Raw genomic sequence first — 109,646 nt, forward strand, 5'->3', positions numbered from 1 at the left:
CGCACCGCCCCGGCTCGGAACTCCGGATCAAAACGGCGTCTCGTGGTTCCTGCCACGACCAAACCTCTCTTGGTTCGGTCTCCACGTTACGAGGGGAAGCCCAGTCGGAGGCCGCGGAGGCGTTGCCAGCCGGGTGCGCGGCTTGCCAGGACCGTGCGTACGCCGTCCGGAGGGTGGGAGCGGGCGTCCAGCAACGGGACACCCGCCCTCTGGGTGAAGAGGTCCAGGTCTGGCTTGCGCCACTCGCCCGGCAGGTCGAGCAGGACCAGGCCGTCCGCGTCCAGGGCCGCCACGCCTTGCACGGGTTGGTGGCTGCCGGTTTTGGCGGTGGCCTGCCGGCAGTTGTAGTGGTACAGGCTCGCGGGTGTCACGCGTACGGAATGGCCTGAAGCGTTGTCGGTGACGACCAAGGTTCGGTGCTGGAATGCCAGGACGGTTTCCGGGCGGAGTTCGCCCTTTGTCGCGCCCGAGATCGGGACAAGATGGTTCACAGTCATACCCCCAAGGGCCCCTGCCCGGTACGACGAATAAAGCGAACCTAAAGTTTCTGCTCTAGATGAGAACCCTGATGATGCCGGTCAGAGCCAGTTGCCCCAGGGCCAGGGGGACCAGGATCGCCCAGGCGAGCTTTTGGAGCTGGTCCTCGCGCAGCCGGGGGAACGTGACGCGCAACCAGATCACCACGAACGACAGCGCGAACACCTTGATCAGCGTCCACAGCCAGCCGGGGAGGAACGGGCCGTGCCAGCCGCCCAGGAACAGGACGGTGGTCAGGAACGACAGGACCACGATCCCGACGTACTCGGAGAGCATGAACAGCGCGAAGCGCATGCCCGTGTACTCGGTCATCGGGCCCATGATGATCTCGGACTCGGCGATCGGCATGTCGAACGGGGGGCGGCGCAGCTCGGCGAGCCCGGCCAGGAAGAAGACGACGCCGCCGACGGCCTGCCATGGCAGCCACCACCACTGCCACGCCTCGACGATGCCGGGGATCGACAGCGTGCCCGCGGCCATGGCGACGGAGGAGGCCGCCAGGACCAGCGGCAGTTCGTACGACATGAGCTGGGCGGCCGAACGCATGCCGCCTAGCACCGAATATTTGTTGGCCGAGGCCCACCCGGCCATGATCGAGCCGAGGACGCCGACGCCCATGACGGCCAGGACGAAGAAGAGGCCGAGGTCGAGGTTCACGCCCACGCGGCCCCGGTCGATGGGGATGGCGATCAGCACGACGAGGTACGGGACGAGCGCCACGCCTGGGGCGATCATGAAGATGCGGCGGTCGGCCGCGGCCGGGATGACGTCCTCCTTCTGCGCGAACTTCACCCCGTCGGCGATGAGCTGCGCCCAGCCGTGGAAACCTCCCGCGTACATGGGGCCCAGCCGCGACTGCATGTGAGCCATGACCTTGTGCTCGGTCTGCCCGACGATCAACGGCAGAACCAGGAACACGATGAGGATGACGGCGAAGCTCAGCACCACTTCAAGCATCGGGCGGCCCCCAGTCGGCTGGAACTCCTGGCGGAAGCGTCTTGCGGCGGCTCGGAGCGCCGTGCCCCGACTCGCCGGGCTCCTTGGCGCCGGGCCACGGCTTGGCCACGCGGGCGGCGAGGATGAAATCCTTGCGGAGCGGATAGCCCTCGAACCCGTCCGGCAGGAGGAGTGGCACGAGGTAGGGGTGGTCGTCGAAGATCACGCCGAACATCTCGAACGTCTCGCGCTCGTGCCAGTTCGCGCCCCGGTAGACGCCTACCGCGGTGGCGAGGTGGGGGTCTTCGCGGGGTACGCGGGTGCGGAGGAGCAGGCGGGCGTTGGTGGTCAGGTTGTAGACGTGGGCCACGACGAGGAAGGCGTCCGGCGGGTCGTCGACGCCGGTCAGCCAGTCGAAGAACGCGTAGCCGAGGTCGTCTCGGACGAATGTCAGGAGCTCGATCCAGTCGGCGGGGGCCACGTCGATCGTGGTGTCACCGTAGGACTCGGAGATTTCGGCTCGGGCTCCGAACCGGGTGTCCAGGTGGGTGAAGGCGCCAGGGGGGCGAGTGCCGTCGGATGGCTGATCCGGTGCGGCCCGGCGGGCGGTCCCCTCTTCGTGGGCGGTGTCCTCTTCGTGGGCGGTGTCCTCTTGGTGGGCGGTGTCCAGTTGCTGGGCTGTGTCCGCTTCGTGAGCCGTGTCCGCTCGGTGGGCCGCATCCGGCGGCTGCACAGCGGCCAGCGATTGGGCCGTGTCCGGCGGCTGTGCGGCGGCCCGCGGCTGGGAGGAAGCCGTTGGCTGGCCCGCGGCCGTTGGCTGGCCCGCGGCCGTTGGCTGGCCCGCGGCCGTTGGCTGGCCCGCGGCCGTTGGCTGGCCCGCGGCCGTTGGCTGGGCGGGTGGGCGAGCGACTGGCTGCTCGGGCGGATGCTGATCGTGGGGGTTGGAGGTGTGCGAGGGCTGGGGGGTGTCGTCCGGGCGGTCCGGGGTTCCCTCGGTCACGCGTCCTCCCCGTGGGAGCGGGACCACACGTACCGGTCGCTGAGCTTCTCGTCGGCGATCTTCTCCTGAAGCTTCATGATCCCGTACAGGAGGGCCTCCGGGCGGGGCGGGCAGCCCGGCACGTACACGTCGACGGGGATGATCTGGTCCACGCCGTTGGTCACGCAGTAGGAGTCCCAGTAGGGGCCGCCGGAGTTGGAGCAGGCGCCGAACGAGATCACGTACTTCGGGTCGGGCATCTGCTCGTAGAGCCGCTTGACGGCTGGGGCCATCTTGTCGGTGACCGTGCCGGAGACGATCATCAGGTCAGCCTGGCGCGGACCGTTCGCGAACGGGATCACGCCGAACCGGATGAAGTCGTGCCTGCTCATCGAGGTCGCGATGAACTCGATGGCGCAGCAGGCCAGCCCGAAGTTGAACACCCACAGCGAGTAGCGCCGGCCCCAGTTGAGCACGAAGCGCATGGGCTTGGGCGCCAACCTGGAGATCGGGCCCACGGTGGGCATCGGGAGGTCTGTTGCTGCCATGTTGACCATTCTTGCGCGGATCGCAGGTCAGGCAAAGGAATCTTCGCTTGGGGGGTGTTTGGGGGTTTCTTGGCCTTGGTGGCGGGCCGTCGGAGTCTCCCTGAGGTGCTGCGCCACACGGTGGCCGTACGGGCTCGCGGCCGAGGCCGCCGCGTAGGTCCGGGCCCGCGCCTCGGCGCTGATCTGGGTGAGCGGGATGGGCACGCCGGGCGTGGGTGAAGGGGCGTGGCAGTGGCGGGAAACGGAAGGGCGCGGACGGCACGGGCTCCAGCGGCGCGAGGACGGGCGGCGGTGGACGGCGCCGGGAGCGGTGGGCGGGCGCTGGGAATCGTGGGCGGCGCTGGGAATCGTGGGCGGATGCGGGCGTGGGTCGGGGCAGGGGGTGCGGGCCGGAGGGCACGGAGGGCGGGCCGGGCCGCCGGACGCAGGCGCGGGTCGGGTGGGCAGAGCTCGGGTCGGGCGAGCAGGGGGTGGGTCTGGGCGCGGGGATGGCACAGGCCGCGGGTCGGGTGGCGTGCGAGCGGGCGCGGGTCGGGCGGGAGGTGGCGGGTGACTCAAGTGCGCTGCGCCAGCGAGGTGAGGTGTGGATCGGGCAGGGCGCGCGAAGGGCGAGCAGCGCCGGATTGGGTGGCGAGCGGGTTGGACGGCCTGCGAGCGGGCCGGGGGTTGAGTACGGCGCGCGGAGTGGGCTGAGCCAGGTGCGGAGCTCAGGTGGCGCGATCGGTACGCGAGGGCTCGGCGTGGGGTGCGCGCAGGCTGGGCGAGGGTTGCGGGAGGGCTTGGCGTGGGGTGCGGGCAGGCTGGGTGTGGGTGGGTGTTGATCGGGGGGGGTGTGCGGTGCCGAGGTCCGGTTCCTGGGAGTGATGGTTTGCCGGTTCTGGCCGTGCAGGGGGCGGGTTAGGTCCAGGTGAGTACGCGTTTGCGCCACGCGTACAGGATGCCGAGGGCGATGAAGCCCAGGAAGACGAACATCTCCACGAGCGTCGTCAGCCCGTAGCCGGGCGCGTCGAAGACCGTGGCCCAGGGGAAGAGGAAGACGGCGTCCACCGCGAACACCACGTACAGGTACGTGAAGACGTAATAGCGGACCTGTGACTGCGCCCACCCCTCCCCGACCGGGTCGACCCCGCACTCGTACGTGGTCAGCTTCTCCGGGGTCGGGCGGGTCGGGCGGAGGAGGCGGTTGGCCATCAAAGCGCCCGCCACGATGGCCACGCCTATGGCGAGCAGCGCGGCGACGAGTACGTAGGACTCGAAATAGCCCTCCATGAGGGAGATCGTAACCCGGGATGCCCATCTACGAATCTGATCGAAGCCCACAAATCACCCACGATCACAGGGAACGTACCCACCGCAGTCAAAGGCTAGGGAGTGATCACGTCAAAACAGGGTAAACAGCAAGATCAGCCCCATACCCTGACATCCATGCACAAAACGCGATTCTTCTCCGGAATCGCTCTGCTGGCCCTCTCGGCGGCCGCTTGTGGTCTGGCGGCCGCCTCCCCCGAGAGGGACGTCGTGGTCCCGGCAGAGCCGACGATGATCGACTTTGTCGACCCGGCGGCCGTTGCCGGACTGTCCACCAGGACGCTCACCGAGGACCACTACGCCGGCAACCGATTTGTGCACATCGACTACCCCGAGTTCCAGTCCGCCCCCGCGCTCAACCGCGCCCTGCACGCCCAGGCCGAGCGGCAGTTGCGGGACTTCCGCGGGCGGACCAAAGGCCGCTCCGCCTACCCGAAGCCCGAGCTGAACGTGGACTGGCAGCTCGCCGCCGCCTCCCCCCAGGCATTCGCGGTACGGCTGCGTACCGGCGAGTTCCAGGGCGCGGGCTGGAGCTACTCCACGCGCACGTACTGGTTCGACCGGCGCGCGGGAAAGGTCACGGAGTCGGCCGGGCTGCTCGACGGCGAGCACGCCCTGCGGCAGCTCACCCAGCTGGTACGCGAGCAGCTCAAGGGACGCGGCGCGCAGGTGGCGCGGGAAGAGGTCAGCGCCCGCGGCGACCGGTTCGACTCGATGGCGTTCAACCGGAGCGGGGACCTGGTGGTCGAGTTCGACGACTGCCAGATCGGGCCGTGCTCGCTGGGGCGACTGGCCGTGGCGATCCCGGCGGAGCGGGTACGCCCGCTGCTGTCCGAGTTCGGGCAGCGGGCGCAGGACGACATACGGGAGGCGGCCAGGCGGGCGCAGGACAATGTGCACGCGGCGGCCGAGAGGGCGCCGATCCGGCAGTCCGAAACGGCGGAGAGCCCGCAGGCCGCCAGCAACCAGGCGGGGACCGTGGACTGCGCCAAGGCCAAGTGCGTGGCGCTGACGTTCGACGACGGCCCCGGGCCCTTCACCGCCAGATTGCTGGACATCCTGCGGAAAGACCGGGCCAGGGCGACGTTCTTCGTGGTCGGCTCCAACGCCGCCGCCCAGCCCGAGCTGGTCAAGAGGATGAGCGCGGAAGGGCACCTCGTCGGGAACCACACCTGGGACCACAAGGACCTGTCCAAGCAGGCCACCAGCAGGATCACCGACTCTCTCGCGCGTACCGAGGACGTCGTCGAGGCCGCCATCGGGCAGCGGCCGGCGCTCGCGCGGGCGCCGTACGGGGCCACGAGCCAGAGCGTGCGCGACGTCGCGGCCGGGCTGGGGCTGGCTCTGGTCGACTACGACGTCGACGTCAAGGATCTGCTCACGCATAAAGCGGGCGACATCACGGACCTTGCCGTGCGCAAGGCGCATCCAGGTGCGATCATTCTCATGCACGACATCCACCGGGAAGCCGTCGACGCGGTTCCGGACATCCTCAAAAGGCTGCGGGGGAAGGGTTACAGCTTCGTCACCGTTCCTGAGTTGTACGGCTCGGCAGGGATGCAGGCCGGACGCCTGTACCGGTCGGGGGACGAGCTGCCGGGTAAGCGACCCCTGACGTAAGACACGTATTGGGGGGACGTATAGTTGGCGCTCGTGACCCGCACCGTTCTCTACGCCCGCCTGCATGTGGACCTCTGCAGGCTGGCGTCCGGGCTGTGTCGTCGTTCTCCCACCTCACCCTGATTCGACCGCGTTTACCCGCTCTTTGCGGGAAGCAAACGCGCGACCTTCCGAGGATCTAGCATGGATACAGAGAACGCGCCCGCGGCGAACGCGCCTCGGGCGTCGAGGAGGACTGAGCCGTGACCCAGCGCAGCGAGGGCACCAATGAGCACAGTCGAGTTTCGTTCACAGCACTGAAGAGGGAGGCGCTGTGAACAAGCAGGTCCAGCAGCTCGACCGCGTGATCATCAGATTCGCCGGCGACTCCGGCGACGGCATGCAGCTCACCGGCGACCGCTTCACCGCGGGCACGGCGGAGTTCGGCAACGACCTGTCGACGCTCCCCAACTTCCCTGCCGAGATCCGCGCGCCCGCAGGCACCTTGCCGGGTGTGTCGAGCTTCCAGCTCCACTTCGCCGACCACGACATCCTCACGCCCGGCGACGCGCCGAACGTGCTCGTGGCCATGAACCCGGCGGCTCTCAAGGCCAACCTGGGCGACCTGCCCAGAGGCGCGGACATCATCGCGAACATCGACGAGTTCACCAAGCGCAACCTGCAGAAGGTCGGCTACGACGCCAACCCGCTGGAGGACGAGTCGCTCAGCGAGTGGCGCGTGCACGCGGTGCCGCTGACCTCGCTCACCGTCAAGGCCCTCGAAGGTTTCGACCTGTCCAAAAAGGACGCCGAGCGGTCGAAGAACATGTTCGCGCTGGGCCTGCTCAGCTGGCTCTACCACCGGCCGACCGAGCACACCGTCAAGTTCCTCGAGCAGAAGTTCGCGAAGAACCCCGACATCGCCAAGGCCAACATCGCGGCCTTCCAGGCCGGCTGGAACTACGGCGAGACCACCGAGTCCTTCTCCGTCTCGTACGAGGTCAAGCCCGCCCAGCTCGCCCCCGGCGTCTATCGCAACATCTCGGGCAACCAGGCCCTGGCGTACGGTCTGATCGCCGCCAGTGTGCAGTCCAAGCTGCCGCTGTTCCTGGGCTCCTACCCGATCACCCCGGCCAGCGACATCCTGCACGAGTTGAGCAAGCACAAGCGGTTCGGCATCCGCACCTTCCAGGCAGAGGACGAGATCGCGGGCGTCGGCGCGGCGCTCGGGGCCGCGTTCGGCGGAGCGCTCGGCGTGACCACCACGTCCGGCCCGGGTGTGGCGCTGAAGGCCGAGACCGTCGGCCTGGCGGTCACCACGGAGCTGCCGCTGATCATCGTGGACGTGCAGCGCGCGGGCCCGAGCACCGGCATGCCGACCAAGACCGAGCAGACCGACCTGCTGATGGCCATGTTCGGCCGCAACGGAGAGTCGCCGGTGCCGATCGTGGCGCCGATGTCGCCGAGCGACTGCTTCGACGCCGCCATCGAGGCCACCCGGATCGCGGTCAAGTACCGCACCCCGGTCATGCTGCTCTCGGACGGCTACCTGGCCAACGGCTCGGAGCCCTGGCGCCTGCCCGAAGTGTCCGACCTGCCGGACATCTCGCAGCCGTTCACCGACGCCCCCAACGGCGCCGACGGCGAGTTCCTGCCGTACAAGCGCGACACCGAGACGCTGGCCCGCCCGTGGGCCATCCCCGGCACCGCCGGGCTGGAGCACCGCATCGGCGGCATCGAGAAGGCCGACGGCACGGGCAACATCTCCTACGACCCGAACAACCACGACCTGATGGTCCGCACGCGCGCCGCGAAGATCGCCGGCATCGACGTGCCGGAGCTGGCGGTCGACGACCCCGACGGCGACGCGAAGGTGCTGGTCATCGGCTGGGGCTCGACGTACGGCCCGATCGCCGCGGCCGTCCGCCGGATCAGGCGCAACGGCGGCAAGGTCGCCCAGGCCCACCTGCGCCACCTCAACCCGCTGCCCGCCAACACCGGCGAGGTGCTCAAGAGCTACGACAAGGTGCTGCTGCCCGAGATCAACCTCGGCCAGCTCGCGCTGCTGCTGCGGGCCCGCTACCTCGTCGACGTGATCAGCTACAACCGTGTGCGCGGGCTCCCGTTCAAGGCCGAGGAGCTGGCCGGAGTCATTCAGGACGTGATCGACAGTGACTGAGCTCGTAAACGGGAAGGGCCTGTCGCTCATCCCCAAGACCGACGTCAAGCAGACCCTGAAGGACTTCAAGTCCGACCAGGAGGTGCGCTGGTGCCCGGGATGCGGCGACTACGCCATCCTGGCCGCGGTGCAGAGCTTCCTGCCGGAGCTGGGGCTCAAGCGCGAGAACATCGTGTTCGTGTCGGGCATCGGCTGCTCGTCGCGGTTCCCGTACTACCTCAACACGTACGGTTTCCACTCGATCCACGGCCGCGCGCCCGCCATCGCGACGGGGCTGGCCGCCTCCCGGCCCGACCTGTCGGTGTGGGTGATCACGGGTGACGGCGACGCGCTGTCGATCGGCGGCAACCACCTGATCCACGCGCTGCGCCGCAACGTCAACCTGAACATCCTGCTGTTCAACAACCGGATCTACGGGCTGACCAAGGGCCAGTACTCGCCCACCTCCGAGGTCGGCAAGATCACCAAGTCGACGCCGATGGGCTCGCTGGACAAGCCGTTCAACCCGATCTCGCTGGCTCTCGGCGCCGAGGCGTCGTTCGTGGCCCGCACCATCGACTCCGACCGCAAGCACCTGCAGTCGGTGCTGCGCGAGGCCACCGCGCACCGCGGCACGTCGCTGGTGGAGATCTACCAGAACTGCAACATCTTCAACGACAACGCCTTCGAGCAGCTCAAGGACCCGGGCATCCGCGACGACATCACGCTGCGCCTGGAGCACGGGCAGCCGATCGTGAGCGCCTCCAAGGCCGTCGTGCGGGCGGCCAACGGGGGCATCGAGGTGGTGGCGCGTGACAGCGTGAGCGAGGACCAGATCCTCGTGCACGACGCGCACGCCCCCGACCCGTCGGTGGCCTTCGCGCTCAGCAGGCTGGACGAGCCGGCGTTCGAGCACGTGCCGATCGGCATCTTCCGGCAGATCGGCCGGCCGGCGTACGACGTGCTGATGGCCGAGCAGTTGGAGGAGGCCGTGGCGCAGAAGGGCCCCGGCGACCTGAGCGACCTGCTCATGGGTGGAGACACCTGGCGCATCGGCTGATTAGATGGAGCCGTCGGCCCGAACGGCTCCATCTTCCACAGAGCGGCGAACGCTCAGGCCCGAGAGCGGTAGCTTGCGTGACCAGCGAGGGCCAAGTGAGCGCGACAATTCAACACAGAGCGGCGAACGTTCAGGCCCGAGAGCGGTAGCTTGCGTGACCGGCGAGGGCCAAGTGAGCCATTCAACACGGAGGTCAATCCACGATGTCGTATTGGCCGGAAACCGTGGTGCTGGTGACCGGGGCGGCCGGATTCATCGGTGCGCATCTGGTGACGCGCTTACGAGCGCTCGGCGCCCAGGTGCACGCCGTCAGCCGCCGCCCCCAGCAGGCTCGCCACGGCGAGACCTGGCACGTGGCGAGCCTGAGCGACGCCGACGCGACGACGCGCCTGTTCCGGTCGGTACGACCGACCCACCTGTTCCACCTCGCCGGCGAGGTCACCGGTTCGAGAGGTGACGAGGTCGTCCGCGCGACCCTGGAGAACAACGTCATCGGCGGGGTCAACGTGCTGGCCGCCGCGCACGAAAGCGGCGTCAGAACCGTCTTCACCGGCTCCATCGAGGAGCCGCGCCCCGGCAACGACCACGCGTCGCCGTCGTCGGCGTACGCGATGTCCAAATGGGCCGCCACCGGCTACGCGCAGCTCTACCACCGGCTCTGGGGGCTGCCCGTCACCGTCCTGCGCCCCAGCATGGTCTACGGGCCGGCCCAGCCCGACACCACCAAGCTCGTGCCCTACGTGACGCTCTGCCTCCTGCGCGGCCAGCACCCCCGGCTCACCAGTGCCGCCAAGCTCGCCGACTGGATCTATGTCGACGACGTCGTCGACGCCTACGTTCTGGCGGGCGAATCGGACAAGGCCGTCGGACACACTCTGGATATCGGGACCGGCGTCAAGACCCCGGCCCATGAGGTCGTCGAGCGGCTTTATCGGATCACCGGCGCGGGCACGAAGCCCGAATTCGGCGCGGCCCCCGATCGCCCGCACGATATTACGCAGGTCGGCGACATCGCGCCCGCCGCGGATCGGCTGGGCTGGCGTCCTGTCACGGAATTGGACGAAGGGTTGCGCCGGACAGTCGATTGGTACGCGTCGCAAGAATGTCACAAAGAATCACAGGCTTAGCCGCGCCCGCATAATTCTGGGAGCATAGAGGGGACTTATCCTGGCCGGAGGAGCGCCTTTATGAGCCGTCTGAATGCCCTGCGCAGCCGTTTCGTGGACGCTCCGGATTCGCTGGGGGCCAAGGCACGGGCGCGGAGGTGGCAGTGGTTCGCCGACCGGTTCCCTGACCTCGACCAGATGAACGTGCTCGACCTCGGCGGCACGGCCGGGGCCTGGATGCGCGCGCCGGTCAAGCCGGCACACGTCCACATCGTCAACCTGGAGCAGCCGCCCGCCGACCTGCCGTCATGGCTGCGCGCCGACGTCGCCGACGCCTGCGACCTGCCGGCCGCGATCCGCGGCACGCGGTACGACCTGGTGTTCTCCAACGCGGTGATCGAGCACGTCGGCGGGCACCAGCGCCGGCAGCGGTTCGCCGACACCGTGCACGAGATGGCCGAGCGGCACTGGGTGCAGACGCCCTACCGCTATTTCCCGGTCGAGCCGCACTTCCTGTTCCCCGGGTTCCAGTTCCTGCCGCTCGCCGCGCGGACGACGATCCTGCGCCGCTGGCCACTCGTCCACACCCCGACCTCCGACCGCGACGCCGCCCGGATGATCGCCATGGAGGTCGAGCTGCTCAGCGTGACCGAGATGCGGCACTACTTCCCCAAGTCCCAGATCCGTTTCGAACGGCTGGCCGGGCTGGTGAAGTCGGTCATCGCGATCCGCAGCTAGTCCGAGGCCGGCACGCTCGCTCCGCCGCTCTCCCAGGTGTTGCCCTTCCAGACGTTGCCCGGCCCGTTGGAGTCCCAGTACGACACCGGGCCGGCGGATCCTCCCTTGGGCCACACCCTGCGGCTGAAGACATTGTCGATCACCTTGATGTTCGAGGACAGGCCCTTCCTGCCGGCGCCCGCGTAGAGCGACCAGCCGCCCCCGGCCAGCAGGTTGCCCTGCACGGTGACGTTGCGGGTCACTCCGAAGTCCTGGAAGAGCGCGATCGCGCCGGTCTGGTCGAGCGTGTTGATCACCGTGTTGCGCCGGATGATCAGCTCGGTGCCCGCGGCGGCGGTGCCGGTCGACATGATCATGTCTGTGTGGTCGCCGGAGTAGTACTTCGGGTCGTGCACGTACGAGTCCTCGACCAGCCCCTGGTCGGTGAGGATGCCGTTGGAGATCGTGTGGATGTCCACGCGGCGGATCGTGATCATCTTGCCCTGGTTGAGGATGCCGAACTGGGTGCGGTTCTTGCCGTTGCCGAAGATCTCGCTGTCCTCGACCTTGAGACCCGAGAAGCCCTCGCGCTGGAGAATGCCCCAGTAGTCGTCCTGCCCGCGCACCCGGGTGTTGCGGATGGTCACGTTGTCGGCCTCGACCGTGATGTCGCCGGTGATGTCCCAGCCGTCGATGACCTTGCCGTCTTCCTTGATGACGATCGAGCCGGTCTTGCGGACCAGCTCGGTGCCGGCGGGAACGCCGGTGTTCCCGGGGCCGGGCCAGCCGCCGCTCGGCGGCGGGGCGGTGGTCGTCGGCGTCTTCGTGGGAGTCGCCGTGGGGGTCCCGGGCAGCGTCCTCGTGGGCGTCACCGTGGGGGTCGCGGACGGAGTGGTGGGCGTCCCCGTCGGCGTCACCGTGGGAGTCGGTGTCCGCGTCGGAGTCGGCGTCCGCGTGGGAGTCGGCGTCCGCGTGGGAGTCGGCGTCCGCGTCGGGGTCGGCGTCCGCGTCGGCGTCCGCGTCGGGGCCGGTGTCCGCGTCGGGGTCGGCGTGGGACTCTCAGGCGTCCCCGTCGGTGTCGAAGTCGGTGTCGGCGTCGGTGTAGGGCTCTCGGGCGTCCTCGTGGGAGTGGCGGGCGTCTCACGCGTGGGAGTCGGAGTCGCGCCGGACGTCCTGGTCGGTGTCGGCGTCGGCGAGGAGATCAGGGTCGGCGTCTTGACGGGCGTCCCGGTCGGCCTGGGCCGCGAGGTCGGTTTCTTGGTGGGCCGCTTGGGCCACCACCACGGCCCCCTGGTCCGCTCCTTCCGCGGCCGAGGGTTGTCGGTGGTGGGGCGCGGCCGGGACTTCTGCCCGGCGGCGGCCTGCGGCGAGACCGCGGCCTTCGCCCCGCCCGCGTCCGTCAGGGCCGCCTGAGGCTTCAGCACGTCAGAGGCGATGATGCCGTACCCGCCGGCCAGCACCGCCACGGCGGAGACACCGGCCAGGGGTAACCACCCGTTCCGCCTTTTATTTCGTTTACTGCGCCGATGTCGTGACACTGGCGACTCCTTCCGATCACGGCCACGTCGAGTCCCCAAGGGGAGAGAGTAGCCATGCCGGAAGCACTAAGAGGGGTTTTTGCCGAAAAGGACTCGTTTACCCCTCAATTCCCAGAAAGCTCACCTTTCTCAATGATCACAAAAAGCCCGCTATCCCGGACTTACCGCCCCGCCGTTTTCCCAGGTGTTGCCGTGCCACGTATTTCCGGGCCCGTCCTTATCCCAATATGAAACCGGCCCGGCAGAGCCTCCCTTGGGCCACACCCTGCGGCTGAAGACGTTGCCGATCACCTTGATGTTCGACGACTTGCCCTTGGCCCCGGCGCCCGCGTACAGCGACCAACCGCCCCCGGCCAGCAGGTTGCCCTCCACCGTCACGTTCTTGACCACGCCGAAGTCCTGGAAGAGCGCAATCGCGCCGGTCTGGTCGAGCGTGTTGATCACGGTGTTGCGCCGGATGATCAGCTCGGTGCCGTCTGCGGGCGGCCCGGTCGACATGATCATGTCGGTGTGGTCGCCGGAGTAGTACTTCGGGTCGTGCACGTACGAGTCCTCGACCACACCCTGCTGGGTCAGGATCCCGTTGGAGATCGTGTGGATGTCGACCCGGCGCACCGTGACCAGCTTGCCCTGGTTGAGGATGCCGAACTGGGTGCGTTCCTTGCCGTTGCCGAAGATCTCGCTGTCCTCGACCGTCAGCCCGGTGCGCCCCTCGCGCTGGAGGATCCCCCACCAGCCCTTGGTGCCGCGGACCCGCGTGTTGCGAATGGTCACGTTGTCGGCCTCGACCGTGATGTAGCCGGTCACCTCGACGCCGTCGATGACCGTGCCGCTCTTGGTCACCCGGATGGACCCGGATTCGCGCAGTGGCACGCCCTTGGGCACCCCCGTGTTGTCCGGCCCCGGCCAGCTCCGCTCCTGCGGCTTCAGCGGCGGGGCCGAGGCGGACTCGGACGCGGACGCGGTGGGTGGCCGGGTGGCGATCGGCTCCCGGGCCTCGGAACTCTGGCACCCGCTCAGCAGCACGATCAGGCCGACACCGATACACCGGCCGACGACGTACGCCCTCACTAGGCCTTGGTCCTCCGGCCGCCGACGAGATCGGCCAGCGCGGGCGGCGTCCAGCGCTTGGCCACCTGGCGCAGGTTGCTCTTCCACGCCTCGCCGGGCCGCTGTTTGAACAGCGTGGTGTGGTCGTCGGTGACCTCGTCCTCGGGTCTGCCGTTGGAGTAGTAGTAGAGCGCCATCGAGCGCCGCGCCCGGTCCGGCGGGCAGGTGAGCGGGTCCGGATGCCCGTGGTTGGCGTCGTCGGTCGTGGCAAACAGCACGAACCGGTTGAAGAGCGGAAGGATCTTGCCCTCGCACTCGGACATGTCCTTGTTCCACAGCTGCAGGTGCCCGCCGTAGCTCTCCTCCCAGTCCTTGTTGAGATAGAGCAGGCCGTTGAGCCGGCGGTCGAGGTTGAGCTTCCGGCTCTTGTTGAAGTCGGCGTGCACCTTGAGGAAGCCGCCCGGCCGGATCTGGTGCAGGCCGCCGCCCTCGAAGTGCGGGTCGGAGACGAGCTGCGTGATGCCGGTCATCCGCTCCAGGAACTCGACGAACACCCCGCTGTTGAACTCCGCCAGCAGATGCCTGGTGGCCGGCCCCATGCGCTCGGTGTCGGCCAGCGCCAGCTTCACCTCGCGCGCGGTGTCGAACCGCTCCCAGGTGGCGTCACGCGGCTCGGGGAACTCTCCGAGGACGGGCTCCAGCACCTCGGGCGGCAGGAAGTCGTCGATGACCACGTGGCGGAACGGCGAGGCCGTACGGAACTGCTCGGAATACTTGTCCGCCAGCGGGAAGAGGTCATCCCGGCGGAAGGTGAAAGCCTGCAGATCCTGCATGAAATGTGTCTCCGTCTCTACGACACCCGGCCCCTACCTCCTCATCGCCTCAGCCGTGTCAGCTGTTACCTGTAACGCTCCATTGCTGGGGCGCGATGGCGACATGTGACGCCCGGCCCTCCCCGAGTCGCGATCGTGATCGTGACCTACAACAGCGCTCCGGTCCTCGGCGGCTGCCTGGCCTCTCTGCCGGTGGGCAGCGCCGGGGTACGGCTCACCGCCGTCGTCGTGGCCGACAACGCCTCCAAGGACGGCTCGCTCGGCATCGCGGAACAGGCCGCCGACCTGCCCGTCCGTCCCGTGCCGGTGGGCCGGAACGCCGGGTACGCGGCGGCGATCAACGCCGGGATCGCGGCGCTCGACCTCGACGAGCTCGACGCGATCTTCGTGATGAACCCGGACTGCCGCCTGCGCCCCGGCTCGCTGGCCGTGCTGAGCGAGGCCCTCGGCCGTCCGGGCACCGGCATCGCCGTCCCCCGGCTGCTCAGCACCGAGGGCATCCTCCACCACTCGCTGCGCCGTACGCCGGCCGTACGGCGTGCACTGGCCGAGGCGGTGCTCGGCGGGAACCTGGCGGGCCGCATCGGCGCGCTGGGCGAGATGATCGTCGACCCCGGACGCTACGAGCGGCCGGGCCCCGCGGACTGGGCCACCGGGGCCGCCATGCTCATCTCGGTCGCGGCGCTCACCGAGGTCGGCCCGTGGGACGAGTCCTTCCTGCTCTACAGCGAGGAGACCGAGTACGCGCTGCGGGCCGCGGACGAGGGCTGGACCCTCTGGTACGAGCCCGCCGCGGTGGTCGAGCACATCGGCGGCGAGGCGAAGACCAGCCCGATGCTGGCCGCGCTGCTCACGGTCAACCGCGTGCGGCTGTTCCGGCGGCGCAGGGGCAAGATCGCGACCGCGGGCTTCTATCTGGCCGTCCTGCTCGGCGAGGCCATGCGGGCCGCCGCGGGCCGCCGCACGGCCAGAGCGTCGGTCGCGGCCCTCCTCAGGCCCTCCAGGCGGCTACGCACCCTACCCGGATGAAAGGGACACCATGAGAGTCGAGCATCTGGAGCTCGAAGGCGTGCTGCTGTTCGTGCCGACACCCTTCCACGACGATCGGGGCTTCTTCACCAGGACCTTCGACGCCGTGATCGCCGCGGAGCACGGGCTGGACCACGCGACGTTCATCCAGGACAGCCAGTCGCGCTCGCGCCTGGGCACGATCAGGGGGATGCACGGCCGCTCGGGCCGCGGCGAGGCCAAGCTGGTGCGGGCGGCGCACGGCGCCGTGCTCGACATCCTGGTGGACGCGCGCCCGGCCTCGCCGACGTTCGGCTCGCACGTCACGGTCCGGCTCGACGACGTGTCGTTCGCGCACCTCTACGTGCCGCCGGGGATCCTGCACGGCTACCAGGCGCTGACCGAGCACGCCGACGTCTGCTACCGCATCGACAGGGAGCACGACCCCGCCGAGGACCTGGCCGTCCGCTACGACGACCCCGACCTCGCGCTGCCCTGGCCGTTGCCGGTCACCGCGATCAGCGAGCGCGACAGGTCGGCGGGCTCCTGGAAGGAGCTCAGGAGCAGCCTGTCCGCCTGATCCCGGCGTTCGAACCGCAGCAGCGCCCCCGCCGCGCCGACCAGCAGGAACATCACGCTGGTGATGCCGGGGAAGGAGAGCAGGTCGAAGGTGGCCGCTCCCAGCAGCGGGATCACCAGGCAGGCGGCGATGGTCAGCCCCAGGTTGCGGACGTTCGGATCGGTGCTCAGCCGGCGGACCCGGAGGGCGACCACGATCCCGCACCCGATCACGCCGACGAACCCCAGCACGCCGACGAGCCCGGTCTCGACCAGTGACAGCAGGTACTGGTTGTCGAACACCTGATGCTTGAAGGGGTACCAGGTGCCGAGCCCGCGACCGAAGAACGGGCTCTTGCCGAACTCCCGCATCGCGAAGGGGTAGTCGTGGGTGCGGTAGATGATGCTGCTGTCCTCGCCGGCACCGGCGAACAGGTTGTAGAACGTGCCGATCAGGCCGGGCGCCAGGACCTTCATGAAGCCCAGGAACACCACGAACGCGCCGATGGTGACGATCCGCCGCCGGTTGGACCAGCCGAGCAGCAGGATCAGCCCCGCCCCCGCCAGGCCGAGCACGGCGGTCCTGGAGACCGAGAACATCAGGCCGGCCGCGATGATGACGGCGCAGATCCACCAGCGGGTCGCGGCCTCGCCGCGGCTGCGGGCCTGGAAGCCGAGGTGCGCGGCCAGCGGCAGCAGCATCGCCGACACCGCCCCGAACTCGATCGGGTGCCCGAGCGTGCCGGCGACGCGGCGCAGGTCCGAACGGGAGATCACGGTGGGCACCTCCTCGACGGAGGAGTGGCGGAGCCCGGGGATCTGCATGTACTGGGTGACGTCGAGGTCGAGCCTGAACTGCAGCAGGGCGACGATCGCCGAGAACGCGCCGCCGATCACGACCGCCTTGAGCACGAAGTCGAGGCGTTCGCGGCTGCCGATGCCGTCGCACATCACCAGGAGCACGCTCACGTAGCCCGCGTAGAGCACGAACGTGTGGTCGGAGAGGTTGAGCTCGTCGGACGGCAGGTACCGGTAGGTCGTGTACCCGTAGATCGCCAGCAGGAGCATGCCGTACACGAAGATCGCGGTGCGGACCGGGTTGCCGCCCTTGGCCACGCCCGTCGTGGTGACCATCTGCGCGCACACCCACACCACGCCCAGCGCCAGTGCCATGATCTCGGCGGGCGTGAGCGACAGCGGGAGCCCGGCCACCGCCAGGCGGGCCGGCAGCATGAGCAGGACCACGACGAAGACGCAGACCAGCGTGGCGCCGTCGGCGCGGCGGAGCGGCCGCTGCGGCAGGGTGGCCGTGGTCATCCTTCGCGTCCAGCCAGTGACCGGGCTCCGTTGCTCGCGACGGGCTCGTACAGTCCGAGCTCGGGCGGGATCGGGCGGCGGGCCCGGCGATGGCGGACGAAACTCTCGAACGCGAAGGCGGCGAACAGGCTCATGAAGAACGCCAGCGCCCCGGTGACCACCGCGCTGCGCATCCGGCTGCCCTTCTTCTCGTCGGGCTGGGTGGGCGGCACCACGACGGTGGCGCTCACGTACGTGGTGGGCGGCGCGTTGACCTGCTGCTGCCGGGCGCGCAGCTCCTGCTGGGCCAGCTCGGTGACCTTCACGACGATGCCGTGGGCCTGCTCAGCGCTCGGCGCCTCGCAGGTGATGACGATGAAGGGGGTCGCCGGCATCATCTCGGGGTTCGTTCCCCCGCTGGTGATCTTGAGTGTGACGTCGCCGCCGATCGGCGCGCCGACCTTGGCGACCGCCTGAGGGGTGTTCAGCGCCTGGATGAGGATCGACGAGGTCATGCTCAGCCCCTGGTCGAAGGAGACCAGGGGGTTGGTGCGCGGGTTGGGGAACTTGGGGTCGCTCGGCACGCTGCCGCCGGTGACCGGCAGGGTCAGAACCAGCGCCGAGCTGGAGATGAAGGTCTTGGGCGCCACGGCGAAGACGCCGACGGCTCCCACGATCGTGAGCAGGAAGGCCGGGATCGTCACGTACCAGCGCTTGAACAGGATGCTCGCCGTCGCCCAGAAGTCCATGCGCGGGCCTCATCCCTCGCCGTTGTCCTGGCTCGCCTTCCCGGGCCAGGGCACAGGCGAGAGGGGCTCCCCCCGGTAGACGGGGAACTCCATGGTGGCGGAGCTGTCCTCGTCGAGGTCCATGGGCACCGGCTCCGGAGCTTCCACCGGCTGCGCCACGGGCATCGGCTCCGGGGCCGGGATCGGGGCCGGGGCCGCCACGGGAGCGACCAGCGGGACCGCCACGGCTGCCGGGGGCTCCGGCAGCCTCTGCTGCTTGGGTGCGCGCCTGGTGACCACGCCGTAGGCGATGCCGAGGCCCAGGAACAGGGTGAGCACGGCGCCGCCGATCGCCCCCTGCCAGTTCACGCTGTGGTCGGACTCGGGCGTGGACGGCGGCACGATGTCGGTGGAGGTGATGAAGGTGTTGGCCGGCGCGCCGAGCGCCTTCTGCCACTTGAACAGCTCGGTCGCCACGCGCTCACGGGCCGCCATGAGCACGGCCGTGGCCTTCTGCGGGGACTCGCTGTCGACCCTGATGTAGATGTAGGGCCCGTTGATGTCCAGGACGTTCGGGTTGGAGCGCCCGTCGTCGATCGTGATCTCCGTCGGGCCGTTCTTGGGGGCGCCGAGCTGCGTCCAGACGTCCTGCGTGTTCATGGACAGGATGACGATGCTGGCCCCGGTCTTCAGCGCGTCGTTGAAGGAGAGGAACGGGTTGGTGAGCCCTTGCTTGGTCTTGTCGGAGGGAACGGTGCCGCCGTTCACCGGCGTGGCCAGGACGAGGGAGACATCGGTCGTGTAGTGCGCCGGAATGACCGCGTACACCACGGCGCCCACCAGGATCGAGAGAAGGACCAGTGGCGGGCCTATACGAAGTCGGCGGAGAAGACCAAGAATCGCCTTCCAGAACTCCATTTTGGTACGTTCCCCCGCATCAGCAATGCTTGCTCTATAGCGGACCATCGCCCATCCACGGGCAGACGTTACATCTCCGAAGAACAGTTACACCGCGCGTAGTCGAAGCGATAGACCTACGACTACGGCGACGGGGGCTTCGGTGGGGCTGACAGTAGAGCGTCCGGCGACGCGGGGCAGGCTGGCCGGACTCGACGGCTTACGGGGCCTGGCCGCGTTGTTCGTCGTCCTGCACCATTGCTGGCTCCTGTCCTTCCCCGGCTTCCCGGTCAACGACGCGCCCTGGTGGACGGGATGGCTGCTCTACGGCCATTTCGCGGTCGTGGTGTTCATCGTCCTGTCGGGCTTCTCGCTGGCGATCTCGCCCGCCCGGACCGGCTGGCGGTTGGGCGGCATCCCCACGTTCCTCAACCGCCGCGCCTGGCGCATCCTGCCGCCCTACTGGGCGGCGCTGGCGTTCAGCCTGGTGATCGCGTGGACGGTCATCCCGCAGCCCGGCCAGCAGACGCCCACCGGGCAGTCGGCCCTCATCTACGGGCTCCTTCTGCAGGACGTCTTCGGCTCCCCCAGCCCCAACGGGGCCCTGTGGTCGATCGCCGTCGAGGCGCAGCTCTACCTGGTGTTCCCGCTGATGCTGCTGGTCCTGCGGAAGATGGGCGCGGCGGTGATGCTCGGCGCGGTGACCGCGATCGTGGTGGTGGTGGGGGCGCTGGCGCCTTCCGTGCCGGCCGTGGACCTGCTGATGCGGCTGACCCCGCAGTTCGCCGCGCTCTTCGCCATGGGCGCGGTCTGCGCCGGCGTCGTGCGCGCGCGGGAACGTACGGAGCGCCTACCCTGGCACTGGTTCGCGACGGCCGCCGCACTCCCCGCGCTCCTGCTCATCGTGGTCGCCGGACCGGTCTGGGTGGTCGCGAACTTCTTCTGGGTGGACCTGGCGGTCGGCCCGGCCGCCGGGTTGCTGCTGACGGGTGTGGCGACAGGCCGTCCGGTCTGGCTCGTACGGCTGCTCGACACGCGTCCGCTCCGGCGGCTGGGCTCCTTCTCCTACAGCCTCTACCTGATCCACTCACCGCTCGTCGTCATGGTGAACCGGCTCGTCGTCGCCCCGCACGTGCCGCCCGGCCTGCCGGCCTTCCTCCTCACGCTCGCCCTGGCGGTGCCGGTGAGCGTGGGGGCGGCGTGGTTGTTCGCCTCGGTCTTCGAGTTGCCCTTCCAGCGGCACCGGAGCTGGAAGGGGCTGCGCGACGCCGTACGCGCGCGGTTCGTCAGGTGACCTTGGCCAGCGCCTCGGCCTCGTATTCCGCCGCGAGCTCCTCCGGGATGCGCGTGAAGTCGTCGGCCCGGTAGAAGTCCCGCAGGGTGGTGCCGCGGCAGGTGGCGTCCACGTTGGGCGCCGCCGCGCGGGAGCGGACGTCGTCGATGTGGACGGTGCGGAAGTCGATGCTGAAGCGGGTCCTGCCGGAGGTGTTGGTGACGGTGGAGTGCAGGTGCGCCCCCGAGAACAGGAGCATGCCGCCCGGCTCCGGCACCAGCCGGAGCTCGGTTTCGAGGTCGAGCGCCTCCTCCGGCTTGGGCTGCTCGCGGGTGTCGCTGTGGATGTGCTGGGCGGCCGTGGGCCGGCTCACCGCGGTCCATTCCGCGTAGTCGTAGCGGCCGCTGCCGTTGCGTACGGGGCGGTCGAAGTACTGCGGGTGCAGGGCGAAGACGTTCTCCGGGACCACGTCGTAGATCGGGATCCACCAGTTGACCTGGCAGAACGGCGCGGCGTACCAGCAGTCGCGATGGGCGTGGTAGGCGTAGGAGATGCCGGAGTCGAGGTAGTGGTCGGCGGTGGAGGTGCGCAGTCTCGGCACGTCGAAGTAGGTCTTGTCCAGCGCCATGCCCAGCTCGTCCAGCAGGGTGACGAGGAGCCTCTTGCTGGTGGGGTGATGGATGAAGCGCGGCTTGAGGACCGCGAGCAGCGCCGCGAACTCCTCTACCGGCATCTCGTACTGGGCGGTCTGGGGGTCGCGGCCCTCGAACGCCTCCTCGATCAACTCGCGGGCGAACTCGATCAGCTTGATCGAGGCGGGCGTCGCGGAGTAGAGGAAGAGGTCTCCCTGGAAGAGCATTTTACGCCGAGCGTCATCGCCAATTCGGCTATTTGCCAATAAAACGGACATAGCGAGATTTTCCCCCTCGCGTGGTTCTTTTCCCTTCTCTCGCCTTTGCCCGCTTCTTCGTTACAGGGGGTTAGAGGGGTTACAGAGGCAGCTGTGTCTGCGTGTCCGGCCTGCCCACATAGACCGAATAGTCCGGGTGGTCGAAGCGGTGCAGCGCCTGGATGTTGTCGTTCCAGGGTGCGGGAACAGCGCGCTTGTGCCGCAGGCCGTTGATCGGCGCCAGCTTCATCAGCTCGTTGTCCTCGTTGAACTCCCGGATCGCGCTGAGCTCGCCGACATAGTCGTTGTGGATGATCTGGTCGTCGTCACCGACGGTGTCGTCGAGATAGCAGAACACGCGCGGCAGGAAATATTTGTGGTCGCCCTTGAACAGCCGGAGCGCCGCCGCGGTCGAGGAGTAGAAGTCCACGTCGATGGAGACGAACCCGATCGGCGCCGGACGCTCGCCGTCGAGGAACTCGCCGACCGTGTCCTCGATGTTGCCCAGGATCAGCGAGGCCGTTCCCAGCCGTGCCCGGAGGGCGTCGACGTCCATGACGAAGTCGCCCTCGCGCCAGATGTAGGGCAGGTCCCGGAAGTCGGTGGGCTTGGGCAGCCCGGCGCCGGTGTCGAAGCCGTAGACGTCGATCTTCACCCCCGACGCGGCCGTCGCCAGCGCCGCCATGCGGTTGAGCTCCACCATGCCCGCGCCGCCCGCGACGCCGAACTCGATCACGCTGATCCGGCCGACGCCGAGGCGTCTGGCCAGCTCCGCCGCCTGCTGCACGCCGTAGGCGTAGTGCGGCCTCGGGTGGAGGTCGAGCGCGCAGCGCAGCTCGTACGAGCCGAACGGCAGGCGCCGCAGGACGGCCAGCAGGAGCCGGCCCGGCTGCATGAGCAGGCGCACGATGCGAATCAACAAGAGGAGATCACCCTTTCGAGGAGACGAGTCGGGCGGCCAACCCGGCGAGTTTGCGGCTGCGGTGCGTCACCATCTGCTGCTGCCGGCGCCAGTACGTACGCAGCAGCACGGCATGGGCACGGTTACGTTGCTCCGAGGAGAGCTCCATGAGCCGCACGGCCCGGTACATCGCCCGGAACTGCAGCGTGGTGGCGAAATGCGCGGTCCAGGCCGGAACCCCGAGCGCCGAGGCGATCCCGGACAGGCGCCGCTCGCGCAGGTTGCGGTGGGCGAGGGCCGCCGGCACGTGACCCCAGGGCGCGGTCAGCGCGAGCATGGTGGCGTAGACCTCGTCCTCACGGATCATCAGCGGCCGGGGCACGGCGGCCACCCGCTCCCGCCGCATCAGCCCGTAGAGGGGGTCCAGTCCGTGGTGCTGGGTGGTGACCACGTCCCACAGCTCGTCCAGGCGGTCGATGGGATCGTCGGAGAGCATCCGGGTGCCGCGGTAGCGGGGTTGGTGGACCGTCCCGTCCGCCCCGGTGTAGCTGATGTCCGAGGTGACCAGGATGAGCCGCTCGTCGGCCAGGAACGGCTCCAGCATCCGGGAGACGTAATCCGGTTCGAGCAGGTCGTCGTCGCCCATCCAGCGGAAGAACTCACCCCGCGCCCGCCGGAGCACCTCCACGAAGTTGCCGATCACGTGCAGGTCACGCGGCTGCCGGTAGTAGGAGATCCGGCTGTCCTGCCTGGCCAGCTCGCGGCAGAGCTCCTCCGTGCCGTCGGTGGAGGCGTTGTCCGAGATCACCACCTCGATCTCGGCGTGATCCTGGGCGAGGGCCGATCGCACGGCCGCCTCCAGGCGGTCCGCACCGTTGCGGACCGGGATTCCGATGGACACCAGCATCGCTTCTCCTTGAGGTCATCGCGCGCGGGCGGGAAGCAGCCGCACCAGGCGATCGCTCACAATGTGGAACTGGTCGCGGGTCACCACGACCAGCACGTAGGCCAGCAGGCCGCCGCCGCCCGCCACGACGAGCTGGATCAGGGGGCTCCCCCGGGTCAGCAGCGCGAGGCCCAGCATGACGGCCGCGCAGATCAGCGCCCCGGCCGCCGGTCGGACGAGGCCCGGCAGGGCCGGAGCGAGCCGTACCCCCGCCCGCCGCACGGCGAGCACGGCGAGCGGCAGGGCGACCAGCAGGGCCGCGGCCGCCTGCCCGATCGCGGCGCCGCGGATGCCGTCGAGGTTCGTGCCGACGATGACCGCCGGGATCATCGCCGCCGCGTGCCCGAGGTTCATCCAGACCGTTGAGCGGGTGGCGCCCTGGCCGTTCAGGATGTCGAGGGCGAAGGAGGTGAGCATGCGCACCACCATCAGGACCGCCAGGAACCGCAGCACGCCGGCGGCCAGCTCCCACTTCGCGCCGTAGATGAAGATGATCAGCGGGTGCGCCAGCACCGCCATGAAGACGGCCAGCGGCAGCACCGTGGCGATGAGCAGCGGCACGGTCTTCTGCACGCCGAGCGACAGCGACTCCTCGTTCCGCTCGGCCAGCCGGGAGAAGCCGGCGATCGACACCATGCGGATGGCGCTGCCGATCATGCCGGGCACCCAGCTCGACACGTTGAACGCCATCAGGTAGAAGCCCAGCCAGTCCTTGCCCATGATGTGGCCGACGATGATGTAGCCCACGTTGAGCAGCGTGACCTCCAGCGCGATCCCCGCCGCCGAGGGGATGCCGAAACGCAGCAGCTTGGCCGCGATCTGCCGGTCGAACCCGAACCGGAAGGGCAGCCGCGCGTAGAGCAGCATGAAGACGCCGGTGACCACGGCCCCCGCGAACTGCCCCCAGGCGAAGCTGTAGGCCCCCGCCCCGTTGATCGCCAGGACGACGGCCACCGGCGCGTTGACCAGGAAGCCCGCCAGGACGGCCTTGGTGTTCTTGCCGGTGCGGAACCAGCGCAGCAGGGCCGCGCTGCGCACCGCGGTGACCGCCTCGACGAGGATGACCGCGGTGAGGATCCGCACCACGGACGTGGCCTCCTCGCTGCCGGCCAGCATCGAGAAGTACGGCGCGCCGACCCAGAAGATCCCGTACAGGCACAGCGCGGAGATCATGGTCAGGGTCGTGGCCGTCGGGGCGATGTCCTCCAGCTTCCCGCGCCACTGCACGACGGCCGACATGACGCCGACGTCCTTGACGACCATGACGAACTGGGTGGCCGCGAGCGCGACCGCGTAGATGCCGAAGTCCGCCGGCGCGAGGAGTCTGGCCAGAATCAGGCCGAGAATGAACGAGCCCGCGCGGGTGACCAGTGTGCCGAGAAAGCTCCACACGGCCCCTCGGCCCGCTTTGCGCCCGATGTCGCTGATGTCCGGGCTCGTTTGCTCTGCCATGCCTGTCTTCCTAGCTAGGCTCGTTGACCCGCTCCAGCCAGATCTCCCGCCAGAACGGGACGAACGCGCGGGGGCAGTTGGACTTGTAGACGCCGTCGCAGACGATCCCCTCAAGCGCGATGCACGGGTTCTTCATCTCCAGCATCTCGCCGGTCTTCTCGTCGATGCAGCGCTCGACCCGGGCGCTCACGCGGGCGACGCGCCCGCACGAACGCGCCATGTCCTCCTCGAAGCCCAGGCCGCGGTTGAACCCCTTGGTGTTCAGCGTGGCGACGATCTCGTCCCTGGACTTGATCCGCACCAGCTCGCCCGGCTCGAGGTCGGTCGTGCCCGTCGGCGTGCGGCCGTCGTGCGGGCCCGGCCGTACGAAGCCCCACGCCAGGCCGCCCTTGACGCGCAGCCACTTCGGGAACTTCCTGGACAGGCGCTGGTAGCGGTTGAACAGCCCGAAGAAGAGCGTGCGCAGGCTCGATCCGACCCCGGCGTTGCCCACCCGGATGTCGGTGACGTACTGCCTCATGTCACGGAGCGGGAGCTGTTCAGGGGCGGCGCGCAGCAGCTCCGTGGCCTGGCAGCGGAAGCGCTCCTCGCCCTCGGGCCCCGGCTCCCTGTGGGTGTTGACCTCCAGGATCGGCAGCAGCGGCCGCTCGGGACGGACGGCCGGCTCCGGGTTGGGCGGCCCGTCCACCCGCTTGAGCCAGGCGGTCTTCCAGTAGAGCAGGCAGGCGGTCTGGCAGCCGCCGTGGGCCGAGCCGTCGCAGCGGGAGCCCGTCAGATGGACGGCGGCCTCCATGCGCCGCATCCCGGTCCTGGTCATCGTGTCGCAGAGTTTGTTGGCCACTTTGTGCACGGTGAGCCGCTGCCCGCAGAAGCGCAGCATCTCGGGCATGAAGGGGAGGCTGCTCAACTCCCCCTTCTCATCGAGCGTGGCGAGGATCTCCTCCGCGCTGAGGACCTCGACCACGTCGCCGACTTTCAGCGCCAGGTTCAACCCATCCACTCCTTCACCAGGCCCGCGTTCTGCAGGGCGTGTGCCGCGTCCGCTATTGCCTGGAACGGCAGGTTCGACCGTTCCGCGATGTCGAGGAGGCTGTTCAGCCCGTCGGAAAAGCTCAACACCCACAACATCGCCATCTGCGCCTGCTTCGTGTCACTGCGCCCGCCGAGTGACCCGTACAGTCCGCGGGTCCCCAGCTGGGGCTCGCCGTACGGGCTGAGGTTCTGGTAACGGCGGTTGTCCTCCAGGACCCGCACGGCCGTCCACAGCGTCTCCAGGGTGTCCTCCATGGCCTCGGGACGCACGAAGTCGGGATTGTCGGCCGAGGTGTGATACTCCGGATAGCCTCCGTAGGGCGTCCTGGTCAGCGAGCCGACGGCCAGGTTGAAGCCCGGCGAGCAGTACTGCCGCTCGTCGTAGCCGTAGGGGGAGAAGTCCAGGACGGTGTGCGGCCGGTCCTTCAGCACGTGCGCGAAGACCCGGTCGATCTCGGCGTCGCCGCGCCTGCTGCGCTTGTAGGTGATCGCGCCGCTGTCTCCCGCGCAGGCCAGGGTCACGCCGTGCTTGATCCGGTCGGTGCGCTCCCGGTTCAGGGCCAGCCAGGTGATCGCGCCGATGGTGCCGGGCGCGAAGATGAACCGGTAGGTGTACCAGGGATCGGTCAGCCGCTGCGCCAGGGCGACGGCCACCGCCACGCCGGCCAGGTTGTCGTTGGCCAGCGAGGGATGGCAGATGTGGCAGGAGATCAGCACCTCCTGGGAGCTGCTGCCGCGGATCACGTGCTCGCCGTAGGTCAGGTGCCCGTCGGCCAGCGTGGAGTCGATCCTGACCTCGTACGGGCCGTCCGCCATCGCGTCCAGGGTGTTCTGGCTCAGGCAGAAGCCCCAGGTCTCGGCGTAGTAGCTGGTCCGGTACGGGACCAGGTCCGGCTGGTCGGGCAGCGTGTGCAGGTGCGGGCGCAGCTCCTCCAGGGACATGGTGGCCTCGACCGGCACGCTGTAACCCACGACGTGCAGGTTGGAGTCCCGGAAGTCGACCACCTTGTTTCCCGCGGCGTCCTTGATGGAGGCCTCGCGGATGTTCCACTCCCGGGGGATCGTCCAGTCCAGGACCTTGGTGCCCGTCGGCACCTGGGTGATCTCCAGCGGGATCGACTCGCCGATGATCTCCAGGGTCTGCCGCAACCCGTCGCCGGTGATGCTCCGGCACAGCGGGTAGAGCCGCCGTACCAGGTCGTGCATGCCCCCTCCGTTCATGGACGCAGGGTGTCGTCGACGGTGCCGGCCGCGCGCCGGTCGGCGAGCCGGGCCAGCCTGGTGAAGCGGCGTTCGAAGTCCTGCTTCGTCAGGCCGTGCTCGCGGTAGGCGTCGATCAGCTCCACCGCGCCGGCCTTGACCGTCCAGCGCGCCTCGTAGCCCAGCGCGGCCCTGATCCGGGAGAAGTCGACGCGGTAGGAGCGCGGATCGGCCCCGGTCTCCCCGGTGATGGTCAGCGTCGACCCGGGCACCGCGGCGACGACCTCGGCCGCGATCTCGGCGACGGTCACGTTGTTGACCTCGGTGCCCACGTTGAAGGCGGTCGCGTGCACGGCTTCGCGTGGCGCGGTGAGTGCCGCCGCGAACGCCTCGGCGATGTCCCGCGCGTGGACCAGCGGGCGCCAGGGGGTGCCGTCGGACAGCACCCGGACCTCGCCGGTCAGGTGCGCGTGGCCCACCAGGTTGTTCAGCACGATGTCGGCGCGCAGCCTCGGGGAGAACCCGAAGGCGGTGGCGTTGCGCAGGAACACCGGCGTGAAGTCGTCGTCGGCCAGCACGATCAGGTCGTCCTCGACCCGCACCTTGGACTCGGCGTACGGCGTCACCGGGCGCAGCGGCGCGTCCTCGCCCAGCAGTTCCTCGCCGCCGGACGCGCCGTAGACCGAGCAGGTGGAGGCGTACAGGAAGCGGCGCACGCCCGCCTCCTTGGCCAGCCTGGCCAGCCGGACGGAGGCGTGATGGTTGATGTCGTAGGTCAGGTCGGGCGCGAGCGCGCCGAGCGGGTCGTTGGACAGCGCGGCCAGGTGGATCACCGCGTCGAATCCCGCCACGTGTTCGGGGCCCGCGTCGCGCAGGTCCACCGCGTGCGTCCCGATCGCCTCGGGCGCGGGGCCGAGCAGGCAGTCGGCGAACAGCCCGGAGTCCAGGCCGACCACCTGGTGCCCGGCCTCGGCCAGCATGGGAGCCATCACGCTGCCCAGGTAACCCTGGTGGCCGGTGAGAAGTACCCGCATCAGTTCTCCAGATCGACGGTCAGCTTGGAAACGTGGAAGGCCTCGGCATAGCGCGCGTGGCACTCGATGCCGCGGATGCGGGCCAGGCCCAGGAACGCCTCGCGGTCGTACCAGGGCCGGTGCCGCTGGGAGGCGTAGTGGCGATGGAGCAGGTCCACCTTCAGCTGCGCCACCTCCTCCGTGAGCGGCTGGTGGACGGAGGGCGCGGCGAGGTCGCCGTCCCATTTGACGATCTCGTAGCCGAGCGCCAGGTGGTCGCGGAAGGCCGTGGGCACGAGCTCGGCCAGCCCTCGGTGGTCCTGGTGGGCGTCGCCCCGCCAGGGCGCGAAGATCAGGTCGGGCTCGGTACGGGCGCGCAGCTCCTCCACCGCGGCCTTGGCCTCCTCCCACCTGGCCGGCAGGTAGCCGTCGGGCAGCTTCAGCACGGTGACCCGGAGGTCCGCCCCCGGGCAGAAGTCCGCCAGCGCGGCGCGCTCCTCGTTCTCGCGCTCGGTGCCGCCGCCGGACAGCACCAGCGCGTCCACGCGGATGCCGGGGCGGGCGGCGCAGACCGTCAGCAGGCTGCCGCCGGCCCCGATCGCCAGGTCGTCGCAGTGCGCGGCGAGCGCCACGATGCCCGTGAGCCGCCCCGGGCGCAGGCCGATCATTGGGACCGTTCCCAAAGCGCCCACGGGCGCTCGCCCCGGGAGTAGGCCTCGTCCAGTGCCATCCGCTGGTTCACGGTGTCGGTCGGCCGCCAGTAGCCGCGGTGCGGGTAGGCCAGCAGGCGTCCGCGCTTGGCCAGCTCCACGCAGCCGTCGGCGACCAGGTCCCCGTTCTCCGGGATGTGCTGGAAGACCTCCTGGGTCAGCACGAAGTAGCCGCCGTTGACCCAGACCGGCATCTCGCTGACCGGTGAGATGCCTCCGACCAGGCCGTTCTCACCCACGTCCACGCAGTGGAAGGTCTGGGACGGCGGCACGACCATCATCGAGGCGGCCGCGCCCGATTCGGCGAAGCGGTCGATGATGTCGGGCAGGGGCGCGTCGGTGAGCACGTCCGCGTAGTTCGCGAGGAACATCTCGTCGCCGCCCAGGTGGGGGCGCACGCGGCGCAGCCGCTCGCCGATCGGGGAGTTGGTCCCGGTCTGCACGAACGAGATGGACCAGTCGGAGATGTCGCTCGACAGCAGCTCGACCTTGCCGCCGCGTAACACGAAATCGTTGGACGTGGCTTCCTGGTAGCCGAGGAAGAAGTCCTTGATGTGGTGGGCGCCGTAGCCCAGGCACAGGATGAACTCCTTGTGCCCGAAGTGCGCGTAGTAACGCATGACGTGCCAGAGCAGCGGGCGCGGGCCGACGAGCGCCATCGGCTTGGGCACCTCGCCTGGCACGCCCGTCCGCATGCGCGTGCCAAAACCTCCACAGAACAGGACAACCTTCACACGACCTCCAGGTGTGGGATCGGGAAGACCAGACGGCCTCCCCATTCGTGCACATAGGAGAGCTGAGCGGTGAGCTCTTCGCGCAGGTTCCACGGCAGGACCAGCACATAGTCCGGGCGATCCTGAGCGATGCGCTCCGGAGGAGCGATCGGGATCCGGGTGCCCGGAGTGAACCTGCCGTGCTTGTAGGGGTTGCGGTCAACCGTGTAGGCCAGCAGGTCCTGGCGGATGCCGCAGTGGTTGAGGAGCGTGTTGCCCTTTCCCGGCGCGCCGTAGCCGGCGACCGTCTTGCCTTCCTCGGCGGCGTCGATCAGGAACCGGAGCAGGTCGCGGCGGACGCGGGCGACCCGGTCGGCGAAGCCGGCGTAGCCGGACAGATCGTGCAGCCCGGCGGCCTTCTCCCGCGCGAGCACGTCGAGCACCCGGTCGGACGGGCTTCCCGACGGCCGGGCCCACAGGCGGATGGAGCCCCCGTGGGTGGGCAGCAGCTCGACGTCCACCAGCGTCAGGCCGCCGGAGGCCAGCGCCCGCTGCGCGGAGGCGACCGTGTAGTACTGGAAGTGCTCGTGGTAGATCGTGTCGTACTGGTTCAGCTCCACGAGCGTCAGCAGGTGCTGGACCTCGATCGACACCCATCCGTCGTCGGCCACCAGGGCGCGCAGCCCCTGGGTGAAGCCGATCACGTCGGGGATGTGCGCGTAGACGTTGTTGGCCACGACCAGGTCGGCCGGCCCGTTCTCGGCCCGCACCGCGGCGCCCGTCTCCGGCGTCAGGAACGCGGTGAGCGTCGGCACGCCCTTGTCCTTGGCCGCCTGCCCCACGTTGGCCGACGGTTCGATGCCCAGGCACCTGACGCCGCGCCCGACCACGTGCTGCAACAGGTAGCCGTCGTTGCTGGCCACCTCGACCACGAACGCCGGCTTCAAACGTTCCACAGCGGAGTCGACGAACTGCCGTGCGTGTTCCACCCATGAGGCGGAATATGAGGCGAAGTACGCGTATTCAGTGAATGTTTCTTCAGGCGTAATCAACGGCGGTATCTGAGCCAGCCAGCAACTGGTGCAGACCCGCAGGTGAAGTGGATAAGTGAGCTCGGGCTCGTCGAGCTGTTCCGCGGTGAGGAACAGCTCACAGGGCGGAGTCGCCCCGAGATCCACCACGCCGACCAGGTCGGCCGAGCCACACAGCCGGCACGATGTCCTCAACAATGGGCCCCACCCGAAAACGACAAGATTTACCCCCTATGGCAAACCCACAGCCGTACTTCGGGTGGGGCCCAAGGAGTGTTACAAGTATCTTCATGAAGCACCTGAGCATCAGTGGAGCATTCGTCTACACCCCCCGCATCCACAGCGATCCGCGGGGCGACTTCCTGGAAAGTTTCCGCGCCGCCGACCTGGAGGCGCAGGGACACTCGATGGAGCTCGCGCAGGTGAACTGCTCGGTCTCCAAGCGCGGCGTGCTGCGCGGCGTCCACTTCGCCGACGTCCCCCCAGGTCAGGCCAAGTACGTCATGTGCGTCTCGGGGGAGGTGCTCGACGTCGTCGTGGACATTCGCGTGGGCTCGCCCACCTTCGGCCAGTGGGAGGCGGTGCGGCTGAACGACGTGTCGCGCAGCGGCGTCTACATCGCCGAGGGCCTGGGGCACGCCTTCATGGCACTCAGCGAATCGGCCACCGTCCTCTATCTCTGCTCCACCACGCACGACCCGGCACGCGAGCACGGCCTCCACCCGCTGGACCCGGATCTCGGCATCGAATGGCCGCTCGACGGGGAGCCGATCCTCTCGGCCAAGGACGCCGCGGCGCCCACGCTCAAGCAGGCGCGAGAAGCGGGGCTGCTTCCGTCGTGGTGAGCGTCGTCATACCGGCCCACAACGAGGCCAAGGTGCTCGGCCGCCTGCTCGACGGCCTGCTCCGCGAGGCCGCGCCGGGCGAGTTCGACGTCGTGGTGGTGGCCAACGGCTGCACCGACGGCACGGTCGACGCGGCGCAGTCGTACGACGTCCGCGTGCTGACGACACCGGTCCCCTCCAAGCGCGAGGCGCTGCGGATGGGCGACGAGGCGGCACGCGGATATCCCCGGCTGTACGTGGACGCCGACATCGAGCTGAGCACCGCCTCGGTCCGGGCGCTGGCGAACGTGCTGGCGGCACCGGACGGGCCGCTCGCCGCCGCGCCCGAGCGGGACCTGGCGCTGGCCGATCGCCCGTGGCCGGTCCGCGCCTACTACGCGATCTGGACGCGGCTGCCGCACGTGCGCGCCGGGCTGTTCGGCCGGGGCGTCATCGCGGTCAACGACGAGGGCAACGCGCGGATCCGTGCCCTGCCTCCGGCGATGGCCGACGATCTGGCCGCCTCGCTGGCGTTCTCGCCGGACGAGCGCGTGATCGTGGCCGGCGCCCGTGCGGTGATCCAGACCCCGCGCACGGTCGCCGACCTGATGCGCCGCCGGGTACGGGCCACGACCAGCGTGAGCGAGCTGGAGCAGACCTCGGCCACGGCCGGCGAGCGCACGGGCCTGCGGGATCTGATGGCCATCGTGGCCGGAGAGCCGCGCCTGATGGGCGCGGCGGTCGTCTTCGTCATGATGGCCGTGCTGGCCAGGCGGAGAGCCGCCCGCGCGATCCGCGCTGGCGACTACACCACCTGGCTGCGTGACGAGAGCAGCCGGAACTAACCGACCGGCGTGTTCATGTCGGTGGTGATCTGGGCCGCGGTGAGTGCCTGGTTGTAGACGCGGACCTCGTCGATGAGACCGCTGAAGTACTCACCAGAGCCACTGTTGCCACCGATCCGCAACGGACTCGTCCCGGTACGCAGGTTGCCACCCGTCGGATTCGTGGCCACCTGCGTACCGTTCACGAACATCCGCAACGTCGACCCGTCATACGTCGCCGCCACATGACTCCAGGTGTTCAACGGCAAATTACTCGCCGCCGGCGCATTCGCCCCGGATGAGGTGAAGATGAACGCGCCAGGCCCACTGCTCCCGCTGCCCATGATCGCGTAGGCCAGGTCGCTGCCGAACTCCTTCATCAACACCGTCCGCCACCCCGAGACGCTGTCCGGCCGCACCCACGCCTCCACCGTCATCCCGCCCGTCAACCGCAACGAAGCGGAATCGGCCACCGTCACCCAACTCGACGAGCCGTTGAACGACAGCGCCTGACCGTACTTGCCGGCCGCCCAGGTCGCCGCGGTCGCCGTGCCGTTGTTGCCGTTGCCGGAGGCGTCGGCGACGGCGGTGCCGGTGCCCGCGTTCATGCCGTAGGCGGCCACCAGGCCGGTGACCGTGGGCGGCTGGGTCACCACGGCCGACGCCTCGTTGGACGACGGGCTGGTGTTGCTGGACCCGTCGAAGGCCACGACGCGGTAGTGGTACGTGCCCGCCGCGACACCCGAGTCGGTGAACGACGTGCTCGCGGTCGAACCCACCTGGTTGGCGCCGGACGGGGTGAACCCGGCGGTGGCCGACCTGTGGACGGTGTAGCCGGTCACGCCCACGTTGTCGGCCGAGGCCGTCCAGGTCAGCTGGGCGCTGCCCGAACCGCCGGTCGCCGCCAGCGAGCCCGGCGCGGTGGGCGCCTGGGTGTCGGGCGGTCCCTGCTGGCCGACGGGCGTGTTCATGTCGGTGGCGATCTGGGCCGCGGTGAGTGCCTTGTCGTAGACGCGGACCTCGTCGATGAGACCGCTGAAGTACTCACCAGAGCCGCTGTTGCCACCGATCCGCAACGGACTCGTCCCGGTACGCAGGTTGCCACCCGTCGGATTCGTGGCCACCTGCGTACCGTTCACGAACATCCGCAACGTCGACCCGTCATACGTCGCCGCCACATGACTCCAGGTGTTCAACGGCAAATTACTCGCCGCCGGCGCATTCGCCCCCGACGACGTGTAGATGAACGCGCCAGGCCCGCTGCTCCCGCTGCCCATGATCGCGTACGCCAGATCGGCCCCGAACTCCTTCATCAGCACCGTCCGCCACCCGGAAACGCTGTCCGGCCGCACCCACGCCTCCACCGTCATCCCGCCCGTCAACCGCAACGACGCCGAATCGGCCACCGTCACCCAACTCGACGAGCCGTTGAACGACAGCGCCCGGCCGTACCTGCCGGTGACGCTCCACGTGGTGTTCGCGCCGGTGCCGTTGTTGCCCTTGCCCGAGGCGTCGGCGACGGCCGTGCCACCGCCCTCGTCCATCGCGTAGGCGGCCACCAGCCCGTCCGGCACCTGTGAGCGCTGGTAGGTCGCGGTGTACGTCGCCGCGGTGGCGGGCGCGGTCAGGTTGTGGCCGGCCCCGCCGCCGTCGGACCAGGAGGCGAACGTGTGGCTGAAGCCGTCGGCGCCCTGCGGCGAGGGCGCGGAGATCGAGTTGTGGGAGCCCACGATCACCGTACGGGTGAAGGGGGCGACGGTCTGCTCGCTGTTGAAGCCGAGTTGCAGCCCGGCGGGCACGGTCTGGAAGGTCAGGTTCACCGTCTTCGGCTGGAGGGTCACGCTCTTGGTGTCGGTGAGGCCGTGCGCGTCCGTCACGGTCAGCCTGAGCTCCAGGTGAGCGGGATATTCGTGGTCCGGCGGCGCGAAGGACCCGCTCGTGCCGGTGAACGTGGTGATCTCGTGCTCGTGGCAGGTGCCGGGGCAGTGATGCATGATCAGTTTCCAGGACATCCGCGCCCCTGGGATCGTGCCGTCCTGGGCGTCCGTGCCGGTGCCGGAGAACGAGATCGTGTCCCCGACCGCCCACGTGAGGGAGGACGACGGGGAGTCGATGGTCGCGGTCGGCGGCGTGTTGTTCACGTTGATCGTGACGGTGGCGTCTCCCTGGCCGCCGCGCCCGTCGTCGGCCCGCAGCCTCACCACGTACGAGCCCGGCTGGGTGTAGGTGAAGGACGGGGTGGCCGAGGTGGAGTCGTCGAAGTCGCCGTCGCCGTCCAGGTCCCAGCGGAACGTGAGCGGATCGCCGTCGGCGTCCGCGGATCCGGCGGAGGTGAAGTTCACCGCGAGCGGCGCGTTGCCCGACGTGGCGCTCGCGCCGATGACCGCCGCCGGCGGGGTGTTGTCGTAGAGGTAGCGGATGATCTGCCCGTTGGCGAAGTCGACCGCGAAGAGGTCTCCGCCGGGGCCGGTCTGCAGCTCCACGGCGGGGATGCCGGAGTCGAACGTGGCGATGGTCGCCGCGTCGGGCAGCCCGTTCGCGCCCTTGGTCATGACCCAGACGCACGATCGGCTGTAGTCGGAGAAGAACATCGCGCCGTCGTACGCGTCGGGGTAGGGGCCGCCGGTGTAGAAGGCCACGCCGCTGGACGAGGAGCCACCGGACGGGCACGGGTCGTTCGGCGCGGGCTTGGTGGCGTGGTTCCAGGAGAAGTACGGCTGGGCGTGCGCGGCGGCGCCGTCCGCGTAGAGGTTCTCGCAGAGGGTCAGATTGAGGTTGTCGTAGCCGCCCTGCCTGGCGGCGCCCTCGTAGCAGGGCCAGCCGAAGTTCTTCACCGGGCCGGTGGGGTCGGCGAGCCGGTTGATCTCTTCCCACGTGTTCCAGCCGACCTCACCGGCCCAGACCTCGCTGGTGCCCGGCCGGACGGTGAAGCGGAACGGGTTGCGCTGGCCGTAGGCGACGATCCTGGCCATGTTGGGGTCGGCGCTGCCGGCGTTCGGGTTGCCGGGGGCCGCGGCGCCGGTGTCCGGGTTGATCCTGATGATGGTGCCGTTGAGGGCCGCGGGGTCACCGCCGGTGCGCGGGTCCTGCGAGCGCAGCGCGCCGCCCTCGGCGGCCGGTGGGGCGAGCGCCGTGCCGACCGCCGACGGCGGGTCGCCGCACGGGTTGTCGGGGGTGACGTCGGAGCTGGTCAGGTTGTCCTGGCCGTAGTCGGCGAAGTTGAAGCTGGCGCCGTCGCCGCCGCTGGCGTAGAGCATGCCGTCGGGGCCGAACTTGAGGTCGCCGACGGAGTGGCTGGGGTGCTGCTGGCACCAGTCGGTGATCAGCGGGGTCTCGGCGACCGAGCCGCCCGAGGGCGCCAGCGAGGATAAGCGCCCGGTGATGAGGCAGCCGTCACCGGTGGCGCCGGGCGGCGTCGGGCAGGGGTCGGCGCTCACGCCCGCCGTCCCCCACCGAGGCGCGCTGCCGCCGGGCACCGCGTCGTAGGCGTACAGGACGTAGACGCGCGGGTCGGCCGGGAAATTCGGGTGCAGGGCCATGCCGAGCAGCCCGCGGTCCCAGAAGTTGTGCACCTGCGTGCGCAGGTCGGCGTAGATCGTCGGCGTGGTGTCGGCGATCGAGTCGAAGACCTTGATCAGGCCGCTCTTCTCGGCGACGAACACCCGGCCGTCCGAGGCGAACTCGACGTTGGTCGGGTTGGTCAGTCCGCTGAAGACGACCTGTTTCTGGAAGCTGCCCGGCAGCGCCTGCGCGGCGGGCGGCGCGACGAGCACCAGGCCGGTGGTGAGCAGCAGGATGGAAAGGAGCGCATGGCGAAGCCGCCTCAACACGGGAACCCCCTTGAGCCGATACTCCCCCGAGCCCTGAACTCGATCTATCGCACCGAATCAGGCGGAAGTCACGAGGGTTGTCCGCAAGTGGACAGCCACGCGTACAGCAACCACCCCAGCTCGTACGGCCGGCACTCCCGATCGACGGCGACCGGCGGATAGACCCGGTCCAGCACGCCGAGGCGCAGCCCAGGACGCACCCCGGTAGCCACCGCCCGCAGCCCGCGCACCAGCTTGCGCGGATCCGCCCTGGCTTCCTTGCGCCACGTCAGAGCCGGCTCGTCGAGCACGAAGGAGGGCCGCTCGATCATCCAGTCGAGCCCCTTGGAGATCTCCGCCACGTAGGCGGTGCCCCCCGCGTCGGCCAGGTCGAGCAGCGCCATCGGCCCCATCGACAGCTGATGGACGCTGTAGACCGGATATCCCTCGACCACCGACCCGGTGCGGGCGTCGTAATGCCACCACCACTCCCCCTGCGGGCCCTGCGCGTGGCAGATGCCCTCCGCCACCTGTTCGGCCGCGCGCAACGCCTCGGCGTCGCCGGTGGCGGCGTGCAGCCTGGCCAGCGCCTGCAGCGGGTAGACCTGGTCGGCGAAGCAGCCCACGTGGGCGCGGTACCGGGGGACCAGCGGCCCCTGCCCGAGCGCGTGCGGGTAGAGCCGGTTGCCCGCCAGCCCGCCCAGCAGCCGCTCGCGGGCGCGCTCGGCCCGGCCGTCGGTCACGCCGGCCGCGACCAGGGCGGCCAGCGCCCACGCCGCTTCGACGGTGTAGATCTGGGCGCCCGAGTCCAGCTCCGCGAGCCGGCTCAGCGCCAGGTCCAGATCGGCGTGCCCGGCCTCCGCGGCCGCCCAGGCGATCAGCGCGGCGTCGCCGGGCCCCGTCACCTCCGGCAGCCGTTTGACCAGGTTGCCCACCAGGTCGAGGAGGCTGTCACCGGCCAGGGCCGCCCGCTGCCGCTCCTCCGTCAGGCACCCCACGCCGAGCGCGACGATCGCCGAGTAGCGGACGCTGCGCCCTTCCGGCGCCGCCGTCCACGTCCCGTCGGCGTTCTGGCGGCCGCGGCGGGTGAACACGAACTCGCCGTCGGCATAGCCCGGCGGCAGCCCGCGCACGGACAGGTCCACCATGCCTGTCACGAAGTCCTGATGTCCGGAGCTCAGCAGAGCGATCCGGTGATCCGTCACGTCGTCTCCTCGATCCTGCGTTTGACACCGGCCCACTCCCGGACCACCAGGAGCAGGAATCTGCCGTTGGTCCGCACGTAGCGCGGGCCGAGCCGTAACGGCTCCTGCAGCATGCGGTAGAGCCATTCCAGGCCCAGGCGCTGCCAGCGCAGCGGCGCCCTGCGGGTGTGCCCGGCCAGCACGTCGAACGAGCCGCCCACGCCGTGGACGACGCGTGCCCGGGTGGTCTCGCCCCACTCGCGGATGAAGATCTCCTTCTTCGGCGAGGTGATGCCCAGGAACAGCAGGTCGGCCCGCGACTCGGCGATCTCGGCCGCGACCTCGGCGGAGTCCTCTATCGGGAAATATCCGTTACGCGAACCGGCGATGCCCAGCCCGGGGTAGCGCAGCCGTACCTCCGCCAGCACCCGGGCCAGCACCTCGTCGGTCGCGCCGAGGAAATAGGCGCGGTAGCCGCGCCGGCCTCCCTCGGCCATCAGCTCGGTGAACAGGTCGATGCCCGCCACCCGCTCGGGAAGCCGGTGGCCGAGCATCCGCGCGGCCCAGACCACGGACTGCCCGTCGGCGAGCACGAGATCGCTGTCGAGCACGGACTGCCGTAACGCGGCGTCCGTCCGCATGTTGACCACCTTGGCGGCGTTCACCACGCCGATGGTGAGCCTCCTCTTCTCCGAGACCGCCGCCACGCACCGCGCGATCACCTCGCGCATGGTGAGAGCGTCCAGTGTGGTGCCGAGTATCGATTTCCTGGAGACCCGCTCAGGCAACCTCGTCATCCATCCCCCTGGGTGTCCATGACATATCGGTTCCGGCTCCGGAAACGTGACATCACGGGAGGACCAGCTCGGTGAGCGTCGCGCGGTGGTCCGTCCGGGGCATCCGCACGGTCTGGAAGCTCCTGATCGCGATCCGGCGGTCGGCCAGCACGTGGTCGATCGCCACCTTCGGGAAGAACCGCGGCTGCTCGTAATAGGGCCAGGTCATGGAGAGCCCCTTGCCGGTGACGTCGGCGGCGTCCCGGTAGCCGGTGGCGATCAGATCGCGCAGCACCACATGGTCCAGGGTGGAGTTGAAGTCACCGGCCAGCACCCGCGGCCGCCCTCCCGCGGGTGGCAGCGCCCGGATGCTCGACGCCCAGCACGCCGTACGCCAGCCCTCTGAGGGCGCGCACGCGTGGACCGCGACGAGGTCCACCTCCCGCCCGCCCGGCAGGGTGACGACGGCGGGAAGGTGGCGCGGGCTCTCCTCGAAGGCCGGAGCCGCGATCGGCGCGTCCGCCGGCCGCAGCGGGTAGCGCGAGTAGATCGCCGCGCCCTGCGAGTTCTCCCCCGGCAGAACGATCTTGTACGGCAGCAGCCTGCCCAGCCCGAGCTCCTCCACCCGTTTCCGCATCAGGTCGGTGAACTCCAGCAGGTGCAGCACGTCCGGCCGATCGCGCTCGACCGCGTCGACCAGGTCGGGCGGCAGCACGGAGGAGTGCAGGAGGTTGACGGCCAGCACCCGCAGCACCGGACCGCCGGCGGGCGGGTTGCCCTCCGGGATCGCGCGCGGCAGCACGACGACCGCGAAGGCGCCGGTCACGACGAGCGCGGCCACCAGCAGCGCCCCGGAGCGCAGGAAGACCGCGAAGCCCAGCGGCACCAGCGCGAGGGCGGCCGCGTAGGGAGTGAACGACACCAGCTGCGACCAGACGAACTTCGGCTCCCACCCGCACAGGCGCAGGCCCACCCACCCGGCGAGGCCCGCCACCATGAGCCACAGCACCGAGTCCCCTAGACGACGCTGCACCGGCGTCCACGCGTCAGCACCGGCCAGGCCGCGTGCAGCGCGGCGTGCCAGTGCCGGATCGGCTCCCCCCGGGTGTGCGCGAGCACGCTGTAGGCCGGCCGCTTGGCCGGGCTGGGGAAGGCGGCGCTGGTCACGGGGCGCACGCGGTCCGGGTCCGCGCCGAGCAGCCGGAAGATCTCCTTGGCGAACCCGCACCAGGTGGTCTCGCCCCCGCTGGTGCCGTGGTAGACGCCCGGCGACAGATCCGACCGCGCCAGCCGTACGAGGTAGTCCGCCAGGTCGACCGCCCAGGTCGGCTGGCCGTGCTGGTCGTCCACCACGTCGACCGTGGGCCGCTCCCCCGCCAGCCGGATCATGGTCCGCGCGAAGTTCCCGCCGCCCGCGCCGTACAGCCAGGCGCTGCGCACCACGTAGTGCCCGTGCTCCAGCGCCGCGTGCTCGCCTTCGAGCTTGGTCCGCCCGTACGCGTTGATCGGCCCCGCCGGCGAGTCCTCCCGGTACGGCACCACGCTGTCCCCGTCGAAGACGTAGTCGGTGGAGACGTGCACCAGCCGCGCCCCCGCCAGGTCGCACGCCTCGGCCAGCCAGCGCACGGCGTGCCCGTTGACCGCCAGCGCCTCCGCCTCGTGCGACTCGGCGGCGTCCACCGCGGTCCAGCCGGCGCAGTTGATCACGACCCGCGGCTTGTAGGCCGACACGAAGTCACGCACCGCGCGCCTGTCGCACAGGTCGAGCTCGCGCCGGCCGAGCGCGAGCACCGGCTCCCCGGTCAGCGCCGCCCGGTCGAGGACGTCGGCGGCGAGCATGCCGCCGGCCCCCGTGATGAGCCATCTCATGGCGCCTCCCGGCACAACCGATCGGTCACGAGGTCCACCGGTCACGGTGCTCGGCGTACCAGCGGACGGTGTCCTTCAGCCCCTGGTCGAACGGGATCTCCGGCCGGTAGCCGAGCGCCCGCAGCTTCGAGTCGTCCATCGAGTACCTGCGGTCGTGGCCCTTGCGGTCCTCGACATACTCGACCGCGTCCCAGTCCCGGCCGCAGGCCTGGAGCAGGCGGCCGGTCAGCTCCTTGTTGGTCAGCTCGGCGGTGCCCGCGATGTTGTAGACCTCGCCCGGCCCGCCCTTCTCGGCGACCAGCCGGATGCCTGCGCAGTGGTCCTCGACGTGGATCCAGTCGCGGATGTTGCCGCCGTCGCCGTACAGGGGGACCTTCCGGCCGCGCATCAGGTTCATGAGGAACAGCGGGATGAGCTTCTCCGGGTACTGCCTCGGGCCGTAGTTGTTGCCGCACCTGGTGATCGAGACGTTCAGGCCGTAGGTGATCGCGTACGCGCGGGCGATCAGGTCGCCGCCGGCCTTCGACGCCGCGTACGGCGAGCGTGGCCGCAGCGGCGCGTCCTCGTCCCACGAGCCGATGTCGATCGACCCGTACACCTCGTCGGTCGACACCTGGACCACCTTCGGCACCCCGGCCTCCAGGCACGCCTGCAGGAGGGTCTGGGTGCCCAGCGCGTTGGTGCGCATGAACTCGGCCGCGCCCTCGATCGACCGGTCCACGTGCGACTCGGCCGCGAAGTTCACCACGAGGTCGTGGCCGGGGACGACGCTCTTGAGCAGCTTGGCGTCGCAGATGTCCCCTTCCACGAACTCGTGCCGCACTCCTTCGAGGTTGGCCCGGTTGCCGGCATACGTGAGCTTGTCCAGCACCGTGACGTACACATCGTGCAAATTGCGGACGTAGTGGGAGCCGATGAAGCCCGCACCGCCCGTCACCAGAATCCGGGTCATGAACTGATCTGTACCTTGCTGTGATCGCCCAGCACGAGACGATGGGCTTTGGGCGTGTTGGGCGCCGGGGTGACCTCGACGTCGTGGCCGATCAGCGACGACTCGATGCGGCCGACCCCGGCGATGGAAGCTCTGGGTAACACGATCGAATACTCGATCTCGCTGCCGGTGACGGCGCAGTCCGCGCCGATGGAGGTGAAGGGGCCGACATAGCTGTCGCGGATCCGCGCGCCCCTGCCGACGATCACCGGGCCGACGATCCTGGACCGCTCGACCACGGCCCCGTCCTCGACGACCACCCGGCCCACCAGCTCGCTGGCGCCGTCCACGTTCCCGCGCACCAGGGGCTCGACCGACTCCAGGACCAGCCGGTTGACCTCCAGCATGTCGGTGACGTTGCCGGTGTCCTTCCAGTAGCCGGAGATCACCGAGGACTCGACCCGCAGGCCCGCCTCGATCAGCCACTGGATCGCGTCGGTGATCTCCAGTTCGCCCCGCCACGACGGCTTGAGCTCGGCCACCGCGTCGTGGACGGCCGGGCTGAACAGGTAGACGCCGACCAGCGCCAGGTCGCTCTTGGGGCGCGCGGGTTTCTCCTCCAGGCCGATCACCCGGCCCGTGGCGTCGAGCTCGGCGACCCCGAACTGGCGCGGGTCGCCGACCCTGGTGAGCATGATCTGGGCGGCGGGCCGCTCGCGGGCGAACCTGTCCACCAGGTCGTTGATGCCGCCCACGACGAAGTTGTCGCCCAGGTACATGACGAAGTCCTCGTCGCCCAGGAACTCCCTGGCGATCAGCACGCCGTGCGCGAGCCCGAGCGGCGCTTCCTGCCTCAGGTACGTGACCTGCAGCCCGAAGGCCGAGCCGTCCCCCACGGCCGACTCGATCTCCGCGTGGGTGTCGCCGACCACCAGGCCGAGCTCCCTGATCCCCGCCGCCGCGATTGCCTCCAGCCCGTAGAAGAGGACCGGTTTGTTCGCGACCGGCACCAGTTGCTTGGCCGAGGTGTGCGTGATGGGCCGGAGCCGTGTGCCCGACCCGCCGGCGAGCACGAGTGCTTTCACCGCTAGTAAGCCCCTTCTCCACGGGTGACGACGGACCAGGTCTTCCAGAGGATCTGCAGGTCGAGGATGAGCGACCAGTTCTCGACGTACCGCAGGTCGAGGCGTACGGACTCCTCCCACGTCAGGTTGGAGCGGCCGCTGACCTGCCAGAGCCCGGTCATGCCCGGCTTGACGACCAGGCGGCGGCGGACGTCGGCGCCGTACTTGCCCACCTCCTCCGGCAGCGGCGGGCGGGGGCCGACCAGGGACATCTCGCCCCGGAGCACGTTCAGCAGCTGGGGGAGCTCGTCGAGCGAGTATTTCCGCAGGAAAGCGCCTACCCGAGTGATTCTTGGATCGTTCCTAATCTTGAAGAGCACGCCGTCGAACTCGTTGGCGTCAAGGAGTGCGCTCTTGAGCCGCTCCGCATCAACCACCATCGTACGAAATTTCACTACACGGAACTCTTTGCCGCCTTTGCCGACCCTGGTCTGGTGGAACAGCGCGGGCCCCGCGCTGGTCAGGCGGATCATCAGCGCGATCACCAGCAGCGGCAGCGCCAGGAGCAGCAGGGCGGCCGCCGCGACCAGGCGGTCGAACACGGTCTTCGCGACCTGCTTGGTGCCGTCGAACTCGGGATGCTCCAGGTGCAGGAGCGGCATCCCCGCGACCGGCCTGATGCTGATGCGCGGCCCGGCCACGTCCATGAGCGCGGGGGCCACGAAGAGGTCGGTACGCGCGGTCTCCAGGCTCCAGGCCAGCCGGCGCAGCGCGGCCCCGTCCAGTTCCGGGCAGGCCAGCACGGCCACGGCGTCGGCCTGCTCGCGCTCGACCACCGCGGCGACGTCGCCGAAGGAGCCGAGCACGGGGATGCCGTCCAGGTCGACGTCCATCGCGCTGTCCGGAAGGCAGGCTCCCACCACCCGCATTCCGTGGTGCGGCTGCCGCCTGAACTGCATCACCAGGTCGAGGATCGACTCCCGGTGCCCGACCGCGATCACCTGGCGCATGTAGTCGCCCACCGCTCTCCTTCGGTGGAGACGTTTGCGCATCCGGTAGCGGAAGTACAGCGTGGACAGCAACGCCAGCGGCAGCATCGCCATCACGAAACTACGGGCGACCGCGGTCTGCGTCGCGTAGGCCAGGATGGCGACCGTCGCCATCAGGCCGATACCGCCGTTGAAGACGGCCTTGAACTCGTCCGTTCCCTCGCCGTTGGCGCGCTGGCGGTACGCGCCGCCCATCATGAGCGCGACGGGCCAGGCGACGATCAGGCCGAGTCCGAGCATGAACTCGACCCACGGAATGAACACCCCGGCGATGAGCCGGATGCTCAGCACGCATGCGCATGCCAGCAGCGCGCATGTCGTGTCCCCGCCTAACAGGAGCCGTAGGTACGCGCGCGTCCAGATGCTCGACGCGCGGCGTGGCACGGCCCCGAGGAGCACGACAGCGGACTCCCCAGTCCCCACCCTCATAGCACCACCCTGACTCACTCGGTGCACTGCGATAACAGGACGTTCCTTGAACCACATGGGTTGACATGTCCCACGCACAATCAAGGGCGGCGGCCCCCACTAAAGATTAAAGATCGATTCCAGCAGGGGGAATAACGTCCAATGTCCACAATCGGACGAGGGCTCAGCAGTCCGAGGGCTTGACGGAACGATCCATAAGTGCAGCGAACGCGCGGGGAAAATGTGCGGTTTACGGTGGCATTTCGGCAGGTTGCTGCCAAATGAAGCGGCTAGTCGTACTCCAGGTCCGGCAATGCGGACGGCGGGTCAGGACTGCGCCAGACGACCACAACCCCGTCATGCGCGGAGTCGGCGGCCAGGGCCAGCCGATCGAGGTCGAAGTCCGGCAGATAGCGCAGCCGCGCCAGGAAAGTGGCGTCCGTGGCCGAACGCGGCACGACACAGCCCTCGCCGTCTCGATCGAGCAGGATGTAGAGGACGTCTTCCCCGGCTTCGGTGACGACACGGACCTCCACCACGTCCTCCCAGGCGAGAGCCTCGACGCTACCGTCCGCGTAGTGACGAGTGACGCCCTCTTCCGTGACATACACGTAGGAGTCCGGCATCGGATTGCCGTGCATGGGCGCGATTCTTGCGAGTTCAGGGGCTGTCCCGCAAGGGTTCGCGCACAATGGTGCGGCTGACCCGCTCAGTGGCCGCCCCAGGAGTGGCTGAGATGCGCCGCCACGGCCGCCCTGGCCGCGTCCTGCGGGCCGTCGGCGATGGCGTCGAGCAGCTCGCGATGCTCGCGTACCAGGACGTCCCGGTCCGTGTAGACCTCCCGGAGCCGCACCAGCCCGAGCCGCGTCTCCGCCGCCAGGACGCCGTAGAGCCGTTCGAGCCGGGGGCTCCCCACGGCCTCGATCAGCGCCTGGTGCATCGCCATGTGCTCGGCCACGCTCTCCGACCAGGGCGCGCCGGCGGGCAGGGCCGCCATCCGGTGCAGGGCGGCCTCCGCCCCCGGCACCCGCCGACCGGCCACGGCCTGCGCCATCAGGTCTTCGAGCGGCCTGCGCACGTACATCAGGTCGTCGAGGTCCGAAAGCGTCACCTCAGGGACATAGGCACTGCGGTTGCGCTCGCGCCTCAGCAGCCCCTCGTGGACGAGGCTCGCCAGCGCCTCCCGCACGGTCGGGCGGGCGACGCCGTACGAGGCGGCGATCTCCTGCTCGGGCAGCGGGGTGCCGGGCGGGATCTCGCCGGAGAGCACCCTGCCGCGCAGGGCGTCGGCGAGCGCGCCGACGGTGGAGACGGGTCTGAGCGGCAACGTCACGGCTGCGACTCTAGCTCCCTTTCCGGCACGACCTCCCGGTCTCGGGCGGTCGCCTTCTCCGGGACGGCCACGGCCACCAGGCTCAGCGCGAGGAGGGCCAGGCCCGCGATCGAGATCGGGGCCAGCCGCTCGCCGAGCACCACCAGGCCGAGCAGCGCCGCGACGGCCGGCTCCGCCAGGGCCAGCGTGGCGGCCGTGGCCACCGGCGTGGTCCGCAGGCCCCGCCCGTACAGGAAGTAGGACAGGGCCGTGGTGCCCAGGCCCAGGTAGACGACGGCGAGCAGCCCGCGCGGCTCGCCCGGCCAGGCGACCCCCTGCACCAGCAGGACGGGCAGCATGATCAGCGCCGCGCCCCCGAACATCACCCCCATCACCGCGTTCGACTCGGCCCCGCGGCCGATCGCCCGCGCGGCCATGACCGCGTAGAAGGCGTAGAGCAGGCCGCCGAGCAGCGCGAACAGCACCCCCGAGACCGTCTGCCCGCCTGCCTCGATGCCGCCGCCCACGATGAGCGCGGCGCACCCGCAGACGGCCGCCGAGGTCGCCATGACCCAGCGCCCGCTCGGCCGCCGGCCGTGGAGGACCCAGGACAGCAGCCCCGTGAAGACGGGCCCGCTCCCGATCGCCACCACGGTCCCGATGGCGACCCCCGTGCGGCCCACGGCGGCGAAGAAACAGAGCTGGTACGCGGCCACCGCGACGGCGGCCAGCAGCAGGCTCGGCCTGATCGCCTTCCTGATGCCGGCCCCGGCCACGAGCGCGAGCGCCGCACCCCCGATGACCAGCCGCGCGGCGGCCAGCGCGACGGAGTCGGCGGAGACGAGCAGTCCTGCCGTCCCGGCCGTGCCCCAGAGCACGGAGGCAGCGACGACGGCGAGCGGTCCATTCCTCATGCCCGCCATTGTCTGACAACTAAACAATTTCGTCCAGTTGCTGGTCGATCAGCCGTCCCGCCGGGGCCACCACCTCCCCCGCGTAGTCGTCCAGCACGGCCAAGGCGTCGTGGACGCTCGGCACGCTCTTGCGCGGGAGCTCGAACAGCGTCTCGTCCTCCGCGGTGATCGACCCTTCGATGTGGAAGGCGCCGCCGAAGGCGGCGATGGAGACCTCGAAACGGACCTCGCGACCGTCGGGCAGCGTGAGGTTGACGCCGACGCGGGCACCCGCGGGCGGGAGGAAATAGGAGAAAGGCTCGCTTCTGGCGAAGGGGTGACGTAATTCCGCGAGCATCCCTGACGCCCGGCTCAGGGCCTCAAGCAGACCGGCCGCGGCCAGACTCTCGCTGTCCACCAAGAAAGGGTAGATCAGTGGGCCATCAGGTGGCCACCTACCGCTCATCGGGGTCAGCCGTGCGTGACGGTCCACGTGACGGCCACCGGGCCGGGGAGGTCGGCGACCGGCGGGTCGGTGGCCAGGCGGGCGTGGCGCTCGACGTCGTATCGGACGCCCTCGTGGCGGAGCCCGCCCCGCTCGATGCCCTCCAGCCGGAACCCGGCCTTGGTGGCGACCCGGCACGACGCCGGATTGTTCGTGCGGTGCCCCAGCTCCAGCCGGTGGAGGCCCAGCTCGCCGAAGGCCCACCGGGCCAGCTCCGCGGTGGCCGCCGCGGCGATGCCCCGCCCTCTGGCCTCGGGCACGACCCAGTAGGACACCCAGCCGTTGTCGTGCTCGTCGAGGCGGGACACCGCGACGTTTCCGACCACCTGCTCACCCGCGGGGCCCTCGACCGTGACGGCGAACGCGTGGCCCACCCCCTGCCAGGCGGCGATCCACCCGGAGGCGTCCTTGAGCGTGACGACGGGCCAGGGCGCCTGCGTCCGGAGGTCCGGTGCCCGGAAGGCCCTCAGCACGACCGGAGCGTCGTCCGCGCGCCACTCCCGCAGTCGAACGTGCACAGCGCCCACAATGCCCGAGATTACCCGTAATGCACCTATAAGGCGCCCTGCCCGATTTCATGGGCGGCCTCGAACTCGGCCACCATCGCCTTCGGCGCGGTCAGGCACCAGGCCTCGGCCACCAGCTCGAACAGCTCGTCGGGGTCGATCCTGTCGAGGTGCACCACCACCCAGCCGAACCGCCCGGCCGTGAACTGCACCTCGAACACCTCGGGCCGCTCGGCCACCAGCGCGATCTGCTCCTCGATCGTGGCCTTCAGCCCGACGGTCTCGGTCGCCTCCCACAGGTAGCCGAAGCCCTTGTCACGAACCTTGAGGCCGATCCACTCGCCGCCGTGACTCATGCGGACCCCGGGCAGCTCGTCCAGCATCTTGAGGAACTCATCGACGGTCACACCCATGCCCGTCTGTGTACCAAACCCGACCGACACTTCCAACCGCGGTGTCCCGCTAACGTGAGGCGGAGGAGGGATGCCGGTGGCCGACACACGTACCAAACTGCTCGAAGCCGCGCTGGAGACGCTCAAGGAGCACGGCATCGCCGGCGTCTCGGCCCGTACGATCGCCGCGGCGGCGGGCGTCAACCAGGCCCTCGTCTTCTACCACTTCGGCAGCGTCGGCGGGCTCCTCGCGGCCGCCTGCGAGCACGGCTCCCGGCAGCGCATCGCCCTCTACCGCGCCCGCTTCGCCGCCGTCACCACCCTCCGCGAGCTCCTCGACCTCGGCCGCGCGCTGCACGCGGAGGAACGTGCGGAAGGCTCCGTCGCCGCCCTGGCCCAGGTCCTCGCGGGCGGCCAGACCGACCCCGAACTCGCGCCGGCCACCACCACGGGCCTCAACCTGTGGATCGAGGAGGTCGAGCAGGCGCTGGGGAGGGTGCTGGCGAAGTCGTCGCTGGCGGAGTTCGTGGACGTGACGGGGCTGGCCAAGGCCACGGCGGCGGCGTTCGTGGGCCTGGAGCTCTACGAAGGCGTGGACCCGGACGGCGCGAACCAGGCGTTCGACGCCCTGGAGAGCCTGGCGGGCCTGGTGACGGCCCTGGAGGACATGGGCCCTCTCGTACGCCGCGCCGCCCGGGCCAAGCTGCGCCGTCACTCGTAGTAGCGGACCTCCAGCACGTTGCCGTCAGGGTCGGGGAAGTACATCGTCTCGGGGGCGATGCCCTGCGCGCCGAAGGAGTTGACGCCGGAGCCCGTGATCTCGACCCCGTGCTGCTTCAGCCGGACCTGCAGCTCGTCGAAATCCTCCTTTCCGACGGCCAGGCAGAAGTGGTTGATCGGATGCCCGGCGCTCCCTTTGACCCCGGTGCTTTCGTCCACGCCCATGGAGGCGTCGTACGTCATCAGGTCGAGGATGGTCTCGGTCGAGATCCGCACGCTCGGAAAGGCCGCCTTTCCCTCGCGAAACGCCTCGGCCCGCACCCCGGGCAGGCCGATAACCTGCTCGTAGAAATGCAGGGAATGGAGCTGGTCGGAGACCCAGCAGACGAGATGGTCGAGCCGCACGTCCATGCATACCTCCGCTTTTCTGCCGCCCGAATCCCCCTGTCCACCTGCGGGTCCAAGGTTGGACGGTGATTCAGCGGCCGACACCGGCCGGCGCCGTACTCATTTCATAATGAAAGATCCGGATGACAGCGAAGTAAACTCCGCAGGTCGGGCGGAGACCTCGCCGCGCCAATGGAGAAGGCACCTCAATACGCATCGGCACCTTTCCCCGCAGGCCGCGGGCGCTGCGCGCAGAAGTGGATTCGATCGGGGATCGCGCGGGTGATCAGCTGCCGGCCAGGGATCGGAAGCACGGGCGGAGCACCTCGGCGATCTCGTCCGGCGAGGCGCCGCCGACCGTCACCTGGCCGCGAGGAACTCGTTGGTGAAGGTCCTGCTCAGGTCGATCTTCGCACCGGCGACCTCCGGGTTGAACCGCTTGAGCACCCCGTGGACGGCCTCGGCACCATCCATGTGGATGGTCCCGTCAGGGGAGAACGCGGCCTTGGCCCGCTCGATCGCGTGCACGTAGACCTCCGCGTCACCCGCCGCGTACTCCGCGGGCATCTTCGCGGCGATCTCCTGCGGCGAATGCCGCTGAACCCACGCCAGCGTGCGCGTGATCGCCCGGGCGAGCCTGGCGGCCGTCTCCTTGTTCTTCCCGACCCAGTCCGAGGTCGAGTACAGGACGGCGGCGGGGTAGGTGGACACCCCGAACTCCTGCTCCACACCCCGCACGGTGCGCGTGTCACTCAGCACGCGCACCTTGTCGGCGCCGGCGCGCTTCTGCAGGAACGAGAAGGCCGGGTCGATCATGACGGCGGCGTCGACCTTGCCGTTCTCCATCGCGGCGACCGCGGTGGCCTCGCCGCCGACCCCTTGCACGGCGGCGTCATCGGCCTTGAGGCCGTGCTTGACCAGCAAATACTTCAGGAAGAAGTCCGTCGACGACCCCGGAGCGGTCACGCCCACGGTCGCGCCCTTCAGGTCGCCGATCGACCGGATGTCCCTGGTGGTCCTCGGCGAGACCGCGAGCACCAGGGACGGATAGCGCAGCATGTTGACGAAGGCCGTGAGCTCCCGCCGCTTGGCCTGCATCTGGATGGTGTGGTCGTAGAACCCGCTGACCACGTCGACGCTGCCCCCTTGCAGGGCCTGCAGAGCCTTCGAGCCGCCCTGCAGGTCCTCGATCCGCACGTCGAGCCCCTCGGCCTGGTAGTAGCCCAGTTGCCGGGCCAGAGTCGTGGGCAGGTAGACGAGCAGGGACTGGCCGCCGATGCCGATGGTCACCCTGCCTGCGCTTCCTTCACCGCCGCCGCAGGCGCTCTGAGCGAGAGCCAGGACGCTCGCGACCGCCCCGATGAGCAGCCTGCGTGACCACGGCCAGGAGTGCATGGTTCCTCCAAAGGATCAGACTGCGACGTCGGGCTTCCAGCGGAGCAGGTGGCGCTCGATGCGGTGCACGGCCAGGTCCAGCAGGAGCACCACGGCGGAGAGCACGACCATGCCCGCGAACACGCCGGTGGTGTCGAAGACGCCCTCCGCCTGCGAGATCAGGTATCCCATGCCGCGCGAGGAGCCGAGATACTCGCCGACGACGGCGCCGACGATGGCGAACCCGACACTCACGTGCAGGCTGGAGAAGATCCACGTCAGCGCGCTCGGCAGGAAGACGTGCCGGATCAGCTGCCGCTCCTTCGCGCCGAGCATTCGCGCGTTGTCGACGAGGACGGAGCTCACGTCCCGTACGCCCTGGTAGGTGTTGAAGAAGACGATGAAGAAGACGAGCGTGACGCCGAAGGCGACCTTCGACCAGATGCCCAGGCCGAACCAGAGCAGGAAGATCGGTGCCAGCACGACGCGCGGGAGCGCGTTCAGCATCTTGATGTAAGGATCGAGGATGTCGGCGAGCAGCGTGACCCGGGCGAGCAGGAATCCGCCGCCGAGCCCGAGGGCGGCGCCGATCAGCAGCGCCAACGACGCCTCGACGAGCGTGACCCGCAGATGCTCAAGGATCTCGCCGTCCGCGAACCAGTCACGGACCCGGAGCGCGATGTCCGACGGCCGGCTGAAGTAGAACGGGTCGATCACCCGCAGCCGGACCAGCAGCTCCCACAGGGCCACGACCACCACGCCCAGGAGGGTCTGGGCCCCGCGCACGACGAGGGCACGCCGGCGCACCCGCTTCCGGAACCCGGGCGCGACCCGCGCGGCGATCTCCCGGCCGCCCTCGTCGACCGCGGATTCAGCCGCGGACGGTGCGTTCATAGCCCTTCATCACCTCTTCCCGGAGGTCGGCCCAGACGTGGGCGTACGCCTCGGTGAATTCCGGCCGCGTACGGATGTTCATGAGGTCGCGGGGACGCGGCAGATCGATGGGGTAGCGGCCGATGATGCGGCTCCCCGGACCGGCCGAGAGGAGCACGACCTCGTCCGACAGCGACACCGCCTCGTCGAGGTCGTGAGTCACGAAGACGACGGTCTTCCCCGACCCCGTCCACAGCGCGAGCAGCTCGCTCTCCATGATCTGGCGGGTCTGCACGTCGAGAGCGCCGAACGGCTCGTCCATCAGCAGGATGTCGGGGTCGGCGATCCACGTCTGAGCGACGGCGGCGCGCTTGCGCATGCCTCCTGACAGCTGGTGCGGATAGGCGCGTTCGAAGCCGGACAACCCGACCCGCCGCAGCCACTCCGCGGCCCTTCGCGCGCGCTCGGCCGGGGCGACCCCGCGCAACTGCAGCCCGAACGCGACGTTGTCCAGCACCGTCTTCCACGGAAGCAGCGCGTCCTGCTGGAACATGTAGCCCGCGTGCGCGTTGAGACCGCTCAGCCGTTGACCGGCGATCCGGACCTCTCCCCCGCTCACCCTCAAGAGTCCGGCGGCCACGTTGAGAATCGTCGACTTGCCACACCCCGTCGGCCCCACCACGGACACGAACCGGCCGGCTGGGACAGCCAGGTCGATGTCCCGTACCGCGGTGTATTCCGTGCCGTCGTTGGCCCGGTACGCCACGGACACTCCTGCCAGCTCCACGGCCGGGGAGCCACCTGCCATCCGCACCGCCCCTCTCTTCATGGGGCCGTGAACGCGCGCGGTACGGCCGACCCTCAACTCCGCCAGTTGACAAGCATTCCCGCCTACATTCCACAACAGCAGTCAAGAATCGCCAAGTGGCGCGGACGACCCGGCGAGCCCACCTGATCGCCAAGGAAGGATGATCAAGTCTCGACTATCCTGACAAATGCCCCTCCGTCCGGTTCGGCAGCTCAGCTGGAGGTCGCCGGTGCGTTCTGAAGGTCGTACGCGGGCCGGATTCCGCGTTCTCGGGCCGGTGGAGCTCCAGACCGAAAGCGGGAACCTCGTCCTGACCGGCAAACAGGGGGCGTTGCTGACGATCCTGCTGCTGAGCGCCAACCGCGTGGTGTCGGTCCAGCGGCTGGCGGAGGCATTGTGGGGCGCGCCGCTGCCCAGTTCGCCTTCTTCCCGGGTCAGGATGCTGATCTCCGACCTCAGGAAGACGTGCGTCGCCGCGGGGGACAATCTGATCCGCACGCAGCGGCCCGGGTACGTCGTGCGGCTGGCGCCCGACCAGCTCGACCTGGCCACGTTCCTCGACTGCGTGGCGCGGGCCCGCCAGGCCGCGGCCGGCGGCGACCTGGAGACCGCGGTGACCCGCTACGACGAGGCGCTGGGCCTTTGGCACGGGGCGCCGCTGGTGGGGATCGACGGCTCCTTCGTCCAGGCGGAGGTGGCCAGGCTCGAAGAGTTGCGGCTGGAAGCGGTGGAGGGGCGGGGCTCGGCCCTGCTCGCGATGGGCCGGCACGCCGAAGCCATCACCGCGTTCACCGCCGCCGTCACGGATCATCCCCTGCGCGAGGCGGCGCACGGGCAGCTCATGCTCGCCCTGCACCGGAGCGGCAGGCGGGCCGACGCGCTGGCGATCTACCGCAGGCTACGGCAGCGGATCACCGAGGAGCTGGGGCTGGAGCCCGAACGTGAGCTGCAACGGCTCCACCAGCGGATCCTCACCTCGGACCCCATGCTCGAACCCCCGGACACCGCGCAGGAGACCTCCGAGGCCGCATCGGGGGTGGCCCCGCCGGTGCCCCGCCAGTTACCTGCTCCGCCCCCGCACTTCGTCGGCCGCGAGCGCGAGCGCGCCGAACTGGACCGCCTCGCCCGCGACCGGACCGGCAAGGGCGTGGCCATCGCCGCCATCAGCGGCACCGGCGGAATGGGGAAGACCTCGCTGGCCCTGCACTGGGCGCACGACAACCTCGGCCTCTTCCCCGACGGCCAGCTCCATGTCAACCTGCACGGGTTCGACCCGACCAGCGACCCCCTGCCGGCTCAGGTGGCGCTGCGCCACTTCCTCGGCTCCCTCGGCGTCCCGGCGGCGGCCGTCCCCACCGGGGAGCAGGCCCAGACCGGGCTCTACCGCTCGCTGGTCGCGGGCCGCCGCCTGCTCGTCGTCCTCGACAACGCCCGCGACACGGCACAGGTCGAACCGCTGCTCCCCGGCAGCCCCAGCTGCGTCGTCGTGATCACCAGCCGGAACCTCCTCCCGGGCCTGATCGCCACCCACGGTGTGAGCCTGATCGGGCTGGACCCGCTCACGCCCGATGAGACGCGCCGCCTGCTCGGCCACCACCTGGGTGCGGCGAGGATCGACGCGGATCCCGACAGCGCGGCCGTCCTCGTGGAGCACAGCGGCGGCCTCCCCCTGGCCATCAGCGTGCTCACCGCGCGCGCCGCCATGCACCCGGGCTTCCCCCTGTCCGTCCTCGCCGGGGAGCTGAGCAGCCCCGCCACCCGCCTCGACGCCCTGCGGACCGGCGACCTGAACACCGACCTCCGGGCCGCGTTCACCTCCTCGTACGAGGCGCTCCACCCCGCCACCGCCCGGCTGTTCGCGCTCCTGGGACTGGCGCCGTGGCCGGACGTCAGCCTGCGCTCGGCCGCCGCGCTCGCCGGCCTGCCCGCCTCCCGCACCAGGGTGGCGCTGGAGCACCTCGAAGCCGCCAACCTGGTCCACCAGCACCGTCCGGGGCGCTACCGCACGCATGACCTGGTCCGGCTCTACGCCGCCGAACGCGCGCGGTCCGATCGGCCCGAGCACGAGCGGGTAGAAGCGCTGACCCGCCTGGTCGGCTCCTACGTGCACACCGCCCGCGCCGGCGAACGGCTGCTGAACCCCAACCGTCCGCTGGCCGAGCGGATCTCCGCCGAGCCCGTGGAGGACGAGTTCGAGGACGCCGCGTCGGCCTGGGCCTGGTTCGAGGACGAGCAGCCCAGCCTCATCGCCGTACAACGGCTCGCCGTGCGGCTGGGCATGGACGCGGCCGTCTGGCGGCTGGCCTGGGCCACGGACACGTACCACAAGCGGTGCCAGCACGAGCAGCGCATCCAGTCCTGGGAGACGGCCCTGGCCGCCGCCGAACGACTGGGAGACCCGGGCACCCGGGCCCTCGCCCACTGGTATCTGGGGTACGCCTACGCGCAGGACTCCCGGGCCGCCGACGGCCTGGAACATCTGCTGCTCGCGTACAAGCTGTTCGAGCAGGAGGAGGACCTCGCCGGGCAGGCGCACACCAGCCACACCCTCGGGTTCGCCTGGCTCGCGCAGGGCGAACCCGAGCGCGCGATCCCGCACGTGGAGAACGCCCTGCGCCTCCAGCGGGAGCTCCGGGACCCCCTCTGGGAGGCCAACGCGCTCAGCGCCGCCGGCTGGTGCCACGCCAAGCTCGGCCGGTACCCGAAGGCGCGGTCGTACTGCGAGCAGGCTCTGGAGCTGTTCCGGAAGCACGAGGACCTGAACGGCGAGTCCGCCACGCTCGACAGCCTCGGCTACATCGCCCACTGGGAGCGCCGGCACGACCAGGCACTCGGCTACTACGGCCGATGCCTCGAACTGCGCGAGAGACTCGGCAACGCCTATCAGGGCGCCGACACCCTCGCCCGCATCGGCGACGTCCACCACGAGATGGGGCAGCCCGCCGCCGCCCGCGACGCCTGGCAGCGGGCGCTCGACCTCTATCACAAGCAGCACCGCGTGGCCGAAGCCGAGAAGGTCCAGCAGAAGATCAGGCGCCTTGCCGTACGGCCCGCCGCTCCAGCCGGACCCTCAAGTCCCGCGGCACCAGCAGACCGCTGAAGTCGGGCACGATCGCCGCCTCGTGCGACGGCGTGATGCTCATGCCGCTGACCAGCCAGGACGTCGCCAACGTCAGCTGCATCATGCCGAGCTGGGTCCCCACGCACACCCGCGGCCCGGCGCCGAAAGGCAGATAGGTGTGCCTGACGGGCACGGCACGCGGATCCAGCCACCGCTCCGGCAGCAGTCGGTCCGGGTCGGACCACCAGCGCGGATCGCGATGCAGCCGATACAGGCTGAACAGCACCTGGTCCCCCGTCTTGAGCCGCCACCCGTCGAGCTCGGTCTCCCGGCGTACGGTCCGGCCGATCAGCCAGGTCGGCGGCCACAGCCTGAGCACCTCCTTGACGAACGCCTCCGTGTAGGGCAGGTCCCCCATGACCGGGACCTCGCCGGCCGAAGCGGCCTCCTCCTCCAGCCGGGCCAGGACATCCGGCCGTGTGCTGAGCTCGTACACGATCCAGGTGAGCGCGGCGGCCGGGACGCCCAGGGCGGCGAGCATGATGCCGCGCAGGAACCGCTCGATCTGCAGGTCGGACAGCTGCCGACCGCCCGCGGGTCCCTCGTCTCCCTCGTCTCCCGCGGCGTTCGAGGCGCCCGCGGCATTCGAGGCGCCCGCGGCGAGGAGCACGCCGAGGAGATCCTCGGCGGAGGAGTCTCCGGCGGTACGACGACGGCGCACGATGTCGGCCATGAGCGTCAGGAGTCGCTTGCGGGAGCGGGCGAAGCGCCGCACCTTGCGCGACGGCCACCACGGCGGGAGCTGCAGCGAGTCGCGCGACAGGGGATCGATGGCCGCGACGTTCTCGGCCAGCGTCTCCGGCACGCCTGCCGCGTCGGCGCTCAGGCAGAAGTCGGCGGTCGCCCGGCCGAAGAAATCCGCCATCGTGGGGAGCACGTCCGTCTCCCCGTCACCGACCGTCCCGAGGAAGATCTCACGCAACCGTTCGGCGTGCGCCTGCGCCACCCTCCTGTGCAAACCCTGCCAGCCCGCGCGGCGGGTCGTGGTCCACAGCTCGGCGTCGGCCGCCATCTGCTCGGTGTCCACGCTTCCCGCCAGCGGCGAGTTCTCGGCCAGGAAGTCGCCGTTGGTCCTGGTGAGCAACGCATGCACCTGATCCGGTGAGGACACCACGATGGTGCGGGCGTCGAACGAGAAGATGTCCCCGTATTCACGGTGACACCGTTCCAGGAAAGCGTACCTGTCCCGGTCGTACTCCTCGGTGTTGCCGAACAACCAGTGCCCTCGGGGCCCGGGCGGGCGCTCCGAACCAGCTGCATGCGTCACTCGTCGGCCCTCGGATCCTTAGTTGAAGAAGTTCCAGTAGGTGTACATGCCTCCCATGCGAACCCGGCCCACGAGGCGGACGGCTGCGTGTCGGATGTGCTTCATGCGTAACCTCCGTAGCGCGACTGACGTCACTGACCACGATCGATCACGGGGCGCATGATCTCCGCATGAAAACCGCCTGCCACAGCAGACACCCTTGTGCTCCTGTGTCAGCGGCGTACGCGATCACGTTCAACAGTGGCCCTGCGGGTCAGCGGTGGCCACCTTCGGCGAGCAGCCGCAGGGTCGACAGGAGAACGGCCCGATCGGGCACGATCTCGAAGAACCTCGCGTCCACTGCCTCCACGACCGCGACAGCCCTCTGCGCCAGCTCCGCCCCGCGCTCGGTGACCCGCAGCCGCTTCGCCCGGGTGTCGACAGGGTCCACCTGACGCTCGATCAGCCCCTTCGCCTCCAGCTTGCGGAGCACCTGAGAGGTCATCTTCACGTCGGTGCCCGCGTGCCGGGCGAGGGCGAGCTGGTTGGGGTCGTCCCCATGGGAGTTCAGCCACCACGCGCTGGCCAGCAGCACGAACTGCACGTGGGTGAGGTCGAGCGGCGCGAGAGCCGCGACGACGTCGCGCTGCCAGCGCAGCGTGACGTGCCACAGCAGGAAACCAGGGCTCTGTTCGGGCTTGGAGGCCACCCGCTTACGCCTCCGCCCGCCGCACCAGGGCGGCGAGGACGTCCGGGAAGTCCGCGGTGATCGCCGGCCCGATTTCGGGACCGATCTGCCCGGCCGCCGGACCGGTGATCTCGGTGCGGTAGACGATCCGGGCGCCCCCGCCCTCTACCGGCTCCAGCCGATGGACGGTCCGTACGACGAACTCGCCGCCGTCCATCTCGTCAGTGAACAGCTCTCCGGGCACGATCTCCACCAGGCGCATCCGGATCGGCTCATCACCGGGCGGAACCATCGTGAACGTCGTGCCGACCGCGAAGGGCCCGTCGACCTCGATCTTCGCGATCCCGTCGTTCCACTCGGGCCATGCGGCCATGTCCGACCAGTGCCGCCACACCGTCCCGGCGTCGGCGCCGGTCTCCACGCTGTACTCGTACTCCCACACAGCGTCCTCCCCACTTCGAAATTAACCTGCGAGGAGATTATCTGTGCGCAGTCTATCTACGCAATCCGAATCCCCATGTAGCGAGAGTCACTGCCCCTGAGACTCTGCCGGCCACGCGACCCTCTCCGAGAGCCTCACTCACTCGCCGGCAGGCGCGATGCCGGCCGGACACCCCGCCCGATCCCGCAGTAGCCGTCCGGGCTCTTGAACAAATACTGCTGGTGGCTGCAGAGGCGTCGTGCCAACAACCACAGCGGCGGTTTGTTCGGGAAATCCCCTACCTCCGTCCGCGACGGAGGTAGGGTTTTTCCCGAACATCAAAGGACTGGAGAGCACCGATGGAGGCGAAGCCACAGCCTCAGAACAAGGCTGAAGTTCTGATGGCCGGGATGGGCGTGCTGGGTGACCGGTTGCCGATCGGGTGGGACATCCAACCGCTGAGCCACAGGCCGCCCGATGCCCGCTTCGACGCCCTCTGGAAGGTGACGGCACCGGACGGAACCTCGGTCGTGCTGGTCGTCGAAGCCAAGCGCGTGGTGGAAAGACGCGACACCGCTACGCTGCTTCAGCAACTAGCCGCCCAGGCGGAAGAGCTTCCAGGCAGCCGTGGGGTTGTCGTCTCCAGATACCTGTCGCCGCCCGTGCGCAAGCGACTCTCCGATGCCGGCCTGTCCTACATAGACGCGACAGGGAACATAAACCTGAACGTCCCTCGGCCCGGTCTGTACGTTGCGGACCGAGGGGCCGACCATGATCCGTGGCGCGGTCCTGGAAGACCGCGCGGAACGTTGAAGGGCGCTCCTGCGGCGAAGGTCGTGCGCGCGCTGTTGGACCATGACAGATCGTGGGCGATCCGCGAACTCGTCACTGTCGCCGACGTTTCTACCGGGTCGACCTATCGGGTGATCGAGTTCCTCGAAAGCGAGGAACTGGCAACGCGGAACAGTTCCGGCGCGGTCGTGGTCTCCGACTGGGCCGCACTGCTGAGGCGTTGGAGCGAGGACTACGGGTTCGTACGGAACAGTCGTGTCACACGCTGGATAGCGCCAAGAGGCCTGTCGAACCTCATGCAGCGGGCGTCCGAAAATCCCACGCAGTACGTCGTGACCGGGACCCTGGCCGCGGCCACCTGGGCCCCCCACGCTCCCGCCCGCTCCGCGATGATCTACACGGCGGACGCTCGGCACACCGCGCAACTCTGGGGTCTTCGCCCTGCCGATGCCGGAGCGAATGTGATGTTGGCGGAGCCGGAAACCGACGTCGTCTTCACCCGCGCCCTTACCGACGCCTCCGGTCTCACGATCGCAGCACCGTCCCAGGTCGCCGTCGATTTGATGACGGGCCCTGGGCGAAGCCCTTCTGAAGCCGAAGAACTCATCGAATGGATGACGCGACATGAATCCTCCTGGCGTCGATAGTGGCGACATCCTCGTCCGATCTCGATCCGCGCTTCTTGATGCATTGGCTGCGCTGGATGCCCATCGCGACGCTGTGATCGTGATCGGGGCACAGGCCATCTACCTGCGCACTGCGGGAAGTTCTGTCGCGCTCGCCGAGACGACGAAGGACAGCGATCTCGCACTCGACCCCAGGATTCTGGAGGACGAACCACTCCTGGAACGGTCCATGAGCCGCGCGGGGTTCTACCGTGACCCCATCGACGGACAGCCCGGCGCATGGCTGAACCCCGAGGGCCTCCCGGTCGATCTGATGGTGCCCGAGGGCCTTGCAGGAGCAGGTACGAGAAACACGCGGGGAGCCCGCATTCCACCACATGATCGCCGTGCGACCCGGCGCGCCCGCGGCCTCGAAGCTGCGGTCATCGACAACACGGTCATGGACGTCACCGCCCTTGACCCGGACGATGCCCGCGCCTATCGAGTCAGAGTCGCCGGGCCCGCGGCCTTGCTGGTGGCCAAGCTCCACAAGATCGCAGAACGAGTTTCGGTTCCCCACCGGCTGAATGACAAGGACGCACACGACACGTACCGCATCCTGGTCGACGCCGACACCGCAGAGCTGGCCGCCACCTTCAGACTCCTGTCTCGTGAGCCCATCAGCAGCGAGGTCACAACCCAGGCCATCGAACACTTGGCCACACTGTTCGCGGTGGGACCGGACGCGCTCGGCTCGAGGATGGCCGGACGCGCAGAAGAGGGAATCGGCGAACCCGAGACGGTTGCCTTGGCAACGTCCTCCCTCGCCGATGATCTCGTGAGGGCCTTGGAGCGCGCTTGAGTTCCTCCAATCGCCCCGCAGAGGGTCCGACCTCAACCTTGGGGCCGGACCCTCTGCACTGACGAAGTGCTGTCTCATGCTCCGCGCACGCCAGCGAGACCTTTCACGGCAACTGATTCATTCCGGTGCTTCACTTCAGGCAGGAGATCGAGGCTCGGACCGGTGATCAAGAGCAGCGACAACCGCATGCTGCCTGCGCAGATACCGCCAGCCCAGGACCCCGTACCAGATCATGACGGGCATGTGGAGCGCATACCCGAGCTGCTCCTGTGCCCCCGTAGGGCCGTCGGTCCCGGTCGTCCACGGAAGCACGACCGCGGCCAGGCCCACAAGTGCGGCGATCATGCCGGTGGCACGAAGCCCGGCGGGCATCGGGATGCCCACCGCGCCGGCGGCGGTGGCGGCGACCCACAGCAACCCGGCCAGATTGACTGCCCATTTGGCGGTGAGCAGGACGGCCAGGACCGCTGTGGCGGCCTCCGGGGTGGGCGGGCGGGCGGCCAACTGGGTCAGTGCCAGGTTTCCGGCGTCATGAAGCAGGCCGGCCAGCCCGGCGCCGGCCAGCAGGCCACCGGCCAGCGTCACCAGATACGGTCTTGACGTCTCGGCCGGGCGAGCGGCCATCACGAGCCCGGCCGCGGTCAGTGCCAGCCAGCCCAGCACGTCGAAGGCCAGCTCGGTCAAGTGCAGCCCGGCCTGCTCGCTCACCGCGTCCAGCGCGGCGCGGGGGTCGGACGGGCTCAGGGTCAACCCCGATGGCACCGCGATGGCCGTACCGGCGATCATGGCTACCAGCGCGGTCAACAACAGCGCACCGGTGAGCCGGCGCCGAGGGTTCGGATCAGTCATGACCGTGACGGTAGAACCCTGACGCAGGGACAAGGTCAACCTGCCAGGAGAGGGGACGCCATGTGGCGGATCGGGCAACTGGCGCGCATGGTCGGCGTATCCGAACGGACCCTGCGCCACTACGACAAGATCGGGCTGCTGGTTCCCGCCGCGGTCGACCGTACCACCGGCTACCGCTGGTACGGCGTGGCCGAGCTGTCCCGGCTCGAACGCATCCGCGGACTGCGGCGCCTCGGCCTGCCGTTGCGCCAGATCGCCGATCTGCTGGACGCTCCCGAGACACAGCTGCGGCAGGCGCTGACCGAGATCGTGGCGAACATCAGGCGTGACATCGCCACGCTGACCGCGACCGCAGCTCACGCCGAGGACCACCTCGCCGTGCCCATGTCGATCCTGCCGCAACAGACCGCAGTGGACTCGCGTCGACTACGCGTCCGCCGCATGCGCCTCAAGCATCCCGCCGAACTGGCCGCCGTCTGCCCGGCGCCACCGGCGGCCCTGTTGACCTGGCTCCGCGGGCAACCGACGGGCGGCTTCGCCGCCGCGGTGACCACCGACGGCGCCGGCGAGCAGTTGTTCCTACCTGCCCGCACCGTCGTACGAGCCGTCGTTCCACCCTCAGCAGAGGTAGTCCGCGCCGGGCAGGACCTGTTCGGCTGGCTGCACCGCCACCGCCTGGCTGTCACCGGTCCCACAGTGGAAGAACACCTCATCGACGCCGACGGCGCTCACGCCGTCGTCCTTGAGGTAGCCGTGAACCCGCGGGGGAGCTGAGGCGCGGTCACGCACGGCCCATGTCGTACATACCGGCAGTGTCGGCACGGTGCCTCCTCCTTCGAAACGGGCCACTGCTGACTGCGTCATGTCAGCCGCACGAGCCAGCTCACTCTGGCGCCACCCACGAGATTCCCGCATCGTCGTACTGCCCGGCCGAGTTCGAAGGCGAGACGAGCCGCATCGTATGCCTCGGCCGCCCCGGGCTCGGACAGTCGTCGGTCACGGAGATCAGCCCAATCGGTCCGCTCGGTCATCACCACTCCTCGTCCACCGAGGACGGCGGGCCGCGCCCGCGCCGGGCCGCCTCCGCGCGGCTGGATCTGGCGCTGGCCCTGCTTGCCACGGACGAGCAGGGTGAGGCTGGCCACGCCGCTCTCCAGGCGGTGATGAGTGGCTTGCTCGTGCCGTCGAACTACTGGCGGGCGAAAGAGGTCATCGCGGACGTCGAGGAGCATGGCCTGCCCGAAGCAGTCGAACTTCGCGAGGTCTACCTGGAGTTGTATGGCCCGCCGAAACCTCCGCGACCGCAGATCGGCGCATAAATGCGAGACACGCGCCGCTGGACCTCCAGTCGGCCGGGACCCATTCGCGCGTTCAGAGACGAACTCGCAACCAGCCGACTGGGATGAGTGGATTTTGAGCTATAGATGATCTTGTCGGTCTTCGGTCGTCGTCAGACCTGTCGGACAGGCATTAGTTCATAGCGGAGGAACGCGTGCCCATGACCTCGTGATCGGCACGGTTGAACCAGCGCGCTGCCGCAGGTGTGAGCAACGTGATGACGATCGCGAGCGGCAGGATGGTGCCCAGGTCGATCAGCCTCCAACCCCGCTCGCCGTCGATAATGGTCAGAATGAGGTTACTGCCGACCGCGACCGCCTCGAAGGCGATGGCGCACCAGCGGACCCATTTCCTGCGTGACGACCAGCGAAATACCAGCCACCCCGTGAGCACCACGACGAAGAGGAGCTGGAGCAACGCCACGAGAAGTACCGGGTGGCTGAAGACAGCCGGTGCGGACGGCAACAGCAAGGCGGAAAGGAAAAGACTGAAGCCTAACTGCAGGGTCATGATGACCCTGGCGGCTCGTACTGTGGCCGGCATCCGCTCGGCAGGAATGACCTCCGTCACACGATCATTCTGCCCCATGACAAACGTCTTGCGGCGCTCCGCAGCAAATGAACCATGCTAACCGGCTGGTCCGTTCCGAACTCCAGACCCATGACGACGAACCAATCGTCCATTGAGAGCGATCGCGGTAAGCCTGACCCGAAATGATCTTGTCAATCTTCGGCCTGCGTCAGACCTGTCGGACAAGCATCGGACCACTCAGATGGGTCACTTATATTGACACCGGTCCCGCCGATCCCGCAGTAGCCGTTCGGGTTCTTGAACAAGTACTGCTGGTGGTAGCACTTCGCATCAGGCAATAGATGTGCAACCTAACGGAGCTTCGACCGGTACTCAGCCCACAAGTCGACGGCCTCTTGGAGATCAAGAGCAGCAACGTCCTCACGGGCCATCCCGACCGTGTGGATCAACCGGTCCGCGAGCCAATCTGGAACCGGTTCTCTAGGCGATGCCTTCTCCACCCTAATGTGAGCGGACAGCGTGCCGAGGCGCTCGATCACCTGGCCGAGCTGGACAATCTCGGGACGGTCAGCGCCAGCCTCGCGCACCCTCGCCGCCGCCTCCGCGTACACCTCCGCATCGGCCCGCTCGCCGACGGCCCACACCTCACAGATCTCCACCGACTTGTCCTCGGCGATGCGGTAGACGACACGCCAGGTGTTGCGACCTACCACCAGCTTCCGAAACCCGGTCAGTCCCCCGCCGAGCGGGTAACCGGCCTCAGGGTTCTCCAGCAGCAGAAGGATCTTCTTGAGAACCTCGGGCACCGCGTCTGGGCCGATGCGTCGGAGGTCATCCACCGCCGGCGCCGTGAAGACCACGTCGGACACGTTTACTCGTCGTCCGCGATGGCGGCCAGCGACTCTCGAGTATGTCCGAAAGCGGCCAGCACCTCATCGAGCGAGACTCGTTCCCCCGTATCCGTGACCGACCGGGCGAGCACAAGCGCCAGGTCACGCAGATCAGCAGCCGCTTCCTCCAGCTCATTGAGCCGGCGAATGCTCACAACAGCCGCCACTGGCTGATGCCGACGGGTGACCACCAGATCGGCCCCCTGCTCCGCATCAGCCACCAGTCGGGCAACCCCTCGCTGGGCCGCCTCTGTGACACTCAGCTCAGTGGCATCGTGCAGAACACCCATGCATAAACTGTATATCTTTCTGCACAGAATCGCGATTGCGGAGCGGGCAGGTTCGGGATAGAGAACTGGCCTTCGCCCAGTACGACGCGTTGATCGCTGATCTGCGGACGAGGACGTGATCACTTGCCCAGCTCGAGGCCGACATGGCCGTCTGGCAGCATACGATGGCCCAGGCCACCAAGACCCCACTGCATCAACGGCACTGTCCCCTTCTGACACCGTTCGGAGTCCGGAGCCGGCCGGCGTGCGGCCCCGGAGCATGCTGTGCCGCCGCATCCGCAGCGGGTTCGTGCGGCGGCCGAGGGCGGGGACGGACGGCCTGGACGAAGGCAGGCCCGAGCGACGTTGGCTGTGCCCAGTGAGGCGCGGCCAACGCACATCGCTTACGAGCCACGGAGCCGATCGGCGAGCTGCGCCAGGTAGAGGGAGCCAGGTGTCAGCCCCGACCGGTTGGTCCCCTCCACATAGCCGGTCTGGTGGTTGGTGTACCAGTTCTGCCCGGTGACGATGCCGGTAGTGCCGATGGCGAAGTTCTGGGCGGTCGGTGGAGTCTGCACGCACAGCTTCTTGCCGTTGTCCACGGTGCAGTTCCACGCCACGCTGTTCACCGAGGACCAGCCATGCCCATTCCCCCTGTCTCCGCGATTGTGCAGGGCCAGGACCCAATCGTTCTCGCTCTGGTTGGACAGTTCCTGGATGTTGTCGTACAGGAGCCCCTGACTCCACCGGTGATGGCCGCCGGTCTCGTTGTAGCCGAACTTGTTGTACCCGTTCAGCCACACATTGCCAGAGCAGGTGCTCATCCCCGTGCCGATGAAGGCGTGCCGCGCATAGAACGCGATCAGGTCGTTGAAGAGGACCTGCTGGGCCATGCCACCGGCGCAGAAGCTGTACCGCCTTCCTCCGATGATCTCGGAACGAGGTTGGACGGCCCGGACCCGCTGCACGGTAACCCGCGTGCTGCGCTGTACCCAGACGCCGGAGACCGAGAAATGCAGGAGCGCGGCGTTCATGACCCACGCGTCCTCGACCCTGCTGACGAAGATGCAGCTCTGCGGGTGGTCCTCGCTGGTGCTCGACGGATCGCCCATGTCGATGCGAAGGTCCTCCACGCCGACATTGCGGACAAGCCCGACCCGGTCCCAGACGTATACGTAGGACTGGGACAGGGACTGTCGTAGATCGTTGAAGACGGGGGCGCAGATGATGATGTCGTTGCCGACGATCTCCCGGACGTACCTGTTGTACATGATGGGCAGCTCCGGCGGTTGGCCGGGGGTCCAGGGAGGGTCGTTCACCACGCCCCCGCCGTTGACCGCGTCGGTCCACTCCTGAGTGTGCGGGTGATAGATGATGATGTTGTCGCCGACCTTGAGGTTGGCCGTCGATGCCAGGGTGATCCGGCGCTGTCCGGTCGTGACCAGGCTGGAGGTGATGCCGGTCTTGGTGCCGGGCACCTGCGATTCCCAGCCGCCGGACGTACCACCGACGAAGAGGACCGCGCTCTTGCTCCCGTCGCCCTTACCGGTGATGACCGTGTTGACCGACGTGTCGGCTTCCTTGCCGACCCCGCGCAACACGACACCGTCGTGCTTCATCCGGAGCGTGCCGTCGACGATGTAGTGACCGGCCTTGAGGAGCAGCGCCCCTCTGAACCCGTTGGCGCCGAGCGGCATCGCGCCCACCTCGTCGAGCGCGGCCTGAATGTGCGCGGTGTTGTCACCCTCGACAGGGCCGATCTCCTTGACGACTGGGACGGACGGGATCGGCGTCTGGCCATTGCGGTACCCGGCCCAGCTGAAGTCCGGGATCACCTTCCCTCGTGAATCCGGCTTGTAGACAAGTCGGCCGTCGGCGCCCGGGTAGACGAGCTGGGAATGCCATGTAGCCGCCTGCGCCGCGTCGGGGGCCAGCACGTCACGGGTCAGGGACGCGGCCGCCCCCGCGACCACGGCCCCGCCACCGATCCTGAGCAGGCTGCGGCGCGATAGAGATCCAGGCATGGCGTGTTTCTCCTTAGAAGGGGGCCCGGACCCAACTTTCCGACCACCGAGGCGGGGTCTGAGCTTGTCCGTTGAGTCAGGGAAAGACGTACGGAGAGTAGAGGAGGGCGGTATGTTTCCCCTATATCGCCGGGATCATCCGAAGCTGTGCACCTCGCCGATCGCGAGCCTGGGTCCACGTCCAGTCGATCATCAACGTGATCGACGCCGTCGCATCTGGGTGTGTGACCTACTGCGGCTTCGACCCGGACTCAGCCCAAATCTCAACGACGCCGACCCGATACTGAGCTGCTGGTTATCAAGACCACCGGCGCAGCATCTAGACTCCCACCACCCTCACGGCCTTCCCACACAGCCTGCTCAGATCGTCCTCATCGGAGGTGAGCACGATCACCGGCCGGATCGCCTGTAGCGCAGTGGCCGCGACCACTGCGTCGATCGCGTACTTGTGGCCATGCAAGCGGGCATCTCGTAGCAGTTCGATCGCCCGTGAAGTGATCTCCTCGGTCACCGACTCGATCTTCAATCGAGACAAGTACCACCTAAGACGATCGCTCTTGACGCGAACGTCTTGCGCCTCGATCGGCGTCATCGCACTGACCACGACCCGGAAGTCGTTGTCCTGCGCCTCCCGCACGAGCGCGGTCACCCGCTGGTCTGCCTCACACCACTTCACAAGCCCTTCGCAATCGAGGACCAGGGTGCCCGCGCTCAGCCGGCTTCGTGCGCGTGCCATCCGCGCTCCTCCTGGAGTTCCGGGGCCGATTTGACGCCGCGAAACAGTTCCGCCGCCTCATCGCGCATTGACTGCGGGATCGGCCCGGACGCGGCCTCATTGGCCTGAAGCGCTTCCTCCAGGAGATCCCGCTCGATCTGACGCTCCACTGCGGCATCAACATAGGCGGAGAACCCGCGGGCTCCAACTCGTTCCCGGACCGCCCGAATGTTCCCTGCTCGCAGGGAAACACTTACCTTGGCGGCGGGGCCGGTTCCTGGGGTGAACTCCTGCTCGGGCATGCTCATGCTGCCCAGTTTACTACTTCGAGTAGCAAATTGTGCGCTCTCGCCGCATGGTGTGGTGATCTCCGCAGCAGCCCGGGGGCAGCGATGCTGCCGACATTTGCCGACCTCTTGAATCGTCGTCAGGTTGGGCGCCGTAGCCGCTGGCGGACACGTTGTATGCGCGCCGTCCCCCTGAACCCCACCCTCGATGCCCAGGCGTGTTCGGCGTTGAAGGCGATTTTGGATGATCTCCCAAGAGGAGCATCGCGCCCTTGCAACTTACAGAAGGGGCAACAACTCACGATCTTGCCGGGCAGCCATCAAATCACTCACCAGCAGGCGCGACACCCACCGGGCACAAGACTCCAGTGCCACCGATCCCGCAGTGTCCGTTCGGAACTTTAGACAAATACTGCTGGTGGTAGCACTTGGTTTCACGCAGCAATAGTTCGACTATTCAGTGTCCTTGGGGTGTCGTGGTGATGCATAGATCACCCAGACAGTACGAGCGACATCATCGATGGCATAGCGCACACGCCCACCGCTGGTGACCTCGAATTCCCACTGCTCCAAGTCCCTGCCGTTGTGACGATGAGTCGCGAGGTCGCCACGTAGGCGATGTTGCCGGTCATGGCTGGAGCGCGAGCGGGGATCGACCCGCAGCACCTCGAAGCATCGGCGCGTATTGGCCAGGGCATGACGGCACAGTTCCTCCCAACCCCTGACCGCGTCGCTGGTACCAAACCGGACCTCCCACTCGTCATCCGGCGGTGGCACCGTAACTCGATCTCCGCGCTTCGGACTCATGGCGAAACCTGCACCTGCCCGAAGTCACCGCTCGTAGGCTTGCTGGCCTCGGCGAAATGCGCAGGGTCGGCCTTGATTCTGGCAGTGGCTCGCCAGCCAGCGATGACCTCCTGGGTGGTGGCGTCGACATCCAACTCGGCCGCGTCGGAGAGCGCTTCGACCAGTTCCAGAGTGAAGGCACGCAGTTCGTCCGAGGACAGGTGACGAACCCAAGGAAAGACCTCCGGCATGGCAATGACCAGCGCACGCGCGGTGGGATCGTGCTTGATCAAGGCAAGAAACAGCCGGGAAGCGGTGGCCAGCGTCCGTTCGCGCTCCTCTTCGCGATCCGCCGCAGTCAAGTAGAAGTCTGGCGCATCCCGATGCGTGACGCGCACGCGTCCAAGGCGTGCCGCACGCTCGGCGACCGCTCGCGGATTTCTTGACAAGTCCGAGAAGGTCACCGCGTCGGCATGGCTAGTGCTCATTCCACGAGTGTACGTCAGAACACGTTCTGATCAGGGCCGACCCAAGAGAGCCATAGCGGTCTTCTCAGAACGCTTCAGTGGCCTCGCACCTGCAGCAGTAAGATCATCGGGTGACGAGAAGGGCTCTCGAAAGACTTGCGGATCTGGTCAGACGCGCCGACGCCTGCTCGCGCTTCTTCCAGTCCATGAGCACCTTCATGGGTCCGGCCGTGATGAGGTCCTTCTCCTCTCTATCGGCCGCGAGGACGGCGTTGACGGCCAGCAGGGCACCCCAGGAGAGTTCGCCAGCCTCATTGTCCAGGTCCGTCAGCATCCTGCTGATGAATATGTTCCTCCAGCGTCCCCTCTGCAAATAGGCGAGGAATAGCTTCCCGAACTCTTCTTCGGGAGTACCACGAAGCTTCTCCTTCGCTTCCCTCGCCGCGCCGTTCAGGTAGTTCAGGATGGCGGCTTGGGTTTCAGCGACTGCTTCTGCCGCCCTCTCCGAGGCCTCCTGGGCGGCTGCGGAAGCAGAGCGCGCTTCCTCGACGGCCTGCAGCGTTTCCTTGGTGAGTTTCGCCTGGCCGTTGAACCATGATCGAACCCGCATCCACACGGTGGCGACGGACTCTTCCTTGCTTTCGGCGTATGTCGCCATACGTCCCCTCGCCTGGGTTGATGTGACACATCACCCGGAACGTACGAAAGGGAAGGACAGCCAACCAGGCACGGTTGCCTGGCCGGCTGGAAAGCGGGCCATGACTAAGAAGGCCACACTGGCTACCCTCAAGCCGCAAGCGTCGTTCGCAACGGTACGGTTCAGGCCTCGCCCGACGTCAAGCCGACCGGGCAGGAGACGCCCGTACCACCGATGCCGCAGTAGCCGTTCGGGTTCTTCCACAAATATTGCTGGTGATAGTCCTCGGCGTAGTGGAACGGGCCCGCGGGGGCCAGTTCGGTGGTGATGTCGCCGTAGCGCGCCTCCTTGAGCACCCGCTGGTACGCTTCCCTCGACGCCTCCGCGGCCTTCTGCTGCTCCGGGGAGTGGTAGTAGATCGCCGACCGGTACTGCGTGCCCACGTCGTTGCCCTGGCGCATGCCCTGGGTCGGGTCGTGGGCCTCCCAGAAGACCTTCAGGAGCTCCTCGTACGAGATCTTCGCCGGGTCGAAGGCCACCCTGACGGCCTCGGTGTGTCCCGTGAGGCCGCTGCAGACCTCCTCGTACGTAGGGTTGGGCGTGTAGCCGCCCTGGTACCCGACCGCCGTCGTGACGACCCCCGGGGTCTGCCAGAACTTGCGCTCCGCGCCCCAGAAGCAGCCGAGGCCGAAGTCGGCGATCTCGAGGCCCTCCGGCGGGGTGAGGGGGGCGTCGAGGACCGCGTGGCGGGACGGGATCGGCATGGGCTCCGGACGGCCGGGGAGGGCGTCCTCGGGTCGGACCATCGATGTCTTGTTGCCGCCGAACAGCCAGCCCATGGCACTACCTCCACTAGGTCTCGTCCCAGAGTACATAGTCACTAACGCTTTAGGAGCTCTACACATTTCCGTATAGTGAGAGGCATTTGTGTTTAAAGGTGGTAATGGCCGAAGATGGGGTTCATGCCTGACCTTCGGCGCGGTGTCTGGTTCGGGATCGCCGCTTACACGATGTGGGGGCTGTTCCCCCTCTACTGGCCACTTCTCAAGCCGTCCGGAGCCGTTGAGATCCTCGCCCACCGGATGGTGTGGTCGCTGGTCGCCGTCGCGGCCGTGCTGGCCGTGCGCAGGCACTGGGCCTGGTTCCGTCCGCTGCTCAGGCAGCCCATGAAGCTGGCGCTGCTGGTGCTGGCGGCCATGGTCGTGACCGTCAACTGGGGCACGTACATCTACGCGGTCAACACCGGGCACGTCGTCGAGAGCGCCCTGGGGTACTTCATCAACCCTCTCGTCAACGTGCTGTTCGGGGTGGTGCTGCTGCGGGAGCGGCTGCGGCCGCTGCAGTGGGTGGCCGTGGGGTTCGGGGCGCTGGCGGTGCTGGTGCTGGCGTTCGACTACGGGCGGCTGCCGTGGATCGCGCTCACGCTGGCGATGAGCTTCGGCGTGTACGGGCTACTGAAGAAGAGGGCCAACGTGCCGGCCACCGAAGGGCTGGCGATCGAGACCCTGGTGCTGATCCTGCCGGCGCTCGGCTACATCTTCTTCCTGCAAGCCGGCGGGCAGGGGACGTTCGCCGACCAGGGCCTCGGGCACGCCCTGCTGCTGGTCGGCGGCGGGATCGCCACCGCCGTCCCGCTGATCTGCTTCGGGGCGGCGGCCATCCGGGTGCCGCTCAGCACCATGGGGCTGCTGCAGTACATCGCGCCGATCCTGCAGTTCTCGTGCGGCGTGCTGATCGCCAAGGAGACCATGCCGTCCAGCAGGTGGATCGGCTTCTCGATCGTCTGGCTGGCCCTGGCGATCTTCACGTACGACGGTTTCAGGACGGCGCGCGCCGCGAAGCGGGTCAGGAAATCAGCCGGAACGCTGGACCACGTAGTCACATAGCGCCAAAAATGCGGACCTGGCGGAGATGTCGGGAAGGCCGGAGATGTCGGCACGGGCCCGGTCCACCCAGGATTCCAGCTCCGCCCGCGCCTGCGCCATCCCGGAGTGGGCGCGGAGCAGGGTCAGCGCCTCTTCCACGTCCTCCTCGGCCACCGGCCCCGACAGCAGCTCCCGAAGGCGCGAGTTTTCATCGGAGGAGGCCAGGGCGTACAGGACCGGGAGGGTCTTGACGCCCTCCCGCAGGTCGGTGCCCGGCGTCTTGCCCGACTGGGCACCGGACGAGGCCACGTCCAGCAGGTCGTCACCGAGCTGCCAGGCCACGCCGATGGCCTCACACGCGCGGCTGAGCCGCTCCTCGACGTCCGCGGGCGCGCCGGACAGCAGCGCGCCGAAGCGGCCGGAGGCGGCGATCAGGGAGCCGGTCTTGTCGGAGAGCACGCTCAGGTAGTGGCCGACCGGGTCCTCGCCGTCGCGCGGGCCCACGGTCTCGCGGATCTGCCCCTGCACGAGGCGGGAGAACGTCTGGGCCTGGATGCGGATCAGCTCGGGGCCGAGGTCCGCGAGGAGGTCGGACGCCTGGGCGAACAGGTAGTCGCCGGTGAGGATGGCCACGGTGTTGTCCCACCGGGCGTTGGCGGACGGGGAGCCCCGGCGTACCGGGGCCTCGTCCATGACGTCGTCGTGGTAGAGCGAACCCAGGTGGGTCAGCTCGATCACCACCGCGCCGGGCACGACCCCCGGCGCGGACGGGTCGCCGAACTGCGCGGCCAGCAGCACCATCAGCGTCCGGAACCGCTTGCCACCGGCCTCGATGAGGTGCTTGGACGCCTCCGTGACGAAGGCGTCCTCGCTCTCCACCGACGAACGCAGGAGCTTCTCGACCGCGGCCAGTCCGGTGGCCACGTCCTGCGCCAACCGTTCGTCCTCGATGGGAAGGTCAACCACGGGAGGCGCAGACATACGAGATCCCCTTATCTGATGAACAGGCTGTGAGCAGCGTCGTTGGCGACACCGAGCAGGGACTCCGGGTAGAGCCCCACTCCTACGGTAACCAGCAACGAAACGGCGATGACGGCCACGGTCCCCATACTGGGCACCGCGATTGCCGGACCGTCGGCCGCCGGCTCGCTGAAGAACATCAGCACGATCACGCGGACGTAGAAGAACGCGGCGATGGCCGAGGCCACCACACCCACCACGACCAGCCCGGCCATCCAGCCGCCCATCGAGTCGCCGGGCTGCGTGCCGCTGTTCAGAGCGGCGGCGAAGACGGCGTACTTGCCGAAGAAGCCGCTCGTGAGCGGGATGCCGGCGAAGGCCAGCAGGAAGAAGGCGAACACCCCGGCCAGCACCGGCGCGCGCTTGCCGAGCCCGGCCCAGCGCGACAGGTGACCGGCCTCGCCGCCCGGGTCGCGTACGAGCGTGACCACCGCGAACGCGCCGACCGTCGTGATGCCGTAGACCGCCAGGTAGAACAGGATCGCCTTCAGGGAGACCGCGTTCTGCGCGGCGGAGCTGAACGTGGCCATCACGCCGACGAGCAGGAAGCCCGCGTGCGCGATGGACGAGTACGCCAGCATCCGCTTGATCTCGGTCTGCGTGATCGCCAGGATCGAGCCGACGATCATGGTCAGGGCCGCGGCGCCCCAGATGACCGGGCGCCAGTTCCAGTCGAGGTTGCCCAGACCCACCCAGAACACCCGCAGCACGGCGCCCACGGCCGCGACCAGCGTGCCGGAGGCCATGAGGGCGGTGATGGGGGTCGGGGCGCCCTGGTAGACGTCCGGCTTCCAGGCGTGGAACGGAGCCGCGCCGATCTTGAACAGCAGGCCCACGCCGAGCAGCGCGAGCCCGAGCATCAGGATCGGGTCGAGCGAGGCGCTCTTGGCCATGGCCTCGTTGATGCCCGGCAGCGAGACGGTGCCGGCGAAGCCGTACACCATCGCGGTGCCGTACAGGAAGAAGGCCGAGGAGAACGCGCCCAGCAGGAAGTACTTCATGGACGCCTCCTGCGAGAGCAGGCGACGCCGGCGGGCCAGACCGCACAGCAGGTAGAGCGGCAGCGACATGACCTCAAGGCCCACGAACATCGTCAGCAGGTCGTGGGAGGCCGGGAAGAGCAGCATGCCGCCGACCGCGAACAGCACCAGCGGGTACACCTCGGTGTGCCCGCCGCCCGCGGCCTCGGCCTCCTCCTCGTCGGCGCTGCCGGGCACGGCCGCGGCCGAGGCGACGAAGTGGCCCTCGTCGTTGATCAGCAGCACGCACACGAACGACAGGACGAGGATGATGCCCCAGATGAACAGCGCGGGCCCGTCCACCGCGACCGCGCCCATGGCGACCGGCGCGGTGGGCACGTTGCCGCGCAGCACCTGCACGAGCACCAGCGCGAACGCGCCGAACAGGCTCAGCAGGGTCAGCGGGACGTGGATCGACTTACGCAGGTATCGCGGCGCGAACGCCTCGACGAGCACTCCGATGACGGCCGCGCCGAACACCACCAGCAGCGGCGCCAGCGTGCCGTACTCGATCGTCGGCGCTGGGATGGAGTTCACTGACCGGTCCCCTTCTCAGCGATGGTGGACGTGGGCACCTTCACGTTGGTCAGCGTCTGGTGCACCGACGGGTTGATCACGTCGAGCAGCGGCTTGGGGAAGAAGCCGAAGCCGATGATCAGGGCGACCAGCGGGGCCAGCACCCAGATCTCGCGGGCGTTCAGATCCTTGAACGCCTTGACCGGCTCGGCCGTCGGCCCGTTCATGGTCCGCTGGATCATCCACAGGATGTAGACGGCGGCCAGGACGACGGCGACCGCGGCGACCACCGCGGCCACGGTCAGGGCGCCCGACCCGTGGGCCTGGCTGGAGTACGTGCCGATCATGACCATGAACTCGCTCACGAACGAGGAGAGCCCCGGCAGCGAGAGACCGGCCAGACCGGCGACCAGGAAGAAGCCCGCGAGCACCGGCGCGACGCTCTGCACGCCTCCGTAGTCCCCGATGAACGGCGAGCCGCGCCTGGCGATGAGGAAGCCGGCGGCCAGGAACAGCGCGCCGGTGGCGAAGCCGTGGTTGACCATGTAGAGGGCCGCGCCGGACTGGGCGACCGACGACATGGCGAACACGCCGAGCACGATGAACCCGAAGTGCGAGATCGACGTGTACGCGATGAGGCGCTTCATGTCGGTCTGCCCGATGGCCACGATGGCGCCGTAGATGATGCTGATGACCGCCAGCACGACGATCGGCATCGTGAACGCCTTGGCGGCGTCGGGGAACAGCTCCAGGCAGAAGCGGAGCATCCCGAACGTGCCGACCTTGTCCAGCACACCCACGAGCAGCACGGCGGCGCCGGCCGGAGCCTGCGCGGCCGCGTCGGGCAGCCAGGTGTGCACCGGCCAGAGCGGCGCCTTGATCGCGAAGGCGATGAAGAAGCCCGCGAACAGCCACTTCTGCATGGCCGGGTCCTGCACGACCCCGATCAGCTCGGGGAACATGAAGGTCTTGCTGCCGCCGACCACGTAGAGCCCGATGACCGCGACCAGCATGAGCAGGCCGCCGAAGAGCGAGTACAGCAGGAACTTGACGGCCGCGTAGGACCGCTGGGCGCCGCCGTACGACCCGATCATGAAGTACATCGGGATCAGCATGGCTTCGAAGAACACGTAGAAGAGGAAGATGTCGGTCGCCGCGAAGACGCCGATCATCATCGTCTCGAGCACCAGCAGCAGCGAGAAGTACGTCTTCACCGACCGCTTGGGCGTGATGAGCGTGCCGTCGGCGGTCTTGACGCCGTCGGCGTCGTGCCAGGAGGCCAGCACCACGATCGGCACCAGCACCACCGAGAGCGCGATCAGGACGAGCGCGACGCCGTCCACGCCGACCCCGAACTTCACGCCGAAGCTCGGGATCCAGTTGTACTCGGCGGTGAACTGGAAGCGCGGACCGGCCGGCTTGAACCCGGCGGCCATGACACCCGTGAGGACCAGCGTCAGCAGCGAGACCAGCAGGGTGACCTGCTTGGCCAGCTTGTCACTGCCCTTGGGAAGCAGGGCCACCACGATGGCGCCCACCACGGGCACCGCCATGAGTATCGGAAGCCAGGGTGACATCAGAGGTTCCCAACGAGGAGCAGGGCGCCGGTCAGCAGGGCGGCACCGATGAAGATGGACAGCGCGTACGTTCTGGCGAAGCCCGTCTGGAGCCTCCGCAGGCGCCCCGAAGTGCCCCCGATGCCCGCGGCCAGGCCGTTGACCAGCCCGTCGATGCCACGGTTGTCGAAGAACACCGCGATGCGGGTCAGCCACTGGCCGGGGCGCATGAAGAGCGACTCGTTGAGCGCGTCACCGTACAGGTCGCGGCGGGCGAAGGTGGTGAGGAACGACCCGCGCGGCTGCACGGCGGGCACCTCGGCCCGGCCGTACTTCATCCAGGCGAAGGCCGCGCCGACCGCGACGAGCGCGAGCGTGGCCAGACCCGCCGGGCTGGTGGCGTGGAACGAGGGCAGCTCCTCCGGCCGGCCGACGGCCGGGGCGAGGAACATCATCAGGCGGTTGCTCAGGATGAGGTAGCCACCCAGCCCGATCGAACCGATCGACAGGATGATCAGCGGCCAGGTCATGACCGCCGGCGACTCGTGCGGGTGCGCGTCCTCGGCCCAGCGCTTCTCGCCGAAGAAGGTCATGAAGACCATCCGCGACATGTAGAAGCCGGTGATGCCCGCGCCCAGGACGGCCAGCCAGCCGAGGACCTGGTTGTGCTCGATCGCGGTCTCGATGATGCCGTCCTTGGTGAAGTAGCCGGACAGCAGCGGGAACCCGATGATCGCCAGGTAGCCGATGAAGAACGTGACGAAGGTGACCGGCATGTACTTGCGCAGCCCGCCGTACTTCCGCATGTTGACTTCGTCGTTCATGCCGTGCATGACCGAACCGGCGCCGAGGAACATGTCGGCCTTGAAGAAGCCGTGCGTGATCAGGTGGCCGATCGCGAACGCGTACCCCGCGGGGCCGAGGCCCGCGCCGAGCATCATGTAGCCGATCTGCGACATCGTCGAACCGGCCAGGCCCTTCTTGATGTCGTCCTTCGCGCAACCGATGATCGCACCGGCGAGCAGCGTGGCCGCGCCGACGATGGAGACGGCCAGCGCCGCGCCCGAGCCCTCGGGGAAGAAGAACGCCCCCGAGCGGACCACCAGGTAGACGCCGGCGGTGACCATGGTCGCCGCGTGGATCAGGGCCGACACGGGGGTCGGGCCCTCCATGGCGTCCAGGAGCCAGGACTGCAGCGGGAGCTGCGCGGACTTGCCGCACGCGCCGAGGAGCAGCAGCAGGCCGATGGCCAGCATGGTGCCGCTCTCCTGGCCCGGCGTGATCTGCTCGCCGAGGTTCTTGAACGTCAGCGTGCCGAACGTGGTCCAGATGACGAACATGCCGACCAGCAGGCCGAAGTCACCGACGCGGTTGACGACGAACGCCTTCTTCGCCGCGACCGCCGCCGACGGCTTGAACTGCCAGAACCCGATCAGCAGGTACGACGCCAGACCGACGCCCTCCCAGCCGATGAACAGGCCCACGTAGTTGTCGGACAGCACCAGCAGGAGCATCGCGGAGACGAACAGGTTCAGGTAGCCGAAGAACCTGCGCCGGTGCTCGTCGTGCGACATGTAGCCGATCGAGTAGATGTGGATCAGCGACCCGACACCGGTGATCAACAGCGCGAAGCTGATCGACAGCGGGTCGACCAGCAGGCCCATCTTCACCAGGCCGGGGATGAAGTCGTAGAGCTCGACCGCCCGCCGGCGCTGCTCTTCCCCGAACCCGATGAGCTCGAAGAACGCCAGCACCGCCACGACGAACGAGGCGAGGGACATGGCCACGCCCAGCAGATGGCCCCAGCGGTTGGTGAACCGGCCGAACACCAGCAGGATGAGCGCCCCCACCAGAGGGAGGGCGATCATCAGCCAGGAGACCCCGATCACGCCGCCGGTGTGCTGGATGATCTCAACAGGAGATTCCACCAGTCACCTCTTAGTACTTCAGCAGGTTCGCGTCGTCGACCGACGCGGACCTGCGGGTTCGGAAGATCGTCACAATGATGGCCAGGCCGACCACGACCTCAGCCGCGGCCACCACCATCACGAAGAACGCGATGATCTGGCCCTCCAGGTTGCCGACCTGCCTGGAGAAGGTGACGAAGGCGAGGTTGCAGGCGTTGAGCATGAGCTCCACGCACATGAACACCACGATCGCGTTGCGCCGGATCAGCACGCCCAGGGCGCCGATGGCGAACAGCAGGCCGGACAGGACGAGGTAGTGCGTCGTCACTTGGTCACCTCATTGTTCTGCTCGCTGTCGTCCCGCTCAATGCCGTCGCGCTCGATGCCGTCGCGCTCGATGGCGCGCTCCTCCGCGTCCTCCTCGGCCGTGTGCTTGATGGCCTCGGCGAGCTTCGGGTCGGCCGGCAGATGATCGTGCTCCACGTCGTAGCGGGCGATGTAGCGGTTGACCGAGGACTCGGCGACCGACCCGTCCGGCAGCAGGGCCGGCATGTCGATGGCGTTGTTCCTGGCGTACGTGCCGGGGCCCGGCAGCGGTGACGGCCGGTCGCCGAGGAACCGGGCGCGGGCCAGGTCCTTCTGCGTCGGCTTGTCGGCGAGCCGCTCGCGGTGCGCCAGCACCATCGCGCCCAGCGCCGCCGTGATCAGCAGCGCCGAGGTGATCTCGAACGCGAACACGTACTTGGTGAACAGCAGCAGCGCGATCGAGCGGATGTAGCCGCCCTGCGCGGTGGCCTGTGCCAGCCCCGCCTGGTCGGCGAAGACCGCGTTGCCGATGGCCAGGCCGAGCAGCACCAGGAAGCCGAGCGCCGCGAGGGAGGCCCAGACGCGCTGGCCCTTCAGCGTCTCCACGAAGGAGTCGGAGGAGTCGACGCCCACCAGCATGAGCACGAACAGGAACAGCATCATGATCGCGCCGGTGTAGACGATGATCTGCACCGCGGCCAGGAAGGGCGCGTCCTGCACGGCGTACAGGACCGCGAGGCAGAGCATCACCGTTCCGAGCATCAGCGCGGAGTAGACGGCCTTCCGGTTGAAGACCATGCCGAGCGCGGCGCCGACGGACACGACGGCGAGCACCCAGAACGTGATGGTCTCACCCATTGGTCCGCCCCAGCCGGTAGTAGTCCTCTTCGGTCTCACCGAGCCGCATGGGGTGCGGCGGCTGCTCCATGCCCTGCGTCAGAGGGGCGAGGAGCATCTCCTTGGTGAAGATGAGGCTCTCTCGGGAGGTGTCGGCGAGCTCGTACTCGTTGGTCATGGTGAGCGCCCGGGTCGGGCAGGCCTCGATGCACAGACCGCAGAGGATGCACCGCAGATAGTTGATCTGGTACGTGCGCCCGTAACGCTCACCCGGCGAGAACCGCTCCTCGTCGGTGTTGTCCGCGCCCTCGACGTAGATCGCGTCGGCCGGACACGCCCAGGCGCACAGCTCGCAGCCCACGCACTTCTCCAGCCCGTCAGGCCAGCGGTTGAGCTGGTGACGCCCGTGGAAGCGAGGAGCCGTCGGCTTCTTCTCCTCCGGGTAGTTCGTCGTGACGGGCTTCTTGAACATCGTGTGGAAGGTGACCCCGAAGCCCTTGACGGGGTTCAGCCAATCAGTTAGTCCCACTGGGAATCTCCTTGCGCTGCACCCCGTGGTAGTGCGGCAGATCGAGCGGTGGCACCGGGAAGCCACCTTCCGTCGGCTCTTCGGACAGGTCCTCGAACTCGGCCTCGACCTGAGCCTTCTGGGCCTCCTTGCGCCGCTGGTTGACGGTGTCGAACCGCATCCAGATGGCCAGCCCCGCGATCACGACGAGCCCGGTGACCCCGAGAGCGATCATCCGGGTCTCCTCGTAGAGCACCACGGTGCGCACGCCGGCCACGAGCAGGATCCACGCCAGGTTGACGGGAATCAGCACCTTCCAGCCCAGCGACATGAGCTGGTCGTAACGCACGCGCGGCAGCGAGGCCCGCACCCAGATGATGAAGCTGAACGTGAGCACGAACTTGATGAGGAACCACAGCACCGGCCAGTAACCCTGGTTGGCGCCCTCCCACCAGGAGATCGGGATCGGCGCCCGCCAGCCGCCCAGGAACAGCGTCACGGCTATGCCCGAGGCGGTGAAGGTGTGCAGGTACTCGCCCATCATGATCAGGGCGAACTTCAGCGACGAGGAGTACTCGGTCTGGAAGCCGCCGACCAGCTCGCCCTCGCCTTCGGGCAGGTCGAACGGGATGCGCGCGGCCTCGCCGAACATGCAGACCACGTAGATCAGGAACGACGGGATCAGCAGGAAGACGAACCAGGTGTCGCCCTGCGCCTTGACGATCTCCGAGGTGGACAGCGTCCCGGCGAACAGGAAGATGGCCACGAACGACAGGCCCATGGCGATCTCGTACGAGACCACCTGCGCCGCGCTCCGCAGACCGCCCAGCAGCGCGTACGGCGAACGCGACGACCACCCGGCCAGCACCACGCCGTAGACCGACACCGCACCCATGGCCAGCATGAACAGCACCGCCACCGGCAGGTCCACCATCTGCAGCGGCGTCCGCACGCCGAACAGGTTGACCATCGGCGCGAACGGCACGATCGAGAAGGCCAGGAAGGCCGGGATCACCATGATGACCGGGGCCAGCAGGTAGAGCACCTTGTCCACGGTCCGCGGGAAGAGGTCCTCCTTCAGGCCCATCTTCAGGCCGTCGGCCACCGATTGCAGGAGGCCGAACTTACCGGCCCGGTTGGGCCCGTACCGGTTCTGCATCCTGGAGATCAGCTTGCGCTCGAACCAGACGCCGAACAGGATGCCCAGCATCAGGAAGGCGAACAGCATCACGGCCTTGATGATGGTGATCCACAGCGGGTCCTTGCCGAAGTCGGCGAGGGTGGGATCGGCCGCGAGAACGTGGGTCATGAGGCGCTCCCGATGGTGACGATGTCGCCGGCCACCGCGTGCAGGTCACGGGTGACCGAGCAGCCGCCGGAGTTCGCAGGCACCCAGACGACCCGGTCCGGCAGGTCGGCGACGCGCACGGGCAGCGTCACCGTGTCGGCTCCGGCACGGCCCACGACGAGCTTGTCGCCGTCCGCGATCCCGAGCTCGGCCGCGGTGCCCTCCGAGACGAGCGCCTCGGCGGTGCGGGCGGTACCCGCCAGGTACGGCTCGCCGTCCTGGAGCCTGCCCTCGTCGAGCAGCAGGTGCCAGGTGGCCAGCAGCGCCTCGCCGGTCGCCGGGGCGACCTGGGCGCGGGTGGCGGTGTGCGGGGAGGTGACGCGGCTGCCGCGCCAGGCGCCCAGGCCGGACAGCTCGCGCCGGGCGGCCTTGGCGTCCGGCAGGCCCAGGTGGACGTCCAGCCGGTCGGCGAGGTTGCCGATCACGGCCAGGTCGCTCTGCAGGCCCGGCACCTTGAGCGGCGCCTCGAACGAGCGGCCCCGGCCCTCCCAGTTGACGAACGTGCCGCCCTTCTCCTGCACCGCGGCGACGGGCAGGACCACGTCGGCGCGGTCGGTGACGGCGCTGGCGCGGATCTCCAGGCTGACGATGAACGGCGTGTGCTCGAGCGCGTCGAGCGCCGCCGCCGGGTCGGCCAGGTCGTAGGGGTCGACGCCGGCCACGACCAGCGCGTCCAGCTCGCCGGCGCGGGCGGCCTCCAGGATGCCGGTCGTGTCGCGGCCGGGGGTGGCGGGCAGCGAGGCCACGTTCCACGCCCTGGCCACTTCGGCCCTGGCGGTCTCGTCGTCGACCGGGCGGCCGATCGGCAGCAGGTTGGGCAGCGCGCCGGCCTCGACCGCGCCGCGCTCGCCGGCCCGGCGCGGGACCCAGGCGAGCCTGGCGCCGGAGGCGTTGGCGAGCCGGACCACGGCGGACAGGGCGCCGGGCACGGTGGCCAGGCGCTCGCCGGCGAGCACGATCGTGCCCTCGGCCAGGGTGCCGACCAGGTCGCCGATCGCGTCGGCCTCAGCGCCGGGCGCGGTGCGGATGAGCGTGCCGCCCATCTTGACCAGGCCGGGCGAGGCGAGCGGGGCGATCGAGGTGACCTTGAGCCCCTTCTTCTGCCACGCCTTGCGCAGGCGCAGGAAGACGATCGGCGACTCCTCCTCGGGCTCGAACCCGACGAGCAGCACGTGGGGGGCGTTCTCGAGGTCCTTGTAGCTGATCTCGATGCCCTTGCCGGCCACCGCGTGGGCCAGGAACTGCGCCTCCTCGGCGGAGTGCGGCCGGGCGCGGAAGTCGACGTCGTTGCTGGCCAGCGCGAGGCGGGCGAACTTGGCGTACGCGTACGCCTCCTCGACCGTCACCCGGCCGCCGACCAGGACCCCGGCCTTGCCGCGGGCCTTGGCCAGGCCCTCGGCGGCCACCGCCAGCGCCTCCGGCCACGAGGCCGGCACGAGCACGCCCTCCTCGTTGCGGACCAGCGGCGTCTTCAGCCGGTCGGGCTGCTGGGCGTAGGTGAAGGCCCAGCGGCCCTTGTCGCAGTTCCACTCCTCGTTGACCTGCGGGTCGTTGCCCGCCAGGCGGCGGGTGACCCGGCCGCGCCGGTGGTCGGTACGCTGGGCGCAGCCGGCGGCGCAGTGCTCGCACGCGCTCGGCGTGGAGACCAGGTCGAACGGGCGGGCCCGGAACCGGTAGGCCGCGCCGGTCAGCGCGCCGACCGGGCAGATCTGCACCGTGTTGCCGGAGAAGTAGGAGTTGAACGGCTTGCCCTCGGCGGTGCGCACCTGCTCCTTGGCCCCGCGCTCGAAGAACTCGATGAGCGGGTCACCGGCGATCTGGTCGGAGAAGCGGATGCAGCGGGCGCACTGGACGCACCGCTCGCGGTCGAGCAGCACCTGCGTGGACAGCGGCAGCGGCTTGGGGAAGGTCCGCTTCTGCTCCTGGAACCTGGACTCGCCCTGGCCGTTCGACATGGCCTGGTTCTGCAGGGGGCACTCGCCGCCCTTGTCGCAGACCGGGCAGTCGAGCGGGTGGTTCATCAGCAGCAGCTCCATGGCCCCGCGCTGCGCCTTCTCGGCGACCGGCGAGGTGAGCTGCGTCGCCACGACCATGCCCTCGGCGACCTCGATCGCGCACGACGGCTGCGGCTTGGGGAAGCCGCGGCCGTTGCCCGCGTCGGGGATGTCGACCAGGCACTGGCGGCAGTTGGCCGCCGGGTCGAGCAGCGGGTGGTCGCAGAACCTGGGGATCTGGATGCCCAGCAGCTCGGCGGCCCTGATGATCAAAGTGCCCTTGGGCACGCTGACCTGGAACCCGTCGATGGTCAGGGTCACCAGGTTCGTCTCGGTCTCTACGACTGTCACTGCTCACCCCAGAGAGTGGACTTCTTCGGGTCGAACGGACAGCCGCCGATCTCGAAGTGCTTGAGGTACTCCTCGCGGAAGTACTTCACCGAGGAGTGGATCGGGCTGGTCGCGCCGTCACCCAGAGCGCAGAACGAACGCCCGAGGATGTTGTCCGCGATGTCGGTGATCGTGCCCAGGTCCTCCTCGGTGCCCTGGCCCTTGTCCAGGCGCTTGAGCACCTGCTTGAGCCAGTACGTGCCCTCGCGGCAGGGCGTGCACTTGCCGCAGGACTCGTGGGCGTAGAACTCGGTCCAGCGCAGCACCGTGCGGACCACGCAGGTGGTCTCGTCGAAGATCTGCAGGGCGCGGGTGCCGAGCATGGAGCCCTTGGCGCCGACCGCCTCGAAGTCGAGCGGCACGTCGAGGTGCTCGTCGGTGAAGATCGGCGTGGAGGAGCCGCCCGGGGTCCAGAACTTGATCTGGTGACCGGCCCTGATGCCGCCCGCCATGTCGAGGAGCTCGCGCAGCGTGATGCCGAGCGGCGCCTCGTACTGGCCGGGCCTGGTGACGTGGCCGCTCAGCGAGAAGATGCCGAAGCCCTTGGACTTCTCGGTGCCCATCCCGGCGAACCAGTCGGCGCCGTTGCCGATGATGGAGGGAACACTGGCGATCGACTCGACGTTGTTCACGACAGTAGGCGAGGCGTACAGGCCCGCCACGGCCGGGAACGGGGGCTTGAGCCGCGGTTGACCTCTGAAGCCTTCCAGCGAGTCGAGCAGCGCCGTCTCCTCGCCGCAGATGTAGGCGCCTGCGCCGCTGTGCACGACCAGTTCGAGGTCGTAGCCGGAGCCGAGGATGTCGGTGCCGAGGTAGCCCTTCTCGTACGCCTCCCGCACGGCCGCCTGCAGCCGCCGGATCACGTGGAGCACCTCGCCGCGCACGTAGATGAAGGCGTGGTTGGCCCGGATCGCGTAGGACGTGATGATGATGCCCTCGACCAGCGAGTGCGGGTTGGCCATCATCAGCGGGATGTCCTTGCAGGTGCCCGGCTCCGACTCGTCGGCGTTGACGACGAGATAGTGCGGCTTGCCGTCGCCCTGCGGGATGAAGCCCCACTTCATGCCGGTGGGGAAGCCCGCGCCGCCGCGGCCGCGCAGGCCCGAGTCCTTGACGGCCTGGATGACCGCGTCGGGCTCCATGGCCAGCGCCTTCTTCGCCGCCTCGTACTCGCCGTAGACGTCGATGGTGAAGGAGTTGGGCTGGTCCCAGTTCGCGGTCAGGACCGGTGTCAAAGTCGTCGTCATGCCTCGGGGGCCTTCCATCCGTTGGCCTTGGCGACCTTCAGGCCCTCCAGCGACGGGCCGGCGGCCGACGGGCCGTCGCCCGCCAGGTCGTCGGGCAGGCCGGCGAGCACGCGCGAGGCCTCCTTGAAGGTGCAGAGCTTCTTCGGCCCGCGGGTCGGCCGCACGTCCTTGCCGTCACGCAGGTCGTCGACGAGCTGCTTGGCCGACTCGGGAGTCTGGTTGTCGAAGAACTCCCAGTTGACCATCATGACGGGGGCGAAGTCGCAGGCCGCGTTGCACTCGAGGCGCTCCAGCGAGACCTTGCCGTCGGAGGTCGTCTCCTCGTGGCCGACGCCGACGTGCTCGGACAGCTCGTCCCAGATCTGATCGCCGCCCATGACCGCGCACAGCGCGTTGATGCACACGCCGACGTGATAGTCGCCGGCGGGCCTGCGCTTGTACATGGTGTAGAAGGTCGCGACGCCGGTGACCTCGGCCTTGCTGATGCCCAGCATCTCCGCGCAGAACTCCTGCCCGTCGTCGGAGACGTAGCCGTCCTCCGACTGCACGAGGTGGAGCAGCGGCAGCAGCGCGGAGCGGGTCTTCGGGTAACGCCCGATGATCTCCTTGGCGTCCCTTTCGAGACGCTCCCGGATCTCCGGTGAGTATGTCACCGGTCCACACCTCCCATGACAGGGTCGATAGAAGCCACCGCGGCGATCACGTCGGCGACCTGGCCGCCCTCTGCCATCGCGGGGAAACCCTGCAGGTTGCAGAAGGACGGCTCGCGGAAGTGCACGCGGTAGGGGCGGGTGCCGCCGTCGCTGACCACGTGGGCGCCGAGCTCGCCCTTGGGCGACTCGATGCTGGCGTACGCCTGCCCGGCCGGCACCCGGAAGCCCTCGGTCACCAGCTTGAAGTGGTGGATGAGCGCCTCCATCGAGGTGCCCATGATGTGGGCGATGTGGTCGGGCGAGTTGCCGAACCCGTCGGGGCCGAGCGCGAGCTGCGCGGGCCAGCCGATCTTCTTGTCCTCGATCATCACCGGGTCCCCCTTGAGCGGGCCGGCGATCCGGTCAAGCGCTTGCTCAATGATCTTGAGCGACTCTTCCATCTCCTTCATGCGGACGAGGTAGCGCGAGTAGACGTCGCAGCCGCGCTCGGTGGCGACGTCGAACTCGTACGTCTCGTAGCCGCAGTAGGGCTGCGACTTGCGCAGGTCCCACGGGAGGCCGGCGGCGCGCAGGATCGGCCCGGTGATGCCCAGGGCCATGCAGCCGGTCAGGTCGAGGTAGCCCACGTCCTTGGTTCGGCGCACGTAGACGGGGTTGGCGTCGAGGAGCTTGCGGATGTCCTTGATCCGCTTGGGCATCTCCTTGAGGAACTCACCGATCTTGTCGACCGCGCCCGCGGGCAGGTCGACGCTCACGCCGCCCGGCCTGATGTAGGCGTGGTTCATGCGCAGACCGGTGATGTACTCGAAGAGATCCATGATCATCTCGCGGTCGCGATAGCCGAAGAGGAACGGCGTGGTCGCGCCCAGCTCCATGCCGAACGTGCCCATCGCGACCAGGTGCGAGGAGATCCGGTTGAGCTCCATCATCATCACGCGGATGGCCTGCGCCCGGTCCGGGATGCGGTCCTCGATGCCGAGCAGCTTCTCCACGCCCAGGCAGTAGGCGGTCTCGTTGAAGATCGGCGAGAGGTAGTCCATGCGGGTCACGAACGTGGTGCCCTGGGTCCACGTCCGGTATTCCATGTTCTTCTCGATGCCGGTGTGCAGGTAGCCGATGACGCTGCGCGCCTCGGTCACCGTCTCACCGTCGAGGGTCAGGACCAGGCGGAGCACGCCGTGCGTGGACGGGTGCTGCGGGCCCATGTTGACGACCAGGCGCTCTTCTTCGGTGTCGCGCGCTCCGGTGACGACCTGGTCCCAGTCGCCGCCGTTGACCGAATAGACCTTGCCCTCGGTCGCCTCGTCATAAGCGGTGCTCACGAGTAGCTCCTCCTCTGGTCGGGCGCGGGGATGGTGGCGCCGCGGTATTCGACCGGGATGCCGCCGAGCGGATAGTCCTTGCGCTGGGGGTGGCCGTCCCAGTCGTCCGGCATCATGATCCGGGTGAGCCCCGGGTGACCGTCGAAGACGATCCCGAAGAAGTCGTACGCCTCGCGCTCATGCCAGTCGTGACCAGGGTAAACGCCCACGGTCGATGGAATGTGCGGGTCGGAGTCAGGGGCGCTGGCCTCGACGCGCACGCGCCGGTTGTAGGTGATCGAGCACAGGTGGATGACCGCGTGCAGCTCCTCGCCCGTCAGGTGCGGGTAGTGCACGCCGGTGACGCCCAGCGAGAGCTCGAAGCGCAGGGCCGGGTCGTCGCGCAGCTTCTGGCAGACCTCGACCAGCCGCTCCCGCTTGACGTGCAGGGTCAGCTCGCCGCGGTCGACGACCACGCGCTCGACGGCGTCGTCGAGCGCCAGGGCGTCGACGAGCTCGTCGAAGTAGCCGCCGTACGGGCGGGGCGTCGACAGCTGCGGCGCCCGGCGCACGACGAGGCCGCCGTAGCCGGAGGTGTCACCGGAGTCCTGGGCGCCGAACATGCCGTGCCGGGCGATCGGCGGCTCGGGGACGGCGGGAACCGCGGCCTCGGGAGTCTCACCGCTTTCCGGGCTGCCGGGGAGGTTGTCGGGCGAGGTCACTTCGAGGCTCCCTGGTCGATCAGCGGCAGCGGCCGCAGCGCCTGCAGCTCGAGCTCCTCGATCTGCTTGGCGCGGTGGGCGCCGAACTTCATGTTCTGGATCTTGTCGTGCAGCTTCACGATCGCGTCGATCAGCATCTCGGGCCGCGGCGGGCAGCCCGGCAGGTAGATGTCGACGGGCACGATGTGGTCGACGCCCTGCACGATCGCGTAGTTGTTGAACATGCCGCCGCTGGAGGCGCACACGCCCATGGAGATGACCCACTTCGGCTCGGCCATCTGGTCGTAGATCTGCCGCAGCACCGGGGCCATCTTCTGCGAGACGCGGCCGGCGACGATCATGAGGTCGGCCTGCCGTGGAGACGCCGAAGCGCGCTCCATGCCGAAGCGCGCCAGGTCGTAGTGGGGGCCACCGGTGGCCATCAGCTCGATGGCACAGCACGCGAGGCCGAACGTGGCGGGCCACACGGAGTTTTTACGCGCCCATCCGGCGGCCGCCTCGACGGTGCTGAGGATGAACCCGCTGGGGAGTTTCTCTTCAAGTCCCATTTTCAGTCCCAGTCCAGACCCTTGCGGCGCCACACGTACGCGTAGGCCACGAGCACGGTAGCGATGAACAGCAGCATCTCCACGAGGCCGAACAGCCCCAGGCCGGAGAAGATCACCTGCTTGGCGTCGTTCGTCTGCGGCGCGAACGAGACCGCCCACGGGTAGAGGAAGATGATCTCGATGTCGAACACGATGAAGAGCATCGCGGTGACCATGTACTTGAGCGGGAACCGTCCACCACCGACGGGCTGGGGCGTCGGCTCGATGCCGCATTCGTAGGCGTCAAGCTTGGCGCGGTTCCAGCGCTTGGGGCCGGTGAAGGGAGCGATGGCGACCGAGAAGATCGCGAAGCCCCCCGCGAGAACGGCGAGCACCAGGATGGGCACGTAAAGGTCCATCGCTACGCCTCCTCCGGAGTCGCCGCGCGCGCGGGCGCGCAGCCGGATCGGATAGTTCTGAGATTCATGCTGGTGGGGCGACCTTCGAGAGAGCGTTAATGATCATGTCTGACGCATCGCCTCGCCGGTCGGTGAGATTACCAAGGAGTTTGATGGCGAAGCGCATCAGTCTCGGGTGAGGGAGACCGTGCCTGGTGCCGAAGCTCATCACGCCCGGCTTCCCGATCGCCTCGACGAACAGTCTCCCCAGGGTGAAATATCCGCCATAGGCGTCCTTCAGCACCTGAGGATATGTCCGCAAGGTGCGTTCCCGCTCCGCGGGGGTGGTGCCCTTGAGGGCCTTCGCGATGACCTCGGCGGCGATCTCGCCGGTCTCCATGGCGTAGGCGATGCCCTCGCCGTTGAACGGGTTGATCGACCCGCCCGAGTCCCCCACGAGCAGCAGGCCACGCGTGTAGTGCGGCTGCCGGTTGAAGGCCATCGGGAGCGCGGCGCCGCGGATGGGGGCCGTCATGTTCTCCTCGGTGAACTCCCACTCGGGAGGCATGGCCTTGCACCAGGTCCGCAGCAGGTCGCGGTAGTCGATGTTCTTGAACTGCGCGCTGGTGTTGAGCAGCCCGAGGCCCACGTTGGCGGTGCCGTCGCCGACGCCGAAGATCCAGCCGTAGCCGGGCAGCAGCTTCTCCTCCGCCCACAGCTCCAGCCAGATCTCAAGATAGTCGTCGTCGTGGCGCGGGCTCTCGAAATACGTCCGGACGGCCACACCCATCGGCCTGTCCTCGCGCTTGTGCAGCCCCATGCCCAGGGCCAGCCGGGTGCTGTTGCCGTCGGCGGCCACCACCACGCGGCTGCGGTATTCGCGGCCGTCCTTGGTCGTCACGCCGACGATGTGGCCGCTGCGGTCGTCGAGGACGGGCCCCGTGACGGTGACGCCCTCCATCAGCCGCACGCCGTTCTTGACCGCGTTGGCGGCGAGGATCTGGTCGAAGTCCTGGCGGGTGCGTACGAGCCCGAAGTCGGGGAAGCGCTCGAGCTGCGGCCAGTCGAGGTCGAAGCGGAGGCCGCCGCCGACGACGCGCAGGCCCTTGTTCCTGACCCAGCCGGGGGCGTCGATGTCGACGCCCATGTTGAGCAACTGCTTGACCGCCCGAGGCGTCAGGCCGTCGCCGCAGACCTTCTCGCGGGGGAACGTGGTCTTCTCCAGGACCAGCACGTCGAGCCCGGCCTGAGCGAGGTAGAAGGCGGTCGCGGAACCGGCGGGGCCGGCGCCGACGACGATGACGTCAGCGTCAAGTGTGCTCATGGTCGCGCCCGCTTCGCCACTCGTTGGCTCCGGCGTGGCTCTCTCGCGACGAGCTCCTGCGCTTGGCGAATGGCTGTTGGCACGGTCACTGGACTCTGTCCTGTCCTACACGCTCGAAGGCCTCGGGGGTGTGCTGCCTTCGTTCCTTTGTGAACCCCTTCACAAACTTGTCGGCCCGCAGTCTACTGCTTTTCCAGTACATAGTGGCAGTCGGGGTGCTGTTCTGTGATCCAAGAGGAACGGTGTGTCGCGTGTGGTCTCACGCGGGCTTGAACCCTCTGTGCAGGGCGACGATGCCCATCGTGAGATTGCGCCACGCGACCCGCTCCCAGCCGGTCTCCTGAATGGTCCGGGCCAGCCTGCGCTGGTCGGGCCAATCCCGGATCGACTCAGCCAGATATTCGTAGGAATCGTCATTGGAGCCGAACACCTTGGCCACTTTTGGCAGCAGCTTCATCAGATATTCGCGGTAGACCAGATCGAAGGGCCCGAACGTCACGTGGGAGAACTCCAAGATCACCAGTCGGCCGCCCGGCCTGGTGACGCGGAGCATCTCCCGCAGCGCCTGCGCGGTGTCGTGCACGTTGCGCAGCGCCACCGAGATCGTCACCGCGTCGAACGTGTCGTCGGCGAACGGCAGCCGCATCGCGTCGCCCGCGATGAAGGGCACCCCTTCGCCCGACAGCGCGTTGCCGCCGTGGCGGCGCACGCCGGTGCGGAGCATGCCCAGCGAGAAGTCGGAGGCGATGGCCCGCGCGCCCAGCGTGGTGAACGCGTCGGTGGACGTGCCGGTGCCGGCGCCCAGGTCGAGCACGAGCTCCCCGGGGCCCGCGTCAACGGCCGCGGCCACCGCCTTGCGCCACAGCCTCACCTGCCCGAGGGAGATCACGTCATTGACCAGGTCGTAGCGCCGGGCGGTGCGATCGAACATCGCGGCGACCTCGCCCGGCTGCTTGTCCAATTGAGCGCGCGTCATAGGCAAAGACTATGGGAGCCTCCCCGGGTCCGTACCGGCGGCCACGAACACGACATTCAACGGAAAGTAACAACGAGACTACTGAACGTCTGCTAAAACTTGGCGAATGCTTGCCCGTGTCGCCCTTGCGGCGATCATCGCCTCGGCTCCGACGGCGCATTTCCGCGTCGTCTCGGCCGACCCGGTAGACAGCACCCCCCACGTGCTCGACGGCATCGTCAACGCGATCACGGTCGTCGGCGACACCGTCGTGGTCGGCGGGTCGTTCAGCGAAGTGAGCGACGCCACCCGCACCACCGCCTACCCGCGTTCCAACCTCTTCGCCTACGACCTGGCCACGGGTCGCATCGTGGAGAACTTCGCGCCGATCGTCCCGGGCCCCGTGTACGGCCTGGCCGCCGGCGACCGGGGCACCGTCTACGTCGGCGGCGAGTTCGTCGGCGTCAACGACTCGCCCGCCAGGTCGCTGGCCCGGCTCAAGCTCTCCGACGGCTCCCTGGTGGCCGGCTTCGCGCCGCGCATCCGCGGCGGCATGGTCTCCACGCTGGCCAGGCAGGGCTCGCAGCTGTACGTGGGCGGCGACTTCACCGGCCCGCGCACCGCGCTGGCCAGGCTCGACGCGACCACGGGCGCGGCCGACCCGGCGTTCGGCATCACCCCGGGAGGGTCGCTGACGCCCCAGGTGAAGGTGTACGCGCTCGCCGCCACCCGCTACCGGCTCGCCGTGGACGGCTCCTTCACCACGCTCGACGGCCAGTCCAGGCCGCAGCTCGGGCTCATCGACATCAGCGGGCCCACCGCCAGGCTCGCACCCTGGCGGACCGAGGCGTACGCGCGCCCGTGCGCCAGCTCGTTCCCGTCCTACGTGCGCGGCCTGGACTTCTCTCCCGACGGCCGCTACTTCGCGGTCGTCACCACCGGCGGCCCCAAGGGCGGGATGTGCGACACGGCCGCCAGGTTCGAGGCATACGCCAAGGGCGCGACCATCAAGCCGACCTGGGTCAACGCCACCGGAGGCGACTCGCTCTACGCGGTTTCCGTCACGGGGGCGGCGGTCTACGTCGGCGGACATCAGCGCTGGCTGAACAATCCGCAGGGGCGGGACTCGGCCGGCCCCGGAGCGGTCTCACGCCCCGGGATCGGCGCCATTCATCCGAGCACGGGAATGGCCCTCAGTTGGAATCCCACGCGGGAGCGCGGCATCGGCGTGAAGGCGTTTTACGCGCATCGCAGTGGACTACTTGTCGGTAGCGACACAACCAGACTCGGACGGGAGTACCATGCCCGGATTGGCATGTTCCCCCTGCCCTAGCCGTCTTGCGGCTTCGGCCGGTCGATCTTGTTGCTGATGCGCTCACTCACGGCATCACGCTGCTTGCTGAGCAGGACGTAACTCGCTATGCCGCTGATCAAGAAAGACACCGCGATCAGTGCCAGCGGGTTTTGCAGGCCGAGCAGCCACAGCACCAGGAGAGTGACCGCAAAGATGCCGATCCGCGACAGGGTGTAAAGGAGAACAGGACGCACAGGTTCGAGGTTACTCGGACCCGTGGACCGGTCGCTCTTCGCATCGAACGCGAGCGATGCTACTGTTCCCAGTCAGGGAGTTTCGTAAAGAAACACCCACGAGAGCCCCAAAGAGGCTCTATCATATAACAATCGGGCAGTCAGCTGATAACAACCCGTGATCTTTGCAGAAAACCACGGATAAATCAGGCTTCGCTCGACACACTGGTTACCTGTCCGCCCGCTGGCAGGAAGCGGGATGCGAGGGGGAGAGATTGGTGGAGAGTAGCAGCGAGCGTCTGCTGACCCCAGGAGAGGTTGCCGCCCTCTTCCGGGTAGACCCAAAGACGGTTACACGCTGGGCTGCGGCAGGCCGCATCAGCAGTATCCGCACCCCCGGAGGGCATCGGCGTTTCCGCGAGTCGGAAGTGCACGCCCTTCTCCGAGGCGAGGACGTTTTGACGGCCGACAGGCCGGCAGGTGAGTCCCCGCGCGTCTGACCGTGCAGACGGTGATCCTGCGACGGCAGGATCACCGCCGGCGCGACCCACTGTTCGCGTGCTTTCGGCCACACTTCCGTCCGGCAGCATGAGGCGGCGCCAACCGCCGACCGTGGTTGGCGCCTGTCTGGTCGCCTCAGGCGTCCTCCTGCTGCGCCTTGAAGGCCAGGAACTCACGCTCCAGCTCGTCGTTCTCCTTCTCCCACTGGTTGCGGCGCTCGGCCACCTCCTCCTCCGTCAGCGCCTCCGGCAACCACTGCTCGTAGTCCGGATCACCGGGCTGCACCTCGACGTACGCGTTCCCGATCAGACGCCCGTCTTCGCTGGTCAGGCTCTGCGGCACGCGCAGGGTCCCGTCCGCGAGCCGGATGACGTACATGTCCGATCACCTAGATTCCGTAGCGCCGGTTGAAGAAGAGCATGATGTCCAGCGCCATCCGCGTGTCTCCCCCGAGCATGTCCACGAGGGCCGGACGCTGGCGGGAGGCGATGGCGGCGAAGGCGTCGGCGAAGAACTCCTTGCGGCCGAGCCCTCCGCCCTGGCGGTGGAAGGTCGAGGCCAGCAGCGGCATGGCCGTGTCGTAGAGGCGGACGAACTCGGGAGAGTCGGAGACCCAGCCACCGTACGCCGAGTCGATGTCGTCGATGGCATGGCCGACCTCGTGCATCATCACGTCCGGGGTGGGCGAGGGGCGGTCGCCCACGACGATCTTGCGGTCGCCGTACGCGCCCGCGCAGATGTCCCAGGTGGCGCGGCCCGACGGGAGCGGGGCGCCGCGTAAGTAGCCCATGTCGTCGAGGTCCGGGACGCCGCCACGGCCGACGTAGATGCCTTCGAGATCGGCCGCGAGCTTCTCCTTCAGCCGCTCCGGCAGGCGGGCCAGGCTCTCCACGGCGCGTACGACGTCCGCCGACGGCGGGCCCTGCCTGGCGTCCCACTGGCGGTGCAGGATCAACTCCAGCTTGCCGCAGTGGCGCAGGCCGTCGCCCATGGACGGCACGCCCGGCCGGTTGGGCTGGGCCCTGGGCTGGTCGTCGAGCTCGAAGTCGTACCAGGTGTAGCGGGGGCGTTCGACCACGGCGGCCGGCAGCCGCTCGCCGCGTTCACGTAAGGCGAACCCGTCCCAGCTCGTCCCCGAAGGCCGTCGTACCTCGTCGCCCGGCCATGCCATCCGCTCTCCCCGCTCGTCGCCCGGCCACCTCGTCCGCTCGCGCTCCGCGCCCCGCCCAGGCTGGCCTCTGGGAACGTCGGCGCCCCGCGCCCGCCTCTTGCGTGCCTTGGCTTCCGCGCGGCTCTCGAAGGGCTTCTCACGGGCGTTGAACCAGACGGAGCGGTCCGCGTCGGGGGGCGCCTCGCCGCGCCGCGAGAAAAGGTACGATCCACGCCGCCACCAACGGCCGCGCCGATGCCTTCCCTTGTCACCAGACGCCTTGGAGTCAGAAAAGGCCATCGCACCTCTCAACGCCCGTGGAGTCCGGCGACTCGCCGCATCGGCCTCCACGGTACGACGCTCATCTTCCTCTAGTCACCCGAAATGGGACATCGGGAAGCACGATCACGTCGCGGATGGCTTACAGTTCAGGAATGGCAGGTGTACTGATCGGCCTGGCGCTGGTGGTCTTCTGGTTCTTCTCGCTCTTCGACGTGATCACCGCGCCGGAAGACGAGGTGCGGAACGTGCCAAAGGCCCTGTGGATCCTGATCGTCGTCCTGATCCCGGTGCTCGGCGGTCTGGTCTGGATGGCGCGCGGCCGCCCACGGGCCCCCCGCGCCGCGTGGCCCGTGCCCCCGGGTCCAGGCGTGCCGAAGGGGCCGGACGACGACCCCGACTTTCTGCGCGACCTCGACCGCCGCATGCGTGGCGACGACGTCTGAGGCGATCAGACGTCGGCGTAGCTGTGCAGCCCGCTGATGAAGATGTTGACGCCGATGAGGTTGAACATCAGGCAGGCGAACGCCACGAGCTGCACGATCGTCGCGGCCCTGCCCCGCCATCCGGCCGTCACCTTGGCGTGCAGGTAGGCGGCGTAGGCCACCCAGGTGATGAACGACCAGACCTCCTTGGGGTCCCAGCCCCAGTAGCGGCCCCACGCCCGGTCGGCCCAGAGCGCGCCCGCGATCACCGCGAACGTCCACAGCGGGAACGAGAAGACGATCGCCCGGTGCGCCACCCGCTCCAGGTCGGCCCGCGAGGGCAGGCGGGACATCCCGTCGCCGCGCACCAGATAGAGGACCCCGGAGACGCCGGCCAGCGTGAACAGGCCGCTGGAGATGATCGCGGCGCTGACGTGGATGGCGATCCAGTACGAGTCCAGCGCGGGCACGACGGGCCCGGCCGCCGTGTAGAAGAACTTGACCGCCAGCCCGAGGCCGAGGGCCGCCGTGAGCGTCACGAAGGCGCCGAGGAAGCGCACGTTGTAGCGGATCTGGGTGCCGAGGAACGCGGTCACGGCGGCGAAGCAGATGGCCACCACGAACTCGTACATGTTGCCCCACGGCCACCGGTCCACGGCCAGGCCGCGGGTGGCGATGGCGGCGAGGTTGGCCGCCCAGCCCAGCCAGGCGAGCGCCAGGGCCACCGTGCCGGCCCGCGACGGCTTGCCCGCCGCCTCCGGCGCGGCGACCGCGCCGTCGATCGGGGGCGTCACGTCAGCCGCGTCGGCCCCGGCCGCTCCGACCGCGACCGGCTGCCTGACCTCGGACCGGTCGGCGGCGGCCGCCTTGTCCGGCCGGGCCCTGCCGAAGGCCAGCTCGATCGCGAACCCGACCATGGCGAAGAAGTAGAGCAGAACGGCGGCGACGACGAAAAGGTCGCTCAGCTCCGCGAGTTGCTCAGCGGACATCCTTTTCTCCTGCGGATAGAACCTTGACGATGTCGGCGAACTCCTCGGCGAAGCCCGCCGCGGAGCCTTCTGTACGGGTGAGGCCGCCCACCTCGACCACGCCGTTCCCGATCCGCACGAACACCCTGCGGCGGCGGATCATCAGGGAAGCCGCGATGGCGACGACGGCCGTGGCGGCGGCGAGCAGCACCGGCATCCGCCCGGGGTCGTAGGCGGTCTGGAGCGTGATCCACTGCTTGACCCCGGTGAACTCCAGCTTGCCCGCCCCCTTCGGCAGGTCGATCGACTGACCGACCGCGAGGGGCTTGGGCACGCTCTTGCCCATGATCAGCGGGGTGAGCTTCTTGATGAGCTCGGGCGGCGCGAGCTCGTAGACCGACTGCGGCCGGCCGGAACGCAGCCCCAGGTCGCCGCTGAAGGCGCCGACGAGCTGCACCTCGGGGTTGAGCTCGCCCGGGAAGGCCGAGGCGTACGTGCCGTCGGTCAGCGGCACGCTGGTGGGCAGGAACTGCAGCAGGAACCCCAGCTGCGCCGGCTGGGCGTCGGGCACCTTGACCACGCACCCCGAGGTCATCGTGGCCTTGGCCTCGATGAGGCACGGCACCGGGCCCTCGAAGGCGACCTGCCCCTTGCCGTCGGTGACCTTGAAGGTGGGGGCGTAGCCGTTGCCGATCAGGTACGTCTGCGTGCCGTTGATCTCCAGCGGGTCGTTGACCTTGAGGTCGTACTCGCGGGCGGGCGACCCGGGCGAGTCGTTGACCTTCAGGCGGGCTGTGTAGTCGAGCGCCTGGCCGCGCTTCTCTCCCGTCACCTGGTAGGCGACGTCGAAGTCCTCCAGCTGGAAGGAGAACGGCTCCAGCGACTCGGCCGAGACCTGGCTGCCGGGGATGAACCGGTCGTAGGCGGCCACCGTGTTGGCGAACCCGTCGCCCTCGACGACCAGGACGTTGCCGCGGTAGCCGAACAGCGAGCCGAAGCCGACCGCGAACAGGATGCCCATCAGGGCGACGTGGAAGAACAGGTTTCCGGTCTCGCGCAGGAAGCCCTTCTCCGCGGACACCCACCCGTCGCCGCTCACGACGCGGAAGCGCAGCTTGCGCAGCCGCGCGGCGGCCTCGTCGACGCCCAGGTCGCTCTCGAACGAGGCGGAGTGGGGCAGGCGCGACAGGCGCTTGGGCGCGGCCGGCGGCTTGCGGCGCAGCTCGCGCAGGTAGGTGGCGGTGCGCGGGATGATGCAGCCGATCAGCGAGGTGAACAGCAGCAGGTAGATCGCCGCGAACCAGACCGAGGTGAACACCTCGAAGAGCTGGAACCTGTCGTACCACTGGGCCAGCGTGGGACTCTGGTCGTAGAGCCGGGCCACCTTGTCGGGGTCGACACCGCGCTGCGGCACCAGCGAGCCCGGCACCGAGGCGAGCGCGAGCAGGAAGAGCAGGATCAGCGCCGTCTTCATCGAGGTGAGCGTGCGCCAGCCCCACCGCAGCCAGGCGACCAGCCCGAACCCCGCCTGCTGCGGCTCCTGCTCCTTCTCCAACTCCTGGACGCTCATCAGATCACCGGCACAAATCCGCCGATCAGGCCCTGCATGGCAGCGATCATCTCTCCCCACAGCCCGGTCACGAGCAGCACCCCGACGGCCACCATCATGCCGCCGCCGATCCTGGTGATCAGGCGCGAGTGCTTGCGGATGGCCCGGAACGTGCGCAGGGCCTTGCTGTACGCGAGCGCCGCGCCCACGAACGGCAGCCCGAGACCCAGCGCGTACGCGACGGCCAGGAGGGCGCCACGCGTGGCGCTGCCCTCGTTGAGCCCGAGCGCCAGCACCACGGCCAGCGTGGGCCCGATGCACGGCGTCCACCCCAGCCCGAACACCACCCCGAGCAGCGGCGCCCCGGCCAGCCCCGCGGCGGGCACCTTGTGGATGCGCACGTCGCGCATCAGCCCGGGAACGAGCCCCAGGAACGCGAGCCCGAGCAGGATGGTCAGCACTCCGAGCACCCGCGTGATGATCTCGATGTGGTTCAGCATGACCGAGCCGAGCCCGCCGAACAGCGCCCCGCTGAGCACGAACACCAGCCCGAACCCGGCCACGAACAGCACCGTCCCCAGCACCAGCCGCCCCCGCCTGGGGTCGGCGCTCATGCCGGTCACGTACGACAGGTAGCCCGGCACCAGCGGCAGCACGCACGGCGACAGGAACGACACGACCCCGGCCAGCACCGCGATCGGCAACGCGAGCAGCAGCGAGCCCGAGGCCACGACGTCACTCATCGCGCACCTTGGTCACGGTGCCGAGCAGGTCGGTGTACTTGACGGCGCCGAGCGCCCGGGCGGCGATCCTGCCCTGCTTGTCGATGATCAGGGTGGACGGGATGGCCGCGGGCGGCACCGTGCCCTGGAAGGCCAGCGCGACCTTGCCCGGCTGGTCGAAGATGTGCGGGTAGCCGGTCTCCTCGGTGCGCTCGAACGCCAGCGCGTCGGCCTGGCGGTCCTTGAAGTCGACGCCGATGAACTCCACGCCACTGGCCTTGGTCTTGGCCGCGACCTCCTTGAGCACCGGCGCCTCGGCCCGGCACGGCCCGCACCACGACGCCCAGAAGTTGAGCACCACGACCTTGCCCTTGTGCGCGGCGAGCGAGGCGGTGGCCCCGTCGAGGGTCGGCCCCTGGACCGCGGGCGCGGGCTTGCGCTCGGCCGCGTCGAACACCTGCATCTTCCCGTCGCCGGCGACGAAACGGGTGTCGCCCGCCTGCGGCTGGCCGCCCTGGTTGCCCGCGCAGCCCGCGACCAGCAGACCGAGGAGGACGAGAGAGATGGACTTGGCGCGCACGGAGGAAGATCTCCTTGTACTACAACCGGTAGAGCTTGCAACTCTACCGGGGAGCCCCCTCGCTCCGGACATCAGGCCCCGGGAACGGACGGACCGGTCTGAAGCGACCCCGCGGGCTCGCTGTAGCCGATGCTGACGAGGCGGTCGCCGTCGAAGGTGAGCGTGGTGAGGCTGGCCAGCGCGCACTGCCTGCGCCGCGGATCGTGCCAGAGCCGGCGGCCCTCGGCGGCCGACCTGATCATCCAGATGGGGAGCTGGTGGCTGACGAGCACCACCTCGTGCCCGCGGGCCGCCGCCCTGGCGTCGTCGATCACCGACTTCATCCGCTTGACGATCACCGGGTACGGCTCGCCCCAGGACGGGCGCAGCGGATTGTAGAAATAGCGATAGTTGCGCGGGTTTCGCAGGATCGCCAGGCCCTGGCCCACCGGCCGGCCTTGGAGCATGTTGCCCGCCTCGATCAGGCGCTCGTCCTGGACGACGTCGAGGCCGAGCTTCTCGGCGAGGGGCGCCGCGGTCTCAAGGGCGCGTTCCAACGGTGAGCTGAAGATGGCGACGATGTCACGGCCGCCCACGGCCTTGGCGACCGTCTCGGCCATGAGCCTGCCTGTCTCGGACAGGTGGTAACCCGGGAGCCTGCCGTACAGGACGCCTGCGGGGTTGTACACCTCGCCGTGGCGCAGCAGGTGGACGACGGTGGTTTCAGCCATGGTGCGCACAGCCTATCCGCTCGGCCTCGGTGAGCAGCGGCAGCCCCGCGTGGCGGGGAGGCTCAGCTGACGGCCCAGGCGTTCTCCTGCGTCCTGCTCGCCTCGGCCAGCGCCTCCACCATGGCCCTGATCGCGGGACGGCGGGCCGCGTCCGTGCGCCACACGGCGTAGATGCGCCGCGTCTGGCGCGGCCTGATCGGGATGAGGCGCACGGCGTCGGGCACGCAGTCCCGGCCGAGCCGCGGCACGATCGCGCACCCCAGCCCGCCCGCCACCAGCGCGAGCTGGGTGGGGTATTCGTCGGCCATGCACGCGATCACGGGCTCCACCGAGGCGCTGCGCAGGGTGAAGACGAGCCAGTCGTGGCAGACGGTGCCGGGAGACCCGCTGATCCAGTGGTCGTCACGCAGCTCGGCCAGCGCCAGCTCCTTGCCGTGCGCCAGCGGGTGGTCGGCGGGCACCGCGATGTCGGCCACGTCGTCGAGCAGCGTGGCCTTGGACAGGCCGTCGGGCAGGGCCATGGGCCGGTTGAGCCAGTCCTGGATGACGCCCAGGTCCAGCTCGCCCCTGGCCACCTCGCGCACCACCCGCTCCGGATCGCGCTCGCTGAGCTGGACCCACAGGTCGGGGTGGCGCTGCCGGAGCGAGACGAGCGCGCCGGGCATGAGGCCGCGCACGGCGGTGGGGAAGGCCGCGATGTTCAGCCGGCCGACGACCTCGCCGCGTAGCGCCTCGAAGTCCGCCTCGGCGGTCTCGACCAGGGCGAGGATGCGCTCGGCGTGCTCGGCCAGGAGGCCGGCCGCGTCCGTGAGGCGCACGCCGCGCCCGTTGCGCTCCATGAGCCTGGCGCCGGTCTCGCGCTCCAGCTTGGCGATCTGCTGGGACACCGCCGAGGGCGTGACCATCAGCGCGTCGGCCGCCGCTCCGACCGACCCGTAGACGTGGACCGCATGTAGGGCCTTGAGCCGGTTCAAGTCCAACATGTAAGTCATCCTAAATGGTTTAGCGTAGAAAGTCTCGCTTGTGGTTGAATGTGTAGCGGATGAAAATAGATGCATGAGAATCATCAAGACGAAGAAGCAGCAGCCGAGCTCCGTGTCGTACCTCAAGGTGCTGGCCGACCAGGCTCGCGAGCAGCGCATCCGCTACCAGAAGCCCGCTCGCTGAGCGCGGCTCCGCCACCTCACCCCCGCCGTCGGCCGCACGGCCGACCAGGGGTCCCGTGGCGCCGGGCCGCCCGGGGTGGCGGCCACCATCGTGTTGTTCGCGGTGACGCCGCTCAGGGAGCGGCTCACCGCCCGCGTCAGAGAACGGCCGCGGCCGCCTTTGCCGCCACCGGCAGGGCCTCGGCCACGCGGCTCAGCGCCTCCTCATCGTGGGAGGCCGACAGGAACCACGCCTCGTACGCCGACGGCGGCAGGTAGACCCCCTGGTCGAGCATCGCGTGGAAGAACGCGGTGAACGCGGCCGTGTTCTGCGTCTTGGCCTCGGCGAAGTTCGTCACTTCCGCGTCCGTGAAGAAGATCGAGAACAGGTTGCCCGCCCGCTGCAGCCGGTGCGGCACCCCGGCGGCCGACAGCGCCTCGGAGGCGGCGTCGCCGACGGCGAGCGCGGCGGCGTCGACGCGCTCGTACGCCTCGGCGTCCAGGGCGCGCAGGGTGGCCAGCCCGGCCGCGCAGGCCAGCGGGTTACCCGACAACGTCCCCGCCTGGTAGACGGGCCCCTCCGGCGCGAGCAGGGCCATCACCTCGGCCCGTCCTCCGAAGGCCGCGGCGGGCAGGCCGCCGCCCATGACCTTCCCGAACGTCATCAGGTCGGCCTCCACCGGGTCCAGGCCGTACCAGCCGGCGGGCGAGACCCGGAACCCCGTCAGCACCTCGTCGACGATGAGCAGCGCGCCGTGCTCCGTGCACAGCTCGCGCAGCCGCGCGTTGAACCCGTCCTTGGGCGGGACGATCCCCATGTTCGCCGGGCAGGCCTCCGTGATCACGCACGCGACCTCCGCCTCCGCGAACGCCGCTTCGACGGCCTCGACGGAGTTGTACGGCAGCACGATCGTGTCCGCCGCCGACGCCCCGGTCACGCCCGGCGTGTCGGGCAGCCCGAACGTCGCCACCCCGGACCCGGCCGCGGCCAGCAGCGCGTCGACGTGCCCGTGGTAGCAGCCCGCGAACTTGATCACCTTGGACCGCCCGGTGAACCCCCTGGCCAGCCGCACCGCGCTCATCGTCGCCTCGGTGCCCGAGCTGACCAGCCGCACCTTCTCGACCGGCGCCACCCTGGCGACGATCTCCTCGGCCAGCTCCACCTCGCCGGGGGTGGCGGTGCCGTAGGAGAACCCGTTGGCGACGGCGCCGGACACGGCCTCGACGACCGCGGGGTGGCGGTGCCCGAGGATCATGGGGCCCCAGGAGCACACGAGGTCGACGTACCGGTTGCCGTCGACGTCGGTGATGTGGGGGCCCTGGCCGGAGACCATGAAGCGCGGCGTCCCGCCGACCGCGCCGAAGGCCCGCACCGGCGAGTTGACGCCCCCGGGCACGATCCGGCGGGCGCGGTCGAACAGGTCCTCGGAGTTCTGTGTACGGCTCACCCGACCCAGGTTAGCCGGGGCATGCGGCGGTCTTCGTCACGGGCACGACGAGAGCTATGGTGGCCATGTATGCAACGCTTGTTGGTTACCAACATGAGGAGGAGACGTGTCAGTCACTCAGATCGACATCGATGACAACGCCCTCAAAGAGGCCATGCGCATGATGGGCACGACGACGAAGAAGGAAACGGTCAATCTCGCTCTCCGGGAGTACGTCGCTCGCGTCAAGCGGATCGAGGCACTGGAGAAGCTCGCTACCAGAGCCCAACGCGGCGAATTCGACGAAGCCTCAGCCGCGCGCCAGGCGGCGAGAGCTGCCTGGAAAGACGCCCTCACGTGACGTCCTACCTCATCGACGCCTCCGCGCTGTGGTACCTGCTGCGCAACACCGAAGTGCTCGAGACATGGAACGACCGGATCACCACGCAGCCGTTGCGGATCTGCGAGCCGACCAGGACGGAGTTTCTCCATTCGGCCATGAGCCCTGCTCACAGAGACGAACTGGAGGACGAACTCAACACTCTTTGCGAACTTGCGCCCGTCCCCGAATCAGCCTGGCGATGGGTGGAGAGCGCGCAGTACAAGCTGACGCAGAGAGGACAGCACCGCTCCGCTGGAGTGGTTGATCTGCTGCTGTGTGCGACAGCCGTACACCACGGGCTCACGGTGCTGCACGTTGACGACGACTTCGCCACGGTGGCGAAGGTCATGCCAGAACTGGACCAGCGCGACATCCGCCGGTTCTGACCTCAGTCGGCCAGCCACTCCAGGATGCGCAGCGGGTCGGGCAGCGGCTGGCCGTTCGGCGGCCGGAGCCAGGAGACGGACTGTCCCGTGGGAAGGGTCGAGGGGGGCGCGAGGACGTAGCTGTCACGGCAGTGCCACCGCAGCCCGGGCGTGTCGTCGATCGTGGCGGGATCGCAGTCGAGCTGGCACGACCACCACTCGTCCTCGTCCTCCGGATTGCCCCGCGTGGCCACGTAAAACAAGACCCGGTCGCCGTTGGCGGCGACCGGGCCAGGGTGTGCTCCGGCGTTGTCGATCCTGGTGAGGGCCGACAGGCCGATGGCGAGCGGTACGTCGAAGACGTCGAACACGCGTCCGGTGGGCAGTATCACGTTGGCCTCGGGCTCGGCCTGCCACCAGCGCGCCAGCAGCGCCGTGTCCGTGGTGGCCTGCAGGTGCCAGGCGGGCGACAGCGGATGGGCACCCGGGTCGGGACAGCCGAGGCGGTCACAGGAGCAGGCGCGATGCCCCTGACTCGGCGGATGCGCGCCCGGCACGACGGGCCACCCCAGGGCGGCGTATTCGAGCACGGAGCCGATGCGTGTCGGCCGCGACCGTTTTCTGGTACGCCGAGCCAGTGGTACCCCCACCATTGGTGTCTCCCGTCGAGTCCCAGTGCCTGAGGAGGTCCCGGCTCCGGGGCAGCCATCCGCGCCACGCGGGACACACCAGCACTTGTCATCGCACTCTAACGCACACGTCACACGAGTTGTCGGGAAACCCCTTGGTTGCCGCGATGGATCCGCAGCGTAGCGAGGACATCCATCGCGGCACGCGAGCGGAAGCTCGCCAATCAGATGCGCGATGGATCCGCAGCGTAGCGAGGACATCCATCGCGGCTAGCGAGCGAAAGCTCACCGATCAGATGCGCCGTGCCACTTCCGTCGCCCAGTACGTGAGGATCAGGTCGGCGCCCGCGCGCTTGATCGCGACCAGCGACTCCATGATCATGCGGTCCCGGTCCACCCAGCCGTTGGCCGCGGCCGCCTCGACCATGGCGTACTCGCCGCTCACCTGGTAGGCGGCCACCGGCACGTCCACCTCGTCGCGCATGCGGGTGATGACGTCGAGGTAGGCCAGCGCGGGCTTGACCATGACGATGTCGGCGCCCTCGGCGAGGTCGAGCCGCACCTCGCGCAGCGCCTCCTCCAGCGGCCCTGCGGGGTCCTGCTGGTGGGAGCTGCGGTCGCCGAACTGCGGCGCGCACTCGGCGGCGTCGCGGAACGGCCCGAAGAAGGCGGAGGCGTACTTCGCCGAGTAGGCCAGGATCGGGACGTTCGCGTAGCCGGCCCCGTCAAGAGCGGAGCGGATCGCCCCCACCTGGCCGTCCATCATCCCGCTCGGCGCCACCATCTGCGAGCCCGCGGCGGCCTGGGCCACCGCGATCGAGGCGTAGCGCTCCAGCGTGGCGTCGTTGTCCACGTCGCCGGACGGGGTGAGGATCCCGCAGTGCCCGTTGTCGGTGAACTCGTCGAGGCAGGTGTCGGCCATGACCACGACCGCGTCGCCGACCTCGGCGTTCACGTCACGCAACGCCACCTGCAGGATCCCGTCGGGATCGTCGGCGGCCGAGCCCCGCGCGTCCTTCACCGCGGGGATCCCGAACAGGATGATCCCGCCGACGCCCGCCTCCGCCGCCTCGTGCGCGGCCTTGCGCAGCGAGTCGCGGGTGTGCTGCACGACGCCCGGCATCGAGGCCACCGGCTGCGGCTCGGCGATGCCCTCCTTGACGAACGCGGGCAGGATCAGGTCGGCGGCGTGCAACCTGGTGCCCGCCACCATCCGGCGCAGGGCGGGGCTGCGACGCAGCCGCCGCGGCCGGGCCACCGGGTACTGCGCGGTCATACGCCACTCCTCAATCGCGAAAACGCGAAGGCTAAGAATTCACCTGGGTCTTCTCCTGGCGCCCCGGCGGTTCTGCGACGGTCTGCGCGGGGTGTCGCCGGCCGCCAGCGCCGCCTGGCGCTGCTTGGCTCCGTATTCGGCCACCGCGGCGGCCAGGGCGGAGGCCGACGGCCTGTCGGCCATGACGTCCACCCGGAGCCCGAACTCCTCGGCCGTCTTGGCCGTCTGCGGCCCGATGACCGCGATCACCGTGACGTTGTGCGGCTTGCCCGCGATGCCCACCAGGTTGCGCACGGTGGACGAGGACGTGAAGAGCACGGCGTCGAAGCCGCCGCCCTTGATCGCCTCGCGGATGGGCGCGGGCGGCGGCGCGGCCCGCACGGTGCGGTACGCGGTGACGTCGTCGCACTCCCAGCCCAGCTCGGTGAGCCCGGCCACCAGCGTGTCGGTGGAGATGTCGGCCCGCGGCAGCAGCACCCGGTTGATCGGGTCGAGCATCGAGTCGTACGGCGGCCACTCGGCCACCAGCCCCTCGGAGGACTGCTCCCCCGACGGCAGCAGGTCGGGCTTGACCCCGAACTCGACCAGGGCCCGCGCGGTCGCGTCGCCCACGGCCGCCACCTTGAGCCCGGCGAAGGCCCGCGCGTCGAGCCCGTACTCCTCGAACTTCTCGCGCACCGCCTTGACCGCGTTGGCGCTGGTGAAGGCCACCCACTCGTAGCGGCCCGTGACCAGGCCCTTGATGGCGCGGTCCATCTGCTGCGGCGTGCGGGGCGGCTCGACCGAGATGGTCGGCACCTCCTCGGGCACCGCGCCGTACGCGACGAGCTGCTCGGACAGGCTGCGCGACTGCTCCTTGGTGCGGGGCACCAGCACCCGCCAGCCGAACAGCGGCTTGGTCTCGAACCACGACAGCTTGTCGCGCAACCCCACGGCCTCGCCGACCACGATGAGCGCCGGCTCGGTGAACCCGGCGTGCTTGAGGTCGGCCTGGAGCCGGCCGAGCGAGGACACGACGGTGTACTGCTCGGTGGTGGTGCCGCCGCTGCTGACCGCGACGGGCGTGCTGTCGGGCTTGCCGCCCGCGATGAGCGCCTTGCCGATGGCCACGGCGTCGCCGATGCCGTTGTAGATCACCAGGGTGCCGCGGCAGGCGGCGTGCGCGGCCCAGTCCTGCTCCCGCGCGGCGTCCACGATGCGGAACTCGGGCACGGAGCTGGCGGCCGGGATGCCCGCGTACGTGAGCACGGCGGTCGCGGGCGGCACGCCGGGAACGATCTCGAAGTCCACCTCCGCCGCGGCGCAGGCCGCGACCTCCTCGGTGATCGAGGAGAACAGCATGGGGTCGCCCTCGCACAGGCGCACCACGAGCTGCCCGTGCTTGGCCCGCTTGACCAGCCCGTCCTTGGTGTCGTCGTTCTCCACGACCTCGACGCCTTCGCGGCAGTGGCGTAGCAGCGGGCGGTGGGCCTCGTCGCCGAGCACTACGGCGTCGGCCTTGGCGAGCAGCTCGGCGGCGCGGAGCGTGAGCAGGTTGGGATCGCCGGGTCCCGCGCCCACGAACGCGACGATTCCGGAGGTTGGACTATCGGAGCTCAATGGGAATGCTCCCCCATCAATCTGTCGGCTCCTTCGGCGATCATCTCGGCAGCCAGGAGGCGGCCCAGGTTCGCAGCCTCCGAAGGAGAGCCGGCGGCGGACTTGCGGACCGCCGTGCGGCCGTCGACGGCGACGACCACGGCGGTCAGGTTCAGAGTGTGCCCGTCATCGACCGCGAAAGCACCCACCGGAGCGGAGCAACCAGCCTCGAGAGCCGCCAGCACGGCTCGCTCGGCGGTCACCGCGGAGCGCGTGCGCGGGTCGTCGAGAACACTCAAGAACTCGATGAGGTCGGCCCTGTCGGACCTGCACTCCACGGCCAGCGCGCCCTGACCGGGAGCCGGCAGCAACTCCTCCACCTCGAATATCTGTGCGATTTCGGCGTCACGGCCGATCCTGGTCAGGCCGGCCGAGGCCAGCACGACCGCGTCGAGCTCACCTGAGGTTACCTTGCCGATACGCGTGTCCGCGTTGCCGCGGATCGGGACGTACTCCAGGTCGGGCCGCAGCGCGCTGAGCATGGCGATCCGGCGCAGCGAGCCGGTGCCGACCCTGGCGCCGGGCCGCAGGTCGGCGAACTTGTGCGGGCCGACCAGCGCGTCGCGGTGGTCGTGCCGGGCCGGGATCGCCGCCAGCGTGAAGCTCGGCTCCTGCTTGGTCGGCAGGTCCTTCAGCGAATGGACGGCGAAGTCGACCTCGTCCTCCAGGAGCTTGTCGCGCAGCGCGCTGACGAACACTCCCGTGCCGCCGAGCTGCGCGATCTGGGCCTTGGTGACGTCGCCGAACGTCGTGACGCCCACCAGCTCGACCGCGCGCCCGGTGAGCCGCGTGTAGGCGTCGGCCACCATCTGGGACTGCGTGGTGGCCATCAGACTGCGGCGGGTCCCCAGCCGCAGAGCTTCCGACGTCACAGCTCCACCTCTCTCACGGCCTCGGGCATCTTCGGATCGAGATCGAACAGCTCACGCAGCGCTTCCGCATAATGATCGCCTCCTGGGCAGGTGGCGAGCCGCTTGACACGCACGGTGGGCTCGTGCAGCAGCTTGTCGACGACCCGCTGAACGGTCATGGCCACCTCGTCGCGTGTTTTCTCGTCCAGGTCGGGCACCCGCATGAGCAGCCGGCCGAGCTCCGACTCGACCACGCCCGCCGCCTTGCTGCGCAGCGCCACGACGGTCGGGGTGACCCTGGCGGCCCGCTCGGCGTCGAGGTAGGCACGCAGCTCCTCGGCGACGAGCGCGCGTACGGACTCGACGGCGTCGCCGCCGCGGGAGCCGATCCCGGACTCCTGGATCGTCTCCAGATCCACCAGCGTAACGCCGGGCACGGACCGAACGGCCGGGTCCACGTCGTGCGGCAGCGCCAGGTCCAGCAGGAACGCCGGCCCGCTCAGCATTTCCGGCGTGATGACGTGGCGCCCGGCGCCCGTGCAGGTGATGACGATGTCGGCCACGGCCAGCTCGTCGGCCACAGCGGCGAAGCCCACCGCCCGGCCGCCGACGGACTCGGCCAGCCGGGCGCCGCGCTCGAACGTGCGGTTGGCCACCACGATGTCGGTGACCCCGGCGCGCGCCAGCGTGGCGGCGGCCAGCGAGCTCATGGAGCCGGCCCCGACCACCAGCGCCCGCCGCCCGGCCAGGTCGCCCGCCAGGGCCAGGCCGGCGGAGACGAGGGAGGCGCCCGCCTTGTCGATGCCGGTCTCGTGGTGCGCCCGCTTGCCGACCCGCAGCGCCTGCTGCACCAGCTCGTTGAGGGTGGCGCCGACGCTGCCCTGGCGCTGCGCCAGCTTGAGCGCCTGGCGGACCTGCCCGAGGATCTGGCCCTCGCCCACGACCATGGAGTCGAGCCCGCACACCATCGAGAACAGGTGCTCGACGGCCCGCTCCTCGTAGTGAACGTAGAGGTGGGGCGTCAGCTGCTCGACCGGGACGCCCGAGTGGACGCCGAGCAGGCCGCTGATGGCGGTGACGGCGGCGTGGAAGCGGTCGACCGTGACGTAGACCTCGACCCTGTTGCAGGTCGAGACCACCATGGCCTCCGCGACGCAGGGGTCCTGCTGCACGTCGTGCAGGAGTTTGGCGAGCGCGTCGCCCGTGACCGAGACGCGCTCCAAAAGCGCCACCGGAGCGGTCCGGTGGCTGAGTCCGATAGCCAGAACACTCATTGACTGTCCACCGCCATGAGTGGCCCCCCAGCCTTGCGTTGCTCGTGGAACGCGAGAATCTGCAGTTCGATAGATAGGTCGACTTTACGGACATCGACGCCGTCCGGCACGGAAAGTACAACCGGGGCGAAGTTCAGGATGCTGGTCACGCCCACGGAAATCACGCGATCGCACACTTCCTGCGCCGCTGCCGCCGGTGTCGCCAGAACCACGATCGAGACTCCACGCCGCTTGACGACGGCTTCCAGTTCGTCGATGTGCTCAACATTCAACCCCGCGATGGTGTCGCCCACGACTTCGGGGTCGGCGTCCACGAGGGCCGCGACCCGGAAGCCCCTGGAGACGAAACCGCCGTAGTTGGCCAGCGCGCGGCCGAGGTTGCCGACTCCGACGATCGCGACCGCCCAGTCTTGGGTCAGGCCGAGCTCGCGGGAGATCTGGTAGACGAGATACTCGACGTCATAGCCTACGCCGCGGGTGCCGTACGAGCCGAGGTGTGACAGATCCTTGCGGAGCTTGGCCGAGTTGACGCCGGCGGCCACGGCCAGGTCCTCGGAGCTGACCGTCGCGATGCCCCGCTCGGCCATCCCGTTCAGCGCCCGGAGGTACAGCGGAAGCCTGGCGACCGTCGCCTCGGGTATGCCGCGGTCACGGGGCTGGGACGGGCTTCTCACGTGCCGGAGCTCCAGGGGACGGGCGGTGTGGGGACCGCGTGACGGAATCGAACCGTCTTTCAGGTTAATCCCTTTGTGAACCGATGCACAAAGTCGCGACGGTAGCGTGTGCCTATGCATCGCATCACCTTGCTCGGCAAGCCCGGCTGTCACCTCTGTGAGGACGCGCGAGAGATCATCGCCAAGGTCGCGGGCGAGCTCGGGGTGCCGTGGGAGGAGATCAGCATCGAGTCCTCCGAGGAGCTTCAGGAGAAGTACTGGGAGATGATCCCGGTCACGCTGATCGACGGCGTGCAGCACGACTTCTGGCGGGTCGACGAGGCCCGGCTGCGGGCCGCCCTCAGTACATAGCCGTCGGGAGCGGCACCACCTTCGCGGCGTTGACGTTGAGCTCGATGACGTTGGTGGCCAGCACCATCGGCTGCCGCTCGTTGAGGAACCTCTCGACGTGCGGCTGCCGCTGGTGGTCGCGGTAGGCGACCTCGTCGCGGTAGAGCTCGTAGACGATGCGCTGCAGGGGGGCCGACTTGACCGCGTGGCAGGCGTATACGAGCGTGTCGGGCTCGCCCCGGCGCACGGCCTCGACCGTCGCCTCGGCCAGCCGGTCGAACGCCTCGCCGGCGCCGTCCACGATCGTGAAGACGGTGAGCAGGCCGTAGATGGTGGGCGAGGGCTTGCCGGAGCCGGGCTGCTGCTGCGGCACGGGCTGCGGTGCGGGCTGCGGCACGGGCTGCGGCGCGGGCGAGAACAGCTCCGCGCCCGGGTAGACCGCGCCGGTCGCCGGCATCGCGTAGTCGGGGCGCTGGGGCGGCGCCTGCGCGGCGGGCGGCGCGCCGTTCATGATGTAGCCGGTCGAGGGCCCCGAGTCGGGCGGCGCCATGCGCGCGGCGTAGTCGACCTCCTGGTCGCCCGCGCGGTATTCGGCCACCAGATCGCCCAGGCCGGACGACCTGCGCGGCGGCGGGGGCGGAAGCCCCGGGCCGCCCGGCACGGGCTCCGGCATGCCCCTGGGGCCCGGCGGGCGCTGCATGGGCGCCTCGTCGGGGAACATGGGCCCCTCGTCGCGGAGCTGCGCACGCTCCTCACGGCGCTGAGAGCGCTCGTCCCGGCGCGAAGGGCGCTCGTCGCGGTCGGAGTCGAAGTCGTCCTCGTCGTCGTCCTCGTACGGCGCCAGGGGCCGCAGCACGGTGTACCAGACGGCCGCCGCGGCGACGGCGAGCAGCGCCGTGGTGAACAGCGCCGGCACCGTGAACCTCATCGCGCCCACGAGCGCCATCCCCGAGGGGACGATGACCAGCGACGCGTGGAGGTTGTCGGTGTCGTACTCGTCGCCCTGGCGCCACTTGAGCCCCGCCACGACGAGCATGCCGAGCATGACCAGGACGTCGATGACGTGCACGCCGAGCAGCAGCTTGTCGGGGATGATCGCCCAGAAGTTGGCGGCCGCCGGCAGCGACTTGGCCATCTCCTCGCTCTTGAGCGGGTCGAAGACGAGGATGGCCACCGACACGATCGTCAGGGCGATGCCGAACAGCCATGCGAGGAACCTCGGCGGCGCCTTCTCCGCCAGCAACTGGACCATGCCGACGGCCAGCCAGAGCGGCGCCAGCAACGATCCGGTGATCTGGTAGATCCGGAAAGTGACCGACCCGAACCCGAAGACGTAGCCGAGGCCGATCACGGCCAGTGACAGGCAAAGAGAGACGACTGCAACGGTCCAGGCGATCAACCACCCCTCAGGCTCGTCGCGAAGTCGTTGAATCAGGGCGCCCACCGCTATCGCGGCCAGGATCGCACCGGCGAAAGCTATGACGGCAACGAGGATCTCCATGGTGACTCCAATGCTGCCGGACGAACCTCCCAGCCCGGTAGCCGAAGAGGGAACGGATCGGGAGACACGGTATCTGCCGATTACGCCTAGTCATGCCAGCAAGCTGTGGATTGTGGAATTTCCGGTTGATTTCTAGAGTGTTCGAGCACGCCGCACCCCTTAACCCTAGGGATACCGGATGCCTGACTCGTCACCGTTCGCCGGGCTGCTTGCGCCAGCGGTCGCTGCGCCTGCCCGGACGGGCGAGCCCGCCGTGCGTGAAGAAGTGCCGGACGACGTCCGCACGCTGGTGCTGCACGCCAAAAGTGGCTGCACCGACTCTTTTGGCACGCTCTACGACCGATACGTCGACCTGGTCTACCGCTATATCTACTTCCGGGTGGGGTCACATCAATTAGCCGAGGACCTCACCAGCGAGACCTTCCTGCGCGCGCTGCGCAGGATCGGCGACTTCACATGGCAGGGGCGCGACTTCGGCGCATGGCTCGTGACCATCGCCAGGAACCTGGTCACCGACCACTTCAAATCGGGTCGCTACCGGCTGGAGATCCCGACGGGCGAGATCATCGACGTCCCGCTGGACGGATCACACATTCCGGAGAACGCCGTGGTCAACGCCATCATCAACGACAGGGTGCTGCGTGCGGTCCGAGATCTCAATCCCGAACAGCAGGAGTGCGTGGTCCTGCGTTTCCTGCATGGACTCTCGCTCGCGGAAACCGCGCTGATCATGGGGAAGAAGAGTGGAGCGATCAAAGCGCTGCAGTTCCGTGCCGTCCGGGCGCTGGCCAGGGCACTTAAGCACGACTTGGCGTAACTTCCCCCACCCGCACCTCGTTAGTCAGATGTCACTGCCGGATCAGTCAGGGAGCTGTCATGGGTAGGGCGCGCAGAGAGCGGGAGCTCGTGCTCGAGCATCTCGCGGAGCTGCGCAGCCTGCCGCTCGGAGGCATGCCCGAGCCCGCCTTCCGCCAGCGGCTGCGCGCGGAGCTCCTCTCCGGCGCGCTCTCCTCCCCCCTCGACCCGCCCGAGCAGCGCGAACCCGCTCACCGCCGCCCCGCGCGCCGGCGGCCGCTGCTGTCGCAGCTGGCCACGCTGGGGCTGGCGGCGGCCATGATGATCTCCGCCTTCGCCACGTACCAGTCGGTGCCGGGAGACTCCCTCTACCCGCTCAAGCGCGCCGCGGAGAGCACGCTCGTACGTCTCAGCAGCGACGACGCGGAACGCGGCGAGCGCGAGCTCGCCTCGGCCAAGACCCGGGCCAGGGAGGTCGCCAGCCTGCTCGGCTCGTCCGACGGCGGCCCGCTGGTCGGCAGGACGCTGAAGGACATGGAGGAGTCCACGCGCTCGGGCATCAGCAGGCTGGAGCGGGCGGAGCCGCGCTCCCCTAAGATCAAGACCTTCGCCCGCGACCAGAAGAAGGTCGTCGGGCCGATACTCAAGCAGCTCGACGACACACAACTTGCCCAGGCGGAGGGATACCTTGACTACATCGAGGGTCTGGTCGCGCCTGACTAGGAAAGTAAGCTGAGCGCCATGTGGCGGCTAATTCGACGACGACACGAGGTGGCGCCCGAGGCCGCCGGCGAGGCCGCGGCGCAGGCGGCGGCCACCGTCGCACCGGTCGAGCCGGACCTCCAGGCGGCGGCGTTCTTCGACGTCGACAACACGATGATGCGCGGGGCCTCCATCTACCACTTCGCCAGGGGGCTGGCGACGCGGGGCATGTTCACGACGTCCGACCTGATGAAGTTCGCGGTCGGACAGGCCGTGTTCCGGCTGCGCGGCAACGAGAACCCCGAGCACATCGCGGTCGCCAGGGAGACGGCCCTGGCGTTCGTGGCGGGGGCCAAGGTCGACGACGTCGTACGCCTCGGCGAGGAGATCTACGACGAGGTCATGGCCGACCGCATCTGGGGCGGCACCCGTTCCCTCGCCCAGAGCCACCTGGACGCCGGCCAGCGCGTGTGGCTCGTCACCGCCACCCCCGTGGAGCTGGCCCGCGTCATCGCGCAGCGGCTCGGCCTGACCGGCGCCCTCGGCACGGTCGCCGAGACCCGCGACGGGGTCTACACGGGACGCCTGGTGGGCGACCTCCTGCACGGTCCCGCCAAGGCGGAGGCCGTGCGCGCCCTGGCCCGCCGCGAGGGGCTCGACCTGACCCGCTGCACGGCCTACAGCGACTCGGCCAACGACCTGCCCATGTTGTCGCTGGTGGGCTCGGCGGTGGCCATCAACCCGGACAGCGAGCTGCGGGAATATGCCAGGAAGCACGACTGGCCCGTCAAGGACTTCCGC

Annotated in this window: 114 protein-coding genes and 3 pseudogenes (1 of these 117 running past the window's edge); 28 read left to right on the forward strand and 89 right to left on the reverse strand. The window is 69.0% G+C overall.

Annotated features, from left to right (window positions below):
• Positions 1-86: 86 nt before the first annotated feature.
• From ACIBQ1_RS44465 to ACIBQ1_RS44485, 5 genes are all read right to left on the reverse strand, one after another.
• Positions 87-371 (reverse strand): hypothetical protein, encoded by a 285-nt coding sequence (locus ACIBQ1_RS44465; protein ID WP_397286952.1) that lies wholly within the window; start codon positions 369-371, stop codon positions 87-89.
• Positions 372-552: 181 nt separating this feature from the next.
• Positions 553-1,494, reverse strand: coding sequence for an NADH-quinone oxidoreductase subunit H (locus tag ACIBQ1_RS44470; protein ID WP_397286954.1), 942 nt, complete (start codon positions 1,492-1,494; stop codon positions 553-555).
• Positions 1,487-1,954 (reverse strand): NADH-quinone oxidoreductase subunit C, encoded by a 468-nt coding sequence (locus ACIBQ1_RS44475; protein WP_397286956.1) that lies wholly within the window; start codon positions 1,952-1,954, stop codon positions 1,487-1,489. Before ACIBQ1_RS44475 ends, ACIBQ1_RS44470 begins: the two co-directional genes overlap by 8 nt.
• Positions 1,955-2,469: 515 nt before the next feature.
• Positions 2,470-2,979 (reverse strand): NADH-quinone oxidoreductase subunit B family protein, encoded by a 510-nt coding sequence (locus ACIBQ1_RS44480; RefSeq protein WP_318787639.1) that lies wholly within the window; start codon positions 2,977-2,979, stop codon positions 2,470-2,472.
• Between the two features lie 918 nt (positions 2,980-3,897).
• On the reverse strand, positions 3,898-4,269 hold the full coding sequence (locus ACIBQ1_RS44485) for an NADH-quinone oxidoreductase subunit A (RefSeq protein ID WP_397286958.1): 372 nt from the start codon (positions 4,267-4,269) through the stop codon (positions 3,898-3,900).
• Between the two features lie 156 nt (positions 4,270-4,425).
• On the opposite strand from ACIBQ1_RS44485, the gene ACIBQ1_RS44490 reads away from it, so the two are divergent.
• The 6 genes from ACIBQ1_RS44490 to ACIBQ1_RS44515 all read left to right on the forward strand — a co-directional run bounded on the left by ACIBQ1_RS44490 (position 4,426) and on the right by ACIBQ1_RS44515 (position 10,969).
• Complete coding sequence (locus ACIBQ1_RS44490) at positions 4,426-5,928, forward strand: polysaccharide deacetylase family protein (protein WP_397286960.1); 1,503 nt, start codon at positions 4,426-4,428, stop codon at positions 5,926-5,928.
• Positions 5,929-5,961: 33 nt separating this feature from the next.
• The gene (locus ACIBQ1_RS44495) at positions 5,962-6,051 is read left to right on the forward strand and encodes a putative leader peptide (protein ID WP_350733556.1); all 90 of its coding nucleotides are present in this window, start codon (positions 5,962-5,964) and stop codon (positions 6,049-6,051) included.
• A gap of 190 nt (positions 6,052-6,241) precedes the next feature.
• Positions 6,242-8,086, forward strand: a complete 1,845-nt coding sequence (locus ACIBQ1_RS44500) for a 2-oxoacid:acceptor oxidoreductase subunit alpha (protein ID WP_397286962.1) — start codon at positions 6,242-6,244, stop codon at positions 8,084-8,086.
• A complete protein-coding gene (locus ACIBQ1_RS44505; RefSeq protein WP_397286964.1) occupies positions 8,079-9,125 on the forward strand; it encodes a 2-oxoacid:ferredoxin oxidoreductase subunit beta in 1,047 nt (348 codons plus the stop codon). The genes ACIBQ1_RS44500 and ACIBQ1_RS44505 overlap by 8 nt, the downstream gene beginning before the upstream one ends.
• 203 nt (positions 9,126-9,328) lie before the next feature.
• A complete protein-coding gene (locus ACIBQ1_RS44510; RefSeq protein WP_397286966.1) occupies positions 9,329-10,252 on the forward strand; it encodes an NAD-dependent epimerase/dehydratase family protein in 924 nt (307 codons plus the stop codon).
• A 60-nt stretch (positions 10,253-10,312) separates the two neighbouring features.
• The gene (locus ACIBQ1_RS44515; RefSeq protein ID WP_397286968.1) at positions 10,313-10,969 is read left to right on the forward strand and encodes a hypothetical protein; all 657 of its coding nucleotides are present in this window, start codon (positions 10,313-10,315) and stop codon (positions 10,967-10,969) included.
• On the opposite strand, the gene ACIBQ1_RS44520 is transcribed toward ACIBQ1_RS44515, so the two are convergent.
• Positions 10,966-11,820 (reverse strand): hypothetical protein, encoded by an 855-nt coding sequence (locus ACIBQ1_RS44520; protein WP_397286970.1) that lies wholly within the window; start codon positions 11,818-11,820, stop codon positions 10,966-10,968. The genes ACIBQ1_RS44515 and ACIBQ1_RS44520 overlap by 4 nt on opposite strands.
• Between ACIBQ1_RS44520 and ACIBQ1_RS44525 the strand changes: the two genes are divergently transcribed.
• The gene (locus ACIBQ1_RS44525; protein WP_397286971.1) at positions 11,810-12,361 is read left to right on the forward strand and encodes a hypothetical protein; all 552 of its coding nucleotides are present in this window, start codon (positions 11,810-11,812) and stop codon (positions 12,359-12,361) included. The two genes, ACIBQ1_RS44520 and ACIBQ1_RS44525, sit on opposite strands and share 11 nt — an antisense overlap.
• A gap of 275 nt (positions 12,362-12,636) precedes the next feature.
• Here ACIBQ1_RS44525 and ACIBQ1_RS44530 read toward each other — a convergent pair whose 3' ends face one another.
• Positions 12,637-13,557 carry a hypothetical protein gene (locus ACIBQ1_RS44530; protein ID WP_397286973.1) on the reverse strand — a complete coding sequence of 307 codons (921 nt, stop codon included), beginning with the start codon at positions 13,555-13,557 and terminating at the stop codon, positions 12,637-12,639.
• On the reverse strand, positions 13,557-14,369 hold the full coding sequence (locus tag ACIBQ1_RS44535; protein ID WP_397286975.1) for a 2OG-Fe(II) oxygenase: 813 nt from the start codon (positions 14,367-14,369) through the stop codon (positions 13,557-13,559). Before ACIBQ1_RS44535 ends, ACIBQ1_RS44530 begins: the two co-directional genes overlap by 1 nt.
• Before the next feature lie 105 nt (positions 14,370-14,474).
• On the opposite strand from ACIBQ1_RS44535, the gene ACIBQ1_RS44540 reads away from it, so the two are divergent.
• Entirely contained in the window at positions 14,475-15,398 is a 924-nt protein-coding gene (locus ACIBQ1_RS44540) for a glycosyltransferase family 2 protein (RefSeq protein WP_397286977.1), read from the forward strand.
• A 10-nt stretch (positions 15,399-15,408) separates the two neighbouring features.
• On the forward strand, positions 15,409-15,957 hold the full coding sequence (locus tag ACIBQ1_RS44545; protein ID WP_397286979.1) for a dTDP-4-dehydrorhamnose 3,5-epimerase family protein: 549 nt from the start codon (positions 15,409-15,411) through the stop codon (positions 15,955-15,957).
• Here the strand turns inward: ACIBQ1_RS44545 and ACIBQ1_RS44550 are convergent.
• Genes ACIBQ1_RS44550 through ACIBQ1_RS44560 form a run of 3 tightly spaced genes read right to left on the reverse strand, consistent with a single transcriptional unit; the run spans position 15,846 to position 18,877 of the window.
• Positions 15,846-17,252, reverse strand: coding sequence for an O-antigen ligase family protein (locus ACIBQ1_RS44550; RefSeq protein WP_397286981.1), 1,407 nt, complete (start codon positions 17,250-17,252; stop codon positions 15,846-15,848). The two genes, ACIBQ1_RS44545 and ACIBQ1_RS44550, sit on opposite strands and share 112 nt — an antisense overlap.
• Positions 17,249-17,980, reverse strand: coding sequence for a hypothetical protein (locus ACIBQ1_RS44555; protein WP_397286983.1), 732 nt, complete (start codon positions 17,978-17,980; stop codon positions 17,249-17,251). The genes ACIBQ1_RS44550 and ACIBQ1_RS44555 overlap by 4 nt, the downstream gene beginning before the upstream one ends.
• Before the next feature lie 9 nt (positions 17,981-17,989).
• The gene (locus ACIBQ1_RS44560; RefSeq protein ID WP_397286985.1) at positions 17,990-18,877 is read right to left on the reverse strand and encodes a hypothetical protein; all 888 of its coding nucleotides are present in this window, start codon (positions 18,875-18,877) and stop codon (positions 17,990-17,992) included.
• 142 nt (positions 18,878-19,019) lie between these two features.
• Here ACIBQ1_RS44560 and ACIBQ1_RS44565 point away from each other — a divergent pair, with 142 nt between their 5' ends.
• A complete protein-coding gene (locus ACIBQ1_RS44565; RefSeq protein WP_397286987.1) occupies positions 19,020-20,150 on the forward strand; it encodes an acyltransferase family protein in 1,131 nt (376 codons plus the stop codon).
• Here the strand turns inward: ACIBQ1_RS44565 and ACIBQ1_RS44570 are convergent.
• The 10 genes from ACIBQ1_RS44570 to ACIBQ1_RS44615 all read right to left on the reverse strand — a co-directional run bounded on the left by ACIBQ1_RS44570 (position 20,143) and on the right by ACIBQ1_RS44615 (position 30,214).
• Entirely contained in the window at positions 20,143-20,988 is an 846-nt protein-coding gene (locus tag ACIBQ1_RS44570) for a hypothetical protein (RefSeq protein ID WP_397286989.1), read from the reverse strand. The genes ACIBQ1_RS44565 and ACIBQ1_RS44570 overlap by 8 nt on opposite strands.
• Before the next feature lie 130 nt (positions 20,989-21,118).
• Positions 21,119-21,940: a hypothetical protein gene (locus ACIBQ1_RS44575; protein ID WP_397286991.1), complete on the reverse strand. Its 822-nt coding sequence runs from the start codon at positions 21,938-21,940 to the stop codon at positions 21,119-21,121.
• 7 nt (positions 21,941-21,947) lie between these two features.
• The gene (locus ACIBQ1_RS44580) at positions 21,948-22,826 is read right to left on the reverse strand and encodes a glycosyltransferase family 2 protein (RefSeq protein WP_397286993.1); all 879 of its coding nucleotides are present in this window, start codon (positions 22,824-22,826) and stop codon (positions 21,948-21,950) included.
• Between the two features lie 15 nt (positions 22,827-22,841).
• Positions 22,842-24,317, reverse strand: a complete 1,476-nt coding sequence (locus ACIBQ1_RS44585) for an oligosaccharide flippase family protein (RefSeq protein ID WP_397286995.1) — start codon at positions 24,315-24,317, stop codon at positions 22,842-22,844.
• Positions 24,318-24,327: 10 nt separating this feature from the next.
• Complete coding sequence (locus ACIBQ1_RS44590; RefSeq protein ID WP_397286997.1) at positions 24,328-25,317, reverse strand: hypothetical protein; 990 nt, start codon at positions 25,315-25,317, stop codon at positions 24,328-24,330.
• Positions 25,305-26,570 (reverse strand): DUF4910 domain-containing protein, encoded by a 1,266-nt coding sequence (locus tag ACIBQ1_RS44595; protein ID WP_397286998.1) that lies wholly within the window; start codon positions 26,568-26,570, stop codon positions 25,305-25,307. Before ACIBQ1_RS44595 ends, ACIBQ1_RS44590 begins: the two co-directional genes overlap by 13 nt.
• Positions 26,567-27,583: an NAD-dependent epimerase/dehydratase family protein gene (locus ACIBQ1_RS44600; protein ID WP_397287000.1), complete on the reverse strand. Its 1,017-nt coding sequence runs from the start codon at positions 27,581-27,583 to the stop codon at positions 26,567-26,569. The genes ACIBQ1_RS44595 and ACIBQ1_RS44600 overlap by 4 nt, the downstream gene beginning before the upstream one ends.
• Positions 27,583-28,230 (reverse strand): PIG-L deacetylase family protein, encoded by a 648-nt coding sequence (locus ACIBQ1_RS44605; protein WP_397287002.1) that lies wholly within the window; start codon positions 28,228-28,230, stop codon positions 27,583-27,585. The genes ACIBQ1_RS44600 and ACIBQ1_RS44605 overlap by 1 nt, the downstream gene beginning before the upstream one ends.
• Positions 28,227-28,967 (reverse strand): glucose-1-phosphate cytidylyltransferase, encoded by a 741-nt coding sequence (locus tag ACIBQ1_RS44610; protein WP_397287004.1) that lies wholly within the window; start codon positions 28,965-28,967, stop codon positions 28,227-28,229. Before ACIBQ1_RS44610 ends, ACIBQ1_RS44605 begins: the two co-directional genes overlap by 4 nt.
• Before the next feature lie 35 nt (positions 28,968-29,002).
• Positions 29,003-30,214: a class I SAM-dependent methyltransferase gene (locus tag ACIBQ1_RS44615; protein ID WP_397287005.1), complete on the reverse strand. Its 1,212-nt coding sequence runs from the start codon at positions 30,212-30,214 to the stop codon at positions 29,003-29,005.
• A 92-nt stretch (positions 30,215-30,306) separates the two neighbouring features.
• On the opposite strand from ACIBQ1_RS44615, the gene rfbC reads away from it, so the two are divergent.
• Together rfbC and ACIBQ1_RS44625 are read left to right on the forward strand one after the other, a co-directional pair.
• A complete protein-coding gene (rfbC, locus tag ACIBQ1_RS44620; RefSeq protein ID WP_397287007.1) occupies positions 30,307-30,861 on the forward strand; it encodes a dTDP-4-dehydrorhamnose 3,5-epimerase in 555 nt (184 codons plus the stop codon).
• A complete protein-coding gene (locus ACIBQ1_RS44625; protein ID WP_397287009.1) occupies positions 30,855-31,685 on the forward strand; it encodes a glycosyltransferase in 831 nt (276 codons plus the stop codon). Before rfbC ends, ACIBQ1_RS44625 begins: the two co-directional genes overlap by 7 nt.
• Here the strand turns inward: ACIBQ1_RS44625 and ACIBQ1_RS44630 are convergent.
• The 14 genes from ACIBQ1_RS44630 to ACIBQ1_RS44695 all read right to left on the reverse strand — a co-directional run bounded on the left by ACIBQ1_RS44630 (position 31,682) and on the right by ACIBQ1_RS44695 (position 46,353).
• The gene (locus tag ACIBQ1_RS44630) at positions 31,682-35,494 is read right to left on the reverse strand and encodes a LamG-like jellyroll fold domain-containing protein (protein WP_397287011.1); all 3,813 of its coding nucleotides are present in this window, start codon (positions 35,492-35,494) and stop codon (positions 31,682-31,684) included. The genes ACIBQ1_RS44625 and ACIBQ1_RS44630 overlap by 4 nt on opposite strands.
• A gap of 68 nt (positions 35,495-35,562) precedes the next feature.
• Positions 35,563-36,678: a hypothetical protein gene (locus ACIBQ1_RS44635; RefSeq protein ID WP_397287013.1), complete on the reverse strand. Its 1,116-nt coding sequence runs from the start codon at positions 36,676-36,678 to the stop codon at positions 35,563-35,565.
• Positions 36,675-37,454 carry a WecB/TagA/CpsF family glycosyltransferase gene (locus ACIBQ1_RS44640; RefSeq protein ID WP_397287015.1) on the reverse strand — a complete coding sequence of 260 codons (780 nt, stop codon included), beginning with the start codon at positions 37,452-37,454 and terminating at the stop codon, positions 36,675-36,677. The genes ACIBQ1_RS44635 and ACIBQ1_RS44640 overlap by 4 nt, the downstream gene beginning before the upstream one ends.
• A gap of 52 nt (positions 37,455-37,506) precedes the next feature.
• Positions 37,507-38,442, reverse strand: a complete 936-nt coding sequence (locus tag ACIBQ1_RS44645; protein ID WP_397287017.1) for an endonuclease/exonuclease/phosphatase family protein — start codon at positions 38,440-38,442, stop codon at positions 37,507-37,509.
• A gap of 8 nt (positions 38,443-38,450) precedes the next feature.
• Complete coding sequence (rfbD, locus tag ACIBQ1_RS44650; protein WP_397287019.1) at positions 38,451-39,302, reverse strand: dTDP-4-dehydrorhamnose reductase; 852 nt, start codon at positions 39,300-39,302, stop codon at positions 38,451-38,453.
• Positions 39,303-39,327: 25 nt separating this feature from the next.
• Complete coding sequence (rfbB, locus tag ACIBQ1_RS44655; protein ID WP_397287021.1) at positions 39,328-40,254, reverse strand: dTDP-glucose 4,6-dehydratase; 927 nt, start codon at positions 40,252-40,254, stop codon at positions 39,328-39,330.
• Entirely contained in the window at positions 40,251-41,318 is a 1,068-nt protein-coding gene (locus ACIBQ1_RS44660) for a glucose-1-phosphate thymidylyltransferase (RefSeq protein WP_397287023.1), read from the reverse strand. Before ACIBQ1_RS44660 ends, rfbB begins: the two co-directional genes overlap by 4 nt.
• Positions 41,319-41,320: 2 nt before the next feature.
• Positions 41,321-42,775 (reverse strand): sugar transferase, encoded by a 1,455-nt coding sequence (locus ACIBQ1_RS44665; protein WP_397287025.1) that lies wholly within the window; start codon positions 42,773-42,775, stop codon positions 41,321-41,323.
• 269 nt (positions 42,776-43,044) lie between these two features.
• The gene (locus ACIBQ1_RS44670; protein WP_355382402.1) at positions 43,045-43,395 is read right to left on the reverse strand and encodes a hypothetical protein; all 351 of its coding nucleotides are present in this window, start codon (positions 43,393-43,395) and stop codon (positions 43,045-43,047) included.
• 68 nt (positions 43,396-43,463) lie between these two features.
• On the reverse strand, positions 43,464-44,087 hold the full coding sequence (locus ACIBQ1_RS44675; protein ID WP_397287027.1) for a GntR family transcriptional regulator: 624 nt from the start codon (positions 44,085-44,087) through the stop codon (positions 43,464-43,466).
• Positions 44,084-44,980: a DMT family transporter gene (locus tag ACIBQ1_RS44680; RefSeq protein ID WP_397287029.1), complete on the reverse strand. Its 897-nt coding sequence runs from the start codon at positions 44,978-44,980 to the stop codon at positions 44,084-44,086. The genes ACIBQ1_RS44675 and ACIBQ1_RS44680 overlap by 4 nt, the downstream gene beginning before the upstream one ends.
• A gap of 19 nt (positions 44,981-44,999) precedes the next feature.
• The gene (locus ACIBQ1_RS44685) at positions 45,000-45,377 is read right to left on the reverse strand and encodes a hypothetical protein (RefSeq protein WP_397287031.1); all 378 of its coding nucleotides are present in this window, start codon (positions 45,375-45,377) and stop codon (positions 45,000-45,002) included.
• Positions 45,378-45,430: 53 nt separating this feature from the next.
• Positions 45,431-45,982, reverse strand: a complete 552-nt coding sequence (locus tag ACIBQ1_RS44690; RefSeq protein WP_397287033.1) for a GNAT family N-acetyltransferase — start codon at positions 45,980-45,982, stop codon at positions 45,431-45,433.
• A 35-nt stretch (positions 45,983-46,017) separates the two neighbouring features.
• Complete coding sequence (locus ACIBQ1_RS44695; RefSeq protein WP_397287253.1) at positions 46,018-46,353, reverse strand: MmcQ/YjbR family DNA-binding protein; 336 nt, start codon at positions 46,351-46,353, stop codon at positions 46,018-46,020.
• Positions 46,354-46,453: 100 nt separating this feature from the next.
• On the opposite strand from ACIBQ1_RS44695, the gene ACIBQ1_RS44700 reads away from it, so the two are divergent.
• Positions 46,454-47,083: a TetR/AcrR family transcriptional regulator gene (locus ACIBQ1_RS44700; protein ID WP_397287035.1), complete on the forward strand. Its 630-nt coding sequence runs from the start codon at positions 46,454-46,456 to the stop codon at positions 47,081-47,083.
• Here ACIBQ1_RS44700 and ACIBQ1_RS44705 read toward each other — a convergent pair.
• The 4 genes from ACIBQ1_RS44705 to ACIBQ1_RS44720 all read right to left on the reverse strand — a co-directional run bounded on the left by ACIBQ1_RS44705 (position 47,074) and on the right by ACIBQ1_RS44720 (position 50,524).
• Positions 47,074-47,493 carry a VOC family protein gene (locus tag ACIBQ1_RS44705; protein WP_397287037.1) on the reverse strand — a complete coding sequence of 140 codons (420 nt, stop codon included), beginning with the start codon at positions 47,491-47,493 and terminating at the stop codon, positions 47,074-47,076. The two genes, ACIBQ1_RS44700 and ACIBQ1_RS44705, sit on opposite strands and share 10 nt — an antisense overlap.
• A 336-nt stretch (positions 47,494-47,829) precedes the next feature.
• Complete coding sequence (locus ACIBQ1_RS44710) at positions 47,830-48,864, reverse strand: ABC transporter substrate-binding protein (protein WP_397287039.1); 1,035 nt, start codon at positions 48,862-48,864, stop codon at positions 47,830-47,832.
• 15 nt (positions 48,865-48,879) lie between these two features.
• Positions 48,880-49,737 carry an ABC transporter permease gene (locus tag ACIBQ1_RS44715; RefSeq protein WP_397287041.1) on the reverse strand — a complete coding sequence of 286 codons (858 nt, stop codon included), beginning with the start codon at positions 49,735-49,737 and terminating at the stop codon, positions 48,880-48,882.
• Entirely contained in the window at positions 49,715-50,524 is an 810-nt protein-coding gene (locus tag ACIBQ1_RS44720; protein WP_397287255.1) for an ABC transporter ATP-binding protein, read from the reverse strand. Before ACIBQ1_RS44720 ends, ACIBQ1_RS44715 begins: the two co-directional genes overlap by 23 nt.
• Positions 50,525-50,753: 229 nt before the next feature.
• Here ACIBQ1_RS44720 and ACIBQ1_RS44725 point away from each other — a divergent pair, with 229 nt between their 5' ends.
• Positions 50,754-53,624, forward strand: a complete 2,871-nt coding sequence (locus ACIBQ1_RS44725) for a BTAD domain-containing putative transcriptional regulator (protein ID WP_397287043.1) — start codon at positions 50,754-50,756, stop codon at positions 53,622-53,624.
• Here ACIBQ1_RS44725 and ACIBQ1_RS44730 read toward each other — a convergent pair.
• From ACIBQ1_RS44730 to ACIBQ1_RS44740, 3 genes are all read right to left on the reverse strand, one after another.
• Positions 53,554-54,861, reverse strand: coding sequence for a cytochrome P450 (locus ACIBQ1_RS44730; protein WP_397287045.1), 1,308 nt, complete (start codon positions 54,859-54,861; stop codon positions 53,554-53,556). The two genes, ACIBQ1_RS44725 and ACIBQ1_RS44730, sit on opposite strands and share 71 nt — an antisense overlap.
• A 304-nt stretch (positions 54,862-55,165) precedes the next feature.
• A complete protein-coding gene (locus ACIBQ1_RS44735) occupies positions 55,166-55,600 on the reverse strand; it encodes a MarR family winged helix-turn-helix transcriptional regulator (RefSeq protein ID WP_397287047.1) in 435 nt (144 codons plus the stop codon).
• A 4-nt stretch (positions 55,601-55,604) separates the two neighbouring features.
• On the reverse strand, positions 55,605-56,021 hold the full coding sequence (locus ACIBQ1_RS44740; protein WP_397287049.1) for an SRPBCC family protein: 417 nt from the start codon (positions 56,019-56,021) through the stop codon (positions 55,605-55,607).
• Positions 56,022-56,359: 338 nt separating this feature from the next.
• Here ACIBQ1_RS44740 and ACIBQ1_RS44745 point away from each other — a divergent pair, with 338 nt between their 5' ends.
• Both ACIBQ1_RS44745 and ACIBQ1_RS44750 read left to right on the forward strand, forming a co-directional pair.
• Entirely contained in the window at positions 56,360-57,439 is a 1,080-nt protein-coding gene (locus ACIBQ1_RS44745; protein WP_397287051.1) for a hypothetical protein, read from the forward strand.
• Positions 57,417-58,259, forward strand: a complete 843-nt coding sequence (locus ACIBQ1_RS44750) for a hypothetical protein (protein WP_397287053.1) — start codon at positions 57,417-57,419, stop codon at positions 58,257-58,259. The genes ACIBQ1_RS44745 and ACIBQ1_RS44750 overlap by 23 nt, the downstream gene beginning before the upstream one ends.
• 135 nt (positions 58,260-58,394) lie before the next feature.
• On the opposite strand, the gene ACIBQ1_RS44755 is transcribed toward ACIBQ1_RS44750, so the two are convergent.
• Positions 58,395-59,108, reverse strand: coding sequence for a hypothetical protein (locus ACIBQ1_RS44755; protein WP_397287055.1), 714 nt, complete (start codon positions 59,106-59,108; stop codon positions 58,395-58,397).
• A 60-nt stretch (positions 59,109-59,168) separates the two neighbouring features.
• Here ACIBQ1_RS44755 and ACIBQ1_RS44760 point away from each other — a divergent pair.
• Positions 59,169-59,453 (forward strand): annotated as a pseudogene (locus ACIBQ1_RS44760) (MerR family transcriptional regulator); the annotation flags it as partial.
• Positions 59,454-59,726: 273 nt separating this feature from the next.
• On the opposite strand, the gene ACIBQ1_RS44765 reads toward ACIBQ1_RS44760, so the two are convergent.
• Positions 59,727-59,972, reverse strand: coding sequence for a hypothetical protein (locus ACIBQ1_RS44765; protein ID WP_397287257.1), 246 nt, complete (start codon positions 59,970-59,972; stop codon positions 59,727-59,729).
• Between ACIBQ1_RS44765 and ACIBQ1_RS44770 the strand changes: the two genes are divergently transcribed.
• Positions 59,903-60,427 carry a hypothetical protein gene (locus ACIBQ1_RS44770; protein ID WP_397287267.1) on the forward strand — a complete coding sequence of 175 codons (525 nt, stop codon included), beginning with the start codon at positions 59,903-59,905 and terminating at the stop codon, positions 60,425-60,427. The two genes, ACIBQ1_RS44765 and ACIBQ1_RS44770, sit on opposite strands and share 70 nt — an antisense overlap.
• A gap of 151 nt (positions 60,428-60,578) precedes the next feature.
• Here the strand turns inward: ACIBQ1_RS44770 and ACIBQ1_RS44775 are convergent, their stop codons facing one another.
• From ACIBQ1_RS44775 to msrA, 11 genes and pseudogenes are all read right to left on the reverse strand, one after another.
• On the reverse strand, positions 60,579-61,016 hold the full coding sequence (locus ACIBQ1_RS44775; RefSeq protein WP_397287057.1) for a hypothetical protein: 438 nt from the start codon (positions 61,014-61,016) through the stop codon (positions 60,579-60,581).
• Positions 61,017-61,168: 152 nt separating this feature from the next.
• Positions 61,169-61,306: pseudogene (locus tag ACIBQ1_RS44780) on the reverse strand (peptide-methionine (S)-S-oxide reductase); the annotation flags it as partial.
• A gap of 21 nt (positions 61,307-61,327) precedes the next feature.
• Positions 61,328-61,846 carry a type II toxin-antitoxin system RelE/ParE family toxin gene (locus ACIBQ1_RS44785; RefSeq protein ID WP_397287059.1) on the reverse strand — a complete coding sequence of 173 codons (519 nt, stop codon included), beginning with the start codon at positions 61,844-61,846 and terminating at the stop codon, positions 61,328-61,330.
• 2 nt (positions 61,847-61,848) lie between these two features.
• Complete coding sequence (locus ACIBQ1_RS44790; protein WP_397287061.1) at positions 61,849-62,157, reverse strand: type II toxin-antitoxin system prevent-host-death family antitoxin; 309 nt, start codon at positions 62,155-62,157, stop codon at positions 61,849-61,851.
• Positions 62,158-62,540: 383 nt separating this feature from the next.
• Positions 62,541-64,160 (reverse strand): hypothetical protein, encoded by a 1,620-nt coding sequence (locus ACIBQ1_RS44795; RefSeq protein WP_397287063.1) that lies wholly within the window; start codon positions 64,158-64,160, stop codon positions 62,541-62,543.
• Between the two features lie 319 nt (positions 64,161-64,479).
• Entirely contained in the window at positions 64,480-64,896 is a 417-nt protein-coding gene (locus ACIBQ1_RS44800; protein ID WP_397287065.1) for a type II toxin-antitoxin system VapC family toxin, read from the reverse strand.
• Positions 64,872-65,183 (reverse strand): hypothetical protein, encoded by a 312-nt coding sequence (locus ACIBQ1_RS44805; RefSeq protein WP_397287067.1) that lies wholly within the window; start codon positions 65,181-65,183, stop codon positions 64,872-64,874. The genes ACIBQ1_RS44800 and ACIBQ1_RS44805 overlap by 25 nt, the downstream gene beginning before the upstream one ends.
• 304 nt (positions 65,184-65,487) lie before the next feature.
• A pseudogene (locus tag ACIBQ1_RS44810) lies at positions 65,488-65,586 on the reverse strand (peptide-methionine (S)-S-oxide reductase); the annotation flags it as partial.
• Between the two features lie 379 nt (positions 65,587-65,965).
• On the reverse strand, positions 65,966-66,436 hold the full coding sequence (locus ACIBQ1_RS44815; RefSeq protein WP_397287069.1) for a hypothetical protein: 471 nt from the start codon (positions 66,434-66,436) through the stop codon (positions 65,966-65,968).
• Positions 66,437-66,539: 103 nt separating this feature from the next.
• Positions 66,540-67,073, reverse strand: a complete 534-nt coding sequence (locus tag ACIBQ1_RS44820) for a hypothetical protein (protein WP_397287071.1) — start codon at positions 67,071-67,073, stop codon at positions 66,540-66,542.
• Positions 67,074-67,234: 161 nt separating this feature from the next.
• Complete coding sequence (gene msrA / locus ACIBQ1_RS44825; RefSeq protein ID WP_397287073.1) at positions 67,235-67,891, reverse strand: peptide-methionine (S)-S-oxide reductase MsrA; 657 nt, start codon at positions 67,889-67,891, stop codon at positions 67,235-67,237.
• Positions 67,892-68,014: 123 nt separating this feature from the next.
• Between msrA and rarD the strand changes: the two genes are divergently transcribed.
• On the forward strand, positions 68,015-68,938 hold the full coding sequence (rarD, locus tag ACIBQ1_RS44830; RefSeq protein WP_397287075.1) for an EamA family transporter RarD: 924 nt from the start codon (positions 68,015-68,017) through the stop codon (positions 68,936-68,938).
• Here the strand turns inward: rarD and ACIBQ1_RS44835 are convergent.
• From ACIBQ1_RS44835 to ACIBQ1_RS44915, 17 genes are all read right to left on the reverse strand, one after another.
• Positions 68,906-69,898, reverse strand: coding sequence for a polyprenyl synthetase family protein (locus ACIBQ1_RS44835; RefSeq protein WP_397287077.1), 993 nt, complete (start codon positions 69,896-69,898; stop codon positions 68,906-68,908). The genes rarD and ACIBQ1_RS44835 overlap by 33 nt on opposite strands.
• 11 nt (positions 69,899-69,909) lie before the next feature.
• Positions 69,910-71,493 (reverse strand): NADH-quinone oxidoreductase subunit NuoN, encoded by a 1,584-nt coding sequence (nuoN, locus tag ACIBQ1_RS44840; RefSeq protein WP_397287079.1) that lies wholly within the window; start codon positions 71,491-71,493, stop codon positions 69,910-69,912.
• Entirely contained in the window at positions 71,490-73,049 is a 1,560-nt protein-coding gene (locus ACIBQ1_RS44845) for an NADH-quinone oxidoreductase subunit M (protein ID WP_397287081.1), read from the reverse strand. Before ACIBQ1_RS44845 ends, nuoN begins: the two co-directional genes overlap by 4 nt.
• Positions 73,049-74,896, reverse strand: coding sequence for an NADH-quinone oxidoreductase subunit L (gene nuoL / locus ACIBQ1_RS44850; RefSeq protein ID WP_397287259.1), 1,848 nt, complete (start codon positions 74,894-74,896; stop codon positions 73,049-73,051). The genes ACIBQ1_RS44845 and nuoL overlap by 1 nt, the downstream gene beginning before the upstream one ends.
• Positions 74,897-74,966: 70 nt before the next feature.
• A complete protein-coding gene (nuoK, locus tag ACIBQ1_RS44855; protein WP_185069996.1) occupies positions 74,967-75,263 on the reverse strand; it encodes an NADH-quinone oxidoreductase subunit NuoK in 297 nt (98 codons plus the stop codon).
• Positions 75,260-76,099: an NADH-quinone oxidoreductase subunit J gene (locus tag ACIBQ1_RS44860; RefSeq protein WP_397287083.1), complete on the reverse strand. Its 840-nt coding sequence runs from the start codon at positions 76,097-76,099 to the stop codon at positions 75,260-75,262. Before ACIBQ1_RS44860 ends, nuoK begins: the two co-directional genes overlap by 4 nt.
• Positions 76,092-76,607, reverse strand: a complete 516-nt coding sequence (gene nuoI, locus ACIBQ1_RS44865) for an NADH-quinone oxidoreductase subunit NuoI (protein ID WP_185069994.1) — start codon at positions 76,605-76,607, stop codon at positions 76,092-76,094. The genes ACIBQ1_RS44860 and nuoI overlap by 8 nt, the downstream gene beginning before the upstream one ends.
• A complete protein-coding gene (nuoH, locus tag ACIBQ1_RS44870) occupies positions 76,594-77,895 on the reverse strand; it encodes an NADH-quinone oxidoreductase subunit NuoH (RefSeq protein WP_397287085.1) in 1,302 nt (433 codons plus the stop codon). The genes nuoI and nuoH overlap by 14 nt, the downstream gene beginning before the upstream one ends.
• A complete protein-coding gene (locus ACIBQ1_RS44875) occupies positions 77,892-80,279 on the reverse strand; it encodes an NADH-quinone oxidoreductase subunit G (protein ID WP_397287087.1) in 2,388 nt (795 codons plus the stop codon). The genes nuoH and ACIBQ1_RS44875 overlap by 4 nt, the downstream gene beginning before the upstream one ends.
• Entirely contained in the window at positions 80,276-81,565 is a 1,290-nt protein-coding gene (gene nuoF / locus ACIBQ1_RS44880; RefSeq protein WP_397287089.1) for an NADH-quinone oxidoreductase subunit NuoF, read from the reverse strand. Before nuoF ends, ACIBQ1_RS44875 begins: the two co-directional genes overlap by 4 nt.
• On the reverse strand, positions 81,562-82,218 hold the full coding sequence (gene nuoE, locus ACIBQ1_RS44885; protein WP_397287091.1) for an NADH-quinone oxidoreductase subunit NuoE: 657 nt from the start codon (positions 82,216-82,218) through the stop codon (positions 81,562-81,564). Before nuoE ends, nuoF begins: the two co-directional genes overlap by 4 nt.
• Positions 82,215-83,540, reverse strand: a complete 1,326-nt coding sequence (locus tag ACIBQ1_RS44890; protein ID WP_397287093.1) for an NADH-quinone oxidoreductase subunit D — start codon at positions 83,538-83,540, stop codon at positions 82,215-82,217. The genes nuoE and ACIBQ1_RS44890 overlap by 4 nt, the downstream gene beginning before the upstream one ends.
• A complete protein-coding gene (locus ACIBQ1_RS44895) occupies positions 83,537-84,241 on the reverse strand; it encodes an NADH-quinone oxidoreductase subunit C (RefSeq protein WP_397287095.1) in 705 nt (234 codons plus the stop codon). The genes ACIBQ1_RS44890 and ACIBQ1_RS44895 overlap by 4 nt, the downstream gene beginning before the upstream one ends.
• Positions 84,238-84,789: a NuoB/complex I 20 kDa subunit family protein gene (locus ACIBQ1_RS44900; RefSeq protein ID WP_397287097.1), complete on the reverse strand. Its 552-nt coding sequence runs from the start codon at positions 84,787-84,789 to the stop codon at positions 84,238-84,240. The genes ACIBQ1_RS44895 and ACIBQ1_RS44900 overlap by 4 nt, the downstream gene beginning before the upstream one ends.
• Positions 84,790-84,791: 2 nt before the next feature.
• On the reverse strand, positions 84,792-85,187 hold the full coding sequence (locus tag ACIBQ1_RS44905; RefSeq protein ID WP_397287099.1) for an NADH-quinone oxidoreductase subunit A: 396 nt from the start codon (positions 85,185-85,187) through the stop codon (positions 84,792-84,794).
• 64 nt (positions 85,188-85,251) lie between these two features.
• A complete protein-coding gene (locus tag ACIBQ1_RS44910; protein WP_397287101.1) occupies positions 85,252-86,490 on the reverse strand; it encodes a geranylgeranyl reductase family protein in 1,239 nt (412 codons plus the stop codon).
• A 259-nt stretch (positions 86,491-86,749) separates the two neighbouring features.
• Complete coding sequence (locus ACIBQ1_RS44915; RefSeq protein WP_397287103.1) at positions 86,750-87,466, reverse strand: demethylmenaquinone methyltransferase; 717 nt, start codon at positions 87,464-87,466, stop codon at positions 86,750-86,752.
• Between the two features lie 106 nt (positions 87,467-87,572).
• Here ACIBQ1_RS44915 and ACIBQ1_RS44920 point away from each other — a divergent pair, with 106 nt between their 5' ends.
• Positions 87,573-88,778 carry a hypothetical protein gene (locus ACIBQ1_RS44920; protein WP_397287105.1) on the forward strand — a complete coding sequence of 402 codons (1,206 nt, stop codon included), beginning with the start codon at positions 87,573-87,575 and terminating at the stop codon, positions 88,776-88,778.
• Here the strand turns inward: ACIBQ1_RS44920 and ACIBQ1_RS44925 are convergent.
• A complete protein-coding gene (locus ACIBQ1_RS44925) occupies positions 88,775-88,993 on the reverse strand; it encodes a DUF4229 domain-containing protein (protein ID WP_397287107.1) in 219 nt (72 codons plus the stop codon). The two genes, ACIBQ1_RS44920 and ACIBQ1_RS44925, sit on opposite strands and share 4 nt — an antisense overlap.
• Positions 88,994-89,250: 257 nt before the next feature.
• Here ACIBQ1_RS44925 and ACIBQ1_RS44930 point away from each other — a divergent pair, with 257 nt between their 5' ends.
• Positions 89,251-89,472: a BldC family transcriptional regulator gene (locus ACIBQ1_RS44930; protein ID WP_026214226.1), complete on the forward strand. Its 222-nt coding sequence runs from the start codon at positions 89,251-89,253 to the stop codon at positions 89,470-89,472.
• Between the two features lie 136 nt (positions 89,473-89,608).
• On the opposite strand, the gene ACIBQ1_RS44935 is transcribed toward ACIBQ1_RS44930, so the two are convergent.
• Both ACIBQ1_RS44935 and ACIBQ1_RS44940 read right to left on the reverse strand, forming a co-directional pair.
• The gene (locus tag ACIBQ1_RS44935; RefSeq protein ID WP_397287109.1) at positions 89,609-89,851 is read right to left on the reverse strand and encodes a hypothetical protein; all 243 of its coding nucleotides are present in this window, start codon (positions 89,849-89,851) and stop codon (positions 89,609-89,611) included.
• A 10-nt stretch (positions 89,852-89,861) separates the two neighbouring features.
• Positions 89,862-90,644 (reverse strand): hypothetical protein, encoded by a 783-nt coding sequence (locus ACIBQ1_RS44940; protein ID WP_397287111.1) that lies wholly within the window; start codon positions 90,642-90,644, stop codon positions 89,862-89,864.
• A 413-nt stretch (positions 90,645-91,057) separates the two neighbouring features.
• Between ACIBQ1_RS44940 and ACIBQ1_RS44945 the strand changes: the two genes are divergently transcribed.
• Entirely contained in the window at positions 91,058-91,348 is a 291-nt protein-coding gene (locus tag ACIBQ1_RS44945) for a PLD nuclease N-terminal domain-containing protein (RefSeq protein ID WP_355378658.1), read from the forward strand.
• A 5-nt stretch (positions 91,349-91,353) separates the two neighbouring features.
• Here the strand turns inward: ACIBQ1_RS44945 and ccsB are convergent, their stop codons facing one another.
• From ccsB to hemL, 7 genes are all read right to left on the reverse strand, one after another.
• Positions 91,354-92,316 carry a c-type cytochrome biogenesis protein CcsB gene (ccsB, locus tag ACIBQ1_RS44950; RefSeq protein ID WP_397287113.1) on the reverse strand — a complete coding sequence of 321 codons (963 nt, stop codon included), beginning with the start codon at positions 92,314-92,316 and terminating at the stop codon, positions 91,354-91,356.
• The gene (locus ACIBQ1_RS44955; protein ID WP_397287115.1) at positions 92,306-93,865 is read right to left on the reverse strand and encodes a cytochrome c biogenesis protein ResB; all 1,560 of its coding nucleotides are present in this window, start codon (positions 93,863-93,865) and stop codon (positions 92,306-92,308) included. The genes ccsB and ACIBQ1_RS44955 overlap by 11 nt, the downstream gene beginning before the upstream one ends.
• Positions 93,865-94,587, reverse strand: coding sequence for a cytochrome c biogenesis CcdA family protein (locus ACIBQ1_RS44960; RefSeq protein ID WP_397287117.1), 723 nt, complete (start codon positions 94,585-94,587; stop codon positions 93,865-93,867). Before ACIBQ1_RS44960 ends, ACIBQ1_RS44955 begins: the two co-directional genes overlap by 1 nt.
• Entirely contained in the window at positions 94,580-95,146 is a 567-nt protein-coding gene (locus tag ACIBQ1_RS44965; protein WP_397287119.1) for a TlpA family protein disulfide reductase, read from the reverse strand. The genes ACIBQ1_RS44960 and ACIBQ1_RS44965 overlap by 8 nt, the downstream gene beginning before the upstream one ends.
• A 71-nt stretch (positions 95,147-95,217) precedes the next feature.
• A complete protein-coding gene (locus ACIBQ1_RS44970) occupies positions 95,218-95,856 on the reverse strand; it encodes a histidine phosphatase family protein (protein WP_397287121.1) in 639 nt (212 codons plus the stop codon).
• Positions 95,857-95,918: 62 nt separating this feature from the next.
• Positions 95,919-96,839, reverse strand: coding sequence for a LysR family transcriptional regulator (locus ACIBQ1_RS44975; protein ID WP_397287123.1), 921 nt, complete (start codon positions 96,837-96,839; stop codon positions 95,919-95,921).
• Between the two features lie 320 nt (positions 96,840-97,159).
• Positions 97,160-98,449 (reverse strand): glutamate-1-semialdehyde 2,1-aminomutase, encoded by a 1,290-nt coding sequence (gene hemL / locus ACIBQ1_RS44980; protein WP_397287125.1) that lies wholly within the window; start codon positions 98,447-98,449, stop codon positions 97,160-97,162.
• 106 nt (positions 98,450-98,555) lie between these two features.
• Between hemL and ACIBQ1_RS44985 the strand changes: the two genes are divergently transcribed.
• Both ACIBQ1_RS44985 and ACIBQ1_RS44990 read left to right on the forward strand, forming a co-directional pair.
• Entirely contained in the window at positions 98,556-98,789 is a 234-nt protein-coding gene (locus ACIBQ1_RS44985; protein ID WP_397287127.1) for a type II toxin-antitoxin system VapB family antitoxin, read from the forward strand.
• The gene (locus ACIBQ1_RS44990; RefSeq protein WP_397287129.1) at positions 98,786-99,196 is read left to right on the forward strand and encodes a PIN domain nuclease; all 411 of its coding nucleotides are present in this window, start codon (positions 98,786-98,788) and stop codon (positions 99,194-99,196) included. Before ACIBQ1_RS44985 ends, ACIBQ1_RS44990 begins: the two co-directional genes overlap by 4 nt.
• Positions 99,197-99,198: 2 nt before the next feature.
• Here ACIBQ1_RS44990 and ACIBQ1_RS44995 read toward each other — a convergent pair whose 3' ends face one another.
• The 6 genes from ACIBQ1_RS44995 to ACIBQ1_RS45020 all read right to left on the reverse strand — a co-directional run bounded on the left by ACIBQ1_RS44995 (position 99,199) and on the right by ACIBQ1_RS45020 (position 105,517).
• Positions 99,199-99,828 carry a bifunctional DNA primase/polymerase gene (locus ACIBQ1_RS44995; RefSeq protein ID WP_397287131.1) on the reverse strand — a complete coding sequence of 210 codons (630 nt, stop codon included), beginning with the start codon at positions 99,826-99,828 and terminating at the stop codon, positions 99,199-99,201.
• A 268-nt stretch (positions 99,829-100,096) separates the two neighbouring features.
• Entirely contained in the window at positions 100,097-101,080 is a 984-nt protein-coding gene (gene hemB, locus ACIBQ1_RS45000) for a porphobilinogen synthase (RefSeq protein WP_397287133.1), read from the reverse strand.
• A gap of 39 nt (positions 101,081-101,119) precedes the next feature.
• Complete coding sequence (locus tag ACIBQ1_RS45005) at positions 101,120-102,640, reverse strand: uroporphyrinogen-III synthase (protein WP_397287135.1); 1,521 nt, start codon at positions 102,638-102,640, stop codon at positions 101,120-101,122.
• 35 nt (positions 102,641-102,675) lie between these two features.
• Positions 102,676-103,590 (reverse strand): hydroxymethylbilane synthase, encoded by a 915-nt coding sequence (gene hemC / locus ACIBQ1_RS45010; protein ID WP_397287137.1) that lies wholly within the window; start codon positions 103,588-103,590, stop codon positions 102,676-102,678.
• The gene (locus tag ACIBQ1_RS45015) at positions 103,587-104,843 is read right to left on the reverse strand and encodes a glutamyl-tRNA reductase (protein WP_397287139.1); all 1,257 of its coding nucleotides are present in this window, start codon (positions 104,841-104,843) and stop codon (positions 103,587-103,589) included. The genes hemC and ACIBQ1_RS45015 overlap by 4 nt, the downstream gene beginning before the upstream one ends.
• Entirely contained in the window at positions 104,840-105,517 is a 678-nt protein-coding gene (locus tag ACIBQ1_RS45020; RefSeq protein ID WP_397287141.1) for a redox-sensing transcriptional repressor Rex, read from the reverse strand. Before ACIBQ1_RS45020 ends, ACIBQ1_RS45015 begins: the two co-directional genes overlap by 4 nt.
• A 114-nt stretch (positions 105,518-105,631) precedes the next feature.
• On the opposite strand from ACIBQ1_RS45020, the gene ACIBQ1_RS45025 reads away from it, so the two are divergent.
• Positions 105,632-105,868 carry a glutaredoxin family protein gene (locus tag ACIBQ1_RS45025; RefSeq protein WP_355378682.1) on the forward strand — a complete coding sequence of 79 codons (237 nt, stop codon included), beginning with the start codon at positions 105,632-105,634 and terminating at the stop codon, positions 105,866-105,868.
• Here the strand turns inward: ACIBQ1_RS45025 and ACIBQ1_RS45030 are convergent.
• Positions 105,858-107,348: a putative quinol monooxygenase gene (locus ACIBQ1_RS45030; RefSeq protein ID WP_397287143.1), complete on the reverse strand. Its 1,491-nt coding sequence runs from the start codon at positions 107,346-107,348 to the stop codon at positions 105,858-105,860. The two genes, ACIBQ1_RS45025 and ACIBQ1_RS45030, sit on opposite strands and share 11 nt — an antisense overlap.
• Positions 107,349-107,526: 178 nt before the next feature.
• On the opposite strand from ACIBQ1_RS45030, the gene ACIBQ1_RS45035 reads away from it, so the two are divergent.
• The 3 genes in view from ACIBQ1_RS45035 to ACIBQ1_RS45045 are tightly spaced (at most 59 nt apart) and all read left to right on the forward strand, a layout consistent with a single transcriptional unit that may run on beyond the window.
• Complete coding sequence (locus tag ACIBQ1_RS45035) at positions 107,527-108,165, forward strand: sigma-70 family RNA polymerase sigma factor (RefSeq protein WP_355378686.1); 639 nt, start codon at positions 107,527-107,529, stop codon at positions 108,163-108,165.
• 59 nt (positions 108,166-108,224) lie between these two features.
• On the forward strand, positions 108,225-108,866 hold the full coding sequence (locus ACIBQ1_RS45040) for a DUF5667 domain-containing protein (protein ID WP_397287145.1): 642 nt from the start codon (positions 108,225-108,227) through the stop codon (positions 108,864-108,866).
• 18 nt (positions 108,867-108,884) lie between these two features.
• A protein-coding gene (locus ACIBQ1_RS45045) for an HAD family hydrolase (RefSeq protein ID WP_397287147.1) crosses the window boundary here: on the forward strand, positions 108,885-109,646 show its 5' portion. The gene runs 114 nt beyond the window's last position; 762 of the gene's 876 nt are visible here — the first part of the coding sequence; its start codon is at positions 108,885-108,887; its stop codon lies beyond the right edge, outside the window.

The organism is Nonomuraea sp. NPDC050153, from assembly GCF_044460125.1.
GTDB lineage: Bacteria > Actinomycetota > Actinomycetes > Streptosporangiales > Streptosporangiaceae > Nonomuraea.

Excerpts from the sequence above, each read along its gene's own strand:
- ACIBQ1_RS44960 (WP_397287117.1), bottom strand. The coding sequence starts at position 94,587 with ATGAGTGACGTCGTGGCCTCGGGCTCGCTGCTGCTCGCGTTGCCGATC.
- ACIBQ1_RS44845 (WP_397287081.1), bottom strand. The coding sequence starts at position 73,049 with ATGTCACCCTGGCTTCCGATACTCATGGCGGTGCCCGTGGTGGGCGCC.
- ACIBQ1_RS44640 (WP_397287015.1), bottom strand. The coding sequence starts at position 37,454 with ATGACGAGGTTGCCTGAGCGGGTCTCCAGGAAATCGATACTCGGCACC.
- ACIBQ1_RS44710 (WP_397287039.1), bottom strand. The coding sequence starts at position 48,864 with ATGCACTCCTGGCCGTGGTCACGCAGGCTGCTCATCGGGGCGGTCGCG.
- ACIBQ1_RS44665 (WP_397287025.1), bottom strand. The coding sequence starts at position 42,775 with ATGAGGGTGGGGACTGGGGAGTCCGCTGTCGTGCTCCTCGGGGCCGTG.
- nuoF (WP_397287089.1), bottom strand. The coding sequence starts at position 81,565 with ATGACGACGACTTTGACACCGGTCCTGACCGCGAACTGGGACCAGCCC.
- ACIBQ1_RS44920 (WP_397287105.1), top strand. The coding sequence starts at position 87,573 with ATGCTTGCCCGTGTCGCCCTTGCGGCGATCATCGCCTCGGCTCCGACG.
- ACIBQ1_RS44600 (WP_397287000.1), bottom strand. The coding sequence starts at position 27,583 with ATGCGGGTACTTCTCACCGGCCACCAGGGTTACCTGGGCAGCGTGATG.
- ACIBQ1_RS44815 (WP_397287069.1), bottom strand. The coding sequence starts at position 66,436 with ATGAGCACTAGCCATGCCGACGCGGTGACCTTCTCGGACTTGTCAAGA.
- ACIBQ1_RS44680 (WP_397287029.1), bottom strand. The coding sequence starts at position 44,980 with ATGAGGAATGGACCGCTCGCCGTCGTCGCTGCCTCCGTGCTCTGGGGC.
- msrA (WP_397287073.1), bottom strand. The coding sequence starts at position 67,891 with ATGGGCTGGCTGTTCGGCGGCAACAAGACATCGATGGTCCGACCCGAG.
- ACIBQ1_RS44860 (WP_397287083.1), bottom strand. The coding sequence starts at position 76,099 with ATGGGTGAGACCATCACGTTCTGGGTGCTCGCCGTCGTGTCCGTCGGC.
- ACIBQ1_RS44795 (WP_397287063.1), bottom strand. The coding sequence starts at position 64,160 with ATGCCTGGATCTCTATCGCGCCGCAGCCTGCTCAGGATCGGTGGCGGG.
- ACIBQ1_RS44970 (WP_397287121.1), bottom strand. The coding sequence starts at position 95,856 with ATGGCTGAAACCACCGTCGTCCACCTGCTGCGCCACGGCGAGGTGTAC.
- ACIBQ1_RS45030 (WP_397287143.1), bottom strand. The coding sequence starts at position 107,348 with ATGGAGATCCTCGTTGCCGTCATAGCTTTCGCCGGTGCGATCCTGGCC.
- ACIBQ1_RS44820 (WP_397287071.1), bottom strand. The coding sequence starts at position 67,073 with ATGGCGACATACGCCGAAAGCAAGGAAGAGTCCGTCGCCACCGTGTGG.
- ACIBQ1_RS44745 (WP_397287051.1), top strand. The coding sequence starts at position 56,360 with ATGGAGGCGAAGCCACAGCCTCAGAACAAGGCTGAAGTTCTGATGGCC.
- ACIBQ1_RS44570 (WP_397286989.1), bottom strand. The coding sequence starts at position 20,988 with ATGCTCTTCCAGGGAGACCTCTTCCTCTACTCCGCGACGCCCGCCTCG.
- rarD (WP_397287075.1), top strand. The coding sequence starts at position 68,015 with ATGCCTGACCTTCGGCGCGGTGTCTGGTTCGGGATCGCCGCTTACACG.
- ACIBQ1_RS44700 (WP_397287035.1), top strand. The coding sequence starts at position 46,454 with ATGCCGGTGGCCGACACACGTACCAAACTGCTCGAAGCCGCGCTGGAG.
- ACIBQ1_RS44580 (WP_397286993.1), bottom strand. The coding sequence starts at position 22,826 with ATGCTGGTGTCCATCGGAATCCCGGTCCGCAACGGTGCGGACCGCCTG.
- ACIBQ1_RS44670 (WP_355382402.1), bottom strand. The coding sequence starts at position 43,395 with ATGCACGGCAATCCGATGCCGGACTCCTACGTGTATGTCACGGAAGAG.
- ACIBQ1_RS44995 (WP_397287131.1), bottom strand. The coding sequence starts at position 99,828 with ATGGTGGGGGTACCACTGGCTCGGCGTACCAGAAAACGGTCGCGGCCG.
- ACIBQ1_RS44705 (WP_397287037.1), bottom strand. The coding sequence starts at position 47,493 with ATGGACGTGCGGCTCGACCATCTCGTCTGCTGGGTCTCCGACCAGCTC.
- ACIBQ1_RS44550 (WP_397286981.1), bottom strand. The coding sequence starts at position 17,252 with ATGACCACGGCCACCCTGCCGCAGCGGCCGCTCCGCCGCGCCGACGGC.
- ACIBQ1_RS45015 (WP_397287139.1), bottom strand. The coding sequence starts at position 104,843 with ATGAGTGTTCTGGCTATCGGACTCAGCCACCGGACCGCTCCGGTGGCG.
- ACIBQ1_RS44695 (WP_397287253.1), bottom strand. The coding sequence starts at position 46,353 with ATGCTGGACGAGCTGCCCGGGGTCCGCATGAGTCACGGCGGCGAGTGG.
- ACIBQ1_RS44900 (WP_397287097.1), bottom strand. The coding sequence starts at position 84,789 with ATGGGACTTGAAGAGAAACTCCCCAGCGGGTTCATCCTCAGCACCGTC.
- ACIBQ1_RS44800 (WP_397287065.1), bottom strand. The coding sequence starts at position 64,896 with ATGGCACGCGCACGAAGCCGGCTGAGCGCGGGCACCCTGGTCCTCGAT.
- ACIBQ1_RS44955 (WP_397287115.1), bottom strand. The coding sequence starts at position 93,865 with ATGAGCGTCCAGGAGTTGGAGAAGGAGCAGGAGCCGCAGCAGGCGGGG.
- ACIBQ1_RS44490 (WP_397286960.1), top strand. The coding sequence starts at position 4,426 with ATGCACAAAACGCGATTCTTCTCCGGAATCGCTCTGCTGGCCCTCTCG.
- ACIBQ1_RS44790 (WP_397287061.1), bottom strand. The coding sequence starts at position 62,157 with ATGGGTGTTCTGCACGATGCCACTGAGCTGAGTGTCACAGAGGCGGCC.
- ACIBQ1_RS44470 (WP_397286954.1), bottom strand. The coding sequence starts at position 1,494 with ATGCTTGAAGTGGTGCTGAGCTTCGCCGTCATCCTCATCGTGTTCCTG.
- ccsB (WP_397287113.1), bottom strand. The coding sequence starts at position 92,316 with ATGTCCGCTGAGCAACTCGCGGAGCTGAGCGACCTTTTCGTCGTCGCC.
- ACIBQ1_RS44595 (WP_397286998.1), bottom strand. The coding sequence starts at position 26,570 with ATGAACGGAGGGGGCATGCACGACCTGGTACGGCGGCTCTACCCGCTG.
- ACIBQ1_RS44555 (WP_397286983.1), bottom strand. The coding sequence starts at position 17,980 with ATGGACTTCTGGGCGACGGCGAGCATCCTGTTCAAGCGCTGGTACGTG.
- ACIBQ1_RS44805 (WP_397287067.1), bottom strand. The coding sequence starts at position 65,183 with ATGAGCATGCCCGAGCAGGAGTTCACCCCAGGAACCGGCCCCGCCGCC.
- ACIBQ1_RS44610 (WP_397287004.1), bottom strand. The coding sequence starts at position 28,967 with ATGCGGACGGGCGTGCCAGGCGAGGTGCCCAAGCCGATGGCGCTCGTC.
- ACIBQ1_RS44535 (WP_397286975.1), bottom strand. The coding sequence starts at position 14,369 with ATGCAGGATCTGCAGGCTTTCACCTTCCGCCGGGATGACCTCTTCCCG.
- ACIBQ1_RS44605 (WP_397287002.1), bottom strand. The coding sequence starts at position 28,230 with ATGATCGGCCTGCGCCCGGGGCGGCTCACGGGCATCGTGGCGCTCGCC.
- ACIBQ1_RS44770 (WP_397287267.1), top strand. The coding sequence starts at position 59,903 with ATGTCGTACATACCGGCAGTGTCGGCACGGTGCCTCCTCCTTCGAAAC.
- ACIBQ1_RS44585 (WP_397286995.1), bottom strand. The coding sequence starts at position 24,317 with ATGGCAGAGCAAACGAGCCCGGACATCAGCGACATCGGGCGCAAAGCG.
- ACIBQ1_RS45035 (WP_355378686.1), top strand. The coding sequence starts at position 107,527 with ATGCCTGACTCGTCACCGTTCGCCGGGCTGCTTGCGCCAGCGGTCGCT.
- ACIBQ1_RS44715 (WP_397287041.1), bottom strand. The coding sequence starts at position 49,737 with ATGAACGCACCGTCCGCGGCTGAATCCGCGGTCGACGAGGGCGGCCGG.
- rfbB (WP_397287021.1), bottom strand. The coding sequence starts at position 40,254 with ATGACCCGGATTCTGGTGACGGGCGGTGCGGGCTTCATCGGCTCCCAC.
- ACIBQ1_RS44560 (WP_397286985.1), bottom strand. The coding sequence starts at position 18,877 with ATGGAGTTCTGGAAGGCGATTCTTGGTCTTCTCCGCCGACTTCGTATA.
- nuoH (WP_397287085.1), bottom strand. The coding sequence starts at position 77,895 with ATGACCCACGTTCTCGCGGCCGATCCCACCCTCGCCGACTTCGGCAAG.
- nuoL (WP_397287259.1), bottom strand. The coding sequence starts at position 74,896 with ATGATCGCCCTCCCTCTGGTGGGGGCGCTCATCCTGCTGGTGTTCGGC.
- ACIBQ1_RS44480 (WP_318787639.1), bottom strand. The coding sequence starts at position 2,979 with ATGCCCACCGTGGGCCCGATCTCCAGGTTGGCGCCCAAGCCCATGCGC.
- ACIBQ1_RS44835 (WP_397287077.1), bottom strand. The coding sequence starts at position 69,898 with ATGTCTGCGCCTCCCGTGGTTGACCTTCCCATCGAGGACGAACGGTTG.
- ACIBQ1_RS44510 (WP_397286966.1), top strand. The coding sequence starts at position 9,329 with ATGTCGTATTGGCCGGAAACCGTGGTGCTGGTGACCGGGGCGGCCGGA.
- ACIBQ1_RS44935 (WP_397287109.1), bottom strand. The coding sequence starts at position 89,851 with ATGTACGTCATCCGGCTCGCGGACGGGACCCTGCGCGTGCCGCAGAGC.
- ACIBQ1_RS44485 (WP_397286958.1), bottom strand. The coding sequence starts at position 4,269 with ATGGAGGGCTATTTCGAGTCCTACGTACTCGTCGCCGCGCTGCTCGCC.
- ACIBQ1_RS45025 (WP_355378682.1), top strand. The coding sequence starts at position 105,632 with ATGCATCGCATCACCTTGCTCGGCAAGCCCGGCTGTCACCTCTGTGAG.
- hemB (WP_397287133.1), bottom strand. The coding sequence starts at position 101,080 with ATGACCGCGCAGTACCCGGTGGCCCGGCCGCGGCGGCTGCGTCGCAGC.
- ACIBQ1_RS44905 (WP_397287099.1), bottom strand. The coding sequence starts at position 85,187 with ATGGACCTTTACGTGCCCATCCTGGTGCTCGCCGTTCTCGCGGGGGGC.
- ACIBQ1_RS44910 (WP_397287101.1), bottom strand. The coding sequence starts at position 86,490 with ATGAGCACACTTGACGCTGACGTCATCGTCGTCGGCGCCGGCCCCGCC.
- ACIBQ1_RS44915 (WP_397287103.1), bottom strand. The coding sequence starts at position 87,466 with ATGACGCGCGCTCAATTGGACAAGCAGCCGGGCGAGGTCGCCGCGATG.
- ACIBQ1_RS44750 (WP_397287053.1), top strand. The coding sequence starts at position 57,417 with ATGAATCCTCCTGGCGTCGATAGTGGCGACATCCTCGTCCGATCTCGA.
- ACIBQ1_RS45040 (WP_397287145.1), top strand. The coding sequence starts at position 108,225 with ATGGGTAGGGCGCGCAGAGAGCGGGAGCTCGTGCTCGAGCATCTCGCG.
- ACIBQ1_RS44945 (WP_355378658.1), top strand. The coding sequence starts at position 91,058 with ATGGCAGGTGTACTGATCGGCCTGGCGCTGGTGGTCTTCTGGTTCTTC.
- rfbD (WP_397287019.1), bottom strand. The coding sequence starts at position 39,302 with ATGAGATGGCTCATCACGGGGGCCGGCGGCATGCTCGCCGCCGACGTC.
- ACIBQ1_RS44545 (WP_397286979.1), top strand. The coding sequence starts at position 15,409 with ATGAGAGTCGAGCATCTGGAGCTCGAAGGCGTGCTGCTGTTCGTGCCG.
- ACIBQ1_RS44940 (WP_397287111.1), bottom strand. The coding sequence starts at position 90,644 with ATGGCATGGCCGGGCGACGAGGTACGACGGCCTTCGGGGACGAGCTGG.
- ACIBQ1_RS44755 (WP_397287055.1), bottom strand. The coding sequence starts at position 59,108 with ATGACTGATCCGAACCCTCGGCGCCGGCTCACCGGTGCGCTGTTGTTG.
- ACIBQ1_RS44765 (WP_397287257.1), bottom strand. The coding sequence starts at position 59,972 with ATGACGCAGTCAGCAGTGGCCCGTTTCGAAGGAGGAGGCACCGTGCCG.
- ACIBQ1_RS44515 (WP_397286968.1), top strand. The coding sequence starts at position 10,313 with ATGAGCCGTCTGAATGCCCTGCGCAGCCGTTTCGTGGACGCTCCGGAT.
- rfbC (WP_397287007.1), top strand. The coding sequence starts at position 30,307 with ATGAAGCACCTGAGCATCAGTGGAGCATTCGTCTACACCCCCCGCATC.
- ACIBQ1_RS44975 (WP_397287123.1), bottom strand. The coding sequence starts at position 96,839 with ATGTTGGACTTGAACCGGCTCAAGGCCCTACATGCGGTCCACGTCTAC.
- ACIBQ1_RS44720 (WP_397287255.1), bottom strand. The coding sequence starts at position 50,524 with ATGGCAGGTGGCTCCCCGGCCGTGGAGCTGGCAGGAGTGTCCGTGGCG.